The organism is Paucidesulfovibrio longus DSM 6739 (assembly GCF_000420485.1).
In the GTDB taxonomy this organism is placed as follows: domain Bacteria; phylum Desulfobacterota; class Desulfovibrionia; order Desulfovibrionales; family Desulfovibrionaceae; genus Paucidesulfovibrio; species Paucidesulfovibrio longus.
Genome location: NZ_ATVA01000018.1, coordinates 1 through 111,602, shown reverse-complemented (window position 1 = coordinate 111,602; position 111,602 = coordinate 1). Strand labels below are relative to the sequence as shown.

The following is a 111,602-nucleotide window of genomic DNA, read 5'->3' as shown; positions in this document are numbered from 1 at the left end:
CACCGAATACAAGAGGGGCGATGCAAGCCCCGAGGAGGACACATGGCCAGCAAGAATTTCGACAAGGCGCTTTCCGTCGGACGGCCGCCGAACATCTGCAAGCTCTTCCCCAACTCCAAGGCCCTGATCGTCTCCGGCAAGGTCGTTGACCAGGCCATGCTCCAAAAGGGCAAATGCATGACCATCGCGGCCAACGGACGCAACATCTTCGTCATCGAAGGCGCGCTGCGGGCCGCGCAGAAGGCCGACGCCGCCATCATCATCGAGATCGCCAAGTCGGAATCCACCTACTGCCCCACGACCATGTTCAACATCGCCCGCCGCACGGACGCGCTGATGAACAAGCTCGGCATCACCGTGCCCGTGGCCATCCACGCCGACCACTACTTCATCAAGGGACAGGCCGACTACGATCAGGCCCTGACCGAGATTCCCGCCCTGTTCGACGCGGGCATCACCTCCATCGCCATCGACGCCTCGCACCTGCCCGACGCGGAAAACCTCGTGACCAACATCGGCCTCGGCCCGCTGATCCCGACCTGGGCAGGCTACGAGACCGAGGTGGGCGAAATCAAGGGCTCCCAGGGCCTCTCCACCCCGGACGAAGCCCTCTTCCTGATCCAGGGACTCAACGCCCACGGCATCTTCCCGGACTGGATCGCCCTGAACAACGGCACCACCCACGGCATCGAGGCCACAGGCGCGGGCATCCAGGTGGACCTGACCCGCAAGATCCACGAAGCCCTGGCCCCCTACGGCATCAGCGGCGCGCAGCACGGCACCTCCGGCAACAACTCGGACCGCCTGCGCGAGATCGCGGAACAGACCCGCACCACCAAGGCCAACGTGGCCACGGCACTGCAGATGATCGGCTGGGGCATCAAGGTCAACGAATACGGCAACGCCATCATGGAGAACGGCGAGTTCGCCAAGGTGCCGGGCCTCGGCCTTTCCGAAGAACTCTACGCCGAAATCAAGGCCTACGCCGACGGCAAGGGACTCAAGGGCGGCGACTGGAAAAAGCTCAACCTGCCCTTTGAGCGCCGCATGGAAGCGCAGACCGCCGAGGTGCGCGAGCGCATGGCCCAGGCTGTCGAAGACTTCGTCTACGACCTGCTCGTGAACGTCTTCAACGCGAAGGGCACCGGCTCCCTGGCCGTGGACATGATCGCGGAAAAGGGCAGCCACGACATGGGGCTGAAAGCCGGAGTCATCGAGGATCCGGACGAATGGACCGAAGAGAAGTTCCGCGCCCGCGCCGCCGCCCTGGACAGCGACAAAGGCCCCAAGGGCGACTTCGACGACTAGTCCGCTCACGCCTGATAAAATGACGCGACATGGCCCCGCTTCGGCGGGGCCTTTTTCGTCCGTGCCGCTCCGCCGGGGGCAGGGATGCGGTTGCCTGTTTCCGGAAAACAAAAAACCCCGCCCCGGCGCGATATTTCTGCGCGGGGGCGGGGCTTTTCGGATGAGCCGACGCGGCTAGCCGTCCTGGTCCGTGCCGAAGGCGGGCTCGGCCAGCTCGTCCTCGATCTGGTCGGGGTCTTCCGCGTTCAGCCGCACGATCTGCAGCAGGTGGCCGAAACTCTGATCGTCCATGCCCTCGAATTCCACGGCCAGTCCCTGCGGGGTCTTGCGGGCCACCTTGCCGTCCACGGACAGCCGCAGTCCGGGGCCGAGGCCCAGCCGCAATACGCAGGGCGTGTTCGCGGGATATTCCTTGTCGCAGGAAACCAAAGCGCCCTTGAGGCTCAAATCCCTGGTCCTGGCCGGAACCGCCTTGCCGTCCACGACCAGCGACGCCTCGAAACCCGCCTTGACCCGGCTGCGTCTGCGCTTGTCCTCGCTCATGCATTTCCTCCGGATACGTCCGTTTTCTCTCACGCGTACGAGCAAATGCTAACACGATACGCAGAGCATAGACAACCCGGTTTCGCGGGGAGGTCTTTTCGGCGGCTCCAGGCAGACAGAACATTGACGAGACAAAGACCGAGGGGTTGCTTCAGAGATAAACCACAGACGAAGCCTCTTCGCATCTCCAACAACGGCTCCTCATGAGCCTCCATTTGGCGACGCGCCGTCGGTACCCATCCAAAATCTCAATTGGTCTAGAACGCAGGCTTCGTTTCTCTTGAAATAATCCTGTACCCCTTTGCCTTCAGACACATGTCCCTCAACTCTCTGTAGCGCTCCTCCGCGACATCTTTTCTATACAAGCCATCTTCGGTATGCGCCTTCGCCTGGAATTCACAATCCGCGAGGTCCAATTTCTCCTGCTCCGGAGTTACGCCTTCTTTTTCCCAAACCGTAACGATATTTGCCGGAGCACACGCAGCCAGAGACAACAGCAGAAAGGCAAGAACAAGAAAACATCTCATGCAGTACCTACTCACGAAACAAAGCAATTGCAGGGTGAAAACTCAAACGGTCCGCCTCTTCCAAACATTTCGTGCCGGAATTGTGAATTATTCCACAAGAAGACCGCTTTTCGCAACCCTACAAAAGTATGATTTAGTGAGTGAGCGCACGCACATACGCTGTGCGAGAAGAGGCTTTTGCGATTACAAGAATCTCCCCGTCACCGACTCCGGGTCGGCCTTGATCTCTTCGGGCGTGCCGCGGGAGACGATGCGGCCGCCGTTTTCGCCGCCGCCGGGGCCGAGGTCGAGCACATGGTCCGCGGCGCGGATCACGTCCAGGTTGTGTTCGATGACCACCACGGTGGCGCCGAGGTCCACAAGCTTGCGCAGCACCTTGATGAGCTTGCCCACCTCGTGCATGTGCAGTCCGGTGGTGGGCTCGTCCAGAATGTAGAGCGCGCCGGGCAGGCTGCGCTTGCCCAATTCGCGGCTGATCTTGATGCGCTGGGCCTCGCCGCCGGAAAGGGTCGTGGCGGGCTGGCCGAGCTTGAGATATTCGAGGCCGACCTCCTCCAGCACGGTCAGCTTGCGCAGCAGGGGCGGATGGTTCTCGAAGAAGACCTTGGCCTGGCGCACGGTCATGTCCAGCACGTCCGCGATGTTCTTGTCGCGGTATTCCACTTCCAGGGTCTGGGCGTTGTAGCGTTTGCCCTTGCAGACGTTGCAGGTCACGTACACGTCGGGCAGGAAGTGCATTTCCACGCGGATCTGGCCGTCGCCCTGGCAGTTTTCGCAGCGGCCGCCCTTGACGTTGAAGCTGAAGCGGCCCGGCTGGTAGCCGCGCGTCTTGGAGTCCCTGGTGCCCGCGAAGATCTTGCGGATCTCGTCGAAGACCTTGGTATAGGTGGCCGGGTTGGAGCGCGGGGTCCGGCCGATGGGCGTCTGGTCGATGGAGACGATCTTCTCGATCTTGTCCAGCCCCTCGATGCCGCCGATGCGCCCGGGGTTGTCCACCTTGGTTCCCTGGGCCAGGGCGATGTGCTTGTAGAGCGAATCCATGACCAGGGAGCTTTTGCCCGAGCCGGACACGCCCGTGACGCAGACGAGCTGTCCCAGGGGCAGCTCCACGTCAAGGTTCTTGAGATTGTTGGTGGTCACACCGCGCAGGGCGATGCTTCCCTTGGGCGTAAGCTGCTTTTCCGGCTGCTCGATGCGCATGTCGCCGCGCAGGTACTTGCCCGTCAGGGAATCGCCCTTGAGCAGCCCGGCCACGTCGCCCTGGTAGACGATCTCCCCGCCGAGCATGCCCGACCCCGGCCCCAATTCGAGCACATGGTCCGCGTGGCGGATGGTTTCCTCGTCGTGCTCGACCACGAGCACGGTGTTGCCGCGCCCCTGGAGGCTGCGCAGGGTGGCCAGGAGCCGCTCGTTGTCGCGCGGGTGCAGACCGATGGAAGGCTCGTCGAGCACGTAGGTCACGCCCACGAGGCCGGAGCCGAGCTGGGAGGCCAGCCGGATGCGCTGGGCCTCGCCGCCGGAGAGCGTGGACATGTTCCGGCCCAGGGAAATGTAGTCCAGGCCCACGTTGACCATGAAGCCCAGGCGATGGATCAGCTCCTTGAGCAGCGGCTCGGCGATGAGGTTTTCGTGGCCGCTGAAGGAAAGCTCCTTGAGCCAGTCCAGGGCGCGGGCGATGGACATGGACACGAACTCGAAGACGTTCAGACCGGGATCGTTCCCGGTTCCGTCCCCGCCGCGCACGCGCACGGCCAGCACTTCGGGCCGCAGGCGCGCGCCCTCGCAGACGGGGCAGGGCCGCGTCTGCCGGAAGCGGGCCAGCTCGTCCCGCCAGATCGGCCCCATCTGCTGGCCCAGGTCCAGCTTGGGAATGACCCCTTCCCAGCCCGTTTCCGCGTCGCCGTGAAACACGGCCCGCCAGGCTTCGGACGAGAATTCGGCCAGGGGCGTGTCCAGATCGAACCCGTACCGCAGGCCGACCTCTTTCAGCTCGCCCGCCTGCTTGGCGAAGAGGCGCTGATTCTTCCAGGGGATGATCGCGCCCTTGTTCAGGGAAAGCCCCTTGTTCGGGGCCAGCAGGTCCGGTTCGAAATAATCCACGGAGCCGATGCCGGAGCAGGCCGGGCACGCGCCCTGCGGGCTGTTGAAGGAAAAGAGCTGCGGCGAGAGCCGGGGCAGGGAAATCTTGCACTCCGGGCAGGTGGACAGGGTCGAGACGAGCCGCTCGCCGGGTTCCACGCCTTCCGGCCCGCCCACCACGGCCACGACCAGGGATTCGTTGCCCTTGGAGAGCGCCAGCTCCACGGAATCGCCCAGGCGCGTGCGCAGGCCGGGCTTGACCACCAGACGGTCCACCACCAGCTCGATGCTGTGCTTCTTGTTCTTCTCCAGCTCCGGCGCGTCGTCCAGGGCCAGCACCTCGCCGTTGACGCGCACGCGCGCAAAGCCTTCTTTCTTGAGCTTGGCGAAAAGATCCTTGTGCGTGCCCTTCTGGTGGTCCACCAGCGGCGCGAGCAGCAAGAACTTCGTACCCTCCGACAGGGCCAGGATGTCCTCCACGATCTCGTCCTGGGTCTGGGCCTGGATGGGCTTGCCGCACTTGGGGCAATGGAATCGGCCGAGCCGCGCGAAGAACACGCGCAGGAAGTCGTAGACCTCGGTGACCGTGCCCACGGTGGAGCGCGGGTTGCGCGTGGCGGTCTGCTGCTCCAGGCTGATGGCCGGGGAAAGGCCCTCGACCTTGTCCACCAGGGGCTTGTCCATCTGCGGCAGGAACTGGCGGGCGTAGGCCGAAAGGGACTCCACGTAGCGGCGCTGCCCCTCGGCGTAGACGATGTCGAAGGCCAGGGTGGACTTGCCGGAGCCGGACGGCCCGCAGACCACCACGAGCTGATCCCTGGGAATGTCCAGGTTCAGATCCTTGAGGTTGTGGTGGCGGGCACCTTCTATATGGATGCAGGGACGGTCGGTTCCGTTGCGGGCTGGTTTGTTCATCCCGCGATGGTAATCATTCCCGGAAGGATGGCAAGACAGGATTGCAACTTTGCGCAACCAGCCGCGCCTTCTTGCAAATCTTGGTCACAAGGATTCAGATGATGGATACTTGCGCAACTTTGTTCGCCGGGATACTCACGACCATGACCGACGCCTATCGATACATTGCCGCACGCCCACGGTCCGGACGCGGCTCCGCCCCTGCCCCGGAACGTGCGCTCCGAACAGGCGTCTCCTCGTCCCAGGGCTTCTGCCTCGTGGTGGTCCTGGTGCTGCTGGTCCTGGCGGCGATCATCCTGGCCCTGGCCCTGACCGCCGACAAATAGGCGCGGGCAGCACCCTCCCCATTCCCGCTGTCGCAGGTTTTCCTACATCATTCCGGCCGCGAAGCACCTTCCTTTATTTTTTCGATTCCGGCGTTGCCCAGACCGCCCGACTTGCGCTACGAAGGGAGTACCCGCTTCCACCAACGGCTTTTGCGCGCGGCATGGACCGATATTTCAGGATCCCGGAGTACGTTTCCGCGAACCTCGTCCTCCCCTTCCCGCTCCCGCAAGCCCGGCCTTCCCTTTTCTGCGGCGCGGCTTTTCCGCGTCCTGCGGGAATCTCGTTTCGCGCCCTGCGGAGCGCGGGAGGCAGCATGGGCAACTGGGTCAAGACGGACTATCCCTATGTGGCGGCCTGCGCCCTGGCGGGCGGCGGGCAGGTCAACCACCCTCTGTGCGCGGAAGGCGGGCTGGGACAAGCCGCTTCCGGCGCGTTCGCGGATGCGGCCGACGCCTGCTTCGCCATCTACTACAAGCGCGGCGGCCTGAAGATCTGCGAGATGGTGGGCCGGGCCTCGCAAGGCTGGACAGCGCGCAAGGCCTACGAGCATCTGCGCGCCCTGCTGCGCGAGCAGGGAGGCCAGTGGATCCGCTCCTTCCTGCCGCACGTCGCCTACCGCGAAGTCCGCAGGCACCCCCACGACCCGGAGCCGGACAAGCTCATGGCGGTTTTCTATCACCACGGCGAAATCAACATCTGCCGCAAGCTGGGCTGGGCATCCGAAGGCTGGACCGAAAAACGCGCCCACGACCATCTCATGGAGCAGGTCCGCATCCAGCGCCTGGCGGGCCTGGGGCCGCAGGACGACGCGCCGGACACGCCCGAAACGCGCCAATGGCGCAAGCTGCACGGCCTCCTGCAACTGCGCCAGGCCAAGGACATGGCCTGGTCGTTCTTCTGCGCGCTGAGCGCGGGCGGCATGCTGGGACCGGAACTGCTGGATCGCGTCTACGGACCGGAAACCGCGCACGGCATGGCCCGCACCGTGTTCCCGGCCATGTTCGGCATGGCCTGGGCCAATTTCTTCTTCGCGGCCTCGCTCACGGGGCTGTATCTCTACGGCTGCGACCGCGGGCAGCGCCAGGCCGCGCGCGACCTCGCCGACGACGACTCGGCCTACGCCTCGCACGCCCCCGGCCTGCTCCGCTCTTTTGCGGGCGTTGTCGGCGCGGAGGCCGCCACGCTCACCGGGCTGACCCTGATGCTGGAATAGGAAGACCTAAAACCGCGCCCGGCGCAGCAGCACGTACCTGTCCTCCTCGGCCCGGTAGAATCCGGGCACGAAGCTCCGCTCGTCAAAGCCCCACTTGGCGTAGAGCGCCAGCGCGGCCTTGTTTTCCGGGTCCACGGTCAGGAAGGCGTCCTCGGCCCGCGCGTCCAGCTCCTTGAGAAGCCGCTCGAACAGTCGGCTCCCCACGCCCTGGCCGCGTTCCGCAGGCTCCACCATGACCTTGTGCACGCAGAAGCGCCCGTCCAGGCAGGGAAAGGCCACGATGGCCCCCAGGAGCCTTCCCGCGCTCCGGGCCGTGAAGGTCAGGGCGTGCTCGGCCCAGAGCCGCCAGACATGCTCCCCGTCCGGGATGAAGGCGTTGTTGCGGTTGCCTTTCCAGGCCGTCCTGTCCAGGGCGGCGATCTCCAGGAAGTCGCCGGGCGTTGCGCGTTGCACCTCGATCATTTCCCCCCCGTGTGGTTCGGAGAACCGTACTCCAGGAACGCGGGAACGCGCAAATCCCGGATGCGCGGTCAGGCCGCGCCCGGGGAGCGGCCCGGAACGCCGAGGCCCGGACCGGTTCGCGACGGAAGTCGCCCTAGCCGATTCCGCCCATGGCGCCCAAGGACTTCGGCATACATCTGATGGCGGTCACCAGCGCCTTCTGCTGTAGCATGGCCATGCCGGGATGGCTGTCGAGGTCGAGCCGTCCGCCGTCCGCCGTCTGAAATGCTTCGGTTTGCTCCCGGGTCTGTGCCTCGCACACATCCGCCGCCCGCTGCTCGGCCCTGCTCTGTTCCGCCGTCTGCTTCGCGGCTTCGGTCAGGCTTTCGGACATCGCCATCCCGCCGAGATCGCGTATCTTCTGCTCGATGGACTTGATCTGCGACAACTGTCCGGGCGTGAGACCGTCCGTTGCCCGTGCGGCGATCTCCATGGCCTGGCTCTTGAGCTGAGCGACTTCCTGCCGTTCCCGGCCCGTCAGCTTGTTGGGAAAGGCGATCCCGGCGGAACCCTGTTGCCGCTTCTCCTCTTCCTGCGCATCGATGTTGCGCGTGACCAGACCTTCGAACCTCTCCCGGCCGGACGAGGTTCGTTGCAGGGATTTCGGCGCCTCGAAAAACGCCGCACCAGAACCGGCTGAGACGTTCATGTGTTTCCCTCAAGTAAGATGTTCTTTTCTTGAGGGAATCTGCAAGAATCGATCCGGAAAATATTGCCGCCCGGCCACGCTGCGGGATCCCGTCGCTTGCGGGTCCGCATCCGCCGTCCGCTCAGGACTGGACTTCGGGCCGGATGCGCAGCAGGTGCAGGTTGGGCAGGACGATGCCCGCGATGACGAGGACCATGCCGACCACGCTGACGGGCAGGATGGGTTCGTCGAGGATCAGCCAGGAGGCGAGCACGGCGGTCACGGGCTCCACCGTGGAAAAGATGGAGGTGTAGGGACTGCCGATGAGTTCCACGGCCTTGTAGAGGAAAATCACGGCGATGATGGTGCAGACGAGGCCGAACCCGGCGGCCACGCCGAGGCAGTGGGGCGAGAGGCGCAGGATGGTGGTGGGACCGCCCGCGAGCACGGAATGCACACTGCCCGCGAAGAGAATCAGGTAAAACGTCAGGGGCAGGGGATTCTCGCCCTTGAGCGCATACTGCACCGCCGTGAGGTAGAGCGAGAAGATGACCATGGCGGCCACGGAGAGCAGAAGCCCGGTGGCGTCCAGGCGCATGAGGAAAGCCTCGTAGAACACGAGGCAGCAGCCCAGGGTCACGAGCACGAGCGAAAGCACGGTGGAACGGGTGATGGGCTGGCGGTAGATCACGGCGCAGAGCAGCGTGACCATGACCGGATAGAAGTACAGGATCAGGGTGGGCACGGCCGCGGGCACGGTGCGCACCGCGCTGATGAAGCACCAGGACTGGATCGGGTAGAAGATCAGACCGAGCACGGCGGCCTTGGCCAGGGTGCGCGGGCCGGGCTTGAGCGTGGCGGGCCGGGTCAGCAGCAACCAGACCAGCAGCATCAGCGCCGCAAAGAAAAAACGGTATTGGAGCATCTCGAAGACGCCCATTTCGCAGTCGTAGCCGAGCCTGCCGAAAATGGGCAGAAACCCGAAAGCCATGGCGGATATCACGGAATAGACCAGACCGCGCAGCATCGCTCCTCCTTGCCCGGCGGGCCGGATGGGAATACGCCCGAAGCGCCGGAAATGCAATGAGAAGCTCCCGATGCGTCCGCAACGGAATCCGTCCGGCATCCTCCCTGTGGCCGCCGTTCCCCCTGGATTGACCCGAACGGCGGCGGAGCGGCTCCCGACCGACAGGAACCGTCCTGGGGATGCCCTCCCGGAAAGCGCGCCATGCGCGGCGCTGACTGCGCCCGCGTTCCGCTACGCGGGAATCGGCAACGACCTTAGCGCAATCAGGAATTCCTGCAAAGCCCGGCGGCGAGAAAAACAGCGACGCCGAGCACGGCCAGCAGGCAGCCGATGAACACGTTCCAGCCCAAGGCGTTGTAGATCAGGCCGGGGACAAAGGAGCCGAGCGTCCCGCCCGCGTAGTAGAAGGCGATGTAGAGCCCGTTGACCACGCCCTTGTGCTCGTCTGCCCGCGCGTTCACGAATGCGGGGCCGACGGTCTGGATCAGGAAGAAGCCCGCGCAGAAGGGGAACAGCGCCGCGAAAACGACCCTGATGTCGGGCGCGAGACAGGCCGCGACGGACGCTCCGAACAGGGCCAGCCCGGCCAGAAAGGCCCGGCCCTCGCCGCCGAGCCAGGAGACGATGCGCGGCGAGGCCAGGCAGGTGGCCACGCCCACGAGGTAGCCGAGATACATGGTTCCGGCGCGGCCGGGGGAGACGCCCCCTTCCAGCTCGGCCAGCCGGAAGGGCAGATAGTTGAGCGTGGCCGTGAAGGTAAAGAAGCAGCAGAAAATCATGGAATAGGCGCGCAGGAACAAAGGCCGCGCCAGGGCCGCGCGAACGTGCGCGGCGCGCGGGCGCTCGTAGCCGGGCGAATCCGCGCCGCCCAGCCTGCCGAGCAGCAGAAACGCGGCCAAAAGCAGCACGCCCAGCACGGCGAAAGGCGCGCGCCAGCCCCAGGCCTCGGCCATGAGTCCGGAAAAGAAGCGGCCCGAAAAGCCGCCCACGATGGTGGTGGCGATGTACCAGGACATGACCCGGCGCATGCGCTCCGGCGCGCATTTGCTGGCGAGCAGGGTCATCACCGAGGTCAGGGCCGCGGGAATGGCCAGCCCCTGCACGAGCCGCGCGGCCAGGACCAGCTCCCAGGTCGGGGCCAGATAGACCCCGGCGTGGCCCAGGGCCACCACCAGCACGGCCCAGCGCGCGAGCCGCGCCGCAGGCAGGGATTCCAGCATCAGGCCGTAGGCCACGGGCGCGAAGGCCAGGGGCAGCAGGGTCATGGTCACGGCCAGGGACGCGGCGGCCTTGCCCAGGCCGAATTCCAGAGCCAGCACGGGCAGCAGCGGCTGGGGGGCGTAGAGGGTGGCGATGGCGCAGACCGTGGCGAACAGGGTCGCCGCCAGGGTCGCGCGTTCGGAACGGGTCAAGGCGAACTCCGGTTGCGGTGCGCCCTGCCCCGCCTGTCCGGGCTTATTCGTCGTCCGGATCGGAGGGCGGGCCAAAGGCTGCCGCGTACTGGCCGGGCGTCAGGCCGACCAGGGCGCGAAAGCGCCGGGTAAGGTGACTTTGGTCGAAAAATCCCGTCTCCAAAGCCACATACGCCGGAGAATCGCCCTGGGCAAGCCGTTTCTTGGCGGCCCGCACGCGCAGGTCCAGGGCGTAGTCGCGGGGCGGCGCGCCGAATGCGCGGGCAAAGCCCCGGCTGAGCGCCCAAGGCGAAAGCCCCACGGCGCGGGCCAGTTCCGCGCAGCGCGCCGGGCCGTCCGACTCCTCGATGTCCCGCTCCAGCAGAGCGCGCGCCCGGTCCAGCGATTTCGCGGAGGAATCCGGCGGCATCTCTTCGGCGGCCCGCGACGGCCGGGCCAGCCCGCCCAAAAGACGCAGCTCCTCCAAAAGGCGCAGCACGTCGCGCAGCAGCTCCGCGACCCGTTCCGGCCGGGATTCGCAGGCCTCGGCGCAGGCGCGCACCGCCGCATGCAGACGGGCGTCCCCGGACACAGGCACGGGCACGGGATCCGAAACGCCGCCGGCAAAATCAATCCCATATGATTTCAGAAGAATAGGCTTGATGCAAAGACAATCAGCCGCGCTTCCCGCGTCCCATGAGCAGACGTGCATCCGGCCGGGATCGATCACGCAGCAGCGGCCCGGCCCGGCCACATGCTCCACGCTCAAGGAGGGGGAACCGGGAACGGCCAGACGCAAGCGCCGCGCGCCCGCATGCACCGCCGCGACGATGAGGGAATCGTGCGCATGCAGCCCCACGCCGCCGGAGCGCGGCGCGCCCGCAAGGCGCACCACCTCCAGGCCGGGCATTCCCGGCGCGAGCAGAAAACGCATGCCGCCCGTGCGGCAGGAAGCATCGCCCATGCAGTCCCCATGTTCAAACCGAAACGGCCCGCATCCGCTCACGAGGCGTCCGCCCGGCTCCCCTCGCGGGGTCAGAGCAGCGCCGGGGAAAACACCGCCAGCATCCGCAGCCCCTCGGTCCCGGCCCGGACCTCGTGGGGCAGCCGGGGCGGCAAGACCCGCGCCACGCCGGGCGCATAAACCACTTCCCGGCCGTCCATGACGCAGGCCCCGCTCCCGGCCAGCACCTCGTGCACCTCCCATTGCGGGTCGTGCGCGTGCGAGCCGATGGCGCAGCCGGGCGCGATGCGCACCAGATGCAGGCTGGTGCCGCCGTCCGTGTCCGCTCCCGTGACCAGATGCTTCAGCTCCACGCCCGGAAACGCGGGATGCGCGTTCCAGGGCAGGGATTCCACGTTCGCGCTCGTGCCGTCGCAGCGCGCCACCATCCCGGCGGCGAGACAGGCGGCCAAATCAGAATTCTTCGTCATGGTCCGGCTCCTCGGCAAAAGGTTCGATCAAGCATCGCCGCTTGACCGAACCTCTCTGCCCCAAAGCCGGGCCTGCGTATTGCACGTTCTTGCAGCCCTACTTCCAGACGGCGGCGTGCTCCTGCGCAAAGTCCGCGAAACTCGTGGCCGGGCGGCCGAGCATGTGCTCCACGGCTTTGGTCACGAAGGAAGTGTAGCCGTTGCGGGCGTAGCGGTGCACGCTGAGGATCATGTGCACGTTCCACTCCGGCAAGCCCGCCCCTTCCAGGAACATGCCCATTTCCTCGATGTCCCCTTCGCGGTAGGCGATCTCGCGCCCGCTCGCGCCGGAAAGGATCTGCGCGACCTGGTAGTTGTCCAGGGCTTCCGGCCCGGTGACCACCGTGACCGTGCCCGCGAAATCGTCGGGCCGGAGCAGGGCCTCGGCAGCGCACGCGCCCACGTCGCGGGCGTCCACGAAGCTGCTGCGCCCCTTGCCTTCGGGCACGGGCAGCACGCCGGTCTCCTTGAGCAGCGGAGCAAGGTGCAGATAGTTCTGCATGAAGGTGCAGGGCCGCAAAATCACGTGCGGCACGCCCGAAGCCTCGATCTCGGCGTCCACCCCGCCGTGGAGCTTGCCGAGCTGGTAGTGGGCGCTCAGGTCCGCGCCCATGCCGGAGGAGCGCACGATCAGGGACACGCCCGCCTCGCGCGCGCAGCGCAGCAGCTCGGCCCCCCAGCGGCGCATTTCCTGATGCAGCGGCAGGAGGAAGAACAGCCGCTCCACGCCCTCCAGGGCCTTGGCCACGCTGTCCGGGTCGGCCAGGTCCATGAGCCGCGTTTCGGCCCCTGCCTTCCGCAGCGCTTCGGCCTTGGCGGGATCATGCACGGCGGCGGCCACGTCCGCGCCTTTGTCCAACAGCGCCCGCAGCGCAGCGCCGCCCACGTTGCCCGTGGCCCCGGTGACCAGAATCTTGCCCATCATGCCTCCTCAGCTCGTGAATATCGAGAACAGCACGGCCAGGGAACAGAGCGCGGCAGCGGCGAAAACCGCCAGACGCAGCTGTGCCCGGCCCGCCGGTTCGCTGATCCAGGCCGTCTCGGACGGATTGTCCGGGTTGACCCTGACCATGACCAGTTTTTCCAATAGACGCCTGCGCGCCTGGGCGATGGCGTTTTCCAGCACCTGCGGATCGGGCTCGCCCCCGCCCGGAACGTCCGCCTCCAGGCGCACCCGGGAACGGTAGTCCCGCCCCGCATAGTCGTATTCGAAATCGATGATGAAATCCCAGGACCGGGTCCGGGTGAAATACCAACTGCGGTACTCGGTGCTCTCCACCTCGCTGGAGAGCACGCGGATCTCCACGCTGGGCCAGGAGCGCAGCTCTGCGCGGCGGCGCAGGCCGTTCCAGGTCAGGAAAAACCCGAAGCCCGCGCCCAGCAGCACGGGCACGAAGAGCAGCAGCAGGCTGAAGCGAAACAGGCCCTCGTGGATCGGCATCCGCGCCGCCTACCAGGCTTCCAGGCCCTGGTGGAGCTTGTAGGCCCGCAGGGTGTTCTTCAGGAGCATGGCGATGGTCATGGGTCCGACCCCGCCGGGCACGGGCGTGATGGCCGCGGCCTTTTCCTTTGCGGACTCGAAGTCCACGTCCCCGCAGAGGCCCTCCTCGGTGCGGTTGATGCCCACGTCCACCACCACGGCGCCCTCGCGGACCATGTCCCCGCTGATCATCCGGGGCCGCCCCACGGCCGCCACGAGGATGTCCGCGTCCAGGCATTCCTTCTTCAGGTCCGGGGTGCGCGTGTGGCAGACCGTGACCGTGGCGTTGCCGCCCTTCCAGCCCTGCATCAGGAGCAGGGCCAGGGGCTTGCCCACGATGTTGGAGCGGCCCACGATGACCGCCCTCTTTCCGGACGGGTCGATGCCGTGGCGGTCCAGCAGCTCGATCACGCCCGCGGGCGTGCAGGAGCGGAAGCCCGGCAGGCCCAGGGCCAGCCGCCCCACGCTCACGGGATGGAAGCCGTCCACGTCCTTGTCCGGATCGATGCGGTCCAGCAGCTTCTGCGAGTCCAGCCCCTGGGGCAGGGGCAGCTGAAGCAGGATGCCGTCCACGGAATCGTCCGCGTTCAGCGCATCGACGAGCGCCTCCAGCTCGGCCTGGGTCGTGGACGCGGGCAGTCTGTGGGCCACGGAGACGATCCCGGCCTCGGCGCAGGCGCGTTCCTTGTTGCGCACGTAGACCTGGGAGCCGGGATCCTCGCCCACGAGGATCACGGTCAGTCCGGGCGCGCGGCCCTGCTGCGCCGTGAGTTCAGCCACCTCGGCCGCCACTTCCGCGCGGATCGTGGCGGAGGTCTTCTTGCCGTCAAGAATCGTCGTCATGCTCATCCCCTGAAAAGAAAAGCGGGGACGCCGTGACGGCGCCCCCGCAGGTGTCGTTGTCTTTTATTCCTCGCCGAACCAGGATTCCGCCAGGATCGGGCCGTAGTAGATGCCGTCCTCTTCCAGCTCCTCCTCGATGCGCAGGAGCTGGTTGTACTTGGCCAGCCTGTCCGAGCGGCAGAGCGAGCCGGTCTTGATCTGCCCGGCGTTCACGGCCACGGCCAGGTCCGCGATGAAGGCGTCCTCGGTCTCGCCGGAACGGTGGGAAACCACTGTGGTGTATCCGGCCTGCTTGGCCAGCTCGATGGTGTCCAGGGTTTCGGTGAGGGTGCCGATCTGGTTCAGCTTGATGAGGATGGAGTTGGCCACGCCCCGGTCGATGCCCTCGGCCAGGATGTCCGGGTTGGTCACGAAGATGTCGTCGCCCACGAGCTGGATGCGCTCGCCCAGGCGCGCGGTCAGCAGCTCCCAGCCGTCCCAGTCGCCCTCGGCCAGGCCGTCCTCGATGGAAACCAGGGGAAAGCGGTCCACGAGGTCGGCGTAGAAGTCGATGAGTTCCTCGGAGGTCAGCTCCTTGCCCTCGCCCGCCAAGACGTACTTGCCCTTCTTCTCGTCGTAGAACTCGCTGGCCGCCGCGTCGATGGCCAGGGCGATCTCGCGGCCCGGAGCGTATCCGGCGGCCTCGATGGCCCGGATGATGTACTCGAAGGCTTCGGCGTGGGACTTCAGGTTCGGGGCGAAGCCGCCCTCGTCCCCGACGCTGGTGACGTGGCCGTCCTTGGCCAGGATGGCCTTGAGCGCGTGGAAGGTCTCCGCGCCCATGCGCAGGGCGTCGGCAAAGGTTTCCGCGCCGAGCGGCATGATCATGAACTCCTGGATGTCCAGGTTGTTGGGCGCGTGCTCGCCGCCGTTGATGATGTTCATCATGGGCACGGGCAGGAGCTTGGCGTTGACCCCGCCGAGGTACTGGTACAGCGGCAGGCCCAGGAAGCCCGCGGCGGCGCGGGCGTTGGCCATGGACACGCCGAGGATGGCGTTGGCGCCCATGCGGCCCTTGTTCTCGGTGCCGTCGAACTCGATCATCTCGTTGTCCAGGGTGACCTGGCGCAGGCCGTCCATGCCCACGGCGATGCTGGAAAGCTCGTCCTGCACGTTCTGCACGGCCTTGGTCACGCCCTTGCCGCCGTAGCGTTTCTTGTCACCGTCGCGCAGCTCCAGCGCCTCGCGCGAGCCGGTGGAGGCTCCGGAAGGAACGGCGGCGCGGCCGGAAGCGCCGGATTCGTAGACGACCTCGACCTCGACGGTGGGATTGCCTCGGGAATCCAGAATTTCTCTCGCCCAGACGGCGGAAATGGTAGTCATAATTTTCTCCTTGAAAAGGTTCTGTGCGTTTGTGTCGCGGCGAGAGTAACCCATTTCCTTCAGGCCCTCAAACCGCTGCAAGGGGATTGATGCGATTTTTTTTTTTTGCGCGCCGCACGCATGCCGCCTCTTTCCAAATGCGGCCATGTCGAATAGAAACGACCGATGCATCTCTCGAAACTGGCGTTTCTCCTCGCCCTGGCAGGCCTGCTCCTGGCATTCCCGCCGCAAGCCGCGGCCCTGGAGCCGGGCGGCTCCCCAGACGAGTACGTGATGCTTTTCCCGACCACCAGCTACATGCCGTTCTTCTCCGGCAACGCGGGCAAGACCTCCACGGAATACGGCGGGCACGGAATGCTCGTGGACCTGCTCGACGCCTTTGAAAAGAAATATCCGCAATATGCGATGCAGCGCGTGCGCCTGCCGAGGGTGCGCGCCAACGACTGGCTGGCCCGGAAGCAGCCCGTGGCCTTCGCCCTGCACAGCCCTTTTTTCGGGGGACTCGTCACCGGCGGATTCGACTTCTCCCTGCCGCTCTGGACCACGGCGGATTCCATCTACACCCTCAAGGACGACCCGCTCCGCTACGAACGCCCCGAAGACCTGCGCGGCGTGCCCATGGGCGTCATCCGGGGATTCGGCTACGGCCTCCTGGATCCCCTGCTGCGCTCCGGAGCCATTGCGAGCATCGGGGTGGAAACGGACCGCCAGCTCTACCAGCTCCTGCTCGACGGACGCGTGCGGGCCATCGTGGCCAACAGGCACGTCCTGCCCTATTCCATGTACAGATACGGGCTCAACCCGCTCCGGCTGCGTGCGGTGGGCCCCCCGCTCTACGAATTCGAGCTTTCGGTGATGATCCGCAAGGACCACCCGGAAATCCTCGAAGCGCTCAACGACTTCATCCGCGAGTCGCGGGCCGACGGCCTCCTGGACGGCATCCAGCGCCGCTGGCTGGGCGAGGCCTGCCCCGCCGTCAAGGAATGAGCCCGCATCAGGCGCGGTCGTACGCGGCCAGACGCAAGCCCTCCAGGACCAGATCGCCCCGGACTTCGTGGATGGCCGGGCAGACAGGCGCGATGATCTCGGCGTAGCCGCCCGTGGCCAGCACCCTGGCCGGGCCGCCCAGGGGCCGCTCCAGCCGGGCCACCAGCCCTTCGACCATGGCCGCGAAGCCGTAGACCACGCCCTGGTTCAGGCTGTCCATGGTGCTCACGCCGATGCGCAGCCCCGTGGGATCGACCTCCAGGCTGGGGCTGGGAAGCTGGGCCGTGTCCTCGGTGAAGGAGCGGATGGACGAGCGCACGCCCGGACAGATCAGCCCGCCCAGGTAGGCCCCCCCGCGCACGCAGTCGAAGGTCGTGGCCGTGCCGAAATCGAGCACGATGATGCGCTCGGCATCGCAGGTGCGCCGGGCGGCAAAGGCCACGGCGAGCCTGTCCGCGCCGACCTCGTCGGGCCGCGCGTAGCGGTTTTCGATGTCCAGGGGCAGTTCGCGCGGCACCAGCAGGCAGTCCAGCCCCAGCAGCCCCGCCACGCAGCGCAGGTCGGCCACGCGTCCCGGCACCACGGACGCCGCCACCAGCCGCGCGGCCGTCGCGCCCGCATCCGCGAGGGCTTTCCGGGCCGCGCCCAGCCAGGCTTCCGGCTCGCGCGTGGGCGCGGCGCAGCTCCGTTCGCCCAGGAGCCGCTCCTTGTCCGCCGCCCGAAATTTCACGTTCGTATTGCCCAGGTCCGCCAACAAAACCATCTCGCTCACTTCCGCACCTCGTTCGGCTCCCTGCCGCTTGATCCGCCGAGAGTACCCTGCCCGCCCGAAAAGGCAAGCGGGCGTTATTTTCCGGCCTATCAGGTAGGGATTTATCAAGAATATCGCTTTCAGCAGTTGCCAGCAAAAGACGGCTGCGATATGCAGGCGGGAATACGGAATCCCTGAAACGCAAGGAGTGAACGGAATGGACCCGACAACGCTGATACCCGTGGTGGACCCGATCCCCATCCCCGGACCGTGGTTCGACGTTCTGCTCGTGGCCACCTTCGTGATCCACATCCTGTTCATGAACGTGGCCGTGGGCTGCGCGGCCATCAGCCTCGCCGGACACTTTGGCGCCTCCGGAAGCGGCCTCTCCCGGACGCTCTCCAAGCGCATGCCCACGATCCTGGCCCTGACCATCAACCTGGGAGTGGCTCCGCTGCTCTTCCTCCAGGTGGTCTACGGCCAGTTCGACTACACCAGCTCGGTGCTCATGGCCGGCTACTGGCTGGCGGTCATCGGCCTGCTGCTCGCCGCCTACTACGGCCTGTACATCTATGATTTCAAGTACGACGCCCTCGGCGGAGCCCGCTCCGTGCTGCTGCTCGCCAGCCTCTGCATGATGCTCTGGATCGGGTTCATGTTCTCCAACAACGTGACCCTGATGCTGCGGCCCGAGAAGTGGCTCGACTATTTCAAGCTGGAGGGCGCGTCCTTCCTGAACCTGGACGACCCGGCCCTCGCGCCCCGCTACCTGCACTTCATGGTCGCCTCCCTGGCCGTGGGCGGGCTTTTCGTGGCGCTCATGGGCCACTTCGCCAAGGACGCCGACAGGACCGCCGCCGGGATGAAGTGGTTCGCCCGCGCGACCATGCTCAATATCGTCGTGGGCGCGTGGTTCCTGATGTCCCTGCCCCGGCCCATCCTGCTCAAGTTCATGGGCGGCGACACCATGGCCTCGGCCCTGCTTCTGGCCGCGCTGGCCGGGGCCGTCGGCCTGCTTTGGGCCGGACTGCGCAGAAAGCCGCTGCTGGCGGCGGGGCTCACTGTCGCCACGGTGGTCTTCATGGCCGTGACCCGGCACCTGCTGCGGGCCTTCTACCTCGCCCCCTGGTTCGATTCCTCGGACCTGCCCGTCACAGGAGAGTATTCCACGCTGATGCTCTTCCTCTTCTTCCTGGCCGTGGGCCTGCCCTGCGTGGTCTGGATGATCCGGATCTACGTCCGACCCGAGAACGTTGAAGGAGACGCGTAATGGAATATCCCATCTGGCAACTGACGACCCTGGGCGGGGGCTTCTGGATCGCGCTCATCGCCACGGTGCACGTCTACGTGGCCCAGTTCGCCGTGGGCGGCGGCCTCTTCCTGGTGCTCACGGAGCGCTACGCCTATCGTCACGACTCCCCGGACATCCTTGAATACGTCAAGAAGCACTCCAAATTCTTCCTCCTGCTGACCATGGTCTTCGGCGGGGTCACGGGCGTGGGCATCTGGTTCACCATCGCCCTGCTCTCGCCCCAGGCGACCATCACCCTGATCCACCATTTCGTCTTCGGCTGGGCCTCGGAGTGGGTCTGCTTCCTGGGCGAGATCGTGGCCCTGCTCGTCTATTTCTACGGCTGGAAGCGGCTCAACCGGAGCCAGCACATGGCCGTGGGCTGGCTCTACTTCGCCTTTGCCTGGCTCTCGCTCTTCCTGGTCAACGGCATCATCGGCTACATGCTCACTCCGGGAGACTGGACCCAGACCGAAAGCTTCTGGGACGGCTTCTTCAACCCCTCGTTCTGGCCGTCGCTCTTCTTCCGCAGCTTCCTGGCCTTCATGATCGCGGGCCTCTTCGGCTTCCTCACGGCCACCCGCATCAAGGACGAGGCCGCGCGCACGCGCATGGTGCGCATCTGCGCGCTCTGGACCCTGGCCCCCTTCGCGCTCTTCCTGCTTTCCGGCTGGTGGTACGTCGCGGCCATGCCCGACCCGCAGCACGCCCTGATCGTGGCCAAGTCGCACCGGGTGTCCGTGTTCTTCCGCTATTTCTGGGTCTTCTCGCCCCTGGTGGTCCTCAGCGGCCTGGTCATGGCCGTGCGCATGCCCCGTTCCGTGTCCTTCCCGGTCGCCTTCGTCATCCTGGCCCTGGGCCTGGGGCTCGCGGGTTCCTTCGAATTCATCCGCGAGGCCGGACGCAAGCCCTACCTGATCTGGAACGAGATCTACTCCAACTCCATCCTCCGGACGGAGGTCGAGAGCATCAACGATACAGGAGCCATCGCCAGGGCCAAGTGGGCTCCGGAAGGACTCGACCCCGTGGCCGATCCCGTGACGGCGGGCGAATTCCTCTTCCAGCTGGAATGCGCCAGCTGCCATTCCATCGCCGGGCCCATGAACGACATTCTGCCGCGCACGGCGAAATTCTCGCTCACGGGCATGGACGCCATGCTGGACGGCCTGGGCAAGGTCAACCGCTACATGCCGCCCTTCATGGGCACCCTGGACGAACGCAAGGCCCTGGCCGCGTACATCGTGGAAGGGCTGCACGGAAGAACGGGCGAGGAAAACAAGGTCTTCGAGGAAGTGGACCTGCCCCTGGACATCCCGGAAAAGAACGACGAATACGTGCTCCTGGCCTGGAACAACCTGGGCATGCACTGCATTTCCGACTCGGACCGCAACTGGGTGCTGCTGCCCCCGGCCAACGACATCTTCGCCCAGCTCGTGAAGCGCGGCGATCCGCCGACCCTGGTCACCGAGGGCGTGACCCTGAGCTACGCCGCCCAGCCGGAATTCGCCAACCCCTCGGCCCACTCCGAGTTCTGGGACTACGCCCAGGCCATCTTCGGCCTGCCCGCGCCCCTGGAAAAGAACGTGGGCCTCGCGGGCAACGGCATGAACGGCGACATGAAGCTGGAACAGGAGGCGGGTTGGTTCGAGGCCAAGCTGATTCCCGTGGTGCCCTATCCGGACGACATGGATTACAATCCCTACCCGCTCTTCACCATCCAGGCCCACGACGCCTCGGGCAAGCTCCTGGCCGAGACGCGCGTCGTGGCCCCGACCTCCACGGAAATGGGCTGCAAGAACTGCCACGGCGGCCCCTGGAAGGTGGGCGGCCTCGCGGGCATCTCCGACGCGACCGGACGCGACGTCATCAGCGTGCACGACCGCATGAACGGAACCGACCTCGTGGAACGGGCCAAGGCCGGAAAGCCCGTGCTCTGCCAGAGCTGCCACCCCGACCCGGTGCTCGGTGCCAAGGGCAATCCCGAACTGCTGAACCTGCCCGCGGCCCTGCACGGGCTGCACGCGCAATACCTGACCGACAGGGGAGCCGAGGCCTGCACCTATTGCCACCCGAACCGCGAGGACGGCCCGACCCGCTGCCTGCGCGGTCGCCACGCGGACTTCGCCACCTGCACGGACTGCCACGGAACCATGGAGGATCACGCCATCTCCCTGCTGCGCGCGCAGGACGGCAAGAAGGGCCGCGACCTGCTGCTCAGCCAGATCAAGCCCCGCAACTACGAGGTCGCGGACGACATCAAGCCGCGCATCCCGTGGCTGAACGAGCCGGACTGCCTGAACTGCCACGTGAACTTCACCGATCCGGGCCTGGACGCGTTCAACAAGTGGACCGAGGGCGGCGACATGCTCTACCGCAACCGCCACGACGACATGGGCGTGATCGCCTGCGCGGGCTGCCACAACAGCCCCCATGCCATCTACCCCGCGCGCAACATCTACGGCGCGGACCGCGACAACATCCCGCCGCTCCAGTTCCAGGGCGAGGCCGGAACCATGGGCACGGGCGGCGGCTGCGTCTGCCATACCGTGAAGATGGACTACGGCGCGCACCACGAGAACCAACTGCAATAGACCGCGACAGGACTGCGGACCAGGGCGAACCGCAACGGATCGTCAACGGACGCCAACAGGACCGCAATCCCGCAACGAAACCGCAAGGGGGCCGCAAGGCCCCCTTTTTCGTTGCCGACGACGCGGCAGGGCGCGGCAAAACATGACCGGGCAGCGGTTGCAGCGGCCGCTTCGACTGGCGGGGCTGCAATGCCGAAGCAAGGACAAGGTTCGCCGATGCGAGATTATAACACCGCTCGCCCCTTGAACGGAGTATTCGTGAATAGTCCATGCGGAAGCCGCAGCGGCGGACGCGAAAGCAAACGGAGGAATCATGGCGGGATATTATGTGCTGAAAAAATCCAAGAACGACCAGTTCTACTTTCTGCTCAAGGCCGGAAACCACGAGATCATCCTGAACAGCGAGATGTACACCACTAAGAGCGCCGCAGAGAACGGCATCGCCTCGGTGCAGACCAACAGCCCCCTGGACGAGCGCTACGACCGCAAGGACAGCACCGCGGGCCAGCCCTACTTCAACCTCAAGGCCGCCAACCACCAGGTCATCGGCACCAGCGAAATGTATTCCAGCGCGGGCGCCCGGGAGACTGGCATCGAATCCGTCAAGACCAACGGCCCCACCACGGACATTCGCGACGAGACGCTCTGATCCCTTATTTCGCCAGCAAGAAAGGCCGATGCGGATCGTCCCCGCATCGGCCTTTTGCTTTTTCACGCGGCGGCCCGCTCCTCGGGGCCACTACTCGGCGGCCAGAACCTCGACCACAGCCGCGCCGAACTTCTTGGCGGCCTTGGGGCCGTTGGCCGTAACCAGCTTGCCGTCCACGACCACGCTGGAATTCTTGTAGTCGCAGCCGTTGGCCTTGAGAATCTGCGGCCCGGACCAGCCGTCGGCCACGGTGGCCTGCCGCCCTTCGAGCACGCCCGCCTTGGCCAAGGCCACGGGCGAATAGCAGATCGCGCCGAGCACCATGCCCCGGTCCATGGCGTCGCGGGCGATGCGCTGCGCCTCCGGCCTGTCCACCAGGGTGCGCGAGCCCTTGCCGCCGATGAAGACAACGGCGTCGAAGTCGGCCACGTTCACGTCGGCCAGGGTCAGGTCCACCTCGACCTTCTTGCCGTTCTGCCCCTTGGCCGTGCCCAGCTCGGCCGCGGCCACGGACACGACGATGCCCGCGTCCTCCAGCTTGGCCCGGGTATCCTTGTATTCGGTATCCTCGAACCCGTTGTAGGTCACGATCATCACGGCCTTCTTGCCCTCGGTCCCGGCGAGGGCGGGAAGCGCGCAGACGATGCAGAACAGGAACAGCAGCAGACAGGACAACATGCGCTTCATCGTTTCATACTCCTTGTTGCGTTGCGAACCGTGAATACAAAAGTAAAATCCCCTGTTCCAATAGCAACGCCGAACGTAAAATTCAATATTTCTCCGGCCCCTCTCGAACGCTTCCTTCCGGCCGCGATTTTGCGTATCCTGCCCGCTCACACCACAACCGACAGGAGACGGATAGGCTCATGAGCATCTTGTCATCGCAGATCAGCGGGTATCTGGAACGGGCGTCCTGGATTCGGAAAATGTTCGAGGCCGGGACCGAACTCAAACGCAAATTCGGCGAAGACGCGGTCTGCGACTTCAGCCTGGGCAACCCGGACCTGGCTCCCCCCGCGGTCATGGTCGAAGCCGTGCGCGAGCTGGCCGGGCAGGCCGATCAGCCCATGATCTTCGGCTACATGCCCAACGCGGGCTATCCCTTTGCCCGCGAGGCTTTGGCGGCCCACCTCGTGCGCGAGCAGGAAGTGGCGCTCACGGCCGATGATCTGATCATCACCTGCGGCGCGGCAGGAGCCATCAACGCCTTTTACCGCGCCGTGCTGGAGCCGGGCGACGAAGTCATCTGCCTCGCGCCCTTTTTCGTGGAATACGGCTTCTACGCCGAGAACCACGGCGGCGTGCTCAAGCCCGTGGCCACCCATCCCGAAGACTTTTCCCCGGACATGCAAGCCCTGGAAGCGGCCATCACGGACAAGACCCGCGTGCTGCTCGTGAACTCCCCGAACAACCCCACGGGCGCGATCTACACCGCCGGGCAGATGCAGGCCCTGGCCGACCTGCTGGCGCGCAAATCCGCCGGCCGCGAACGCCCGATCTTCCTGCTCCTGGACGAGCCTTACCGCTTCCTGACCTACGACGGCGCGGCGGTTCCCCCGGCCCTGGGCCTCTACCCGTACACCGTGCTGTGCAGCTCCTTCTCCAAGAACCTGGCCCTGGCGGGCGAGCGCGTGGGCTACGCGGCCCTGAACCCGGACATGCCGGGCAAGAAGGAACTCATGGCCGGCCTCGTGCTGACCAACCGCATCCTCGGCTTCGTCAACGCCCCGGCCATCGGCCAGCGGCTCATGGCCCGGTCCCTGGGCTCCCAGGTGGACACGGGCGTCTACGCCGAGCGGCGCGCGGCCATGGCCGCCGTGCTGGACGCGGCGGGCATCGAGTACGCCACGCCCAAGGGCGCGTTCTACTTCTTCCCGCGCGTTCCCGGCGGGGACGACGTGGCCTTCTGCGCCGCGCTCCAGGAAGAGCGCATCCTGGCGGTGCCCGGACGGGGCTTCGGCACGCCCGGCTTCATGCGCCTGGCCTTCTGCTGCGACAAGTCCATCATCGAGCGCAGCGCCGAGGGCTTCCAGCGCGCCGCGGCCCGCTTCCGCTAGAGCGGCCTTCAGACTTCGGAAATGCGACAGCCCCGGAACCGAGAGGTTCCGGGGCCGATTTATAAGAAAGGACGCCTTGGCCCGTCAGGTGGCCGCGGCGTTCTTTTGCGGGGTTACTGGAGCTGGCTCAGCCCGGCGAAAACCGCCACGGACACGCCCACCCAGAAGAGGATCTTGAGGGTTCCCGCCGCGCGGGACTGGAAGAAACGGTTGGAGAACCGCTCACTCTGCCAGATCAGGCCGGAGCCTTCGGGGCTCACAAGATAGCGGACCATTTCCATGCTTTTTACCTCCGATATTTGTCGCGGCGAAATGCCGCGTTGCTCTCTTGATTTCGATTTGCCCGCGCGACGACGAAAAATCCAATCACTTTTTTACGCATTGCATTTTCAGTTTTGCTGATCATCCCCGCTTCGCGCAGAACCCGGCTGCCGGACGCCGAAGCGGCCTCCGCGCGCGCCGATCGTCCGTGGCAACGCCCCGCAGCGATTGAACCCGTCCCGGAAACAACGTAGGAGAGGGACATGGAACTCTACCAGCTTCGCACCTTTGTGGCCGTGGCCGAGGAAAAGCACCTCACCCGCGCCTCGGAACGGCTCTTCGTCAGCCAGCCCGCGGTCAGCGCCCACATCAAGGCCCTGGAAAAGGAACTGGGGGTCAAGCTCTTCCGGCGCACGGCCAGAGGCATGGAGCTGACGCGGGAAGGGGACGCGCTCAAGCCCAAGGCCGACGCGGTCCTGGCCTCGGCGCGGGAGCTGGTCTTCCTGGCGCGGGCCATGGGCGACGAGCTGGTGGGCAACTTCAAGCTCGGCCTGAACACGGACGTGGACTTCCTGCGGCTGAACGCGCTGCTCTCCTGCATGATGGAAAAGCACCCGCGCGTGGCCGTGACCCTGCTGCACTCCACTTCCGCGCGCATCGCCGAGCAGGTGGCCGCGGGCAACTGGGACGCGGGCTTCGTCTTCACCCCGCCGCGCTACACCGAACTGGCGGCCATGCCGCTGTTCACCTTCCGGCTCTACGTGGCCGGGCACGAAAAGTTCCGCGACGCCCTCCAGAACGCGGACTGGCCCGACCTGGCCGCCCTGCCCTGGATCTGGACCACGGCCAACTGCCCGTACCATCGGCTGGTGCGCAAGATCTTCGACGGCCACAACCTGACCCCGGCGCAGATCATCGAGGCGGACAGCGAGGCCGTGGTGCGTTCGCTGCTGAGCGCGGGCAAGGGGCTGGCCCTGCTGCGCGAGGACGAGGTGGAAACGCTTTCGCGCCTGGGCGGGCTGGCGGTCTGGCCCGGCGAGTCGCACGAGGTCCAGGCCTATTTCATCTACCTGCTCGCGCGGGAAAAGGATCCCATGATCCGCGCCGTGCGACACTGCGTGGCCGAGATGTGGGAAGGGGCGCAGCTTGGACCGCTGCGCGGCATGTATGCGGAAAATCCGGACGAGGCCGGAGAAGTGCGCGAGATCGCGCCGGATTCTGAAAAAATGGCGGAACAGGCTGCGGCGAAACGCAAAACCGCGAAAAAAGCCCCTGCGAAACGGACGGAGTAGACGCCATCGCCCTGGCCGTGCAGGACGGCCTCGCCCGGCGCGATTCCGCGAATAGCCCCCGCGGGCCGGGCCTAGCGCAGCTGGCTGAGCCCCACGGAGACGAAGACGGACATGCCCAGCCAGAACACGGTCTTGAGCTGCATGGCGCAGAATCGGCCCGCTTCGCCCCAGCCGTAGAGCAGCGGCTCGATGCAGCGGGCGTGGTCCTCGCCCTCGGGCCGCACGAGATACAATCCCAGATTGCGAACGGTGCGCAGAGTCATGCAGTTTCCTCCTGGAATGCTTCGTGATTTTTTTCCAAGCAACGTCCGGATTCTAGCGCCGCCGGGGCGGCCGCATCCAATCGCAATCTCCGAACACGGAGTTCGGATTATCCGATGGAGCGGGCGCGGTCCCGGTCCGCGACCGGAGCGGTCCCTGCCCCGCTAGTGCAATTGGCCGATGCCGATGGAGCAGAGAATGGACATGGCCACCCAGAAGACAGCCTTGGTCCTGCCCGCGCGCACCTGCGCGGCCCGGCTCCAGCCCCGCAGCAGCAGCCGCGTCAGACGGTCCGAATCCTCCACGCCCACGATGAACAGTCCCAGATCCCTGAATTCCCGCGCATTCATCTCGACCCCCAAGGTTGCGGTTGCATCGGTTCCCCGATTTCAAGCGCACTCTAGCCCGGCGTCCGCCCAACGATCCAATCGCATTGTCCGAAGCGGGGGTTCGGATTATCCGATTGTGCATCACGCCGAATGATCGTATGCAGGGTGCGTGGAACTCTATCATCTGCGCACCTTCGTGACCGTGGCCGAGGAAGGGCACCTGACCCGCGCCTCTGAGCGGCTGTTCATCAGCCAGCCGTCCGTGAGCGCGCACGTCAAGGCTTTGGAGGAAGAACTGGGGCTGCCGCTCTTCCGGCGCACCCCCAGGGGAATGCAGCTGACCCCGGAGGGAGGGGTGCTGCTGGAGCACGCGCGCCAGGCCCTGGACGCCGCCGGGAGCCTGCTCTTCAAGGCGCGGAGCCTGCGCCGCGAGGTGCGCGGCACCCTGCGCCTCGGCCTGAACACCGATTCCATCTTCCTGCGCGTCAGCCGCACGGCCGCCCTCCTGGAAGAGCGCCATCCCCAGGTGGAGCTGAGCCTCTCCACCAGCGTCACGGGCCGGATCATGGAAGCTCTGCGCGCCGGAACCCTGGACGCGGGATTCATCTTCAACGAAGTCGATCCCGTGGAATTCTCCTTTCTGCCGCTCTGTTCCTTCCGACTGCTGATCATGGGCCCGGCCTCCTGGCGCGAACGCATCGAGAACGCGGACTGGAAGGAGCTGGCGCGGCTGCCCTGGATCTGGACCCCGCCGCACTGCCCCTGCTACCAGATCGGCGAGGAGATGTTCAAACGCCGCAAGCTGACCTTGACCAAGACCATCGAGGCGGACAACGAGAGCGTGGTCAACGACCTGATCTGCGCGGGCAAGGGCATCTCCCTGGTGCGCGAGGACGAGGCCCGCACCGCCGAGGCCGCCGGGCTCATGGTCCGCTGGCCCCGCGAGTCCATTCCCCTGCGGGCCTATCTCGTCCATTCCCACGCCCGCTCGGACGATCCTCTGCTGGTGGCGCTGCGCTCCGTGGTGGCGGACGTCTGGGAAACGGATTCCTGCTCCGTGGACGCAGCCAAGGCCAAGGCCGCGTCGCCCGCTCCGGGCGCGGGTTCCGCCAAAGGCCCTGTCGCCCCCTGATCCGGCCGCGCCGGTGCCATTTCCGGCGCAAGCCGCGCTCGTCTTGCCTTCCGGGGGCGTTTCCCTTACACCTTTGCCAAAGACACCTCACGGAGATGCCCATGAAGATACTTGTGGTCGGCTCGGGCGGACGCGAACACGCGATCTGCTGGAAGCTGCGTCAAAGTCCCCGCGTCAGCGAGATCTACTGCGCGCCGGGCAACGGCGGCACCGCCGCCGAGGGCGTGAACGTGCCCATCAAGGACGACGACATTCCCGCCCTGATCTCCTTTGCCAAGGACAAGAAAATCGACCTCGTGGTGGCCGGACCGGAACTGCCCCTGGTGCTCGGCCTGGCCGACGCCCTGGCCCGCGAGAAGATCCCCTGCTTCGGCCCCAATGCCTACGCCGCCAACCTGGAAGGCTCCAAGGCGTTTTCCAAGACCGTGATGCGCGAATCCGGCGTGCCCACGGCCCCGTTCCGCATCTTCGACGAATTCGAGCTGGCCCGCGACTTCGTGCGCGAAAAGGGCGCGCCCATCGTGATCAAGGCCGACGGCCTGGCCGCGGGCAAGGGCGTGGTCGTGGCCCGGACCGTGGACGAGGCCGTGGAGGCCCTGGAAGACATGATGGTCCGCAAGTCCTTCGGCTCCGCGGGCGACCGCGTGGTGGTCGAGGAGACCCTCGCGGGCGAGGAGGCCTCGTTCCTGGCCTTCTGCGACGGCCGGCACTACGCCGTGCTGCCTTCCTCCCAGGACCACAAGGCCGTGGGCGAGGGCGATACCGGCCCGAACACCGGCGGCATGGGCGCCTACAGCCCGGCCCCGATCCTGCCCCGCGAAAAGTTCGAGGAAACAGCCGAGCTGGCCATCCGGCCCATCCTGCGGCACATGGCCGAAAAGGGACAGCCCTACAAGGGCGTGCTCTACGCCGGACTGATGTACACGGCGGACGGCCCCCAGGTGCTCGAATACAACGTCCGCTTCGGCGACCCGGAATGCCAGCCCCTGCTGATGCGCCTGGACGGCGACCTGCTGGAGATCATGCTCGCCTGCATCGAGGGACGCCTGTCCGAGGTCCGGGTCAAGGCCCGGCCCGAAGCCGCGCTCGGAGTGGTCATGGCCGCCGAGGGCTACCCCAGAAGCTACCCCAAGGGCATGGAAATCACGGGCATCGCCGATGCCGAGTCCGAACCGGACGTGAAGGTCTTCCAGGCGGGCACCCGCACGGGAACCGGGGACCAGGAGGGCAAGACCCTGACCTCCGGTGGGCGCGTGCTCTGCGTCACGGCCCTGGGCGAGGATCTTGCCGAGGCCAAGAAGCGCGCTTACGAGGCCGTGGCCAAGGTGCGTTTCGACAAATGCCATTTCCGCCGTGACATCGGGGACAAAGGCCTGAAAAGGCTCAAGTAGAACAGCAGAATCATCTCATGCCGCCTGGGCGGCGCAAGGAGAGGACATGCCGCAAGTCGCCATTTTCATGGGCAGCGCGTCGGACGAGGAAAAGATGCGCCCCTGCGCCGAAGTGCTCGACACCCTCGGCGTGAGCTACCGCTTCACCATCACCTCTGCCCACCGCACCCCGGAACGCACCGCCAAGCTCGTATCCGAGCTGGAAAAGGGCGGCTGCCAGATCTTCATCTGCGGGGCCGGACTGGCCGCGCACCTGGCCGGAGCCGTGGCCGCCAAGACCATCCGTCCCGTGCTGGGCGTGCCCCTGACCGCGTCGCCCCTGGGCGGCATGGACGCGCTCCTGGCCACGGTGCAGATGCCGCCGGGCTTCCCCGTGGGCACCCTGGCCCTGGACAAGGTCGGCGCGCGCAACGCGGCTTGGCTGGCCGCGCAGATCCTGGCCCTGCACGACGACGACCTGGCCGCGCGCCTGCGGGCCAAGCGCCAGGGCTTCATCGAGGCCGTGGAGCAGGCCGCAGCCGAGCTGGAAGGCTAGTCCCGGTGCTCGCGGACCGGCGGGGACGCCGCATCAGCTATCTGCGCATTTCAGTCACGGACCGCTGCAACCTGCGGTGCCGCTACTGCACGGGCGGGATCAAGAAATTCATCTCGCACGACGACATCCTGCGCTACGAAGAGCTTCACGGCATCATCGACACCGCCCTGGACCTGGGCGTGTCCAAGGTCCGGCTCACAGGCGGCGAGCCGTTCATGCGCCTGGGCTTTCCGGACTTCGTGCGCGCGGTGCTGGCCCGGCATCCCGGCATCGACCTGCGCGTGACCACCAACGCCACGCTGCTGGCCCCCCACCTGGATAGCCTGCGCCAGGCGGGCCTGAGGCGCCTGAACATCTCCCTGGACACGCTCGACCGCGAGCGCTTCGCCGAGATCACGGGCCGCGATCTCTTCGACGAGGTGCACGGCTCCATCCTGCGCGCCCTGGAACTGGGCTACGACGTCAAGATCAACGCCGTGGGCCTGCGCGGCATCAACGACGACGAACTGCCCGCCTTCCTCGAACTTGCGAGCGAACAGCCCATCGACGTGCGCTACATCGAGTTCATGCCCATGGGCGGCTGCGGCCGCTGGGGACCGGATGCGGTCTGGCCCTCCGAGGCCATTTTGCAGCGGGCCATGAAGATCGCGCCCCTGGAAGAAGTCCAGGACACCGATCCCACGCGCGGCCCGGCCAGGGTCTATCGGATCAAGGGCGGCAAGGGACGACTGGGACTGATTTCCCCCCTTTCCGGACACATCTGCTCGATCTGCAACCGGCTGCGCCTGACCTCGGACGGTCGCCTGCGCACCTGCCTGTTCTCGGACAAGGAATACCGCCTGCGCCCCATCCTGCGGCACCCGAAGCTGGGCTTGCCCTTCGCGGCCGAGGTCATGCGCCGGGCCACCCTGGACAAGCCCATCGGCGAGGAGCTTCTGCGCGCACGCCGCGAGACGGAACTCGTCTGTTCCAAGGGCATGCTCAGCATCGGCGGGTAGCCGCTCCGCATTCGACCGGACCTCTTCCGAACCGCCGTTGCTTCGCAGGCATAAGCGTCCCGGCATTCCGTTCGTTTTCGCGGCCGGAGCATGTTGCCCTCTGCCCCGGCGGAGCACGCAATTCCCGGCGCAATGCAGCGGACATACAATTCGGCAGGATGTTCGTTACCCTTGCGTTCCACTCAGCCCACGCATTTTCGGTCCGGAGTCCAGTTTCATCGACGCCATCGCATTTTACACTTTGCAGGCTTGCTTTTCTCGTTCTTTTTAAATTCAAATTGACTGTGAAGACGTTATTTTCCAATGTACAAAGGAAGATTTCGTTTGACCATAGCGAATCCGGTACGTTATTAGCTCTACAGAATTGATTCTCTAAATTGCATTAAGGAGGCAACATGGAAGATCACCTGAAGGAAGCATTGGAGATCGTCCGAGCCCAGGCCAGCGTCCGCACCATGACCGAGGATGAAATCACCTCCATGGTTCAGAACCTCGCCACGGGCATCCGTGCCATCATGGACGGCGGCGTCATCGCCAGCGCGGAAACCCAGGACGCTCCCGTGGATCCCAAGAAAGCCATCCGGGAAAAGAGCATCATCTGCCTCGAATCCGGCAAGGCTTTCAAGGTGCTGACCAAGCGCCATCTGGCCAAGTTCGGCCTGACCCCGGACGAGTACCGCGAAAAGTGGGGCTACCCCAAGAAGACGCCGCTGGTCTGCAAGAGCCTGCAACGCGAGCGCCGCAAGAAGATGAAGGAAATGAAGCTCTGGGAGCGCCGGACCAAGAAGTAGCGTTCCCTCCTGCCCGTTGGTAGGAGTGGTCCCCCAACGAGCCGGACAAGGGCGGGCGGGGCGGTTGATCCGCTCCGCCCTTTTCATTTCATATCCGCCCTCGCCTTGTTTCCGTAATTCCGCGCACAAAAAAAAGCGGCCCGCTGGCAATTCAGCGGGCCGCAGCCGAGGGGTAGGCTGTACAGGTTTCCGTCCCTTAAGCCAATGCCTGTTCCGGCGTCAAACTGCCCAGGCCGAAGGCTTCGCCCACGGCGGGACAGGTCAACTGCTTCTTGAAGGTATTCAGGCCGAGAGCCAGACCCGCATCGTCGCGCAGGGCGTCGATTCCCTTGGCCGCAAGGCGCATGGCGTACGGCAGGGTCTGGTTCACAAGGGCGAAGGTCGAGGTGCGGGGCACCGCGCCCGGCATGTTCGCTACGCCATAGTGGACCACGCCGTCAACCTCGTAGGTCGGGGCGTCGTGGGTGGTGGCGTGAATGGTTTCCACGCAGCCGCCCTGGTCCACGGCCACGTCCACGATGACGGAGCCTTCCTTCATGGTGGAGAGCATGTCGCGGGTGACGAGGTGCGGCGCCTTGGCGCCGGGGATGAGCACGGAGCCCACGACCAGGTCGGCCTGCTTCACGGCTTCGCGGATGTTCGGCTCGTTGGAGCTCATGGTCACCACGCGGCCCTTGTAGATGTCGTCGAGATATTGCAGGCGGGCATGGCTCACGTCCATGACCGTCACGCGGGCGCCCATGCCCACGGCGATGCGGGTGGCGTTGGCGCCGACAACGCCGCCGCCGAGCACCAGGACCATGCCGGGGTTCACGCCCGGCACGCCGCCGAGCAGCACGCCGCGGCCGCCCTGGGCCTTTTCCAGAAAGTGCGCGCCGACCTGGGTGGCCATGCGTCCGGCCACTTCGCTCATGGGCGTCAGCAGGGGCAGGGAGCCGTCGCGGCCCTTGACCGTCTCGTAGGCCACGGCAGTGGTCCCGGAGGCGAGCAGCGCGTCGGTGAGCGGACGGTTCGGAGCGAGATGCAGGTAAGTGAAGAGCAGCAGATCGTCCCGCAGGAAGCCGTACTCGGTGTCCACCGGCTCCTTGACCTTGATGACCATTTCCGCGCCCCAGGCTTCGGCGGCGGAAACCAGCTCGGCTCCGGCGACCTCGTACTGCTCGTCCGTGCAGCCGCTGCCGAGACCGGCTCCGGCTTCCACGAGAACCTTGTGGCCCTGGCGGACCAGGGTCTGCACCGCGCCGGGGGTCATGGCCACCCGGTTTTCCATCTTCTTGATTTCCTTGGGAATACCGATAACCATTACGCGCTCCTTTCGTCTTGTGCGGCCGTGGGCCTGATCCCGCCGGCGAACAGCCGCCGGAATTTCTTGGGCAGGTAGGTCCATTTGCGACGCGCCTTCATGATCACAAACGATTCGCTTGAGGCGATGCCTCCCACGCGGGAGAGGTCTTCATCCAGGAAACGATAGAGGTCGCCGATCTCCTCGGTGAGGATGACTTCCACGATGATGTCGTAGCGGCCCGTGACCACGGCGGTCCAGCTGACCCCTTCCAGCGCGGCGATCTGGTCGAGCTTTTCGCCCAGCTGGGAATGGCTCTGCAACGTCACGCCCACCAGGGCCACGGTCATGCCGCCCATGCGGTAGGGGTCCACCACGCCGACCACGCGCAGCATGCTCGACGAAAGCAGCCCGCGCAGGCGGGAACGCACTGTGGGCGCGGTCACGCCGAGTCGCTCGGCCACCTGTCCGGCGGGCATCTGCCCGTCGTCCGACAGCGCCGAGACGATCTTCATGTCCAGCTGATCCGGTGCTTTCTTCATTTTCACTTCACGACGACCTTTGCTATATGAAAATTGCCGAGTTCATTTCTATCTATCTGAAAAATTCCGGTCAACATTTTTTTCATTAGTTCATTAAAATCACGTTTACGTCAATTATTATGCGGACGGCGCGGCAGGCCATGAAAAAGGCCCGGACAAGAAATGTCCGGGCCTTGATTCGACGAAAACGGCGTTCGGGATGCTACTTCGCGCTCTCCGCGGTATACCCCGCGCCCTTCCAGGCAAAAATGCCGCCGGGGTAACGCTTGACGTTTTTGTAACCGAGCTTCACGGCCCAGGCCGCGCCGTTGTGGCTGCGCGTGCACTTCACGAAACCGCAGTAGACCACGATGAGCTTGTCCTTGTCCGGTCCGAGCAGGGCCTCGTAGTCCTCGACGCTCTTTCCGGCGGTTTCCTCGCTGTTCCACTCGGTCATGTCGGGAATGGGGAACAGGAACTGCACCGCGCCCGGCACGTGCTCCTTCTTGTAGCTGTCCTCGTAGGGCATGGTGTCCACGATGAGCATGTCCTGCTTATTGTCGATCAGGGCCTTGAGTTCCTCGGTGCCGATGACGTCGTAGCCGCCGCGCTGCACTTCGTGCACGAGCTTGATGGCCCCCGCTTCCTTCTCCACTTCCTGCTTGAACTTGTCCGCGCCGCCGCAACCGACGAGCGCCAGCCCAAGCAGCAGCACCGCCGACACGGCAGCGGCAAAACATACCTTACGCATTCCTCTCTCCCTCCAGAATGATCGTTTTGCCCTCGCTGCGGCGCAGGGGCCAGGGGCGGGGGCCGGAGCCCGTCGCCTTCCTCCGGACATGAATGTAGCCACAGGCGGCCAGGAGCAGCGCGTCCCGCGCAATGGCGCTCCAAAGGCCGTGATAGGCCTCGCCTTCAGGATCGCCGGGACCGTAACAGCCGCAATCCACATCCAGCCCGAGCCAGATGCCGTATCCCAGCACGAAGATGAACAGGAGCAAAAGCCCCGCATAGAGCGAAAGGGCGCCGCGCAGGTTCAGCAGCAGCCCCAGGGCCGCCGCGATTTCCAGCGCGGGCAGGAGCACGGCCAGCGGCAGCAGCGCCGGGCGCGGAGCCAGGCCGTAGCCGCCGATGATCTGTGCGAAAGCATGCGGATCGGCAAGTTTGCCCAGCGCCGCGTAGAGAAACACCCCCGCAAGGCAAAGCCGCAGCGCCGCATCCAGCCGGGGATGCAGGACCACGTCCATGAAAGGGCTTTTTTCCATATTTTCTTGTACTCCGGCGGGCTTCGCGCGACAAATCGCTTGTTATGATGCCCTGCTGAAATCTCCATAGCTCCCGGCTATGAACGAAACCGCTCCCCTTGTATCCACGTGCGGATTCGGTTAGGTACGAAGGCAGTGTCCCAACGACCCCGTGCGGAGAAAGCGTGACGACCAAAAAGCTCCTTTCCGTGGCCGAAATTTCGCGGCAGCTCGACGTGCCCGAATCCACCGTGCACTACTGGAAGAACCGTTTCGCCCAGTATCTGCCGAGCGTGGGCCAGAACCGTCAGAAGCGCTTCAAGCCGGAAGCCGTGGAGGTCTTCGCGGTCATCGCCCGGATGCTCAAGGAAGGACACACCGCCAAGGACGTCATGGACCAGCTGGCCGCCACCTGCGCCATCACCCCCCAGGCCGCCGAGTATCCCGGCGGCCCGGAACACCTCGTCGCGGCGCAGGCTCCCGCGCTTCCCGGCCTCGGACCGGAGCAGGTCATGCAGATCGCCCAGGCCGTGGGCCAGGAGATCGGACGCTCCCTGAGCGAGGCCCTGCGCGCGCTGCCCCGCACCCAGGGCGACGACGACCCCGGCAACGGACGCCACGACCCCAACCAGACCGAAGAAGACATGCTCATGGTCCGCACCGAGCTGGACCGCACCTGCGCCCTGGTCGAGGGCCAGCACGAGGAGCTGAGCGAGCTGCGCCAGGAAAACGAAGTCCTGCGGGCCAAGCTGGAGGTCATGGAGGCCGAGATGGTCCGGCTGCGCAAGGATCGCCGCGAACTGGAGAAGTATCTTCTTGACAAGATACGGAAAGTGACTACCTGACCCGCAGCCGCGGGCTCCCCTTTTTCTTCCCTTCCGCCGGGACGCCTCGGCCCCTACCACATCATTCCCGCGCCCGGCCCGCCGGAGCGCCGACCAGCAAGGAGGCACGACAATGGCATCCAAGGACACTTTCGAGTTCAAAGCCGAAATACGACAGCTTTTGGACATCCTCGTCCACTCGCTCTACACCAACAAGGAAATCTTCCTGCGCGAACTGGTTTCTAACGCGTCCGACGCCCTGGACAAATACCGCCACTCCACGGGCCACTCCGCCGAAGCCTCGGAAGAAGGCCCCGATCTTGAAATCCGCATCCGTCCGGACAAGGACGCCAAGACCCTGACCATCGAAGACACGGGCGTGGGCATGACCCGCGACGAGATCATCGCCAACATCGGCACCATCGCCCATTCCGGCTCGGCCACCTTCATGCGGGAGCTGGCCGAGGCCAAGGACAAGAGCGAAAACGCCGTGGCCGACCTCATCGGCCGCTTCGGCGTGGGCTTCTACTCCGTCTACATGGTCGCGGACGAGGTCCGGCTGACCACCCGCTCTCACACCGGCGGCCCGGCCCTGGTCTGGACCTCGGACGGCAAAGGCTCCTACGAGATCGAGGAGGCCGGGGACGACGCGCCCGCGCGCGGAACCCGCATCGAAATCCGGCTCAAGCCCGACCTGGCCGACCAGTTCACGGACCCGGCCACGCTCAAGCGCATCATCAAGACCCACTCCAACTTCGTGCGCTACCCCATCTTCGTGGACGAGGACCGGGTCAACACCGTGTCCGCGCTCTGGCGCGAACCCAAGTTCCAGATCAAGCCGGAACAATACAACGAATTCTACACCTTCCTGACCTACGACCAGGCCGAGCCGCTCAGCGTGGTCCACCAGTCCGTGGACGCGCCCGTGCAGTTCAACGCCCTGGTCTTCATCCCGGCCACGGGCAACGGCTTCCTGCCCCTGGAGCGCGACAACTGGGGCCTGGACCTCTACGTGCGCCGCGTGCTCATCCAGCGCCAGAACAAGGAGCTGCTCCCGGAATACCTCAGCTTCGTCAAGGGCGTCGTGGACACCGAAGACCTGCCCCTGAACATCTCCCGCGAGACGCTCCAGGACAACCTGCTCCTCGGCAAGATCCGCTCGACCCTGACCAAGCACGTTCTCGGCGAGCTGGAAAAGCTGGCCAAGGAAAACGAGGAGAAATACTTCCTCTTCTGGGACGCGCACAGCGAAATCTTCAAGGGCGGGTATCAGGACTTCGGCAACCGCGACCGCTTCGCCGGACTCGTGCGCTTCAACTCCTCCGTGCATGAGGACCACCTGGAGCTGACCGGGCTGGACGGCTACATCGAGCGGGCCAAGGAAGGCCAGAAGGAAATCTACTACCTCTACGGCCCCAGCCGCGAGGCCTGCAAGCTCTCGCCCCACGCGGAAATCTTCCGCAAAAAGGGCGTTGAGGTGCTCTACCTATACGAGCCCATCGACGAATTCATCATGGACGCCGTGCGGGAGTACAAGGAGTTCAAGCTGGTTTCCGCCGAGCACGCGGACTCGGCCCAGCTCGACAAGTTCGAGGACGCCGAAGCCGAAAGCAAGGCCGAGCGCCTCACCGCCGACCAGGAGGCCGCCCTGCCCGGCGTGCTGGGCCGCATCAAGGACGCCCTGGGCGACCGCGTCACGGACGTGCGCGCCTCCAAGCGCCTCTCGGACAGCCCGGTCTGCCTCGTGAATCCGGACGGCCACGTGACCAGCTCCATGGACAAGATCATGCGCGTGATGACCAAGGACACCTCCATCCCCAAAAAGGCCCTGGAAGTGAACCCGGACCACGCGCTCGTGCGCAACCTCATCGAGATCTACAAGAAGGACCGCAAGGATCCCTTCATCGCCCAGGCCGCCGAGCAGCTCTACGAGTCCGCCCTGCTGCTCGAGGGCTACCTCAGCGACCCGCACGCCCTGGTGGGCCGCATCCAGACCCTGCTCACCGACGCCAGCGGCTGGTACGAGCAGAGCAAGGGCAAGGTCGAGGACTGATCGCAGAGCGGCCATCGCCGCGCCCCCTGCGCCGGATGAACCGGCGCGCAAGAGAATCACAAAGGCCTGCCCGCGCAATGCGGACAGGCCTTTTGCATGCCTCCGGCCTTCTTCAATATCCTCGAACAGGCAGTGGCGATCAGATCCGCTGCTCGCGAAGATACGTTATGAAGTCGTCGTCCGGCAGGGGGTGGCCGAGCAGGCGCATGAAGGCGACGAATTCCGCCCTGTGGCGCGTGCCGTGGTCGGCCATGTGCAGGAGCAGCCCGTCCAGGGGGTCGGCGTGCTTTTTGCCTTCGGTGCTGCGGTAGGTGATGGTGCGGGCGAGGTCCGCGCGGGAGATGACGAGCAGGAACGCGGTCATGGCCTGTTCCTGCTCCTTGAGCGCGGCGTGCAGCGCGTCCAGATCGTCGAAGTCGGCCTCTCCGGGCAGATGGTCGAGGGAGACGCCCTCGCGGCAGCGCAGGCTCCAGAGCTTGTCCGCGCCCACGATGTGGGCCAGCAGGCCGAACAGGCTGCCGTGGGCGCAGTCGATGGGCCGATGCAGCAACGGCAGCGCCTTGCGGGCCGACTCGATCAGCCGGGCCGTGGCGCTGTAATGGTGGCCGAGGTAAAGCCGGAATGCGTCCATACGGGCATCTCCCGGATTCGGTCCTGTTGCTGCGCCGCGTCGGGGCGACACGCGCCGCAGTTCCGTTCGCGGCCGAAGCATGTGCGACGGGCCGGTGTCCGCAACGGTACCTGCCGCCTACAAGAACGTAATCGCTCCATATTTGTCAACCACGGCTAGAAGCCGTAACGAGAATATTCCTTGTTCACGCGGTCGATGAGCTGCACGTAGCGGAAGGCGCTCTTGAGCTGGGATTCCTCGACAATGGAATGGCCGAGGTTCTGGCAGGCCGTGCAGGCTCCGTGCGGAATCTCCACGCCCAGGCAGCGCAGCGAGTCCACCTGGGACTCGATCTTGAGCAGCCCCCGGCAATTGCCGCAAAGGTGCAGCCCTTCCTTTTGCGTCTCCTGGAACCCCCCGGTATCGTAGAAGATGGATTTGTTGCGCATCCACCAATCCCCTTCGCGCATGCCGTTCCGGGGATTTTCCGGCGCGGCGGGCGGGTCGTGATACACGCGGGGCATCTGGCGGCAAAGCTCCTCCACGTAGGCCGTGATGCGCTCGTCCTGGCGCAGGGCTTCCGCGTGGTAGTCCGGCTCGCGCAGGGCGCTGTAGTCCATGCCGGCCATGGCCAGGCAGATGCCGAGGTTGACGTAGGGCAGCGCGCCCTGGATGGCGTAACCGCCCTCAAGCACGGCGATGTCCGGGTTGAGCAGGGCGTTCAGCTCGGCGTAGCCCTGGGCCGAAACCTTCATGTCCGTGATGGGATCGGTGTAGTGGTTGTCCTGCCCGGCGGAGTTGATGACCAGTTCCGGCTGGAACTCGGCCAGCAGCGGCAGGACCAGCTCGCGCATGACCGTGAGCACGCCCTGGTCGCCCGTGCCCGGCGGCAGGGGGATGTTGATGGTCCGGCCCCTGGCCGTGGGCCCGCCGGACTCGATGGGAAAGCCCGTGCCCGGAAAGATGGTCCGGCCGTCCTGGTGCAGGGAGATGAAGAGCACGTCCGGGTCGTGCCAGTAGATGTCCTGGGTGCCGTCCCCGTGGTGGCAGTCCGTGTCCACGATGGCCACGCGCCGCACGCCGTAATGCTCGCGCAGCCACTCGACCATGATGGCCTCGATGTTCACGTTGCAGAAGCCGCGCGCGCCGCGCACGCACTTCATGGCGTGGTGGCCGGGCGGCCGGACCAGGGCGAAGGCGCGCTCGGCTTCCTTGTCCATGACCAGCCGGGCCGCGCGGATGGCCCCGCCCGCGGACACGAGATGCGAGCGCGTGGTCACGGCGTCCACGTCCGGGAAACAGAAATGCGTGCGTTCCACGTCTTCGCGCGTGGCCACGTCCGGCTTGTATTCGCGCACTCCCTCCACGTCGAAGAGGCCTTCCTCGTGGAGCTGGTCCTGGGTGTAGAGCAGCCGCTCCTCCCGTTCCGGGTGGGTCGGGGAGATGGCCCAGTCGAACGCGGGGAAGAGCACCACGCCGAGGGATCGTTCCGCCTTGCGCATGGCTAGTGGTCCTTTTTCTTCATCGGAGCGTGCGCTCCACGCCCGGCTTGATCTGGCATTTGACCCGGATGTTGCGGCCCACGGTGTTCATGCCCTCGACCATGTTGAAGCTGGACGCATGGGTGATCTCGGCGCGCTCCGCGTCCGAGGCCAGCTTGAGGTCCGCGAGGTGCGCCAGGAGATGGTTCATGGCGTCCCGCTTGGCGTTTTCGAGGTTGTAGCTCGCGGGGATGTTTTCGTGGTGCCCCAGTCCCGGCAAAAACATGACGTGCTTTTGCGTGTCGGCGAAAAGCTCCACGTCCGTGGTGGTCCGGGTCAGGGCCGCGCCGATGGCGTTGGCCACGGCGAAATGCTCCGGCGCCTCGCTGGCCAGCTGGAAGCAGCCGAAGAGCGGCATGCGCATGGCCTTGGCCGGGCCGCCCATGAGGTAGAGCTTGCGCGGCACGATGCGCTTGCCCTCGATGAGCTCGTGGATGGTGTACACGGGCCGGTCGTTGATCTCGGCCACCAGGGAGCGCGTCTCCTCGTGGATGGTCCGGGCCGCGGCTTCCACAGCCTGGGCCGCGAGCTTTTCCGGGCTGATGGTATGGGACTCCGCATAGGCGGCCACGCCCCGGCGCGATGCTTCCAGGTCGCCCACCTCGCAGAGCCCCCGGCAGTTCAGGGCGTCGGTCAGGGTCGGGTGCCTGCCGCCCTCGGCCATGCTCGGTCCCAGGCGGCGCGGCCCCACCCGGACCAGGTCGCCGATCATGGACAGGGCCGAATCGCCGCCCACCCCGATGGACTTGACCTTGAGCGCGCGCACCAGGGTCGGATGGGAGCCGATCTCGATGCCCGCCCGCTCCAGGAGCGGCGCGCCGTCCGCGAACACGGCGATGTCCGTGGTGGTGCCGCCGATGTCCAGAATGACGGAATCATGAATGATCTCGCAAAGGGCGATGATGCCCATGACCGAGGCGGCCGGGCCGGAAAAGATGGACTGCACCGGCATCTTGCGGGAGTAGGCCAGGGGCATGGTGCCGCCGTCGGCCTTGAGCACGTTGACCCGCACATGTCCCAGGCCCATGCGGCCGAGGCTGGCCTCCACCGCGTCCGCGAACTGGTTGTAGAGCCGCCAGACCGCGCAGTTGAAGTAGGCGCTGGCCACCCGGCGCGGATAGTTCAGCCGCCCGCCGAGGTGGTGTCCCAGGGTGACGAAGTCGGCGCGCTCGCAGCCCTTCTCGTCCTTGGTGTGGCAGAGCCAGTGGCGCAGGGTGTTCTCGTGCAGGGGATTGCGCACGGAAAACTTGCCGACAAGGGCGAAGGCGCGCACCCCGTCCCGGCGGCAGGCTTCCAGGGCCGCGCTGCATTGGGCCTTGTCCAGCCGGGCGGTTTCGTTGCCCCGGTGGTCCATGGCCCCGTCCAGCACGTGAAAATCCTTGCAGAGCATGTATTCGCTGGGGTCCATGCCCGGTCCGGGCACCACGAGCACGCCCACGTCCTCGGCGCGGCCTTCCACGATGGCGTTGGTGGAAAGGGTGGTGGAAAGGTTCAGCCGCCGGACCAGCTTGCGGTCGACGCCCCGGAGGATGCGCTCCAGCGCCTCGTTCACCGAGCCGAGCAGATCGTCATGGCGCGTCTTGACCTTGCAAGCGGCGACCACCTCCACGCCCGGCCCGGATAGATCCAGGGCCACTGCGTCCGTGTGCGTCCCGCCCACGTCGATTCCGAGATACATGGGGCACTCCTGTACTGGCGCGCCCCTAACCGGCGCGACCGGCTTCGCTTTTTCGATAGCACCGGCCCGGCGGCCTCGTCCAGCGCAGGAGGGGTGAACGGTCGATATGGTCCGGTGAGCTGCGGAAGAAGTAGGGTTGAGCAAGCGCGCTCATTCAAACCTTGATTCGGAAGCAGACATTCGATACCGCTAATTCATTCAAAGGGTACATAGAACTTGTTTCTTCCGAACTTGCAGCTACAGAATGAATATCGGTGATATATGAGAACAGCTATACCGGCTTGTCCAAAATGTAGAAAATATAGAGTGTATGACGATCCTCCTCGTAATTGGCGCAACGCAAAGAAAGAAGAGACATATTGTATTCTGCATGCACCCGCCGAAGAAAAAGCGGATATCAACAATTTCAATTTTCAATTAAAGCTACATATTAAAAAATTACTAAATCAAAATCAAGCACACTATATCAATCTGAGCGGAGCAATCTTCCCGCACAAACTGCGTTTTGCCGACTTGTTCCAGAATTTGGATAATTCATTTATCAATCTTACAAATTGTACCTTTGTCGAAGATGTATATTTTTCTGACTTAACTAATGGAAACGCATTTAACTGCAATCAGTCAGAATTTTGCAAGGAGGTTTTTTTTAGCAATACAAAATTTATTTCTAAATTTGACTTACTTGACATCACTTTCCAAGACAATGTCTACTTTGATAGTGCAGATCTCACTAAGGGATTATTGATTGCTAATACACGCTTCAATAAGAGATTTTTTATCAAAAATGGACAATGTTCAAATATCACAGTCCTTGCTTCTGATTTTTATGGAAATACTTTTTTTGAAAATACAATGCTTGTTACTTTTGAACTTGTGAATTCAAAATTTTTAAGCAATATTCATTTTTATAATACATGTCAGGACTATATCAATTTTAATCATAATTATTTTGCTGGTGATGCAGAGTTCTACAACACTAATATTTTAGGTTCATTTAAATTTGAAAATAACATCTGTAATGCTGGTGTATATTTTAACAATGTTGATTGTACCGGGAGTGCTTCTTTTGCTCGGACACGATTTAACGATTTCACATCATTGCGCTTTTCAAAATTTAGTTCAAATTTAAATTTCAATGAAGCCTGCGCCAAGGAAACTATATATTTTGAGCGGGTCGAATTCGCAGAGTCTGTTGATTTTGGTGCCTTTACCGCTAACAAAACCATCCAACTCAGTTGGATTAACATGCATAAAATTATACTGAATAACGCTCCAATCGAAGCATTCTGCTTCACAAACTGCGTATGGCCGCAAGCGGATGGTCACTTCCGGGTAGCGAATCATTCTACTTCGAAACCGAACGACCTTATAGATGTTTACCGTCGCCAAAAAAAAATATCGAAGCTTAATCACGACGAGTTAAGAGCATCTGATTGGCATTGGCAAGAAAAAGAGATGCTGCTCAAGACGAAAACAACACCACCTGTAACATATTATTTTCTTATTTTTTATAGATTTCTCAGCGGCTACGGAGAAGAACCTCAAAGAGCTTTTTGGGTGCTGATTGCCCTTTTAGCCTTACCAGTAATACTTTTTGCATACTTCGAACCATTCCAATATTCTGATCAGTCCAAGATAAGTTGGTCAATATTCTGCAATGTTTTCACAGATTGGTATAACTGTCTTCCCCTGTCTAAGTTCAGTCCCTATGAAGAATACTCAATCCTCAGAAAAGTATCGTATTTACTCTTTCAAGTTTGTATAACACTCCAGGCTTCGCTACTCGCATTCTCGCTCCGCAATAAATTGCGACGCTAAACAAGTGTTTGTTTTTTGTTTTTTTCTGCACCTCGAACTTCTGCGTTGCAATCGACAACGAAGAATTAGCCATAGCATTGTTCATTTCTCTCATTCACGCTTAACTGCAGTAATCGGTTACTATACTCTTAGTACAGGGGCCGCCGCGCCGCGCAACGTTCTCAAAGAAAAACCGCCCCGGAAGAACGCGTCTTCCGGGGCGTGCTTCGTGCCGTGGGCAGCCGGATCAGAAGGCCGTGTTCTTGGGCAGATGGATTTCCAGGTCCGGGGTCACGTCCAGCTCCACCGTGACCTCGGCGGCGCTGAAGTCGAGCACGTGGCCGCCCATGGTTTCGGTATAGTCCAGAAAGTGCAGGTGCAGGCCGGGCGCGCCCACTCCGGTCATGTAGGCGGGAGTGTGCCAGCCGACCATGTCTCCGGTCACGTTCTTCAGGGGAAAGATCGCCTGTTTCTTGATGACCTCGGCCAGCGGGGGAAAGGGCTTCTCGCTCTTGGGCACGCTGCGCGCCTGGACGAACTGGAAGTTGCCCTTGACGTGCACGGCGTAGAGCATGTCCGGACCGGGCAGCTCCTTGAGCAGTCTGCGCTCGAAGTCGGCGTAGTCCTTGACGTACTTGAGGGTGAAGACCAGGTCCGGCTCGAAATGCGTGACCTGCGCGAAGGGTACGCCCGCGTCGTCCGGCATCAGCCTGGGCACGCCCGTGACCGGAATCTGCCAGACGCGGCCCTGGTAGAAGAACATCTCGCCGTCCAGGCCCTGAAAGGTGCCCATGCCGAAGTCGCCGCGCTTCTTGAGGTCGCCCACGGTCTGCTCGGAATCGTAATATCCGGCCTTGAGCTTGGCCAGGGTCGAGATCTGGTAGAGGACGTCGTTCGCCGGATCGGTGTCGATGGAATAGCTCACGGCTCCGGCAAGCGAAACCGGCAGAAACGAAAGCAGCAAGAGGCAGAGCGCAGGGGCGGCGAAACGGCGCATGGCGGTTCTCCTGATCTGAAATGGTATGGTTCGGAGGAAAATAGCCGGGGAGGGACGCAAAGACAAGGCCGAATCAGCTTTTCAGGCACTCGCGGCAGACGCCCTCCACGCGCAGCTCCACATCCTCGACCCGGCCCAGCCCGGCCAGCTCCGGTCCGGCCAACCGTTCCAGGTTGGCGTCCTCCAGCCCCAGGCAGATGCAGCGGCCGCAGCGGGTGCAATGGAAGTGGCCATGGCCCCGGCCCAGGCAATAGTGGGCCGTGCGGCCCGGCCCGGTGTGGCGGGCAAGCACCCCGCTGCTCACGAGCAGATCGAGAATGCGGTAGAGCGTGACCTTGTTCATGCTCCCGCCCAGGGCGGCGAGCAGCTCCGGCGCGCTGACCGCGCCCTCGGCCCCGGCCACGGCCTCGAAAACCATGACCCGGCGCTCCGTGGGATCGACCCCGGATCGAAGCAATGTCTCCCGGACCATCAGCCGCTCCTTCCCCGGCGACGCCCCAGCGCGTCCCAGGCCGTGAGCGCGAAGAAGCTGGCTGCGGCCACCGCGATGATGCACGCGCCGGAGGTGAGGTCGAACCGGGCCGAGAGCAGCAGCCCGGCCAGGCAGAAAAACAGGCTCCAGGCGCAGGCCCGGAGCATCATCCCGCCCAGGGAGCGCGCCCGGCGCTCCGCGAGGTAGGGCGGAATCGTCACCAGGGCGATGACCAGGATCAGCCCGACCACGCGCACGATCATGACCACGCAGAGCGCGGTCATCAGCGGCAGGAGGTAGTGCAGAAAGCCCACGGGCACGCCGCGCGCCTCGGCGAATTCCGGATCGAAACTCATGGCCAGCAGATCCTTGTAGAAAAACAGCGTCAGCGCGGCCACGAGTGCGTCCAGCGCGAGCATGACCCAGAGGTCCGAGGCCGGGACCGCCAGGATGGACCCGAAGAGAAAGCTCATCAGGTCCGATGCGTAGCCCGGAGAAAGGTCGATGAGGATGATGCCCGTGGCCATGCCCGCGGCCCAGAGCACGCCCACCACGGTGTCGGTGCGCTCGCCCCGCCTGCGGGTGACGCAGCCCATGAGCAGCGAGGCTCCGGCCGTGAAGCCGAGGGTGCAGGGCAGCGCGGGCCAGCCCATGAAAAAGGCCAGGCCGATGCCCCCGTAGGCCGCGTGGGCGATGCCCCCGGCCAGGAAGACCATGCGGTTGACCACCACCAGCGTGCCTATCAGCCCGCAGGCCACGCTGGCCAGCACGCCTGCGGCCAGGGCGTTCTGCATGAAATCGAAGGAAAAGAGCGTCAGGAGGTCATTCATGCCCGGCCTCCCTTGCGGAAATGTCCAGCGGCTTTCCATGCGGTCCGTGGCGCAGGCTGAGCTGGGCGATGTAGTCGTCCATGGCGCAGGTGTGTTCGTGCTGCCCGTAGAGCAGTTCGAGCATCTCCTTGCTCAGTTCCGGCCCCTGGCTGGAGATGACGCTGCGGTTCACGGCGGCCACTGCGGAAATGCGCGTGGTCAGAAGGCTCATGTCGTGGCTCACGGCCACCGTGGTCAGCTTGCGCGCCTCGCCCATCTTGCAGAGAAAGTCGAAGAAGCAGAACGAGCCGTGGGGATCGATGCTGGCCGTGGGTTCGTCCAGGATGAGCAGCTCGGCGTCCGCGGCCAGGGCTCTGGCGATGAGCACGCGCTGCTTCTGCCCGCCGGAAAGCTCGCCGAAGAGCCGATCCGCGTGTTCGCCCATGTTCACGCGGGCCAGCGCTTCCAGGGCCTTGTCCCGCGCGGCGCGAGAGCGGCCGAAGAGACCTTGGCGCGCCCGGTCCACGCCCATGAGCGCCGTGTCCAGCACGGTGATGGGGAAGCCCGCGCGGGCGTGGGTGTGCTGCGGAACGTAGCCGATGCGCCTGGACGCGCGCGGCGGCCTCTGCCCCAGGACGCGAATGCTCCCGGCGTCCGGCTGGAGCAGGCCGAGCATGAGCTTGACCAGGGTGGTCTTGCCGCCGCCGTTGGGGCCGATCACGGCCATGAACTCTCCGCGCTCCACGCGAAGGTTCACGCCGGCGAGGGCGGGACGGCCGTTATACGAAAAGGCGAGGTCTTTGATCTCGACGGCGGGTTCGGTCATATTCCGCTCATACGTTATTTCATGGCGTTGCGGAAGCTCTCGGCCACGGAAAGCAGGTTGGCCTCCCAGTCGGCGGCCAGGGGATCGGCCTCGACGACCTGCGCGCCCACGGCCCCGGCCACGGACAGGGCGGTACGCTTGGACATCTGGGGCTGGATGAAGACCGCGCGCACCCCGTGTTCGCGGGCCTCGGTGATGATTCCGGCCAGCTCGGCCGGGCCTGGCTCCTTGCCGTCCACCTCGATGGAAAGCTGGGTCAGGCCGTAGGCTTCGGCAAAATGCCCCCAGGCCGGATGGAAGACCAGAAACGTGCGCCGCTCCGGGGAAACATCCTGAAACAGCCCCTGGATCCGGGCGTCCAGCGCGTCGATCTCCGCGAGAAAGGCCGTGCAGTTGGCCCGATAGCGCGCGGCATTGGCCGGATCAAGCTCCAGGAGCGCGTTCAGCGCGTTCGCGGCCATGACGCGCATCCCGGCGGGCGCGGTCCAGACGTGCGGATCCATGCCGTGATGATGATGGTGATGCTCGGCCTCCTCCGCGTGTTCGTCCGCGTCGGCATGATGCTCATGCTTGGCTGCGGCCTGCGCCATGTGGCCGTCCGCCTGCCCGGCATCGTGTACGTCGTCATGTCCGGCGTCATGTCCGGCGTCATGTCCGGCGTCATGGCGCGCGGAAAATTCCAGCCCCGCGTTCATGGGCAGCACCCGCAGATGCGAATTGACCCCCGCAAGCCGCGCCAGCCAGGCTTTCTCGAATTCCAGGCCGATGCTCAGGTAGATGTCGGCCCGCGCCAGCACGGCCACCTGGGAGGGTTTCGGCTCGTAGGTGTGCGGGTCCGCGCCCGCAGGCACGAACACCACGCACTCCAGGGAGTCGCCCGCGATCTTCTCCAGGGCGTAGCGCTGCGGCTCCACGCTCACGGCGACCACGGGCGCGGCTTCGGCGCTGCGGGCCGTGGCCGCCCCGATGATGAAGAAGAGAACCACCGCGAGCAAGGCTCCGAAAAACATGACGTGCTTGAACATACTTCTCCTCCTCGTGGCGTGTGCAACTCGGTTGCTTGATGCAACAGGGTTGCACGCAAGTCAAGCGCGAAACATGGATTTGCGCGCAGCGCGCCCGCAACGCCGGAAGCCCACCCCACCGGCTCGCAGCGCAGGCCAGGATAATCTCCTCCCGCTCCATTCTAACCCCGTGCATATGACGGATTTTTTTGGTATGCTTCCTCTGAAAGCAACCAACGCGCCCAACGTCCCCAAGGGGAATCGGCGCGCAGACTCAAGGAGAACATCTATGACCAAGAGTTTTCACTGCGTAGTCGACGGCAAGGTCAAGGGGGGCAACTTCCAGTCCTGGGTCATGGACACCGCCCAGGAAATGAATCTGACGGGCTGGGTTCGTTACATCGAAGACGGCAAGGCCGAGATTCTGCTCCAGGGCGACATGATGCAGTGCTCCCGCTTCAAGGACAAGATGGTCGCGGAAGCCCCGCTGCCCGAGGTGCATGAAATGCACTGCGAATTCATCGAATACGACAAGAGCTTCGACAAGTTCGACATGCGCGGCTGACCGCGCCCCGACGGGCTGCGGAGACGCGCCTTCGGTCGCTTCGCAGCCCGTCACGGCCCGGGCCATCCTATTTTATATTCCCGCCCCGGCCATCCCGATCCCCAAATCCGCATCCATCCCCCCCCCTTTCGGCACTTCCCGGTGTCCGATTCCGCATTTGGCACGCCCCTTGCCTTATTCCTCCGAACCTTGTCGACGCGGCCCGATCTTCACAAAGAAGGCACATGGCCGCACCTGAGGGGCGCTGCGACCGCCCCGCCCCGGATCGGCATGGGTACATTGCAAGCGACTGAAAAAACTTCGTATTTCAATTTTTTGCAAATCTGTTTCAGTTGTGAACATATTTGGCAACGGCAATTTACGAAAACGGCAATTACGCTTTTCAGCAATTCGACTTTATTGCGCAAAATAACGAAATTGCAATAATGCAAGGAGGAACTCCCGCATGAATCCGGTGGACAATGCCTTCATCCTGATCTGTGCCGCGTTGGTGCTCTTCATGACGCCCGGGCTGGCTCTCTTCTACGGCGGTCTCGTCCGCAGCAAAAACGTGCTCTCGACCGTGATGCACAGCGTCTTCATGATGGGTCTGGTTTCCGTGCTCTGGGCGCTGGTCGGCTATTCGCTGTCCTTCGGCTCGGACATCGGCGGCGTCATCGGCGGGCTGGACTACCTCTTCCTCAGCGGCGTGGGCATGGGCCCGGCCCAGGAAGGCGGCAACCTTTCGCATCTGACCTTCATGATCTTCCAGTGCATGTTCGCGGTGATCACCCCGGCGCTGATCTCCGGCGCGTATGCCGAACGCATCAAATTCAGCGGCTTCGTGCTCTTTTCCTCGCTCTGGCTGCTCGTGGTCTACGCGCCCATGTGCCACATGGTCTGGGGCGGCGGCCTGCTCGGTCAGATGGGCGCGCTCGACTTCGCCGGCGGCGCCGTGGTGCACATGAGCTCCGGCGCGGCGGCCCTGGCCTGCGCGCTGCTGCTCGGCAAGCGCCGCGGCTTCGGCAAGGAAGCCTTCATCCCGCACAACCTGCCCATGACCGCCCTGGGCGCGGGCATGCTCTGGTTCGGCTGGTTCGGCTTCAACGCGGGCTCGGCTCTTGCCGCGGACGGCATCGCGGCCAACGCCTTCGTGACCACGCACATGGCCGCTGCCGCCGCCTGCGTGGTCTGGGTCGTCGTGGAGTGGCTGCACTCCGGCAGGCCCACCACCCTGGGCGCGGCCTCGGGCGCGCTGGCCGGACTCGTGGCCATCACCCCTGCCGCGGGCTTCGTCGATCCCTGGGCTTCCCTGGTCATCGGCGGCCTCGCCGGAGTGATCTGCTTCGGCGGCATCATGCTCAAGAACAAGCTCGGCTACGACGACGCCCTGGACGTGGTCGGCATCCACGGCGTGGGCGGAACCTGGGGAGCGCTGGCCACCGGCCTTTTCGCCTCCGGCATCGTCGAATTCGACGGCGTGCCGCAGTTGGGCCTCTTCTATGGCAATCCGAATCAACTTTGGATACAGTTCGTTTCCGTGGTGATCACCTGGGCCTTCTGCTTCATCGCCAGCGTGGTCCTCTTCAAGATCGTGGACGCCGTTGTGGGCATGCGCGCCACCGATGAAGAAGAGATGAAGGGCCTGGACAACACCCTGCACAGCGAAACCGGCTACCAGCTGTAATCGCCAAAGCGAACAAGGAGCCTTGATATGAAGAAGGTGGAAATCATCACCAGGACATTCAAGCTGGACGAGGTCAAGGAGGCGCTCTCCGACCTCGACATCAAGGGCATGACCGTTACCGAGGTCAAAGGCTTCGGCCGCCAGGGCGGCCACAAGGAAGTCTACCGCGGCGCCGAGTATCAGGTCGATTTCGTCTCCAAGGTCAAGATCGAGGTCGTGGTTCAGGACGACATGGTCGGCCAGGTCGTGGACGTGGCCGCCAAGGCCGCCAAGACCGGACAGGTGGGCGACGGCAAGATCTTCGTCATTCCCGTGGAAGAGGTCGTGCGCATCCGCACCGGCGAAACCGGCGACGGCGCGATCTAGCCCAGACCGGAAACGCTGCGCGCCATGACCGAAATTGACGGGAGGCCCGGCCCGGCCACGACACTGGGCCGCGAGCGGGAACGCCTCGCCGAATTCGCCCGCCAGGGCAATGTCGAGGGATTCCCGGCCAAGGCCGCCCGCCTCATGGACGACTACTTCCGGGACCGCCTGGAGGAGACCGTGGACGCCTGTCCCGGCCTCCGGGCGGTCCCGTTCGCTTTGGTGGCCGTGGGCGGCTACGGGCGCAACGAACTCTGCCCGGCGTCGGACGTGGACGTGCTGCTGCTCTTCAAGGGCCGCATTCCCGCCGAGGCCGAACAGCTCTCCGCCTCGCTCTTCCACCCGCTCTGGGATCTGGGCCTGGACCTTGGCCACGGCGTGCGCACCCTCAAGGACTGCCTATCCCTGGCCCGCAACGACCATCAGGTGCTCGCCTCCCTGCTCGACGCCCGCTTCATTGCGGGCGATCCCGGCCTGATGCGCCGCTTCAACGAGTCCTTCGCCAGCTTCGCCAAGGGGCGCGGACGCGGCTTCGCCGCATGGCTCAACGAGCGCAACGTGGAACGCGAGGACCGCTACGGCGACTCCAGCGCCCTGCTCGAACCGGACCTCAAGAACGGGCTCGGCGCGCTGCGCGACGCGCACCAGATCGGCTGGTGCTCCGTATTGCTCAGCGCTGGCCGCCGCTGGGACAACCCTCTTTCCGGCGGCGAACGCGAGCGCCTCACCGAGGACTTCGCCTTCATCCTCCAGGCCCGCACCGCCCTGCATCTGGCCACGGGCCGCCGCACGGACACGCTTTTCTTCGATCTTCAGCCCCGCGTGGCCGAAATGCGCGGCTTTTGCACCCCGGACCAGAACCCCCACGAGCGCGCCCTGGGCGTCGAGGAATTCCTGTCCAGGCTGCACCGCTCCATGGCCCGGATCAAATCCCTGCGCAGCGCGTTCCTGCGCGAATGCTTTCCTCCGCGATTCCGCCGCTCCCGCCGCATGGGCGAGGTACTCGACGCGCCCGAGGGCCTGCGCCTGCGCGATCCGCAACACGCGGCCACGCGGCCCGAAACCGCGCTGCTGCTCTTTCGCCACGCCGCGGAAACAGGCCTGCCCCTCTCCCTGGACACGCTGCGCCTGGTGCGCCGCCGCGCCCGGAGCTGGGCGCAGTCCCTGGCCACCACGCCCGGAACCCTCTACGAGCTGCTCTTCATCATGGGCCGCCCCCACGGTGCGCACGCCGCGACCATGATGCTCGAAACCGACTTCCTGGCCGCACTGATCCCGGAATTCGGCGCGGTGCAGCATCTCGTGCAGTTCGACGACTACCACGTGCATCCCGTGGGGCCGCACACCCTGGTCACGGTGGCCAATCTCGCGGGCTTCCTGCGCGGCGAGGGGGGCTACCTCGCGTCCCTGGCCTCGGAGGTGCGCAAGCCGGAGCTGCTGCTTCTGGCCGGGTTCTTCCACGACCTGGGCAAGAGCCGCCCCGGCCACAGCTACGCCGGAGCCGAGCTGGTCCGGGAAATCCTGCCGCGCTTCGGCGTGCCGCCGCAGGACGTGGAGGAGGTCGCCTTCCTGGTCCTGCACCACCTGCTGCTGCCCAAGACGGCCATGCGCAAGGATCTTTCGGACGAATCCGTGGTTGCCCAGTTCACCAGCGTGGCGGGCTCGCTGGAGCGCCTGATCATGCTCCACCTGCTCTCCACGGCGGACAGCATGGCCACGGGGCCGCGCGCCTGGAGCTCCTGGACCCATTCGCTCTTTTCCGAGCTGTTCCTCAAGGCCCGCAACCTGTTCACCCACGGCCCCATGTCCGCTCCTTTCGCGGCCCAGCAGCTTCTGGAGGCCAAGGAAACGGTGCGCACCATCGCCGAACGCACCCTGCCGCCCAAGTTCGTGGCCAGGCACCTGGACAAGATCTCCCTGCGCGCCTTTCAGGCCCTGCCGCCGGAAGACCTGGCCCGCCACCTGGAAATGGTCCGCCGGTTCCAGGAGTCGCCGGACCGCAAGGTGCTTCTCGAAGCCCGCAAATCCTCCGTGCCCGGCGCGTTCGACGTGACCGCGGTCTGCGAAAACATGCCCGGCCGCTTTGCCCGGCTCACGGGCAGCCTGACCCTGCACCACTTCGACATCCTCTCCGCGGACGTGTTCACCTGGGGGAGCGGCCTCGTGGTGGACGTCTTCCGCGTCAGCCCGCCCCAGGACAGGCTCTACCCGGACACGGTCTGGGAGCAGCTGGCCAGGACCATGCACGGCGCGCTGTCCGGCGAGATTTCCCCGGCGGAAAAACTGGAGCAGATGCGCCGCTCGCCGCTGCACCAGACCAAGACCGCCCCGCCCCTGCCGCCGGACATCAAGGTGGACACCACGACCAGCGATTTCTACACCATCCTCGAGGTGGCCGCGCCCGACCGCATCGGCCTGCTCCACGACATCGCCCGCTGCCTGGAGCGCCTCGGCATCGAGGTCCATCTCGCCAAGATCACGACCAAATCCGGACGAATCGCCGACATCTTCTACGTGCGCGACTCCGGGGGGATGCGCTACGTGGGCGACGAGCGCATCGAGGAACTGCGCCGGGAGCTGCTGCCCGTGCTGGGTTGAGCCGTTCTATCCCGCCCACCTTCCTGTTGATAAGCTCTCGGTTTCCTTGATCCGGCTTGCCTCCCGATCCGGAAAGGTGTTAGCCTGAAAACAGGGGATACGATTCGGCGGAAACCGCGAGAGGGGCGGCCATGCACGAATTCGATCAGAATATGCCGCACCCCGGCGGGGGCGGCGCGGGCTTCTTCAGCTCGACACGGCTGGGCTTTGCTGCCTCGCAGCTGGGCCTCGTCGCCGTCTATGTGTTCGCGGCCAGACTCGGCATGGCCTTCGCTTCCCTGCCTCCCGGCAACCTCACCGTGATCTGGCTTCCGGCGGGCGTGGCCCTCTCTGGCCTGCTGCTCTTCGGCTGGCGCGCCCTGCCCGCCGTCTTCATCGGCTCGTACGCGGCCAATGCGCCCTTTCTCGCTTCCGGCCCGCAATCCTGCCTCCAAACCATCGACCTGCTCTGGTCGCTGGGTCCGGCAGCCGTGGACACGCTGCAACCCGCGCTGGCCTTCACGCTCTACCGGCGCATGCTTCCGGGCGACCCGTTCTCCACGGGACGCGGGGTCATCCGCTTTTTGTTTTACGTGGCCCTGCTTCCCTGCCTGGCCACCTCCTGGCTCGTGGTGGCCGTCATCCATCTCGGCGGCTACACCGACACGGTGCAGCTCTCCCAGGTGGCGCTGCACGGGCTGATCGTCGTGCTCGGCGACACCCTCGGCATCTGCCTCGTGGTCCCGCTCTTCTTCGCCTTCCGCAGCTCGGAGCCGCACGCCCAGGATCTGGCTCGACCCGCGTCCACGCTTTCAGCCCTGCTGCTCACCCTGGGGCTCTGCTGGCTGGCCTTCGTGCACCTGCCGCAAAGCCGCTACCTGATTCTTCCGCTGCTGCTCTTCTTCGCTTTCTGTTCCGGCCTGCGCGGCCTTTCCACCGCCCTGCTGATCATCAGCATTTCCAGCGCCGCGGCCACGGCCAGGGGATACGGCCCCTTTGTGGAGCGAACCGCGGCCACGTCCTACGCGACCCTGGTCTCGTTCCTGCTCTGCCTGCTGCCGCCCTTCCACTACATCCAGGCCGTCATGCGCGAGCTGCGCGCGCACCGCAGCAAGCTGGAATCCCGCGTGCGCGAACGCACACGCGAGTTGGAAGCCGCGAACCTGCGCCTGCGCGAGATCGCCAACACGGACGAGCTGACCGGAGTGCGCAGCCGCAGGAGGCTGCTGGAAATCGGGGAACGCGAGGTGGACCGCGCCCTTCGCTATGGACGGCCTCTGGCCCTGCTGGCGCTGGACATCGATCACTTCAAGCGGGTCAACGACAGTTACGGCCACGGCGTTGGCGACGAGGTCTTGCGGGGGCTGACGAGCGAGCTTCAGGCCCGGCTGCGTCAGGGCGACCGCCTCGGAAGGATGGGCGGGGAGGAGTTCGAGATTCTGCTGCCGGAAACCGGGCTGGCCGAAGCCGTGCGCACGGCGGAAAAACTGCGCGCAGGCATCAGCGCATCCGAGATCGAGACGTCCGCGGGCCGCCTGCGGATCACGGTCAGCTTCGGCGTGGCCGCCCTCGATCCGGGCGAAGGGCTGGACCAGGCGCTGCGCCGGGCGGACCAGGCCCTCTACAAGGCCAAGCAGGCGGGCAGAAACCGCGTCGTGGCGATGGAATAGCGCTGCCGCTTTGCTTGGTCGAAGAGCGCAACCTGCCGAAGTGGAAGGAAATAAATTCCATCACTCCCTCTTGCGCCGCTTCCGTGCCGGGTGTATCCCCTGACCATTGCGACCGCCGGAGTGGCGTCCGCGAAACCGGTCTGTGCGGGGGTGCGCATCATGCGTCTGTCGCTCTCTGTGCTGGAAAAATTTCTGCTCAAGTCGGGGTTCGAGGTCACGAACCATTGCGACGCGGCTTCCGGGCTGGTGCTCTGCACGGCCCGCCGCGAAGCGGACCAGGCCTTCGTCACCTACCCCCATCCCCTTTACGAATTTCGCGGCCTGGACCGGGACCAGTGCACCCTGCGCATGGCGGGCGACGTTGCCGCCATCTGGGGGCTGACTCCGGAAGCACTGGCCCTGAAGGCCCTGGCCGAATTCGACATGCCGCCGCAGGGCTTCGCCTGCACGCGCTGCGGCCGCTGCTGCCAGCGCTTGGGCGACGCGGCCCGGGGCCGCATCGCTCCGGAACAGGTGCGCGAGTGGGAAGCCGCGGGGCTGACGCGCATCCTCCGTCTGGTGCGCCGGGTGGACCGCCCGGCCTACGTTTTCTATGAAGCCTGGGTCAATCCGCGCACAGGAAGATACTTCAAGCGCTGCCCCTGGCTGGCGCGTCTGCCCGGCGGGGGCCGGGGCTGCTCCATCCACGAGCACAAGCCGCTCAAATGCAGGGCCTATCCCTACGACTCGGAAGGAGCGCAGCGCCAGGGCTGCCCCGGATTCGACCATGCACCGGAATTCGAAGTGCCCGAATTTGAAAAAAAGCGGGTCCGGGCCAAAGGCAGGCCCGCGCTCCCGGAGCAGGACGCCCCCTAGCCTTCCAAAGCAGGGAAGCGCGCTCAGCTCCCGCCGGAACCGAACGGCTCCGGCCCCTCCACCGTGGGCCCGCCGATGAACTTCCAGGCGAGCATGCCCCCGGCCAGGTCATGGACCTCGCCCAGTCCGGTGCGGCGCAGGCTCCAGGCGGCCAGGGGGGAGCGGTGCCCCGTCATGCAGATGAAGACCACGGGCGGCGGACTCTGGTCCGCGCGGGCGTGCAGCTCCAGGGCCGTTTCCAGCTCGGCGGAGCCGAACGGCGCGTTGATCGCGCCCGGAATGTGAAACCAGCGGTATTCGCGCGGGGTGCGCACATCGATCAGCAGCGGCTTCCACCCGGAGTCGAGCCTGCGGCGCAGTTCGCGCGGGCCGAGCCGCGAAAGGCCGCTCAGGCCCCAGCCCAGTTCCCAGATGACCGCCAGCAGCGCCAGCGTGATCAGCAGTCCCGTCAGCCGCATGCCCGCCTCCTTGGATGTGTTCGCCCGCTCAGGGCAGGACTTCGGGCGTGCGCGGGTCCGGAGCCTGGTTGCGCTGGTACACGCGCAGCTGGAACCAGGGCAGCGCCGCCAGAAGATGGTCGAAAATGTCGGACTGGATGTCCTCGTACGCGGCCCAGGCCGTGTCGTTGGTGAAGACGTAGACCTCCAGGGGCAGGCCCTCGGCCGTGGGCTCCAACTGCCGCACCAGGAAGGTCATGTCCTGGCGCAGCTTCACGTTCTCGCGCAGGTAGCGCACCACGTAGGCCCGGAAGCAGCCCAGGTTGGTCAGCCGTCGGCCGTTGAGCGGGTGCGAGGAGTCCACGCCGCGCGCGCCGTTCCATTCCTCGATCTCGCGCTCGCGGACCTCCAGGTAGTCGTGCAGCCGCTCCACCTTGCGCAGGGAAGCCAGCAGCCGCTCGTCCGCGAAACGCACCGAGGCCTGGTCCAGGATCAGGGAGCGCTTGATGCGCCTGCCGCCCGCGTCGGTCATGCCGCGCCAGTTCTTGAACGCGCCATCCACGAGCTTGAAGGTCGGGATGGAGACGATGGTCTTGTCCCAGTTCTGGACCAGGACCGTGTGCAGGGCGATGTCGATGACCTCGCCGTCCGCGCCGAAGCCGGGAACCTCCAGCCAGTCGCCCCGGCGCACGAGGTCGCCGCCGATGAGCCGCAGCCCGCCCACGAAGGAGAGAATGGTGTCGCGGAACACGAGCATGAGCACGGCGGTGAACGCGCCCACCCCGGAGAGCAGGCCCCAGGGGGACTGGCCCAGCAGCAAGGCCAGGATGGCCACCCCGGCCATGATGAAGACGAAGAGCCGCACCAGCTGCACCGCGCCCTTGATGGGCCGCCTGCCGGACAGGGGCAGCGTCTGGTAGATGTCGTTCAGGGCGGAAAGAATGGCCGAAAGGGCCAGCGCGCCCACGAGCAGGGACAGGGCGTTCACCCCCCGGCTGATCCAGTCCGCCTGGGCCGGAAACACGAGGCCGAGCTGGGAAAGCACGAGCAGAGGCGCGAACCAGGCCAGGATGTGGAACACGCGGCGCTTTTCCAGGGAATCGTCCCAGCTGATGCGCGTGCGCTGGATCACGGCCTGGACCGCCCGCACGGCCACGCTCCGGGCCAGGGCCAGTGCCAGCCGCGCCCCGGCCAGCAGGCCGAGGACGTAGAGCGCGTCGCGGATCCAGGGATAGTGGTCGAGCAGGGTGCGAAGCTGTTCCATGGTCGTCTATCCGTTCGTTTCCGAATCCGGGTCGCTCCCCGGGTCAGGTTCAGCCGCTTCCTGCTCCTTCGAACCCTCGTGCGGGAACGGGGTGCGCAAATGCAGGTCGCGCTGCGGGAAGGGAATCTCGATGCCGTGCTCCTTGAAGGCGTCCCAGATGTTCAGGAGCACGTCGCTCTTGACGTTGACCACGCCCTCCTCCGGGTCGCTGATCCAGATCCGCACCTCCAGATCGACGCTGCTGTCCCCGAACCCTATCAAGCGGGCCAGGGGCGGCGGCGAGGGCAGCACGCGCGGGGTTTGCAGCGCGGCCGCCTCCATCAGCCGCATGGCCAGCCGCGGGTCCGCGTTGTAGGAGATGCCCGCGGGAACCTTCAGCCGCACGTTGCTGTCGCGGTGCGTCCAGATGACCACCTCGTTGGTGATCAGATTCTCGTTCGGGATGAGGTATTCCTTGCCGTCGCGGGTCAGCACGGAGGTGAAGCGCGCGTTCAGCGAGAGCACGGTGCCCTGGACCCCGCCCGCCTCGATGACGTCGCCCGGCTTGACGGATTTCTCGAAGAGCAGGATCACCCCGGAGACGAGGTTGGCGAAGATCTTTTGGAGCCCGAAGCCGATGCCCACGCCGATGGCGCCGGAAAGCACGGCCAGGCTGGTCAGGTTCACGCCCGCGCTGCTCAGGGAGAGCACGAAGGCCAGCGTGAAGAGCGAAAACTTCACGCCCTTGCCGAAAAGCACCCGCGCCGAGGGCGTCAGGTGCGTGTTGCGGTTCAGGCGCTCCTCGGAAAAACGGCTCATGGCCGATGCGATCTGGTAGAGCAGGACGAAGAGCAGCACGGCCTTGAGCGCCTGAAGCAGCGATACGCTCACGTCCCCGAAGTTCATGGACAGGCCGTCCATGAACTCCTGCATGGGCTGGAGCAGCCCCACCACTTCCAGGGCCACCAGAATCCAGACCGAGATCGAGGCCACCTTGCCCCAGAAGCGGCGCAGGATCAGGCCGGAGGCGAGGCGGATGGCGATCCAGGCCAGGGCCAGCGTCGTGGCCACGTCCAAAAGGCGCGCCCCGGTGGCGAAGGTGCGGAAGGCCACCCCGGCCACGCTCAGGAGCACTCCGGCCACGCTGAGCCAGAGCACGCGGTTCACGGCGCGCATGAGCTTGCCGAGGTAGTCCGTGGAGACGAGCTGCTGCTCGAAGCGACGCTCGAAGGCCCGCTGGGCGAGGCGGCCCAGGAGCAGGCCGAGCACCGTGCAGAGCAGCACCGCTCCCGCCTGGCCCAGAGTGTTCAAGGTCAGCACGCTTCCGCGCAGCCATTGCTCGGCCGCCCGGGCCAGTTCCTGCCATTGCGGCAAGGAGATTTCCTGCACGCGTCCCCCGCTTCGGTTCAGAAGTAGATGTCCAGCAGCACTCCCGCAAAGAGGCCCACGGCGATGATGCCGTTGAGCGTGAAGAAGGCCACGTTCACGCGGCTCATATCCTCCTCGCTGATGAGCTTGTGTTCCCAGATCAGTATCATGGAAACCGCCCCCGCGACCAGATAGTAGATGCCGCCCAGCCCGGCTGCCCAGCCGCCCAGCAGAAAGAAGGCCGCGGCCACCACGTGGGAAAGGGAGGAAGCCAGCAGGGCCGCGCCGATGCCGTAGCTCGCCGGAATGGACTTCAGGCCCTGCTCGCGGTCGAAGTCCGCGTCCTGGCAGGCGTAGAGCAGGTCGAAGCCCGCCACCCAGAGGGTCACGCCGAAGAAGAAGAGCACGGGCGGCAGGGTCAGCACGGGCTCGTGGGCCAGCCAGCCCGCAAGGGGTGCCAGGCCCAGCACCGAGCCGAGAGCATAGTGGCACCAGGGGGTGAAGCGCTTGGTCAGGCTGTAGAACGCGGACCAGGCCAGGGCCGGGAAGGCCAGCAGGAAGCAGAGCCAGTTCAGCACGGCGCAGGCCGCTATGAAGACCAGTCCGCAGCCCGCGATGAAGCGCAGGGTGAAGCCCCGGCCCAATTCGCCCGTGACCAGGGGCCGGTCCTGGGTGCGCGGGTTCCTGGCGTCGATGTCCGCGTCCAGCAGGCGGTTCACGGCCATGGCAAAGGAGCGCACCGCGACCATGGCCACGGTCAGGGCCAGGAATTCCACCACGCCGGGCCTGCCGTCCGAGGCCAGGAAAAGTCCGATGTAGGCGAAGGGAAGGGCGAAGACCGAATGCTCGATCTTGACCATCCGGCAGGTCGCCTTGAAATCTTTCAGGAATTCCATACCGCTCCCTGTCAATGCTTGTTGTCGTGCGCGAAAAACGGGCGCGCGCCAGCGCGTGGCGCGTGGCGTCGCCGTCGACGTGCTGCATACACGAAGACGCTGTTTTTTTGAAGCGGCGCGGACCGGGCGGCCCGGCCTAGAAACGCTGCACGAGCACGGCTCCGGCCACGAGCAGGCAGACGCCCAGGATGCGCATGGGGCTGATTTCCCGCACGACGTAGCCGAGCACGCCGAAATGGTCGAGCAGCATCCCGGCCATGAGCTGGCTGGCGATGATCCAGGCGAGCATGGCCCCTGCCCCGACCTTTTCGGCCAGCAGGATGGTCGCGGCCACGAAGAACGCGCCCAAGAAGCCCCCGATCCACATCCACCAGGGACCGCGCGCCCCCGAGACCACGGAGAGCACCGGGCGCGTGGCGAAACACCAGGCCGCCAGGGCCAGCGTGCCCACGGCAAAGGAAACCATGGCCGAGAGCACCGGGTCGCCCACGGCCTGCTTGAGCCGGACGTTGATGCCCGCCTGAAGGGGCACCAAGGCCCCGGCCACCAGCGCGATGAGTACGTACATGCCTTTCATGGCCGCAGTGATACTCCTGTTTCCACCCAAGGTCGAGGCCGCAGAGGGGCGACCACTTGTCGGGCAAATGTCGAACAATCGTTACCGGGTCGCAACACTGGCCCCGGATGCCTGCGGTATACAGCAGCCCAATTTGTTTCTTCCACAACTGATCCGACCACGACCCGGAGGACAGCCATGACCACGAAGTACAAAGAGGAAATCCGTCGCTACCTGCAACAGCAACTGGAACATCTTTCCGCTGTCGGAGGCGAGGGCGTCTCCTTGGAGACCTGCGCCGACAACAACGACTTCGCAACGCTGCTGACCCAGCACAACCTGGAAATGGCCCTTCGCGCTCGCCGCTCCGTGCAGCTGGCCGCTCTGGAACGCGCCCTCCGACGCCTGGACCTGGACGACGACTACGGCGTCTGCCTGGAGTGCGGCGAGGACATCGGCCTCGCGCGCATCAAAGCCAACCCCGCCGCCGATCTCTGCGTGCACTGCCAGGCCGAGGCGGAACGCGCCCTCAAAGCCTGCGCCTAGCCCCATCAAGGTGAACCAAATGGACAACCGTACCTTCCGCATCGATCTTCACGTTCATTCCAAGCATTCCACGCGGCCCTCGCAATGGCTGCTGCAGAAGATCGGCTGCCCCGAAAGCTTCACCGAACCGCGCCTGATCTACGAAACCGCCAAGGCGCAGGGCATGGGCCTCGTGACCGTCACGGACCACAACACCCTGGCGGGGAGCCTCGAAATCGCGCATCTTCCCGACACCTTCGTCTCCGAGGAAATCACCACGTATTTCCCGGAGGACAAGTGCAAGCTGCACGTGCTCGCCTTCGACATCACCGAGGCCCAGCACGCGGAGATCACCCGGCTGCGCGGCAACGTCTTCGAGCTGGTTCCCTGGCTGCGCGAGCAGCAAATCACGCACGTGCTGGCCCATCCGCTCTTCGCGGTCAACGACCGCCTCCAGCCCCACCACTTCGAAAAGTGCCTGCTGCTCTTCAATTCCTTCGAGCTGAACGGCACCCGCGACGCCATGCAGAACCGGGTTCTGCGGGAGATCATCGAATCCCTGACCCGCTTCGACATCGAACGCCTCGCCGACCGGCACGGCATCGAACCCCACGGCGAAGAGCCCTGGAACAAGGGACTCACCGGCGGCTCGGACGACCACTCCTCCCTGAACATCGGCCGCGTGCACACGGAACTGGACGGCCCCGCCAGCCTGGAAAACCTCAAGCGGCAACTGGCCCTGCGCGCGGGGCGGCCCAAAGGAATCGCGGCCACGCCCCAGACCATGGCCCACAACCTCTACGGCATCGCCTACCAGTTCTACAAAAGCCGCATCCGCGCCCAGGGTTCCTCGGCCAAGCACATCTGCTTCCGCTTCGCGGACAACGCCCTGGACCTGCGCCGCCGCGAGCTGCCCGGCATGTTCTCCGGGCTGAAGCGCCTGGTCAGCCGGGGCAAGACCGCCTGCTGGTCCTACTTCGGGCGCGAGCGCACGGCCCAGGACATGATGCTCCGGCAGGCCACGGACATCATCCTGCACGACGACACGCTCATGGAGCTGGCGGACGGGCGCATCGACGACGTTCTGGAAGTGGAAAAGCAGTGGTCCCGCTTCGTGAACCAGTCCACGGGCAGGATCATGCACCAGTTCGCCGAGCGGACCATGCAGACCGTGCGAGGCGGCCGCTTTTTCGACATCTTCCATACCGTGGGCTCGGCCGGAGCCTTCTACGCCCTGCTGGCTCCGTATTTCGTCAGCTACGACCTCTTCTCGCGGGAGCGGCGCTTCTGCGACGACGTGCTCAGGGTCTTCGGCAAAACCCCGCATCGCCCGCGCGCCCAGGGGCTCAAGGTGGCGCATTTCACGGACACCTTCGACGAGGTCAACGGCGTGGCCCGGACCATCCGCCAGCAGGTTTCCCTGGTAGACCGCCACAACAAGCAGATGCGGGTCATCACCTGCGGCCAGGGGCGCAGCGAGCCCGGCGTGAAGAGCTTCGAGCCCGTGGGCAGCATGGAACTTCCGGAGTATCCCGGCCTGACCCTGCACTACCCGCCCCTGCTGGACATGCTCACCTATTGCTTCGAGCAGGACTTCGACTTCATCCTCGCGGCCACGCCCGGGCCGGTGGGGCTCGCGGCCCTGGCCGTGTCCAAGATTCTCAAGATTCCCTGCCACGGCACCTACCACACCGCGTTTCCGCAATACATCGGCGCTTTCACGGACGACCAGGCCCTGGAAGACGCGGCCTGGCGCTTCATGGTCTGGTTCTACAACCAGATGAGCGTAGTCTACGCGCCGTCCCACGCGGTCAGGGAGGAACTCTCCTCCCACGGGATCGACGCGGAAAAGATCATCGTCTACCCGCGCGGCGTGGACACCAACCGTTTCCACCCCTCCAAGCGCAACGGCTTCTTCCGCAAGCGGCAGATGGGCTCGGGCACGAAATTCCTCTACGTGGGCCGCGTCTCGCGCGAAAAAGACCTGCACGTGCTCTGCGAGGCGTTCCGCAAGGTCCAGGCCCAGCGCCCCGGCTGCGAGCTGGTGGTGGTCGGCGACGGACCATACCTGGAAGAGATGCGCCGCGATCTGCGCGGACTGCCCGCGTTCTTCACGGGCGTGCTCGAGGGCGAAGACCTTGCCCAGGCTTACGCCAGCGCGGACATCTTCGTCTTCCCCTCGGCCACGGACACCTTCGGCAACGTGGTCCTGGAAGCGCAGGCTTCCGGACTGCCCGCCATCGTTTCCGACATGGGCGGACCGCAGGAGAACATCAAGCCGGACCAGACCGGGCTCATCGCCGAGGCGGGCAATCCGGACGCCTTTGCGCGCTGCATGCTCGCCCTGGCGGACTACCCGGAACGCCGCCTCTACATGGCCAAGGCCGCGCGCGACGGCATGGAGGACCGCACCTTCGACGCCACGTTCCTGCGCACCTGGGAGATTTTCGGCGAATCCGTGCGCAGCGGACGCTATATGTAGGCCCTCCCCGACCACCCGGCCCCCGTCACTCCGGCGCCCCGCTCTCACGCAAAAAGGCGGTCCCTCTCCGAAACCGCCTTCTTTTCCGCGCCGCTTATCGGCAAGCGTTCGGTTTTCCCGCTGCTATCCCAGCATGCGCAGGTTAAGCTCGTAACGGTCCAAACCCTCCGGGCGAACCAAGTAGCCTTCCCCTTCCAGCTTCCGCAGATCGCGACGCGCCGTGGACTCGCTCACTGCGGAGTAGAGCGGGCGGAGCAGAGGATCGGTAAAGAGGTCGCCGAGGCGGAAGTTTATTGGCGCTCGGAGCAAAAGATCCAACAGCTCGTACTGACGTTTGGTGATTCGACGTTCCGCGCGCTGAAATGCAATGAAATCGCGAATGGAAAATCGTCGAATAGCGGAGACGACCTGCTCACGAATATTATCGATGCTCTCGATGACTCCGGAATAGAAAAATTCCAGAAACGCTGTCACGTTTCCAGCTTTCCTGGATTCCGAGAACACCCCGAAATAGGCGTCCAATCGGCGGTAGTAGTAGTTGGACATGGTTTGCGGCAGATACTTGAAGCCGCCCCCGTGCAGAATCATTCCTTCGAGGAATCGCGCTGTCCGACCATTGCCGTCCTGGAAGGGGTGGATCAGCCCCAGATAATAGTGCGCCAGGGCGGCGCGAAGCATCTGGTCGCCGTTCAGCAGCGCGTCCTGGTTCAGCCAGTCGCACCATTCCGACATCAGGGTCTGGATGTCCGCAAGAATTTTCGGCGGAGTGTACACGCCGCCGTGGGCCGCATCCCCCACCTTGACCATCTCGTTGCGGTACCTGCCCGGCGAATTGTGGTAGTATTCGATGCCACCCGTGACCATTTCGTGCACGCTGCGCACGGTCGCCTCGGCGAGCGGCTGCGGCATGCACTTTCCCTTGGCGCGCAGCAAGGCATAGAGACGCTGGAGATTGAGTATCTCCTGTTCCGCGCGCACTTCCGAGGATCGCCCTTCCCCGCCCTTCAGGACCACGTCCACCTGCTCCTGGCTCAAGGCGTTGCCCTCGATGGCGGCGGTGCCGAAAATGGAGCGGCGGATCAGTTCCTCTTCCAGTTGGCTGGCCATGTCCGGGAGAATCGGCAGGTCCGCCACGGTGCGATAGAGCACCTGAGCCTCCACCTGAAGCGGACGGATGCGCTGCTCGTCGTACTCGCAGGAGAACTCGAACTTGCCCGCCTTGTGTGTCATGCAGGATTTTGTATCAATTTTGACTGACATTTTGGAAACACATCCTTCCTATTTGACAGGATTAAATTCAAAATTGTCTTGTCAAGTGACACGCTAGTTTACTCAACCCCAAACAAACTTGCAAGGAGTCCTCTTTGCCGCTGGACACTTCCTGCGCCCGTTTTGCTTGGAGTCGGTCTTCTCCCTGGCGAACCGGCCCGCGCAGGCCTCGCGCGAACAGCCTTCCACACTCGAACCGCTCTGTTCGCGCTGCGCCCCTTTCCGTTCCGGCGCTCCCCTTCGGTTCTCCGCACCTCGACAACGTTCCTTGCTCCGGCTCCTTTTCCTGTTCCCCACGCAAAAAGGGCGGCCCCGCAGGACCGCCCTTTTCGTCATTTATCGACAAGCGCCTGACGCTCCCCGTCCAGTGGCGGGGCATCCGGGCCGTTGATCACTGCTCAGCCGAGCACTACCAGCCCGTAATTCTTCTTGCCTTTGCGCAGGAGCAGCAACTCGCCGCCGATGAAATCCGATTCGCTCGGCGCATAGTCGGCGTCCGCGCGCTGCTGGTTCACGTAGACCCCGCCCGCCTGCATGTCCTTGCGGGCCTGTCCCTTGGACTTGGCCAGTCCGAGGTCCACGAGCATCTGCGGCACGTCGGGCAGTTCGCCGCGCGCGCAGGTGATGGCCGGAGCCGCGCCCAGGGCCTGCTTCAACGTGGCGGCATCCACGCGGGCGATGTCCCCGCCGCCGAAGAGCACATCCGTGGCCGCCTGGACCTTGTCCAGCTCGTCCTGGCCGTGGATCATGCGGGTGACCTCCTCGGCCAGCCGCTTCTGCCCCAGGCGCAGGTGCGGCTCCTTCTCCACGCTTTCCGCGATCTCCGCGATCTGCTCCTGGTCCAGGAACGTAAAGTACTTGAGGAAGTTGACCACGTCCGCGTCCTCGGTATTCAGCCAGAACTGATAGAAGGCGTAGGGGCTGGTCATCTCGGCGTTCAGCCAGATCGCGTTGCCCTCGCTCTTGCCGAACTTCTTGCCCGAGGCCGTGGTGATCAGCGGGAAGGTCAGGGCGTAGCCGGAGCCCTGCTCCTTGCGCCGGATCAGTTCGCATCCCGCCGTGATGTTGCCCCACTGGTCGCCGCCGCCGATCTGAAGACGGCAGTCGCGGTTCTTGTAGAGCCACCAGAAGTCCATGCCCTGGAGCACCATGTAGGAGAACTCGGTATAGGAAATGCCGGTTTCCTCCCGCACGATGCGGTTCTTGACCGATTCCTTCTGGAGCATCCAGTTGATGGTGAAATGCTTGCCGATGTCGCGCAGCAGGCCCAGCGCGGACATGTTCTTGGTCCAGTCGTAGTTGTTGGCCACGTCCGCGTCGCCGTCCGAATTGCGCTGCACAAAAGCCCGCACCTGGGCCTCGATCTTGGCGGCGCGCATGTCCAGCACGGTCTCGTCGGACATGTCCCGTTCCTTGTCCTTGCCGGAGGGGTCGCCGATGCGGCCCGTGGCCCCGCCCAGCAGGAAGATGGGCTTGTGGCCGGCGCGCTTCATGCGCACGAGGCAGAGCAGCGGCACCAGGTTGCCGATGTGCAGGCTCTCGGCCGTGGGGTCGAAACCGCAATACATCACGCGACCCGGCTCGGAGAGGTACTCGCGGACCCCTTCCTCGTCCGAAACCTGGTTGACCAGACCGCGCCACTTCAACTCATCGAAAATATTCATCTCCAAACTCCGTTAGTCCAGATCGGGCCGCTCGGCCCATTTTCCGCCCCGCACCGGCTTCCAGGCCTCCATCCTCTCCAGCAGCGCTTCGGGCTCGCCGTCCACCAGCCAGAGGCCCCGATGCTGCGGACGGATGAAGCCGTGGTCCGCGCCATGTTCCAAAAACGCCAGCAGATGGTCGTAATATCCGTTCACGTTCAAGAGCCCGTTGGGCTTGTCATGCAGCCCAAGCTGGGTCCAGGTCAGGGCCTCGAAGAACTCGTCCATGGTGCCCATCCCGCCGGGAATGCTGATGAAGCCTTCCGAGAGATCGAGCAGCAGGCGCTTGCGCTCCATCATGCCCTCGACCACGTGCAGTTCGCTGAGGCCGTTGTGCGCGATTTCCTTGTCCCGAAGAACCTTCGGAATCACGCCCACGACCCGGCCGCCCTCGGCCAGGGCAGCGTCCGCTAGCTTGCCCATGCAGCCCACATTGGACCCGCCGTAGACCAGGGTCATGCCCCGCCGCGCCACAAGGCGCGCCAGCTCCTGCGCCCGCGCCACATAGACGGGGTCGCTGCCGGGGCAGGAGCCCAGAAAAACGCATACGCTCCGCATCATCGCCTCACGTTCCGCTCAAGTTTCATTGACAAGGCGCACGCTGCGCGCGCGGCCCGTGGATTCGTCTATGTCAAAAAGCGCACCTTGTAAAACCGCAACCCCGCCCGCGACCTCGAATTTTGCCGGCAGACCGTTCAGGAAGCGCTGCACGATGGGCCCCGGCTTCATGCCCAGGCAGCCGTCGCGCGGACCGCACATGCCCAGGTCCGTGACGTAGCCCATGCCGCCCGGCAGCACGCGCGCGTCGTTGGTCTGCACATGGGTGTGCGTTCCGGCAAGGGCGCTGACCCGGCCGGACTTCCGGTCGTCCAGATGCCAGCCGAGCGATATCTTCTCGCTTGTGGCCTCGGCGTGAAAATCCACCAGCCGCACGCGCACCTCGTCCGGCACTTCCGCCAGGAGCGCGTCCAGGCAGCGGAACGGACAATCCACAGGCGGCATGAAGGTGCGGCCCTGGACGTTGAGCACGGCCACGGGAGCGCAGCCCGGCAGCTCGTAGATGCCCACGCCCCTGCCGGGCGCGCCGGGCGGATAGTTGGCAGGCCGCAACACGCGCGCCTCGCCCCGCAGCAACGAGCCCACGTCCTGAAACTTCCAGACGTGGTTGCCGCTGGTGAGCACGTCCACGCCCGCGTTCAGCAGTTCGCGGGCGTTCTTCGCGGACAGGCCCAGGCCGCCGGAAGCATTTTCGCCGTTGGCCGCGACCATGTCCAGCCCCAGCGACTCGCGCAGACGCGGCAGGCGTTCCTTGACGATCTTGCGGCCGGGACGGCCCACGATGTCACCGAGGAAAAGTATCTTCATTATTTCGGCCTTCGCAAACACGCGCGGAGCCGTCGGTTTGTCCGACGGCTCCGCGCAAGGGGAAAATTCAGGTCGGAGCGGAAGCCCGGGGGAGGGGGAATCCCGTGACGGGTTCCCCGCCCCCAGGCATGCCGTACGCCTTATTTCGCGTATCCCACGGCGCGCTTCTCGCGGATCACGGTCACGCGGATCTGACCGGGATAGGTCATGTTGTTTTCGATCTTTTCGGAGATGTCCTTACAGAGCACGTAGGTGTCGTCGTCGCCCACGCGGTCGGAATCGACCATGACGCGGATTTCTCGGCCCGCCTGGATGGCGTAGGCCTTGGCCACGCCGCGGAAGCCGGTGGCGATGCCTTCCAGCTCTTCAAGACGCTTGACGTAGTTTTCCAGCAGCTCCTTGCGCGCGCCGGGCCGGGCGCCGGACAGGGAGTCTGCGGCCTGGACCAGGTTCGCCAGGATGGACTGCGGGGGCACGTCCTCGTGGTGCGCGGCGATGGCGTGCACGATGGCCTTGGACTCGCCGTGCTTCTTGGCCAGGTCCGCGCCGATGGTGGCGTGGGGGCCTTCGATCTCGTGGTCCACGGCCTTGCCGATGTCGTGCAGCAGCCCGGCCCGCTTGGCCTGCTTCTCGTCGAGTCCCAGCTCGGCGGCCATGATGCCGCAGAGGAAGGCCACTTCGAGGGAATGGTGCAGGACGTTCTGCGAGAAGCTGGTGCGGTACTGGAGCTGTCCGAGCAGCTTGATCAGATCGGGGTGGATGCCGTGCACGCCCACGTCGAAGGTGGCCTGTTCGCCGATCTCGCGCAGCTTGACTTCCAGCTCCTGCTCGACCTTCTTGACGATGTCCTCGATGCGCGCGGGGTGGATGCGTCCGTCGTGGATCAGACGTTCGAGCGCGAGCTTGGCCACTTCGCGGCGCAGCGGGCTGAACGCGGAGAGCACCACGGTTTCCGGGGTGTCGTCGATGATCAGGTCCACGCCGGTGGCGGCTTCCAGCGCACGGATGTTGCGGCCCTCGCGGCCGATGATCCGGCCCTTCATGTCCTCGGAAGGCAGGGTCACGGCGGTGACGGTGTGCTCGCCCGCATATTCCCCGGCGTAGCGCTGGAGCGCCAGGGAAAGAATTTCCTTGGCTTTTTTATCGGCGGTCTCCTTGGCTTCCATCTCGATGGCGCGGACCATCTTGCCGGCCTCGTGCCGCGTGCGCGACTCGATCTCCGTCATGAGCTGCTCGCGCGCCTCTTCCTTGGTCAGTCCGGAGATTTCCTGAAGCTTCTGGTCGTGCTCGTCCCAGAGGCGGTCGAGGTCTTCACGGCGGTCTTCCAGCTCCTTTTCGAGCTTGATGAGCCGCTTCTCCATCTGGTTGACCTCGGACTCCTTGCCCGCGACCTTTTCCAGCTTGGATTCCAGGCGTTCCTCTTTTTCCTGAAGACGGGTTTCCTGCTTCTTCAGCTCGCTTTCGCGATTCTTGAACTCCTGTTCCTGCTCTTTTTTCTGCGAATAAATCTCGTCCTGCGCCTGGAGGCGCAGTTCCTTTTTCAGGGCGTCCGCTTCCTTGCGTGCCTCCTCGACGATGCGCTTGGCCAGGTCGTTGGCATCGCCCACTTTTTTCGCGGAGATATGTCTATGCAGCAGGTATCCCGTGCCCCCTCCGGCAACGAGACCCGCCAAAACAAATAGCGCTTCGAACATGGCGCACTCCTTGTTTGTATGTTGACAGGCACGACGGCCTGATATTTCCGCCTCGCCGCGTTCGCGCACGGGCGGTCGTCACTCGCAATTCGGTGAGTGCATACGGAAGGAGCCGGTCTCGAAACCGGATTTCGGCGGGAGAGAAGCAGACCGGACCACGGCGGGCGGGCGCTCACGCCTTTGCGTGCGCGCCTTCCGCCATGCCGTTATCTAAACGGAGCCCCGGGAGGCCGTGTTGCCGTCAGTTTTGAACCTGGTTTGACCAGGTGGGCTCCGCCGGCCACCGTCAGGCTTCCCGGCAAGGCCGGGCATGCACAGGGGTTGGCCTGGGCTTGGATCCCTTTTTGAATACATTGGCTCAAAAACCATCGGACAATCACCAACTCCCCAGGGGTATTCACGTTTTCAGTCGGGCCTGTTATCGGCCCGGTTTATCTCTCCAAAAGCTCGCCGATTCGCTCTTCCATCCGCCTTCGGGAGGCTTCCGACTCAAGATAGTCATCCGCCAGCCCGAGGGCAACGCACGCGAGCAGCTTATCTTTGCTGATGCTGCCACCGCTCTTGCTCAAGCTGTTCACTCGCTCTTCAAGCAGGGCCTTGGCGGCTTCGATGCGGTCCGCTTCAGCGTCGGTCCGGAAGGTAACTTCCAGACCGCACAGGGACAGGGAATAGCGCGGCATGGCATGTCCCCTTATCCGGACTGTCCCTCGATCCGCTCCAGGAGGCGTTCGATGCGTTCCCGCACCTGCCGCCTGTTGTCGGTTTCCTGCTCGACCAGTGCCTTCAGGCGTTGGTTTTCTTCTTCCAACGCGCTGATTTTGCTTAGCATCTCGTCAAACTTGCTTTCCAGCCGAGCAATGATTTCCATGTTTCCGTAATATCCGGTTCCTTTTCGAAAATCAAGAGTCCCCGCGCTTGCGGGCGATATTGGCCTGTCGGCCCCTGGCCACGGCCAGATTTCCGTCCGGAACATCCTTGGTGATCACGGAACCGGCGCCCACGAGCGCGTTCTCGCCCACGGTCACCGGGGCCACCAGCGCGGAATTGGAGCCGATGAAGGCCCCGTCCTTGATGGTGGTCTGAAATTTATTCCTGCCGTCGTAGTTGCAGGTGATGGTGCCCGCGCCCACGTTGACCCCCGCGCCGATCACGGCGTCACCGAGGTAGGTGAGATGGCTGACCTTGGAGCCCTTGCCGATGCTCGCCTTCTTGACCTCGCAGAAGTTGCCCACCTTGGCCTGCTCCGCGAGCACCGCGCCCGGACGAAGCCGGGCATACGGACCGACCACGCAGTCCTCGCCCACTTCGGCCTGTTCCAGGTGCGAAAACGCGCGCACCACGGCCCCGGCAGCGATCCGGCTGTCCTTGATCCAGGTGTTGGACTGGACCACGGCGCCGTTGGCCACATGCGTCTTGCCGTACAGCTCGAAAGGCCCGTACAACTCCGCGCCCGGCTCCAGCACCACGTCGGGACCGATGGTGGCGCTTTCGGGCGCGTGGATGATCACGCCCTTGTCCAGCCACTGGGAAACGATCTTCTTGCGCAGGCTGAATTCGGCCTGGACCAGCTCCTTCGGCGAGTTCACGCCCATGAGGTTCGGGTCCGCGCCGCAGTTGTAGCCCATGACCACCCGGCCCCGCTTCACGCCCAGGTCCACGAGGTCGGTGATGTAATATTCGCCGCTCTTGTTCTCGTTGGTCAGCTCGCCGATCAGCTCGCGCACGGCGGCCAGGCGCAGCAGGTAGATGCCCGCGTTGACCTCGCCCGTGGCCGGGCCGTGTTCCGCGATGCTGTAATCCTTGGCCTCGACGATGGCCTGGACGTGGCCCTCCTTGCGGATCACGCGGCCGAACGCGCCCGGATCCTTGAGGGTGATGGTCATGAAGGCCACGTCGGCCTGCATGTCGCGGCTCATGGACTGGAGAAAGCCGGCCAGCGGCGCGCCGCCGATGAGCGGGGTGTCCCCGTTGACCACGAAGACGCTTTCGCATCCCATGCGGTCCAGCTCGTCCATGGACTCCATGAGGGCGTGCCCCGTGCCGAGCTGGCGCTCCTGGACGATGAATCCGTCGCGCCAATTCGGAAACCGCGCGGCGACCTCGTCGCGGCCGTGGCCGACCACGGTCCGCACGCTCTTGCCGAACAGCGGCTCAAGCGCCTCGTAGACGTAATGGAGCATGGGCTCGCCGAGCAGCTCCTGCAAAACCTTGGGCCGCGGGGAATGCATGCGGGTTCCCTTGCCCGCCGCCAGCACAAGCGCGGCGATATTGCTGTCGAACACGGACTTCACTCCTTTTTGGGTGAAACTGTCGCCGATGACGTAGCTTGTCCTCGCGCGCATGGCAAGCCCGTCCAAAGGAAAGGGGCGAACCGGTCGACCGGTTCGCCCCTTGTTAAGGCGTATTGATGCGTAGCCAGAAGACTAGCAGGTGCCGGAGCGGGAACCGCTCTCGCGGCAGCTCATGCGAGCGACCGCGCGGCGAAGGGCAGCCTGGTTGCGTGCCCAATCCACGTTCTCCTTGGCCTTGGCCGAGCGCTGCTCAGCGCGTTCGCGGGCCTTGCGGGCGCGATCGATGTCGATCTCGGACGCCAATTCCGCGACTTCGGCCAGCACCGTCATCTTGGTCCCGCTCACTTCGGCGAACCCGCCGGCCACGAAGACGTAGAACGTCTTGCCGCCGATCTTGTAGTACAGGTTGCCGATGCCCAGAGCGGAGAGGAAGGGAATGTGGTTCGGCAATACGCCGAACTCGCCGAGAGCACCGGGCGCTCCCACATATTCCACGTCCTCGGACAGCACTTTCCGATCGGGCGTGACGATTTCCAGAAGGATGGTATTAGCCATGACCACCTCTTCTAGTTGTTCTTGGCGTTTTCGACCGCCTCTTCGATGCCGCCGCACATGTAGAAGGCCTGCTCGGGCAGGTCGTCGTACTTGCCGTCAATGATGTCGCGGAAGGAGCGGATGGTGTCCTCCAGCTTGACGTACTTGCCGGGACGGCCCGTGAAGGCCTCCGCCACGTGGAACGGCTGAGACAGGAAACGCTGGGTCTTGCGTGCGCGAGACACGATCAGCTTGTCCTCGTCGGAGAGCTCGTCCATACCCAGAATGGCGATGATGTCCTGGAGCTCCTTGTACTTCTGAAGCACCTGCTGGACCTCGCGGGCGGTGAAGTAATGCTCTTCACCAAGGACCAGCGGGTCGAGGATGCGGGAAGTGGAGTCCAGCGGGTCCACCGCGGGGTAGATGCCGAGCTCGGCGATCTGACGCGAGAGAACCAGGGTGCCGTCAAGGTGCGAGAAGGTCGTGGCCGGCGCGGGGTCGGTAAGGTCGTCCGCGGGGACGTACACGGCCTGGACCGAGGTGATGGAACCCTTGTTGGTGGAGGTGATGCGCTCCTGCAGGCCGCCGAGGTCGGTGCCCAGGGTCGGCTGGTAGCCAACCGCGGAGGGCATGCGTCCGAGCAGAGCGGACACTTCCGAACCCGCCTGGGTGAAGCGGAAGATGTTGTCGATGAAGAGCAGCACGTCCTGGCCTTCCTCGTCGCGGAAGTATTCCGCACAGGTCAGACCGGTCAGGGCGACGCGGGCGCGGGCTCCCGGAGGCTCGTTCATCTGGCCGTAAACCAACGCGGCTTTCTCCAGAATGCCGGCGTCCTTGAACTCGTGGTAGAGGTCGTTGCCCTCACGGGTACGCTCACCGACACCGGCGAACACGGACAGACCGCCGTGCTGCTTGGCGATGTTGTTGATCATCTCCATGAGAATAACGGTCTTGCCCACGCCGGCGCCGCCGAAGAGGCCCATCTTTCCGCCCTTGGGGAAGGGGATCAAGAGGTCCACGACCTTGATGCCGGTTTCAAGCAGTTCGACCTTGGTGGACTGCTCGGTGAAGCTGGGGGCCGGACGGTGAATGGAGAGGTGCTTCTTGGCGTTGACCGGTCCAAGCTCGTCCACAGGGCGGCCGACGACGTTGATGATACGTCCGAGGGATTCCTTGCCCACCGGCACGGAGATGGGAGCACCGGTGTCGGTGGCTTCCATGCCGCGAACCAGACCTTCAGTGGCGTCCATGGCGATGGTACGCACGACGTTGTTGCCCAGATGCTGGGCGACTTCGCAGATCAGGTCGGGAGCGTCCGTGTTGTTCGGGTTCTTGATGTCAAGCGCATTCAAGATGTTGGGCAGGTTGCCTTCAGGAAATTCCACGTCGACAACCGCGCCGATTACCTGCACGATTTTTCCAACGTTGCTCATTGATCTTCCCCTTCTTTATCCTTTGAGCGCTTCAGCGCCGCCGACGATGTCCATGAGTTCCGTGGTGATAGCCGCCTGGCGCGTCTTGTTGAAAAGAAGCGTCAAAGACAGGGTCATATCATCACAAGCCTTGGTCGCATTGTCCATGGCAGCCATACGCGCAGCATGCTCGGAAGCAGAGGTGTCCAAGAGGCCACGATAGACCTGGACTTTGATGAACCGCGGAAGCAGTTCGGCCAGCAAGCCCTCGACCGAAGGCTCGTAGATGTATTCCTGCGCGGCGGGAGCTTCCTCGGCGACGGCCTGCTCGGGAGCAAGGGGCAGCAGCGGAAGAGCCACCGGCTCCTGCCTGCCCATGCTGATGAGCTCGCCGTAGACGAGGTGGACTTCGTCGAGTTCGCCCTGGATGTAGGCATCAATGATCATGTTGCCCACTTCCATGCCGAGCGTGAAATCGAAGCTGCCCATCGCATCGCGATAGCCCTTGACGATTTCATACTCCAGCTTGCGAACCGCATCGTTGCCCTTTTTGCCGACGCAGTAGAACTTGACCTCTTTGCCCTCGGCCTTCTTCTGGGCCGCCAGCTTCAGTCCCGCCTTGATCAGGTTGGCGTTGAAGCTGCCGCACAGGCCGCGGTCGGAGGTTGCCAATACGATGCCGCAGGTCTTGACCTCTTCGCGCACCTCGAGAAGAGGATGCACGGAGGGATCGGCCCCGCCGGCCAGTTCGCGCAGCATCTCATAGAACTTCGCAGCGTAGGGGCGGAATCTTTCGATCCGCTCCTGCGCCTTGCGCAGCTTCGCCGAGGCCACCATGTTCATGGCCTTGGTGATCTGCTTCGTCTTTTTGACGCTGGCGATCTTGTTTTGTACGTCCCTAAGTGATGCCATAAGTCACCTCCCAGGGTTAAGCGCGAAAGCCTTTCTTGAACTCGTCGATAGCTTCACCAAGTTTCTTCATCAGATCGTCGTCAAGCTTCTGCTTTTCCTTGATCTCAGCCAGGATGGACGCCTTGGAGTTGCGCATGAACTCCAGCAGTTCGGCCTCGAACTTGCGGATGGCCTCGACGGGCACGGTGTCCATGTAGCCCTTGGCGCCGGCGAAGATGGAGGTCACCTGCTCCTGGACTTCCAGGGGCTGGTACTGGGGCTGCTTGAGCAGCTCGACCATGCGGGCGCCGCGGTTCAGCTTCTGCTGGGTGGCCTTGTCCAGGTCGGAACCGAACTGGGCGAAGGCGGCCAGCTCGCGGTACTGGGCGAGGTCGAGACGAAGGGTACCGGCGACCTGCTTCATGGCCTTGATCTGGGCCGCGCCGCCGACTCGGGAGACCGAGAGGCCGACGTTGATGGCGGGGCGCACACCGGCGTTGAACAGGTTCGGCTCCAGGTAGATCTGGCCGTCGGTGATGGAGATGACGTTGGTCGGGATGTACGCGGAGACGTCGCCGGCCTGGGTCTCGATCACGGGCAGAGCGGTCAGGGAACCCGCACCGTACTTGTCGTCCATCTTCGCGGCACGCTCCAGCAAGCGGGAGTGGAGGTAGAAGACGTCGCCGGGGAAAGCCTCACGTCCCGGAGGACGGCGAAGCAGCAGGGACATCTGGCGGTAAGCGACAGCCTGCTTGGAAAGGTCATCGTAGACGATGAGGGCGTGCTTGCCGTTGTCGCGGTAGAACTCGGCCATGGCGCAGCCGGAGTAGGCGGCGATGAACTGGAGCGGCGCGGGCTCGGAAGCCGTGGCGGAGATGATGGTGGTGTATTCCATGGCGCCGTGCTTGCGCAGGATGTCGGCCACCAGGGCGACGGACGCTTTCTTCTGGCCGATGGCCACGTAGAAGCAGTGCACGTCGGTGTTCTTCTGGGCCAGGATGGCGTCGATGCCGATGGCGGTCTTGCCGACCTGACGGTCGCCGATGATCAGCTCGCGCTGGCCGCGGCCGACCGGGGTCATGGCGTCGACGGCCTTGAGGCCGGTGTAGCAGGGCTCGTGGACCGACTTCCGGGGGATGATGCCGGGGGCCTTGAGCTCGACCGGGCGCAGTTCGGTGGACTCCAACGGTCCCAGTCCGTCGATGGGCTGGCCGAGGGGGTTCAGAACGCGGCCCATGACGCCGTCGCCGACGGGCACGGAGAAGATCTGACCGGTCCGCTTGACCGTGTCGCCTTCCTTGATCTGGGTGTCTTCGCCGAGCAGCGCGACACCGACGTTGTCTTCTTCCAGGTTGAGGACCATGCCCATGACGCCGCCGGGGAACTCCAGCAGCTCCATGGCCATGGCGTTCTCGACGCCGTGGACACGGGCGATGCCGTCACCGACGTACAGGACGGTACCAGTCTCGCTCATCTCGACTCGAGACTGGTAGTTTTGGATTTGATCCTCAATGATCTTGCTAATTTCTTCTGCTTTGATTTGCATGGCCCTACTCACCCCTTTTGATCTGTTCTTTCAAAATGTCGAGCTGAGCGCGGAGGCTCGCGTCCAGCACTTTGTCGCCAACTTTGAGCACGACGCCGCCGAGGATATCCGCATCGGTGGCGAAATCCAGATCGAGTTTCTTGCCGGTCTGCTTTTCCAGCTTGTCGGTGAGCTCCTTCTTGCGGCCGTCGGAGAGCTCAAACGCGGTCACCAGGGAACCGGCGATGACGCCGTTTTCCTGGTCGAGCATGCTCTGGAAATCTTCGGCGATACAAGGCAGGACATCCACCCGGTCCTTGTCGGCCAGCAGATCGCAAAAGTTTTGCATCATCTGTCCGACAGCGACCTTTTCCGCGAGCTTTTTCAGAACCGATTTCTTTTCTTCGGCGCTGAAGGCGGGGTTCTTGAAGAACGAGAACGCCTCGGGCGAACCGTCGAGAACACCGGCGAGCGCGGACAACTCCTTGCCGAACGCGTCAAGCGCTTCTCCGCCGGACTTCTGTCCCACGGCGAAAAGAGCTTTGGCGTATCTGCGAGCTACAACGTTCCCGGTCAATTGAGCACCACCTTTGTTAAGTATTCGTCCACAAGACGCTCATGGTCCTTTTCGGAAAGCTGCTGCTTGACCATCGTCGCAGCCGCGTCCGCCACGAGCTCGGCCATTTCACCGCGCATCTTGTCGATGGCGGCCTTGGCTTCGTTCTCGGCGGTGCGCTTGGCCTGTTCCTTCATGGACTCGGCGTCGCGCTCGGCCTTCTCGATGATGGCGACCTTGAGGGCTTCGCCCTGCTTCTTGGCCTCGTCGAGGATTTTCTGCTTTTCCTGGTTGAGGTTGGCGATGCCGCGCTCGACGCCCTTGAGCTTCTCTTCGGCTTCGGCTTTGCGAACCTCGAGGCTGTTCAGCTCTTCGCGGATTTCGCCCTTGCGTCCGCCGAAGAAAGCCTTCAGCTTGCTGCCGGCAGCCCACCAGATGATGCCGATGAAGATCACCAGGTTGGCGACGCGAGCAGCAAAGTTGCCCCAGGGGATGCCGTGAGCCTCCGCATGACCTCCCTCGTGCGCTGCTTCAGCCGCTTCTGCGCCGGCGCCCGTGGCGTATGCGACGCCAACAAGTCCCAGCACGAAGGCGGCGACCAACGCCCAGAGTGCGAACCGTCTCAATTTCAAAACGAACCCCTCCTTACCGTCTGTTATGCCTGGCCAAGAATCTTGTTCGTGGCCTTCTGCGCGTAGCCGTCAACGCTCTTCTTCAGCGCGTCCATGGCGCTGTTCGTCTCGGCCTCGATCTTCGCCTCGGCCTCGCGCAGCGTGGCTGCGGCCTGAGCACCGGCGGCGGACATGATCTCCTGCTCCTTGGCGGAGCCTTCACCCTTGAGCTGGCTGCGGATTTCCATGCCGTCCTTGCGGGCGGCGTCCAGAGCGGCTTCATAGTCCTTGAGCTTGGTCTCGGCCTCGGAGGTGAACTTTTCGATGCCGCCCATCTGCTCGGCCATCAACTCCTTGCGCTTCTGAATGATGCCGCGGATGGGTTTGATGAGAACCCAGTTCAGCAGGATCAGCATCAGCACGAAGTTGACGAATTGGATGAAGATTGATTTATCAGGTATAACCATACGCTCTCCCCCGACTGAGGTTGTGAAATTTGGGTCAAAGTGCTTGCGCTTTATCTCACTTTGCCGAGGCTGTCAAAGGCTTTTTCAGAAAAGCCCAAGGCAGCAATGCCACTAACCGTACGAAATGATGACAGAAAATGGGATGAAAGAGAAGCTCAGCTCTCGGAGCTGGAAGGAAGCGCGTCCAGCGACCCCATGGTCAGACGACCTTCCAGAACCGCACCCTCGTCCATGATGAGCACAGGAGTGCGGATGTCGCCCTTCATGTCGGCGGTCTTCTTCAGGGAAACCTTCTGCCGCGCCTCCACCTCGCCGGTCAGCCTGCCGGAAAGCACCAGCTGGCCCACCAGAATGGTACCCTCGACCACGGCGTCCTTGCCGATGACCAGGGTGCCGTCCGACTCCACTTCACCCGTGAAGGTGCCGTCGATGCGGACCGAGCCCTGAAAGTTCAGCTTGCCGTGATAGTTGGTCCCCGCCCCGAGAAAGGCGTTGATCTCGTCCTTGGCCATCTCTCTCCTCCTCTCCCCTGCCTGATCCCGTTTAGACCTTCTTGAACAGGAACCTGCGCATGGAAACGTTCAGTACGAGCCCCACCAGACAGAAGTTCACCAGGGTGGCGCTGCCCCCATAACTCAAGAATGGCAGGGGGATGCCCACCACCGGCATCAGCCCTAGCACCATACCCATATTTATGAGGATTTGCCAGAAGAAATAGAAGAACACTCCTGCGGCGAGGTAGCTCCCGAAAAGGTCTTTGGCGTCGCGCGCGACCAGGGCGATCTGGTAGAGAAAGGCGCAGAACAGGCTGAGCAGCACCATGGACCCGACGAAGCCCCACTCCTCGGAAAAGACCGCCAGGGCGAAGTCCGTGTGCTTTTCCGGCAGGAAGCGGTAGTGGCTCTGGGTGCCGCCGAGAAAGCCCTTGCCCCAGAGCTCGCCGGAGCCGACCGCGATCTCGGACTGGAGCTTGTGGTAGCCCGCGCCCTTGGGGTCGCTCTCCGGGTTCAGGAAGGAGACGATCCTGCGCTTCTGGTAGTCGTGGAGCGCGAACCAGGCCAGGGGCAGGGTGGCGGGCACGGCCACGATGAGCGTTCGCAATACGCGGGACGTCAGCCCCCTGTAGAGGATCATGCCGCCCAGGATCAGGAACACGCTCAGGCCGGAGCCGAGGTCCGGCTGCTTGATGACCAGGATCACGGGCAGGCAGCAGACGCCGAAAATGCCCCCCAGCTGGAGAAAGTCGAGCTTGCCCGTGTCGCGCGAGAGCAGCCGCGCGCCCAGGATGAGCACGCTGATCTTGGCCATTTCGCTGGGCTGGAAGTGCATGAAGCCGAGATCAATCCAGCGCCGAGCGCCGTAGATGGTCTTGCCGAAAAAGAACACGGCCACGAGCATGACCACCGTGAGCCAGAACAGGGGCCAGGCCGCGGTCTTGAGGTGGCGGTAGTCCACGAGCATGAACACGGCCATGCACGGCAGCCCCATGAGACCCCAGATGAGCTGCTTGCGGAAGTAGGGGTCCACGTTGAGCCCTTCTTCCATGCGAAACCCGCTGGCGGAATAGAGATTGAGGACGCCCAGGAAGAAAAGCACCGCGGTGACGCCGACCAGCGGCCAGTTGATGGAGAGAAGAAACTTGCGATCCATGCGCCTCGCCCGCCCTTTACATTTTATATTGCGTCATTTCCCCGCGCCCTTGGGCGTCTGGGGGAAGAGATAGTCCATGCAGGCCTTGACCACGGGACCGGCCCCGGAGGAACCGTGCAGGCCGTGCTCGACCATGACGACCACGGCGTAGCGGCGTCCGTCCTTTTCCCCGAAACCGGCCATCCAGGCGTGGTCCCGGAGCTTGTACGGAATGTCTTCGTCCTTGAGGGCCTTGAGTTCGTCCGTGAGCCGGGCCACCTGGGCCGTGCCGGTCTTGGCCCCGACCACGGCTCCGGGCGTGCGCGCCCGCCAGCAGGTGCCGGAGGGGTCTTCCACGGTGCGGACCATGGCGTCCTTGATCAGCTCCCGCTCATGCGCGTTCAGGGGGATCTGGGTCTGCACCTCGGGTTCGGCGCTCGCCAGGAGCTGCGGCTTGAGCAGCTTGCCGCCGTTGATCAGCGCGGCGATGTAGCGCGCCACCTGGAGCGGGGTGACCAGGGTGTAGCCCTGGCCGATGGCGAAGTTGAGATCCTCGCCCTTTTGCCAGCGTTCGCCGAAGGTCTTCAGCTTCCATTCGCGCGTGGGGATGTTTCCGCCCTTCTCGTGCGGCAGGTCGATGCCCGTGGGCTTGCCGAACCCGCAGGCGAAGGAAAAGGCGCTGATGCGGTCCACGCCGAGCTTCATGCCCAGGCGGTAGAAATACACGTCGCAGGACTCGACCAGGGCGCGCCGCAGGTTCACGTTGCCGTGGCCGCCCCGCCGCCAGCAGCGGAAGACGTGGCTGCCGAGGCTGAGCGAGCCCGGACAGAACACCGTCTCGCTGGGGTTGAGCATGTCCTCCTTGAGCCCGCACCCGGCCATGACCAGCTTGAAGACCGAGCCCGGCGGATAGGCCGACTGGGTCACGCGGTTCAGGAGCGGGTGCTGGGGGTCGTCGGAAAGCTTGCGCCACTCCTCGGAGGAGATGCCCCCGGCGAAATGGTTGGCGTCGAAGGTCGGGGCGCTGAGCAGGGCGAGCACCTGCCCGCTGTCCGCGTCCATGACCACGACCACGCCCTCCTTCCCGGCCATGGCCTCGTGCACGAGGCTCTGGAGCTTGAGATCGATGGCGAGCGTCACGTCCTCGCCCGCGTTGGGCGGCAGGGTGTTGACCTCGGCCATGCGCCGGCCCGTGACGTCCACCTCGAACTCGCGCACGCCCTTGATGCCGCGCAGGCGGGTTTCCAGCACCTTTTCCAGGCCGAGCTTGCCCACGTTGTCGCCGAGGGAGAGGCCGTCGTCGTTGTCCAGTTCGGACTCGTTGGCCTCGGCCACGTAGCCGAGCACGTGGCAGAACAGGTCGCCGTAGCTGTAGTTGCGGCGGGAGCGGACCAGGATTTCCAGGCCGGGCCAGCGCAGCTTGTGCGCCTCGACCTCGGCCACCTCCTTGAACCCCAGGTCCTGGCTGAGGATCAGCGGCTCGAAGGGCTTCACCTTGCCGCGTCCCTTGCGGTAGACCTCGGCGAGCTTGGCCCGGTCCAGGCCGGTCCAGCGGCTGACCGCGTCCAGGGTGGCCTCCACGTCGTGGCAGTCCTCGCGCACGAGCCCCAGGGCGTAGGCGGGCTCGTTGGTGGCCAGCAGCTCGCCGCCGCGCGCGCGGATCAGCCCCCGCGGCGCGTAGACGTGCTCGCGGCGGAGCTGGTTGGCCTTGGCCTTGCGGGCGAACTCCTGCCCCTCGTGGACCTGAAGATACCAGAAACGCAGCGTGAAGACGCAGAAAACGCCCAGGATCAGCAGCTGCAGAAGCAGCAGGCCGTGGCGGGGGGGCTCTTTTTCATGAGGACTAAGCAGTCCGCTCATCTTCTTTCAAACGCTCCGGGAAGGACTTGTGGATGAAGAACCAGAAGGCCGGGAAGACCACGCCTTGGGCCACGGACTCCCAAACCACGTGATGCAGGGAAAAATTCATGCCCTCGAGACGGATCAGGGAGAAGGTCAGGGAAAAATGCAGCCAGCCGAGAAACGCGCCCAGAAGGATGACCAGCCCCACGCTGCGGGGGTCGAAAAAGCGGCGGCCCAGTTGATAGGCCAGGACGAGCGTGCCGTACCAGGCCAGGGAGTAGCCGAAGCCCAGGCTGCCCATGCCGTCCTGCAGCAGCACGGCCGCGAGCAGCAGCCAGACCGAGCTGCGCCACCAGCGCTCCTCCTGCATGCTGACCACCAGGGCCGGGGCCAGGAAGTCCAGTCCGGGGAAGAAATACTGGAGCCAGATCGCCAGGAGGCAATACAGCGCCCACCAGACGAAGCCGAACACGTCACATGCCTCCGGGCTCGGGGGAGGCGGGACGCATGACCAGGGCCTCCTCCAGCTCGCCCGCGTCCACGAGCGGGGTCGCGGTCACGTCCAGGAACAGCGACAGCTCGGAACGCTCCACCCTGGTGATCACGGCCACGGGCATTCCCTTGGGATAGATGCCCGCCAGTCCGGAAGAAATCAGCAGTTCGCCCGGCTGGAGGTCGGCGTTGATGTTCATGTAGCGCACGGCGAGATCCTTGCCCGGACCGCGGCCGAAGGCCACGCCCTTGGTGCGGTGCTCCTGGCCGACCACGGCCACGGCGCTGTTCACGTCCGTGAGCAGCATGACCTGGGAGACGGTGACGCCCGCCTTGAGCACCCGCCCGACCACGCCCTTGGTGGTGACCACGGGCATGTCCTCGGTGATGCCGCTGAAAAGTCCCTTGTCGATCATCACGGTTTCGAGGGCGGCCGCCGGACCCATGCGGTGGGCGACCACGCGCACGCCTTCCGTGACCCAGTCCTTGGGCGGATGGAAGCGCAGGAGCCGCTCCAGCCTCCGGGTGGCCACGGCCTGCTCGCGCAGGGCCACGTTCTCCAGGGCGATGCGGTCCAGCTCGCCGCGCAGGCGTTCGTTCTCGCGCTCCACGCCCACGAGAAAGGCATATCGGTGCCAATACTCGGAAGCCTCGTCCGCAATCCAGCGCCCCGGTTGCAGCACCCAGCCCGTGACCTCCAGCCCCGTGGCGGAGGTCAGCGCGTCCAGGTGACCGGTGCGCAGGTTCCAGGTGTAGAGGGCCAGATAGACGAACAGACCGGCCAGAGCGATCACTGCGAGCCGTTTGGGCTTCACCTCTCTAGTCCGTGCAGATCTCGCGGTAGAGTTCGATGTTGTCCAGCGCGCGGCCGGAGCCCAGGACAACGGCGGTGAGCGGATCGTCCACCACGGTGATGGGCAGCTGGGTCTCGTGCTGGAGCAGGGCGTCCAGGCCGTTGAGCAGCGCGCCGCCGCCCGTGAGCACGATGCCCCGGTCCACGATGTCCGCGGCCAGCTCCGGCGGGGTCTGTTCCAGGGCGATGCGCACGCCCTGCACGATGCCGTCCACCTGCTCGGCGATGGCTTCGCGCACTTCCTCGTCGTTGATGCTGCGGTTCTGCGGAATGCCCGTGACCAGGTCGCGTCCCTTGATTTCCATCTCGCGCGGGCCGTCCACGGGGTAGGCCGAGCCCACCGTCATCTTGATGATCTCCGCCGTGGATTCGCCGATGAGCATGTTGTACTTGCGCTTGACGTACTGCATGATGGCTTCGTCCATCTTGTCGCCGCCGATGCGCACGCTCTTGGCGTAGACGATGCCGGAAAGGGAGATGACCGCGATCTCCGTGGTGCCGCCGCCGATGTCCACGACCATGTTCGAGGTCGGTTCGGTGATGGGCAGGTCCGCGCCGATGGCCGCGGCCATGGGCTCCTCGATGAGGTAGACCTCGCGCGCGCCGGCGGACTGGGCCGACTCCTTGACCGCGCGCTTTTCCACCTGGGTGATGCCGGTGGGCACGCAGATCATGATGCGCGGGCGCACGAGCCGCCGCGAGTTGTGCACCTTGGAAATGAAGTGCCGGAGCATGGCCTCGGTGACCTCGAAGTCGGCGATGACGCCGTCCTTCATGGGCCGGATGGCCACGATGTTTCCGGGGGTGCGGCCGAGCATCTTCTTGGCCTCCGCGCCCACGGCGAGCACGGTCTTTCCTCCGCGCGCGTCCTTCTTGACGGCGACCACGGACGGCTCGGACAGCAGCACGCCCTTTCCCTTGACGTATACCAGCGTGTTGGCCGTTCCCAGGTCGATGGCGAGATCAGTGGAGAACGAGCCCACGAGCTTGTCGAAAATCTTCATGTTTGTTTGCTTCCCCTGCGAGGTAAACGGATGTCGTCGCCCAGGCTGGACATGCGCGCCTTCGCGTGCCACAAGCGATCATGCAAGTGACCTAACAGAAGAAACCTTGGGGGGCAACAACCTCCCCAGCATTGCCCGCAAGTCGGCCCCTCGGCGCCCCCGCGCAATCGCAGCGGAAAACCCGGAACGCACCGCCCTGCGGCGAGCGCGCCCAAGCCCGAAACAGCACCCCGCATGACCCAGGAACGCCCCTACAACGCCCTCTCCGGCCATCTTCGCAAACGTTTCGGCGAACGCGTGCAAAAGATTCCCCTGGACGCGGGTTTTTCCTGCCCGAACCGCGACGGCACCCTCTCCCGCGCGGGCTGCGCCTTCTGCAACGCCAACGGTTCCGGCTCCGGCCTGCTCGGCCAGGGCCTGGACCTTGCCGCCCAGTGGGACCACTGGCGCGCGCGGCTGGCCAAGAAATACAAGGCCCGGCTCTTTCTGGCCTATCTCCAGTCCTTTTCCAACACCCACGGCCCTCTGGAGCGCTTGCGGACCGTCCTGGCCGAACTGGAGGCCCTGCCCGGCAGGGTCGGCCTCTGCATCGGCACCCGGCCCGACTGCCTGGATCCGGAAAAGCTCGACCTGCTCGCGGCCCTGCCCGGAGAAACCTGGCTCGACCTCGGCCTGCAAAGCTGCCGCGACGAAACCCTGCGACGCATCAACCGGGGGCACGACGCGGCCTGCTTCGCCCGCGCGGCCGAGAGCGCGGCCCGCCGGGGGATCAAGGTCTGCGCCCACCTCATCGCGGGCCTGCCCGGAGAATCGGCCGACGACTTTCTCGCGGGCATCGACTTTCTGAACGCCCTGCCCGTTTGCGGAATAAAACTGCACAATCTCTACGTCTGCGAGGGCACGCCTCTGGCCGCCGAGTACCGGGCCGGGCGATACGCCCCGCCCGAACGCGACGAATACGTGCGCGCGGTCTGCGAGGCCCTGGCGCGCCTGCGGCCCGACATCGTGATCCACCGGCTCACGGGCGACGCCGCTCCCGGCGAACTGCTCGCCCCGGATTGGGCCGCGCGCAAGCAGGCGCTGCTCGCCGCCGTCCACGACCGCCTCGCCCGGCTCGAGATCAGCCAGGGCTGCCGGATCGCAGGCTGACGCCGCACGGGCGGAGAACCGGATTCCCAAGGGGCGTGCGCCCGGACCGCCGGAGACGACCCTGGCCGGAGCGCCGGAACACGGCTTTGCCTCCGGGCGGAAAACGCTTATCTTCAAACCAGGAGGACGATCCATGAGCGCAAAACGTCATCGCATTGAGCGCACCGAATCCGTGGAGGCGGGAAAACTGCGGCTGACCCTGGTCCACGACGCCGACAAGATAAGCGGAATCGAGCTTTCCTGGGCCACGGGCGCCGGTCCGGACCCGGACCTTTCCCCCCTGGGGAGCGCCGTGCAGGCGGCCCTGGAGCGCTACGTGCGCGGCGAGGAACCCCGCTGGCCGGACCTGCCCCTGGACTGGAACAGCCTCTCGCCCTTTACGGCGCGAGTCTTGCGCACGCTGGCGGAGAAGGTGCCGCAGGGACGCACCGCGAGCTACGGCGAGCTGGCGCGCATGGCGGACAGCCCGAACGGCGCGCGGGCCACGGGCCGCGCCCTGGGCGCGAATCCCTGGCCCCTGGTGGTGCCCTGCCACCGCGTGGTCGCGGCCAACGGAGCGCTCACGGGCTTCACGAACCCCTGCGGCCTGGAAATGAAGGCTTATTTGCTGGATTTGGAAGCGCGGGCGAGCGAACGGGCGTAATCGCCGAAGTCGAGATCCTCGCGCAGGATGTGGGTGCGCAGCCAGTCCGCCAGAAAGAGGAACACGTCCACTTTCTTGTCCTGGCCCATCGAGGGCCGCTCCAGCTCGGCCACGCGCCGGAGGAACTCCTTGTGCATGAAGGCGTGCTCCGCAAAGGACGCATAGCCCAGGCTGCGCATATGGTCCTCCTCCAGGGCGAAGTGGTCCATGGCGTAGGATTTCATGTCCCGGACCAGGGATGCGGCGACATTCCGGTCCTCTTCGCCGCCCTCGTCCATCACCGCCCGGTAGGCGGCGTCGATGAGGCGCACGAGATCCTTGTGCTGCTCGTCGAGGGTTTCCACCCCGACGCTCATGTCTTCGGTCCATTCTATGATCGGCAAACCGCATACCCCCTCGTCCCAATATTGAATATGCACGGAAGCGGGTCGCCAGGCAACCCTACCTGTTGCCGCCGCGTCGAAAAACAGCGGCGGGCCCGGAGTGTTCCCCCCCAGGCCCGCCGGATCGCGGATCAACGCATGGACGAAGGCTACTTCGAAAGCTTTCTTTGCAGCCTGGCCCGCAGGAAGATGGCCACCAGGTTCATGCCCAGGACCAGGGCGATGAGCACCAGGGCCGTGCCGTACTGCAGGGGCCGGGTCTGTTCGATGTTCGTTCCGGCCGTGGCCAGCACGTAGATGTGGTAGGGCAGGGCCATGACGTCGTCGAAGATGCTCTGCGGCATGTCCGGCGTGGAGAAGACCGCGGCCGTGAACATGATCGCGGCGGTTTCGCCCGCCGCGCGGGAGAGCGAGAGAATCGAGCCCGTGAGGATGCCGGGCAGGGCCGCGGGCAGGACCACGCGGTAGATGGTCTGCCATTTGGTCGCGCCCAGGCCCAGGGAGGCTTCCCGGTAGGTGTCGGGCACGGAACGCATGGCCTCCTCGGTGGTGCCGATGACCACGGGCAGGGTCAGCGCGCCCAGGGTCAGCGCGCCCGCGGCGATGGACACGCCGAGCTGCATGACCGTGACGAACAGCCCCAGGCCGAAGAGGCCGAAGACCACCGAGGGCACGCCCGCGAGGTTGTTGATGCCGATGCGGATGACGCGCAGCAGCTTGCCGGGCCGGGCGTACTCGTTGAGATAGATCGCCGAGGCCACGCCCAGGGGCAGGGCCACGACCATGGAACTGATGGCCAGCAGGAAGGTGCCCACGATGCAGGGCAGGATGCCGCCCTCGGTCATGGAGTTGCGCGGCTGCTGCGAGAGGAATTCCCAGGTGATGGCGGGCAGGCCGTTGTAGAGCAGGAAGCCGAGGATGATGGCCAGGCCCAGTCCGCAGACTCCGGCCGCGGATTTGAACAGCCCGAAGGTCACGGCCTCCACGACCTTGCGCTTCTTGTTGCGCTTTTCGGCCAGATCCAGAATGGCCGCGATGTCTTGTGCGGTTTGCTGCATTGTCTGCTTCCTCCTAGAGCGTGGCCGCGCCGACCTGCTTGTACTTGTTGGCGATGTGGTCCGCGATCACGTTGAAGACCATGGTGAACAGGAAGAGCACGATGCCGATGGCGAAGAGCGCGTGGTAGTGGTCGCTGCCGAGCGGGGCCTCGCCCATCTCCGCCGCGATGGAGGACGGCATGGGCCGGACCGGGTCGAAGATGGAGTCCGGGATCATGCCCGCTCCGCCCGCGACCATGAGCACGACCATGGTTTCGCCGATGGCCCGGGACATGCCCAGGATGACCGCCGTGCTGATGCCGGAAAGCGAAGCCGGAACCACGACCTTCCAGATCGTCTCGCAGTGGGTCGCGCCCAGGGCCAGGGAGGCTTCCTTGAGCTCCAGGGGCACGGCGTAGATGGCGTCCTCGGACACGGAGGTGATGGTCGGCACGGACATGAAGGCCAGCATCAGCGAGGCGTTGAACATGTTCAGGCCGGTGTTGATGTCGAAGGTGTTCTGCAGGAAGGGCGCGACCACGACCATGCCGAAGAAGCCGATGACGACCGAGGGCAGCGACGCGAGCAGCTCGATGATGGGCTTGACGATGTTGCGCACGCGCAGGGACGCGATTTCCGCGAGGTAGAGCGCGGTCATGACGCCGAGCGGAATGGCGATGGCCGAGGAAAGCACCGTGACGGAGAGCGAGCCGATGATCAGCGGGAAGATGCCGAATTCGGGATCGTCGTCCGTGGGGTACCAGCCCAGCCCGAAAAGAAAGTCCGAGATGCCGACATGCTTGAAGATGGGCAGCCCCTCGATGAAGAGGAAGACCATGATCAGGCCGAGGATGATGATCGAGGTCAGGGCCGTGGCGAAGAACACGCCCTGGATCAGCTTGTCGCGGGTGCGGCGCTGGAGCCGCAAGGCCCGCAGCGTCCCCGTGAGCACGCTGAAGAAGGCGAAGATGCCCGCGAAGACGTACCAGAGGGTGGCCCGCGACTCCATGCGTTCCTGCAGGAAGCGGTCGAGGAAGTCGAGCCCGCCCTGCATGAGCTGGGCGCCCTTGCCCTGGCGGCGGAGCTTTGCGCCCCGTTCGGTGATGTCCTTGGAAATATTGCTCAGTTCCTGGAGCGCGTCGTTCAGGGCCGCCTGATTCTGGTCCGCTCCGCCCATGCGGGTGTCCATCTCCTCGGTAAAGGCGAAGGTGACGTAGCGTTCCATCTCCTTGAGCGCGGTGGCCATGCTGTCGTCGGGCAGAGCGCGGCCCCGGCCCATCTCGATCTGCTGGGCAAAGACACGTTCGACGCTGTCGGGCTGCGCCTTTTCATGGCCCCAGAAGGCCAGAAAAGCCGCGACCAGAAGTCCGGCGACGATGTAGATGTTGGTCCTGTCCACGGAGCGGTACCTCTTTGATTCTTGGGAACAGGCCCGCCGGAACAGCCTCTTGCGAAGCGGTTCCGGCGGACGTTTTCACACGTAACGCCTTGACGTTTGGTTACTTGACCGGGATGAAGCCCTGCTTGGCGGCCATCTCCTGACCAGTGGGGCTCATCAGGAAGTCGATGACGGTCTTGGTGTCGCCGGTGGGCTGGCCCGCGGTGTAGAGGTTCAGGCCGCGCGAGATGGGGTAGGAGCCGTCCATGGCGGTCTTGACGCCGGCGTGCACGCCGTCCACGGGCAGGGCCTTCAGCTCGGAGTTGACGTAGGCCAGGCCGACGTAGCCGATGGCCTGCTCGTTCTTGGAAACGGCCTGGGCCACGGCGCCGTTGGAAGCCAGCAGGGAAGCGCCGGGGAAGACCTTGTTCTTGCCGCCGTCGGAATGCATGATCTTATCCTTCCAGCAGTCGTAGGTGCCGGAGGAGGTGTCGCGGGAGATGACCACGATCTCGGCGTCCTTGCCGCCCAGTTCCTTCCAGTTGGTGATCTTGCCGGAGTAGATGGCGAGCAGCTGGGGAATGGTGATCTCGGAGACGGGGTTGTTCGGGTGGACGACGGGCACGATGCAGTCGTAGGCCACGACGAACTGGACCGGGGTGCGGCCGTTGGCCTTGGCGGCCTCGATTTCCTTCTCCTTGATGTCGCGGGACATCATGCCGATGTCGGTGGTGCCGTCGATGAGCGCCTTGGCGCCGTTGGAGGAGCCGCCGCCGGAAAGGGAGATCTGGATGCCCAGGTCGGGATTGGAGTTGAAGTGGTCGGTGACCGCCTGCATCAGGGGCAGCACGGTTGTGGAGCCTTTGACTTCGACTTTGCCGGCGTAGGCCGTGGAAACCATCATGGCGAACACGGCGACGAGCATAAGAAGCTTCTTCATTAAAAATTCCTCCGAGAATGGTTGAAGCGTTGAAAACGAAATGACGAATTGATGTCGAGGCTGGGTTTTACCAGCGAGGAGTTACGAACACGTTACGGCCAGGAAAAAGGTCGGTGACACGACAAGAAACTATAACAAGGCCATCTGCGCGGCGAAATCTTGCCAACAACTGCGAAATCCAGCATGGTCGGGGCATGCGGGTCAAATATCTCATCATCGGAGCCGGTCCCACGGGACTCGGCGCGGCGCACCGCCTGGCCGAGCTGGGCGAAAACTCCTTCCTCGTGCTGGAGCGCGAAACCCACCCCGGCGGACTGGCGGCCAGCTTCCAGGACCGCGACGGCTTCACCTGGGATTTCGGCGGCCACGTGCTCTTCTCGCACTATCCCTACTTCGACCGGCTCACGGACGAGCTGCTCGACGGAGAATTCTTCGAGCACGAGCGCGAATCCTGGATCCGGGCCGCGGGAACCTGGGTGCCCTATCCCTTCCAGAACAACATCCGCCACCTGCCGCCCGAGGCGCGCTGGCGCTGCGTGGAGGGACTGCTGCCCGGACGCAGGCCGGAGCCGGGACCGGACCTGCGCCCGGCGAACTTCGGGGAGTGGATCGACGCCGTGTTCGGCGCGGGCATCGCCTCGATCTTCATGCGCCCCTATAATTTCAAGGTCTGGGCCACGCCGCCGGAGCGCATGTCCTATTCCTGGATCGGCGAGCGCGTCAGCCTCGTGGACATGGAAAGCGTGCTCAAGAACGTGGTTCTGGAGCGCGACGACGTGGGCTGGGGCCCGAACAACACCTTCCGCTTTCCCCGCCGAGGCGGCACGGGAGCCATCTTCCGCGCCCTGGCCCGGCGCGTGGAAGACCGCATCCGCTACGGCGAGGCCGTGGCCCGCATCGATGCCGAGGGCCGCACCGCGACCACGGCCCAGGGCCTGAGCGTCAGCTACGACAAGCTCCTGAACACCGGCCCGCTGGACCTGCTCTGCGCGCGCTGGCTGGACGCCCCGGACCCGGCCCTGGTCGAGGCGGCCGGAAAGCTCGCGCACAATTCCGTGCACATCTCCGGGGTCGGCCTGGACGGCTCCCGCGAGGATTCCCGCTGCTGGATGTATTTCCCGGAAGGGGACTCGCCCTTCTACCGCGTGACCAACTTCCACAACTATTCGCCCGAAAACACGGCCAAGCCCGGCAGCCAGCGCGCGCTGATGTGCGAGACCTCCTCCTCGGCCCACAAGCCCGAAGACCTGGAATCGCTTTTCGAGCGCGCCCTCTCCGGGCTGGAAAACGCCGAAATGCTCGCCGCGCACGAAAAAATGCGGCTCGCCGCGCGCTTCGAGATGAGCCGGGAATACGCCTACCCCGTGCCCACCCTGGAGCGCGACGCGGCCCTGGCCGCGATCCAGCCCCGGCTGGAATCGTTCGGCATTTATTCGCGGGGGCGCTTCGGCGGCTGGAAATACGAGGTCGGCAACATGGACCATTCCGTGATGCAGGGCGTGGAATGGGCGCAACGAATACTTGAAGACAAGGCCGAAACCACTTACACCCTCCCATCATGACGAACATGAACGCCACCCATGAACGGCGCCGCGAGGCGCTGCGTCAACGGCTCAGGGACGAGGGGCTCGACGCCCTTCTGGTCAGCCACGCGGCCAACCGCTACTACCTCTCCGGATTCGAGCTGCACGACTCCCAGTGCAACGAGTCCGCAGGCTGGCTCGTGGTCGCCGCCAACGGCCGAGACAAGCTGCTCACCGATCCCCGCTACGAAGACGCGGCCAAGCGCGTTTTTCCGGCGGAGGACGTGTTCATCTACGCAGGCCGCAAATTCGACCAGGTCGGTCCCTTCCTCAAGGGGCTCGGCATAGGCTCCTTCGGCTTCGAGCCGAAGGCCATGCACCTCTACGACTACGAAAAGCTGCGCGAATACGTGGAGCTTGCGCCCACGGAAAACCTCGTGGAAGACCTGCGGGTCATCAAGGACGAGGAGGAAATCAAGCGCATGAAGGCCGCCTGCGCCCTGAACCACCGCGTTTTCCGCGCGCTGGAGGATTCGCTGCGGCCCGGACAGACCGAAGAGGAGGTCGCCTGGAACGCGGAGCGCATGTTCCGCGAATGGGGCGCCAGCGGGCTGTCCTTCTCCACCATCGTGGGCGTCGGCCCCAACGCGGCCCTGCCCCACGCCATTCCCGGAAACAAGGCGCTCAAGGAAAACGAGCTGGTGCTCATCGACATGGGCTGCCGCCTGAACGACTACTGCTCGGACCAGACCCGGACCTTCTGGATCGGCGAGAACGTTTCCGAGCGCTTCCGCTCCGTGCGCGAAATGGTCAAGACCGCGCAGCAGAAGGCCATCGAGATCATCAAGCCCGGACTGCCCCTGGCCGAAGCCTACAAGGCCGCACGCGACTTCTTCGAGGAACAGGACGTGGCCGACCGCTTCACCCACGGCATCGGCCACGGCATCGGCCTGGAAACCCACGAGGCCCCCAGCCTCTCCTCCATCGCCTCCGGCGTGCTCCGGCCCGGCATGGTCGTCACCGTGGAACCCGGACTCTACTGGCCCGACTGGGGCGGCGTGCGCTGGGAGTTCGAGGTGCTCGTCACCGAGGACGGCTGCGAAGTGCTTTAAGAATCAAGAATAGAGGCAGGAAGAATGCCTCCGGCGGCCAAAGGGGCAATGCCCCTTTGGAATCCCATTCTGCGCCGGGAACCGATGCTCCGCATCCGGTTCCCGGCGCGAATCGTTTCCGGGGGTCGGGACGGGGGAGCGGAATCCGCGTCGCCCTCCCGCAGCGAAGCCCTGACCGCGCGATTGCGCGGTCAGGGCTTCGCTGCCGAAAGGGGATCCAAGGGGCCGCGGGCCCCTTGGCCGCCGGAGGCCCTCTTCAACCCTGGTCCGTGTCCTGCCCCGCGCCCTGGTCCGGGGCCTCGATCGCGGCCATGGCCGTGGCCAGATCCGGAAAGATGTTTTCCGCGCCCAGCAGCTGCCGCGTGCCCATGCGCTCGAACACGGCGCGCACGCGCGGCTGCACGCCGGAGAGCACCATGCGGATGCCGCGCGCATGTCCCTGGCGCACCACGGATTTCAGGGCTTCCTCGCCCGTGGCGTCGATGCTCGGCACCTGGGCCATGTGCAGGACGATGGCTTCCGGAGCCTGCCGGGTGAAGCGCATCACGTCGATGAAGCGCTGGGCCATGCCGAAGAACATGGGTCCGGAAATCTCGTAGACCACGGTCTTGGGCAGGCGGTGCCCGGCGTCGGCCACGCCCCGCACCACGGGCAGCAGGCACTGGTTCACCGGCTCGATGCCGGAAAGATCGCTCATGCGCCGCATGAAGAGCATGGCCGCGAGCACGACGCCCACTTCCACGGCCACGGTCAGGTCCACGAAGACCGTGAGCAGGAAGGTGATGAGCATGACCGCGGAGTCGGACTTGGGCGCGCGCAGCAGTCGGCGGAAGCGGTGCGCCTCGCTCATGTCCCAGGCCACGATCATGAGCACGGCCGCGAGGCTGGTCAGGGGAATGTGCGAGGCCAGGGGCGCGCAGGCGAGCATGAAGGCCACCAGGGAAAGGGAATGGATCACGCCGGACAGGGGCGTTTGCGCGCCCGCGCGGATGTTCGTGGCGGTGCGGGCGATGGCCCCTGTGGCCGGAATGCCCCCGAAGAGGACGGAGCCGAGATTGGCCAGCCCCTGGGCCACCAGCTCGGTGGAGGCGTCGTGCCGGTCCCCGGTCATGCCGTCCGCGACCACGGCGCTGAGCAGGGATTCGATTCCGGCCAGCAGCATGAGGGTCATGGCGTCGGGGATGACCTCCCGGATATGCGGCGCAAAGCCCGAGGGCAGGGAGAAGTGCGGCAGGCTCGCGGGAATGCCGCCGAACCGGGTGCCGATGGTTTCCACGTCCAGCCCGAAGGCCCAGGCCGCTGCGGTGGCCACCACGATGCCCACGATGGGCGCGGGAATGCGCGGGACGAAGCGCCGGATCAGGAGCATGGAAAGCATGGTGGCCGCGCCCAGCCAGAGGGAGGTGTGGTCGAAGCCGGGCATGGCCGCGAAGCAGGCCCGCACCCGGCCCGGAAAGTCCGCCGGGATGTTTTCTATGCTCAGGCCGAAGAAGTCCTTGATCTGGGTGGTGAAGATGAGCACGCCGATGCCCGCGGTGAACCCGGTGATCACGGGATAGGGGATGAACTTGAGCAGCTTGCCGAATCCGAGCATCCCCAGGACCACGAGCCCGGCTCCGGCCAGGAGCGTCGCCAGCACCAGCCCCTCGTAGCCGTGGCGGGCGATGACCCCGGCGATGATGACCACGAACGCGCCTGTGGGACCGCCGATCTGAAAGCGGGAGCCGCCCAGGAGCGAAATCACGATGCCCGCCACGATGGCCGTGAACAGGCCGCGCTCGGGCGTGGTGCCCGAGGCGATGGCAAAGGCCATGGACAGCGGCAGGGCCACGATGCCCACCGTGAGGCCGGAAAGGAGGTCGGACCTCAGGGAGGAAAGGGAATATCCCTGACGGAAGCAACGGACGCTGGCGGGCAGGTGCGCCTGAAAGCGGGACAAAACAGCGGTCGGCACAGAGTCATCTCCTTGGCGGGCAGTGTCTCCGTGGGCGCAGTCGATGGCCGGGAAGGAATGATCGGGCCGAGGGGCTGGAGGCTCACGCGAAAGAGCATCGGCCTATGCGCCGTGCCCCGCGCTGTCAACAGGGTTATAGCCCGCGTCCGGAAAGCCCGGCGCGCCCCGTAGGGCGGGCGGGCCGCTCAGCTGACCCTGGTGCCGACCTTGAGTCCGTACTTTTCGATGCGCGCGAGCAGCGTGGGCCGCGACATGCCCAGCAGCTTGGCCGCACGGGTGCGGTTGTTGCCGGTCATCTCCAGGGCCTCGCCCACGGCGATCTTGCCCACGGCGTTGACGATGGCCTCGAAGGCGTCGCCGCCGCCGTGGCTGGCCAGGCTCCGGCGCACCCAGGCCCGCACCGGGTCGCTTCCGTCGCCGCCCCCGCCGGGCTCCTCCTGGCGCTCCTCCGCGGCCAGGGCCAGTTCGTCCGGTCCCACGGGGCAGCCCCGGCTGAAGATCACGGCGCGGTGCAGCTTGTTGGCCAGCTCCCGCACGTTGCCGTGCCAGCTCTGCGCGCGGAGGAAGTCCGCGGCCTCGCGGGTCAGGCCGGGATTGTCCATGCCCATCTCCCTGGAAAAACGGGCCAGGAAGTACTCGGCGAGCAGGGCGATGTCGTCCTTTCTCTCGCGCAGGGGCGGCAGGTAGATGCTGACGACCTTGAGCCTGTAGTAGAGGTCTTCGCGGAAGCGGCCCTCGGCCACGGCGGCCTCGAGGTTGCGGTTCGTGGCCGCGATGATGCGCACGTCCACGGGAATGGCTCCGTGACCGCCCAGGCGCTCGATTTTCTTTTCCTGGAGAAGCCGCAATATCTTGGCCTGGATGCCTTCGGGCATGTCTCCGATCTCGTCCAGGAACACGGTGCCGCCGTGGGCCTTTTCGATCTTGCCCACCCGCCGGCTGACAGCCCCGGTGAACGCGCCCTTCTCGTAGCCGAAAAGCTCGCTCTCCAGCAGCGTTTCCGGGATGGCCACGCAGTTGATGACCACGAAGGGCTTCTGCCCGCGCAGGCTGTGCTGGTACACGGCGCGGGCCACCAATTCCTTGCCCGTTCCGGACTCGCCCCGGATGAGCACCGTGGCTTCCGTGGGCGCGACCCGGCCGATGGCCTTGTAGATCTCGTGCATGGCCCCGGACCGGCCGATGAGCGCCTCGCCTTCCGTGGTGTCCGGCCCGGCGTCCATGGCCACGCGGCCCCGCATGACCCGCCCGGCTTCCAGGGCCTGGCCCATGAGCTGAAGGATGTCCGGGATGTCGAAGGGCTTGAGCACGTAGTCGAAGGCGCCGAGCTTGGTGGCTTCGATGGCCGTGTCCGTGGACGCGAACGCGGTCATGATGATCACCTGGAGCCGGGGCTCGATCTCGCGCATGCGCTGAAAGGCCTGAAGCCCGTTCATGCCCGGCATGCGCACGTCCATGACCACGAGGTCCGGCACCTGGGCGCGCACGGCCTCCACTCCGGCCTCGCCGGACGCGGCCACGCGGACCTCGTGGCCCTCGGAGCGGAGCAGCCGCTCGAAGCTCAGCCGCAGCTGGGAATCGTCGTCCACGATCAGTATCTGTGCCATACTCCCTCCGAGCGGCAGGGCAGCACCAGCACGAAGCCCGCGCCCTTGCCCGTGGTGCGCAGGTTCAGCCAGCCGCCGTGTTCTTCCATGATGCGCTTGGCAATGGCCAGGCCCAGGCCCGTGCCCTCCTCCTTGGTGGAGAAGAACGGATCGAAGACCTGCTCGCGCAGGTGCTCCGGGATGCCCGGCCCGGTATCGTCGATGCGGATCAGGGCGACCTTGCCCTGGGGCTCCATGACGCCCGTTTCCTCGCGGATGGTGATGGTCCCGCCGGGGCCCATGGCCTCGCAGGCGTTGAGCAGCAGGTTGGCCAGGACTTCCTTGAGCTGGTCGGGATCGGCGCCGACCTCCGGCAGCCTGCGGCCCCGGATGAGCCGCAGCTCCACCCCGCCGGAGTCGAAGCGGTGGCGCAGCAGGTCCAGGGTGGTGTCCACGATGTCCGACGGGCTGACCTGCTGGACGCGCAGCTTGGGCCGCCGCGAAAATTCCAGAAAATTGCGGATGATGGTGTCCAGGTGCGCGATTTCCTCGCTGATGACCTCGAAGTCCTCGCGCTGGGTGTCGTTCATGCTCAGCCCGCGCTCCAGGGAAAACAGCCGCATCTTCACCGAGGTCAGCGGATTGCGGATGGAATGGGCCACGCCCGCGGCCAGCTTGCCGACCATGGCCAGCTTCTCGGCCTGCATCAGGTGTTCGCGGCTCTGCACCAGCTTGCTGTGGGTCTGGTCCATGTCCGCCACGAGCAGCTCCATGCGGCTGGAAAGCGCCTTGACCTCGTCCATGACCCGCCCGGGGGGCAGCTCGCAGAACCCGCCGCCCTCCTCGGCCAGCCTGCGGATCGGGTCGAGCACGCGGCGCAGCAGCAGCCAGCCCAGCAGCAGCCCCAGGCACAGGGCCAGGGGCATGGCCGTCCAGGAGAGCGCGGAAACGAAGCGCGCCTGGGCCTTGTATTCCGCCCCGGCCTCGCGGATCATCCGCTCGTGCAGCTTGCGGAAGCGGCCGCAAAGGTCGCGCAGGGAGTCGAACTGGCGGCGCACCTCCCAGTGCAGCCGGGCTCCGGCCTCGCGCTTGTCGTCGCGGTAGAGCGCGATGACCCGGTCCTTGTTCAGCACGTAGCGGAGGTATTCGGCTTCGATGCGTCCGAGCAGCTCGCGCGCTCCGGCCGTCTGGGCCATGCCCCTTGCGGCCACCAGCCGTTCCTCGAAGGCTTCGCGATGCTTTTCCAGCTGCTCCAGCCAGGCGTCGTCCGCATTCAAAAAATAATAGGTGGCGTAGCCCTTCTGCATGACCAGCTCGTTCTCCAGGGACTGGGCCACGGCCAGGGAGGCCACGTCCTGATCCACCATGCGCACCACCAGGGCCTGGGTGCGGCTGTTGGACCAGAGCGTGAACCCGGACCAGAGCGCGGCCACCAGCACCAGCGCCGCGAGCAGGGCGAAGAGCTGGAGCCGCAGGCTCGTGCGCAGCCTTCTGCGGCGCGGGGCCGCGTCCGCAGCGGCCCCGGTCCTCTCCGGCGCGGCGGTGGCGGCAGGCCGCTCCCCGGAGCGTTCGCCCTGCTGCGAGGCCGAGCCTTCCGGCGCGGCGTTGATTTCGTCGCTCATGTACCCTCCCGGCATGCGTTCTTCGGAGCCCAGCCGCCCCGAAACGAGCCTGGGCACACTTTTGCCCAATGTCACGGCCTTGGCAAGGCCGCCCTTGCCAAGCACGCACATTTATGGTCTTTCCCCATACATGCGCACCTACATCTTCCTTCCGCCGGTCAAGCAGGCCGCAGGCGGCATCACCGTGCTGCGGCAGATCGCCGCGACCCTGCACGCCGTCGGGCCGGGCTCCGGGCACGAGGCCGCCCTGGTCCTGCGCGAGCCCGCCCAGTGGACGCCCTCCGGACTCAAGGGCGCGGCCCCGGAGCTGGCCTGGAAGGATCTCGCGCTCCGGCCCGGCGACCTCTGGCTCGTGCCCGAGGGCTGGGTCAACGCCCTGGCCCCCGGCCTGGAAGCGGGCGCGCGCTGCGTCAGCTACGTCCAGAACTGGGCCTACCTCTTCTCCTCTCTGCCGGAAAACATCACCTGGAGCCGGCTGCCCGTGGAATTCCTGGCCGTGTCCGAACCCGTGGCCCACTTCGTGCGCGAGACAACGGGCCGCGACGCGCCCGTGCTCCGGCCCGGCATCGACCGCGAGCTTTTCGCCACGCCCGGCTCCAAGCCGGACGGCCCGGTGCGCATCGCCTACATGCCCCGCAAGAACAAGGCCCAGGCCCGCCAGATCCAGGACATCTTCCACTCCCGCAACCCGGAGGCCGAAGTCCGCTGGACGCCCATCGAGGGCATGGACGCCTTTGGCGTGGCCCGGATCCTGGCCCGCTCGCACGTCTTCCTGATGACGGGCTTTCCCGAGGGCTGCCCCCTGCCGCCCCTGGAAGCCATGGCCAGCGGCTGCCTCAGCGTGGGCTTTTCCGGCTACGGCGGCTGGGACTACATGCGCCCCGCCCAGCAAAACCCGCGCTTCACCCCCTGGTGGCCCGTGCGCGACGTGCCCTGGGGCGGCAACGGCCTCTGGTGCGCCGACCTCGACGTGCTCGACGCGGCCCTGCTGCTCGAAGAGGCCGTGGCCTGGGTGCAGGGCCGCACCCCCGCCTACGCCGCCGCGCTCCACAACGCCCGGCTCACCGCCGACGCCTACTCCCTGGAGGCGCAGCAACGCGACATTCTCGACATCTGGGACGGCCTGCGCCAAGGCTGACCCCTCCCACACCAAGCACAAGGAGCACCACATGCTTGAGAAGTTAAGACAGATCAAGGACATGGGCCTTTCCGCCGCCCTGCGCATGGCCCTGAACGAAAAATTCTCCCGCTACGGCAAGATCTCCAACCTGCGCCTGGACACCTCGGCGCACCGCCTGCTCGTAGACGTGCTCCTGGAAGGCGAAAGCGAGGAGACCACTCTGGTCGTGGAGGAATACGAACTGCTGCGCGACGGCGACGCCGCCGTGATCCGGCTTGGCAAGATCACCGCCTCCAGAGCCTGGCTCGAGCAGGCCATGAACGACGCCGCCGACAGGATGCTCCAGGAGCGCAGGCTGCGCGTGGAGCACCCCGCCATCGCCAAGGTGCTCAAGGCGGTGCTCTAGCACGGAGGATAACGGGGAGGACGCCCTCTCCGGCGGCGCGGCGGTTTTTTCCCCGCTGTGGGCGCACGAAGAAAAGGCCGCGTTCCATGCACCGGAACGCGGCCTTTTTTCTCGCCTTTGCCGGTTTCGGCCGCGAGGGGTGCAAATCCCGCCTAGCTGCTCAGGCTCCGCGAGTTCGCGCACTGGGCCGAGGTGGCCACGGTGTTCCTGCCGTTGGCCTTGGCCAGGTAGAGGGCCTGGTCCGCCCGCAGGAGCAGGTCGTTCTCCTTGTCCAGGCAGCCGGGAGCAAGCGAGGAAACCCCGATGCTGGCGGTGATGGACAGGGACTTTCCCGCATAGTTGTAGCGCAGCTTCTCGATGCGCCGCCGGATGCGGTCGGCCAGCTTCCAGGCGTCGGCCTCGTGGGTGTGGGGCAGGAGCAGGGCGAACTCCTCGCCGCCGAAGCGCGCGGCGATGTCGCAGCTGCGCACGGAGTCCTGGAGCAGCGCGCCCACCTCGCGCAGGACCATGTCTCCCGCGGCGTGGCCGTGGGTGTCGTTGACCTGCTTGAAGTGGTCGAGATCGACCATGAGCAGGGCCAGGGAATTGCCGTAGCGCTGGCTGCGCTTGAGTTCCACGGCCAGGCGGCGGTCGAAGGTCTGGCGGTTGTGCAGCTTGGTCAGACCGTCGCGGTCCGCGCGGATCTTGACCTCGCGGTAGAGGCGGGCGTTGTTCAGGGCCAGCCCCAGGTGCCGCACGGCGGACTTGAGGGTCTGGACCTGGTCCTTGGCCAGCCGGATTTCGCGGTCGCACAGCAGCGCCAGGCAGCCGAACTGGCCCTGCGGCCCGGCCAGGGGCAGGATCACCGAGCGCCCGGCCTCCGGGGGCAGGGGCTCGCCCTTGGTGTCCATGTGCTCGACCTGGAACCCTCCGATGGGGCCGCCCTCGTTGCGCAGGGCGGTGTCGAGCAGAAATTCGATCCACTTGGCCTCGATGTCCTTGCCCAGGCGCGCGTCCAGGAGCAGTTCCACCTCGGATTCCCCTGTTTCGGCGTTGCGCTGCCAGAAAGCGGCCTGGAGCAGCTTCACGGGCAGGAGCAGGTTCAGGTCGTCCAGGGCCTGGCCCAGGATTTCCGCCGGGTCGAGACTGCCCGTGGCGTTGGTCAGGAAACGGTTCAGGAAGAGCAGCTGGTCGGTCTTGCGCTTGAGCAGCTCGCGCTCCAGGATGATCTCCTCGGTCATGCGGTAGATGTCCGAGTAGAGGCTGGTGACTTCCTTGGCCCGGAAGAGCGCGTCCTGGACCTTGTCGCGGGTCAGGGGCGCGCGGATGGCCGTGAGAAAGCCCTCCTCCAGCACCTCGTCCAGTTCCATGACGCGGTCGTCCTCGTCCTGGATGAGAATGCGCTGGGTGTGCTCCATCTCCCGAAAGGCTTCCTTGCCCTGCTCGGGAATGCTTTCCCAGATGCGCCAGGGGATCCAGGTGGTGCCGGGCTGCTCTTCGGGCGCGATCTCGTCCAGGGGCGCGCGGCCCTCCGGATAGTTGCGCAGCTCGAATCCCTCGCCCACGGCTTCCTGTATACGGGCCGCTTCCGGGTCGTTCAGACCCAGGCCCCACATGGTTTCCTGTCTGCCTTCGTGGTTCATTTTTCCGCCTCCTTGAGCGCAAGGAAAATATTTCCCGACTCCTTCGTTGCAAATTGAAGGCCAATGGAATCCGCTTCCGCAACTCTCCGGCGAAACGGCGGATATCTCCGCAGCCGCGGGAGCGGGCGCGCCGCAGCGTCAAATTGCGGACTGCCGAAACACGCGCGGCCGCGCCGCGTCCGTCCCGATGTCCGCGGCGATCAAGGCGACAACGTTTGACAAACGGCGCTGAAACGGATTTGTTGGAAGCATGACGAACAGCCAGAGCAAGCGCGCCGCAGTGCGCCGGATTTGGGGCAGCCTGGACCCGTTCCTGGAATCCGGGGCCGTATTGGGCCGCAAGGTGGCCAACACCGGATTTCTGGCCGCGCTGCTCGCGGCGGATCCCTTCGACGAGTACCATTTCTTCCTGGGCGACCAGGAGCACCGCGCTTCCCAGGCCGAGCTGCTGCGGGAGCTGTTTCCGGCCTCGGCGGAAAAATGCCGCGTGCTGGACCGGCGCGAGCTTCCGGCCCGGCTCGCCAGGGAGCCGTACCACTGCTTCCACCAGTCCGACTGCATCACCTACCAGCCCGCCCTGGCCCGCGTGCGCAACGCCCACAGCCCCGCCGCGTTCCCCATCACGGGCGTGACCCATTCCCTGTCCTACGCGGGCTACGCCGAGGCCTTCCTGCGGCACCTCTGGCCGGGCGCGTCCCCGCGCGACTGCGTGGTCTGCACCTCCCGCGCGGGCCGGGCCGCGGTGGAGGCGTATTTCCGCCAACTGCGCGAGGGCTACGGCCTGGGCGACGAGTTCGGCCAGCCCACGCTGCGGCGCGTGCCCCTGGGCGTGGACGCCGCCGCGATCACCCCGGCCGCGCCGGAGCAGCGCGCGGCCCTGCGCGCCGAGCTGGACCTGGACCCAAAGCGCACGGTCCATCTCGTCTTCGGCAGGCTCTCCCACTTTTCCAAGATGGACCTCCTGCCGCTGCTGCGCGCGTTTCAGCGCTGCTTCCAGGACGCGGACCCGGCAAGCGGCCCCCGGCCGGAAAACACCACGCTGGTCCTGGCGGGCTGGCTGGACGAAAACGACGCCTTTCCGGCCACGCTGGAACGGCTGGCCGGGAACATCGGCCTGGACCTGCGCATTTTTCCCCGGCCCGGCGAACGCCGCAAACTCGCGCTCTTCCGCGCGGCGGACGTGTTTCTCTCCGTCGCGGACAACCCGCAGGAAACCTTCGGCCTGACCGTGCTGGAGGCGGCAGCGGCCGGGCTGCCCGCCGTGGTTTCGGACTACGACGGCTACCGCGACCTCGTGCTGCCGGAAGAAACGGGGCTGACCGTGCCCACCCTGGGACCGGACCGCTCCGAGCGGCTCGACCTGATGGCTCCGCTGCTTTTCGACAACCAGTACCACCTGCTCCTGGCCCAGCGCACCGCCGTGGACATTCCGGCCCTGGCCGGGGCCATCGCGCGGCTGCACGCGGACCCGGCCCTGCGCGGGCGGCTGGGCGGGGCGGCCCGCAGCCGCGTGGAGCGCTGCTACACCTGGCAGGCGGTCATGGAGAGCTACCTGGAGCTCTGGGACGAGCTTTGGACCCTGCCCGCTCCGCCGGGCTTCGGCCAGGACCGGGGCGCCGCGCACGCGCCGCATCCCTCGCAGGTCGGCTTCGCGCGCGTCTTCGCGGGCTACGCCAGCCGCAACCTTTCGGACGGCACGCGCCTGCGCCTGGGCCGCACGGGCGAGGCCACCTACCGCCGCAAGGACGCGCCCCTGATCTATCCGGGCCTTGCCGGACTGGTGGAGGAAGAAGGCATCCGGCGGCTGCTGTTCATGGCCCGCAAGCCCGCGACCGCTGCGGAGCTGTCCGAGGGGCTGCTGGCCGCCGGGCTTTGCGCCGGGCCCGAAGAGGCCCGCGCCCTGCTGCTCTGGGCCGTGAAGCACGACCTGCTGGAGACGGAATGAGCCGCGCGCAGCGAAATAATCGGCACGCGGCTCGCCGCACGGGCGAAAACCCCCGCGAAGGGACCACGGAGGGCGCCTGATGCGCGTTTATTACCAGCTCGGAGAATACGTCAGCCACGCCCAGGCCGGGCGCGCGAACATGGCGGCCCTTGCCGGAGCCGGGCACGAGCTCGTGGACGATCCGGCAAAGGCCCACGTCGCCGTGATCCACGACGAGCCGCCCTTTCTGCCGGGCCACCTGGAGCGCCTGCGCCGGGAGGGCCTGCCTGCGGGAACGCCCGTGGCGGCCTATTGCGTGTTCGAGGCCGCGCCCCTGCCGGAGGCGTTCGCCGCTCCGCTGCAACTGGCGGACGAGGTCTGGACCTGTTCGGAGTTCAGCCGCGACATCTTCGCGCCCCGCGTGCAAAACGTGCACGTGATTCCGCACGCGGTCGAACGGACCGAACCCGCCGAGGCCGACCTGGCGCGGGTCGCCGCGCTTCTGGGCCACAGGGACGACACCTACTGGTTCTACACCATCGCGGACGCGGCCAACCGGCGCAAGAATCTCCTCGCGGCCCTGCGCGCCTTTGCCGGGCTGCGCGCCGAGCTGCATCCCGGCCAAGGTTCGGGCCAATCGCCCGACCAACCCCGCGGCCCGGATTTCGGCTCCGTGCGCGTGGGCTTCGTGGTCAAGCAATACCGCCACAGCCTGGATCTCTCGCACCTGCCCGGCGTGCTTTCCCTGGAGGGCGAGTTCACGGACGGCGAAATCGCCGCCCTGCACCGGCTCTGCCGCTGCTACGTCAGCCCGCACCGGGCCGAGGCCTGGGGACTGGGGCTGTCCGAAGCCCTGGCCGAGGGCAACCGCGTCATCGCCACGGGCTGGTCCGGCAACATGACCTTCATGGACGAGCGCAACAGCCGCCCCCTGCCCTTCCGGATCGTCCCGGTGACGGAAACGGACCTGGCCGCGCTGCCGCCGTATTTCCAGGCCGGAATGCTCTGGGCCGAACCGGACCTGGCCGCGCTCCAGCGCGAGATGCGCCGCGCCCTGCGCGGCACGGACCCGGACATGCGCCTGCGCGCCCAGGCCGTGACGAAACGCTTTTCCCCGGCCCGCGTGGGCCGGATGATGACCGCGCGGCTGCGCGCCCTGCGCCCGGACAGGGATTAGGAAGCGGGAACCGGAATCTCCGTTCCGGAAGCGGCGCACCGGGCCACGCGGTTGCGGCCCTGGTCCTTGGCCCGGTAGAGGGCCTTGTCCCCCAGGCGGAGCAGCTCTTCCATGTCCGAGGCCGCGTCCGGACGGCTGGTGCAGATTCCCACGCTCACGGTATAGCGCAGGGGCTTGCCGCTGCGGGAGCGCAGCTCGCGGGCCTCGACCGCCGCGCGCAGCCGCTCGGCCGCAAGGCGCGCCTCCTCCTCCCCCGTGCCCGGCAGAAAGACCACGAACTCCTCCCCGCCGTAGCGGCCGAACACGTCGGACCGCCGCAGCGCACCGCCCACCGTGGCCGCGAAGTCCAGCAGCACCCGGTCCCCCTCCTGGTGGCCGAAGGTGTCGTTGACCCGCTTGAAGTGGTCGATGTCGATCATGAACAGGGACACGGCCTCGCCCTGCCGCGCGGACAGGGCCAGCATGCCCTCGGCCCGCTCCAGAAAGGTCTTGCGGTTGAGCAGGCCCGTCAGCCCGTCATGCGTGGCCGCGAGCAGCAGTTCCCGGTCGGAATCCTGCTTCATCAACAGCAGAAAGCCTCCGTTGCCCACGAGCAGCAGCAGGTAGGCGGGAAGGAGCGAAAAGGCCTGGTAGGAATTCCATTCCATCAAGGTGGCCTGAGGGAAGCGCAGAGCCAAAACGCCCCGGAAGAACAGGGCCAGGCTCGAAAACCCGTACAGTGCGGAAAGCACGAAATCGAGCCGCGTCTTGGATCGGTCCAGCACGAGATACGCGGCCACGGGCAGCGTGAAGCAGAGGGAATCCACGAACATGGAATAGGCGATGCGCACGTTCACGTCCTGAAAGCGGATCAGCAGGAAGCCGATTCCCGTGGCCAGGCCGAGGCCGAGGTAAAACCGCAGCAGCCGCTCCGGGCGCTCCCGGCCGATGCTGGTCATGGCAAAGGCGGCCAGGGCGAATCCGAGGAAAAACGAGAAGTTGGCCAGGCCGATGGACAGCTCGGCAGGGATGGCTCCCCGAAGGCCCATCAGCAGCCAGCCCACGGCCTGCAACGCCTTGCCCGCCATAAAGGCCCGAAAGGGCAATTCGTTTTTCCGGTCCCGCCCATAGGCCCAGAGCAGCAAGGTCGAGACGACGTCGCCCAAGAAGATCAGGAAAATGATGGTCCGGACATCCAATGCGAAAGGCATGCGTTTCCTGTTGTCATGATGGAACGGTTCGCGGCCCGCCCGCGAATGTCTGTTCCGGCGGTCCGCATGACCATGAACCGGAGGACGCTTTCGCACCCTCCGGCCCATGCCGCGATATGGAAGGAGGATCGCCTCAGCCCAGGAAGCGCTCGGCGATGGTCTTGGCTGCGCGCCGTCCCGCGCCCATGGCCGAGATGACCGTGGCCGCGCCCGTGACGATGTCGCCACCGGCAAAGACGTTCGGCATGGAGGTTTCCCCGGTTTCCGGATCGGCCTGGATGTAGCCCCACTTGTTCAGTTCCAGTTCCGGAGTGGCCTCCAGCAGGATGGGGTTGGGCCGGGTGCCCACGGCGATGACCGCCGTGTCCGCCGGGATTTCCTCGCTCGCGCCCTCCACGCAGACCGGGCGGCAGCGGCCCGACTCGTCCGGCGCTCCCAGCTCCATGAGCTGCGCCGTGACCGAGGTCAGCTTCATGTCCGCGTCGCCGTTGAAGGCGATGGGCGAGCAGAGGCAGCGCAGCTTCACGCCCTCTTCCAGGGCGTGGTGCGTCTCTTCGGCGCGCGCGGGCATCTCCGCCTCGGTGCGGCGGTACAGGATCGTGACCTCGTCCGCGCCCAGGCGCAGGGCCGTGCGCGCGGCGTCCATGGCCACGTTGCCGCCGCCCACGACCACGACCCGGCCCGTGTGCGGGGGCGGGGTGTCGTGGTCCGGAAAGCTGAAGGCCCGGCCCAGGTTCACGCGGGTGAGATATTCGTTGGCCGAGTACACGCCGAGCAGGTTCTCGCCCGGCACGTTCAAAAAGCGCGGCAGGCCCGCGCCCACTCCGATGAAGACCGCGTCGAAGCCTTGCTCCATGAGTTCGCGCAGCTGGAAGGTGCGGCCCGCGACCCAGTTGGTCACGAACTCCACGCCCAGGGCGCGCATGGCTTCCACCTCGCGCCGGACCACGGCCTTGGGCAGGCGGAAGCGGGGAATGCCGTAGACGAGCACGCCGCCCACCTCGTGCAGGGCCTCGAAGACCGTGACCTTGACGCCGAGCGCGGCCAGGTGTCCGGCGCAGCTCAGCCCGGCGGGGCCGCCGCCCACGCAGGCCACGCGCAAGGGCCTGTCCAGGGTGCATTCGCGCGTGCCCGTGAGCTGTTCGCAGGCTCCGGACGCCGCAAAGGTATCGGCCACGTAGCGTTCCAGGCGGCCTATGGCCACGGGTTCGCCCTTGGCGGCGAGCACGCACGCGCCCTCGCACTGGCTTTCCTGCGGGCAGACCCGGCCGCAGACCGCGGGCAGGGAATTGTATTGCCGGATGATCTCGTGCGCGCCGGAAAGGTCGTCCTGCTGGAGCCGCCCGATGAAGCCCTTGATGTCGATCTCCACGGGGCAGCCCTTGCGGCACTTGGGGTTCTTGCACTGGATGCAGCGTGCGGTCTCGGCCAGGGCGTCCTCGCGGCGGTAGCCCAGGGCCACCTCGTCGAAGTTGCCGCTCCGCTCGCGCGCGGGCTGTTCGGGCATGGCCACGCGGGGCTGAATCTTTCTTCCCTTTTTCGCGCTCTGTTCCTGGGTCATTTGCTCTCCCCGCAGCGGCACTGATGGAAATGTTCCCTGGAAACGGCCTCCTGCTCGCGGAACTGGCCCAGGCGACGCCAAAGCTCGTCGAAATCCACCTCGTGGCCGTCGAATTCCGGGCCGTCCACGCAGGCGAACCGGGTTTCCCCGCCCACGCTGCACCGGCACGCGCCGCACATGCCGATCCCGTCCACCATGATCGAGTTCAGGCTGACCGTGGTCTTGATGCCGTAAGGCCGGGTCAGTTCGGCCACGGCGCGCATCATGGGCACCGGACCCACGGCCACGACCTCGGCGATCTCCTCGCCCTCGTCGATGAGCCGCTGGAGCACCTGGGTCACGAAGCCCTTGTGCCCCCGGCTGCCGTCGTCCGTGGCGATGCGCACCTCCGGGCAGAAGCCCGCCAGCTCGTCGCAGAAGAGCAGCAGGCTCTCGGAGCGCGCGCCCACGATGGCGATGACCCGGTTCCCGGCGCGGGCGTGTCCCTTGGCGATGTGGTGCATGGCCGCGACGCCCGTGCCGCCGCCCACGCAGACCACGGTGCCCCGGCTCTCGATTTCCGTGGGCCTGCCCAGGGGGCCGCAGACGTCCTGGAGGCTGTCGCCTTCCTCCAGGGAATCGAGGTGGGCCGTGGTCTTGCCGACGACGAGAAAAACAAGGGTGATGGTCCCGGCTTCGGGATCGGCGTCCGCGATGGTCAGGGGAATGCGCTCGCCCTGCTCGTGCACGCGGAGCATGACGAAGTTCCCCGGCTCGGCCTTGAGCGCCACCTGGGGAGCCTCGATCACGAGCATGCTGGTCTGTCCGGGAATGAGCGACCGCTTATTCACGATTTTGTACATCAAAGCCTTCCTGCTTAATATTGGGGGAAGGGGAATCTACGTTTTCGCAAGGCCCTTGGCAACCCTGTTAGCATGGGGCTTGCCAGGCCCATGCCGAAGGAGTATAAAGATTGACTAAGGGGACGTTTCGTCCCCTGCCTCCAGGGAACGGAGGCGCACCGGGCTTCCTTCAGGGATGGTCGCGCAACGGCGCGAGGACAGCCGGGCCGTTTGGGGTCGGGCTTTTTTTATGCCCGCTGGTTTCCCCCGGCACGCGAAACCGCGCCGGAGCCGAAGGACAGGACGCATGACAGCCGCCATCACAGGCCGCAGCGCCCAGATCACCCAGCAATACGCCCGCAGCGCCCAGGCCGCGGCGACAGAAGCCGCGCGCGCCGCGTCGGACGCCCCGGCCAAGGCCCGCGTGCGCACGCGCACCTTCGGGTTCCAGCTCGGCAGCTTCGGCCTGACCTACACCGCCGAGGACGTCCAGCTCGAACCCGCGCCCAAGGCTCGCTCCGCGGCGCGTTCCGGCTTCGACCAGTCCCTGGAAACCGCCTCCCTGCGCAACGAAATGGTCGGCAGCGCCGCTTCCGAAACGCTCTCCCGAATTCCTCCCCAGCGCCGCAACGGACTGCGCGCCTACCAGAACGCCCTTTCCCCGACCGCGAACCAGACGAGCCGCAACCTGCTGGCCGTGGCCTGAACCGCGCCCGGACCCTTTCAGCGCCTTTCGCCGCCTGCACGCGGTTCCTCCTGCCCTCTTTTCCCGTCGCCCTCCGCAGACGAATCCCGATCCCTCTCTCTTCGCTCGGCGCTCCCCCGATCCGCCCGACCGTTCCATCCTCAGTATTGACAATGGGAATCAATTTCATGATTATTCCTATTGCGAATGCGGAGAAGCGCACCGGAAAGGAGCATTTGCATTTTTCCGCCCGATGCTTACATTAATCGATACGAGCCGCATCCGGCAGGACAGGATCCGGACGCGGCCCGAAGCGAGGAGCGCAGCAGCATGACCAGCGACAAGACGGAAAACGATCAGCCGGAACGCGAACCGGACACCGACGCCCGCGCCGAGGAGCGGGAGCGCGTGCTCGCGGGCAAGGTGGAGGCGGCTGCCGAGGCTCTGCCGGAGCTGCGCCCCACTGCGGAATCCCTGCCCGGAGCCGAGGCCCTGGCCAAGGGCGAGATTCCCCTGCCCCAAGGCCCGGAGCCCGGCAAGGCCGCCGTGAGCGTGAACGCCCCGGTCAAGGGCATGCACTGCGGGGCCTGCGCCGCGCGCATCGAGCGCGTGCTCGGCAAGAAGTCCGGCGTCTCCGCCGTTTCCGTCAGCCTCGCCGACGAATCCCTGAGCCTGGAATACGACCCTGAATCCCTGAGCCGCGAGGAGATCGAATCCGCCGTGGCCGGGCTGGGCTTCGAGGTCCGCCTGCCCGAACCCGCCGCCCCGGAGCCCCAGGGCGCGCCCGGCGAGGAAAACCTTCGCCTGGACATCCAGGGCATGAGCTGCGCTTCCTGCGTGGCCCGCGTGGAGCGCGCCGTGCGCGAGCTGCCCGGCGTTTCCGGAGCCGAGGTCAGCCTTGCGGACAATTCCGGCAGCTTCACCTTCGACCCCGCGCAGATCAGCCGGGCCGAGCTGCAAAAGGCCATCCGCGACGCGGGCTACGAGAGCCGCGAACAGCCCGGTTCCGGCGCGGGCGGCATGACCGAACAGGAACGCTTCGACGAGCGCCGCCGCGAAGCGGCCGAAGACCTGCGCCGCCGCCGCAACCGCCTCATCCCGGCCTTTCTCTTCGCCCTGCCCCTGCTCGTGGTCAGCATGGGCCACATGTGGGGCCTGCCTCTGCCCGCCGGGCTCGACCCGGCGCACGCCCCCCTGAATTTCGCCCTGCTCCAGCTGGCCCTGACCCTGCCCGTGCTCTGGTCCGGCAGGTTCTTCTACACCAGCGGCGTGCCCGCGCTGCTGCGCGGCGGCCCGAACATGGATTCCCTTGTGGCCGTGGGCACGGGCGCGGCCTTTCTCTATTCGCTCTGGAACACCGTGGAAATCGCCCTCGGCCCGGCCTACGGATTCAACCCCCAGGCCAAGGCCATGGACCTCTACTTCGAGTCGGCGGCGGTGCTCATCGCCCTGATCTCGCTGGGCAAGTATTTCGAGGCCCGCTCCAAGCAGCGCACCTCCGAGGCCATCCGCTCGCTGATGAACCTCGCCCCGGACACCGCGCTCCTGGTCGAAAACGGCGAGGAACGCGAGATTCCCGCCCAGGAAGTGCGCCCCGGCGACCTCGTGCGCATCCGGCCCGGCGCGCGCATTCCCGTGGACGGCGTGGTCGTGGAGGGCCGCTCCGGCGTGGACGAATCCATGCTCACGGGCGAGCCCCTGCCCGTGACCAAGCAGGCCGGAGACGCGCTCACGGGCGGTTCCCTGAACACCACGGGCAGCCTGGTCATGCGCGCCGAGCGCGTCGGCTCCGAGACCACCCTGGCCCGCATCGTGGAGATGGTCCGCCGCGCCCAGGGCTCCAAGGCGCCCATCGCCAGCCTCGCGGACCGGGTCAGCTATTATTTCGTTCCGGCGGTCATGGCCACGGCGACGGCCGCGGGACTGGCCTGGTATTTCCTCGGCGGAGCCGACTTCGCCTTTTCCCTGCGCATCTTCGTGGCCGTCATGGTCATCGCCTGCCCCTGCGCCATGGGCCTGGCCACGCCCATGTCCATCATGGTCGGCACCGGACGCGGCGCGCAGCTCGGCGTGCTGGTCAAGAGCGGCGGCGCGCTCCAGGCCCTGAGCGAAATCCGCACCCTGGCCTTCGACAAGACCGGAACCCTGACGCGCGGCGAACCCGCCCTGGACGGCCTCTGGACCGCGCCGGGCTTCGGCTCCGGGGGCGACCCCGAACACCGCGCCATCGCCCTGGCCGGGGCCGCCGAGTCCCAGAGCGAGCATCCCCTGGCCCTGGCCATCCTGCGCGCCGTCAAGGATCGCGGTCTGGCCGCGCCGGGGCTGCGCTCCTTCGACTCCGTTCCGGGCCGGGGCGTGCGCGCCGAAGTGGACGAGGACGGGGAAGCCGCCGCCGTGCTGCTCGGCAACCGCGAGCTGATGGACGAAAACGGGGTGGCCGTGCCGGACGATGCGGACCAGGCGGCCCAGGGCTTCGCCGCCCAGGGCAAGACCGCGCTCCACCTGGCCGTGGACGGCTCCCTGGCCGCGATTCTGGCCCTGGCCGACACGGCCCGCGAGGAAAGCGCCGAGGTCGTCCGCCGCGTGCACGGCCTGGGCCTGCGCACGATCATGCTCACGGGCGACGCGGAACCGGCGGCGCGGGCCATTGCCGCGCAGCTCGGCATCGACGAGGTCCGCGCGCGCATCCTGCCGGGCGGCAAGGCGGACGCCGTGGCCGAGCTTCAGCAACACGGGCGCATCGCCATGGTCGGCGACGGGGTCAACGACGCCCCGGCCCTGGCCCGCGCGGACGTGGGCATCGCCATGGGCTCCGGCATCGACTCCGCCGTGGAGGCCGGAGACGTGGTCCTGCTGCGCGGCGGACTGAACGGGCTGCTCACGGCCCTGCGCCTCTCGCGCGCCGTGATGCGCAACATCCGCCAGAACCTTTTTTGGGCTTTCGCCTTCAACGTCCTGGGCATCCCGGTGGCAGCCGGGCTGCTCGTCATCTTCGGCGGGCCGGGCCTGAATCCCATGATCGCCGGAACAGCCATGGCGCTCAGTTCCGTGACCGTGGTGTCCAACGCCCTGCGCCTGCGCGCCTTCAACAGCCAGGAGAAGTGAACATGGAAAGGAAGATCACCGTAAAGGGCATGAGCTGCGGCCATTGCAAGGCCGCCGTGACCAAGGCAGTGGAGACCGTGGACGGCGTGGAAAACGTCACCGTGGACCTCGCCACGGGCCGCGTGACCTATTCCTCGGCCAAGGACAGCGACGCCAAGGTCAAGGAAAACATCGAAAAGGCCGGATACGAGGTCGCGGACTAGCCCGCGCCCCGCAAAAGAAGACAAAAACCGCGTCCGGGCCTCCCGTAAGGAAGTCCGGGCGCGGTTTCATGCGCCGCATCCCAACGGCGCGAGGCGGTCGCCGAGCCGCTAGGAAAACATGGGCCGCAGCACGGGCCGGGGCATGGCTCGCGAGGCGTGGCGGGAAAACACGCGCAGCGGAGCCCGCACGGCCTCGTCCGTTCCGGGCAGGCTGGGCAGGCCCGGTCCATATCCGGCCACGTCGGCATAGTCATTTTCTTGACGCCCTTCCCAGCCCACGCTGCGCACCAGCGGCACGCAGGCCGGACAGACGCAGCCGCCCTTGATGCTGAGATGAAAGTCGATGCTTTCCATGGGTTGATGGCAAAAATCGCAATATTGCCTGGACATTTCGGTTCCCTCCGGCTGTCAGGTCTTCGCAACGTGCCGCAATGCGTCGGCCCCCGAGCCCCTACCCGTTGGAACGGGCCAGGGACAACGGTTCCTGTTCCAAATCGCGCAGGCCCAGCTCTTCCAGGCCGCGCAGGGTGGAGATCCGCACTCCCTGTTCCCGCTGGGCATTGCCCGGCTTGAAGAGCGACTTGTACTCCTGGCTCGGCATTTCCTGGGCCACGAGGCAGGAACTGCAAATCTTGCCGCTGCGCGACTCCACGTAGAAATCCCAATTGTCGATGTCATGCTTGCACTTGCTGCATTGATTCTTCACTTTCGATCTCCTGATGCTGACGGTTTCCCACCCGTTCGCTGCTATCAATACAAGAGCCGTGCCGGAAAGATCCGCCGTCGCGAAAACAGCGCCGCAACCGTGCCCGCGCCTGGGCAAGCGCGCCCTTCTCTGCTATCCAGAAAAGCACGCCGCCGCACGGCGATGAACGACAAACGGAACAGGAACGGACATGGCAGAGTACGAACTGGTCAAGCGCGCCAAATCCGCGGGTTGAGCCGCCAAGATCGCTCCGGAGGTTCTGGAGCGGACCTTGGCCGGGCTGGGCGGCGGTACGCCTGACCCGCGCATTCTCGCCGGACAGGCGGGCGACAACGAAGACGCGGTGGTGCTGCGCTTCCCGGAAGGACGCGCCCTGGTGCAGACCGTGGATTTCTTTACGCCCATCGTCAACGATCCCCACGGGTTCGGACGCATCGCCGCGGCCAACGCCCTGTCCGACGTCTACGCCATGGGCGGGGAGCCGCTCTCGGCCATGAACATCGTCTGCTTCCCGGTCAAGGAACTGCCCACCACCCTCCTGCGCGCCATCCTCGAAGGCGGCCTGGAAGCCGTGCTCGAAGCCGGAGCCGTGCCCGCCGGAGGCCACAGCGTGGAGGACGACGAGGTCAAGTACGGCCTGGCCGTTTCCGGCAGCGTCGATCCGAAACGCATGGCCACCAACCGGGGCCTGCGGCCCGGCGACCTGCTCGTGCTGACCAAGCCCCTGGGCACCGGCGTGCTCGCCACGGCCCTCAAGGCCGACTGGGACGGGGCCGATCGCTTCGAGCAGACCCTCATCCGGTGGTGCGGCCGCCTGAACGCCAACGCGGGCCGCGCGGTCCGCGAACTGGGCCTGACCGGAGCCACGGACGTGACCGGGTTCGGCCTGGGCGGCCACCTGCTCGAACTCTGCCAGGCCAGCGGCTGCGCCGCCGAGATCTGGCTCGACCAGGTTCCCTTTTTCGACGACGCCGTGGACCTCGCCGCCGTGGGCCTCCTGCCCGCCGGGTCCATCTGCAACCGCAACTTCTACCTGCCGCGCTGCGCCGCCTCGCCGGACATCGACCCCATCCGGCGCGACCTCGTGTTCGACGCGCAGTCGTCCGGAGGCCTGCTCCTGGCCGTGCCGCCGCACAAGCTCGCCGACTGCCGGGCCATGCTCGCGGACCTGGGCGAACCCGCCCACGTCATCGGACGCGCAAGGCCCCTCGCCGACCCGGACGCGCCGCGTCTCGCCCTGCTGCCGGCGCGCAATGAGTAATCCCCATGACCGACACCCGCTCCCGCACCTTTGCCCCGCTCCTTCTCGCCCTGGCGCTGCTCCTCGCCTCCCTGCACGCACCCGCTCCGGCCCAGGCCCAGCAGCCCGACCCGGACGCCCGCCAGATCATCAAGCTGCTCTGCCTCAAGCACGGCATCCGGCCCGATACCGCCTGCGACGACTTCGCGGGCTTCGTGAGCGCGCCGCCCCTGGCCATGAACACCGGGTCCGGCATGCTCGATTCGATCTTCGACCCCGACTACGAGTCCGAACAACTGCGCGAATTGGCCGAACGCCTGGAACTGCCGGAGCGCGACCTGGCCGGGGCCGTGTACGATTTCCGCGTCTGGGAGCTGGCCCGGCAGGCCGCCGGACGCGCGCCCATGAGCGGACGGACGGGCGAGGACGCAAGGCCATAGAAAAGACGAGAAGAAAAGAGAAGAAAAGAGAAGAGAAGAATGCCTCCGGCGGCCCAGGGGCCCGCGGCCCCTGGGAACCCCTTTTACCGCTCGCGCTCCGCGCGGCGGGGAGGGGAAACGAAATAACGGCGCGTTAATCG

At 65.5% G+C, this 111,602-nt stretch carries 107 protein-coding genes and 1 other RNA gene; 38 read left to right on the top strand and 70 right to left on the bottom strand.

Going from position 1 to position 111,602, the window contains the following annotated elements; genetic code table 11:
• The first annotated feature begins 42 nt into the window (after nt 1-42).
• Nucleotides 43-1,308, top strand: coding sequence for a class II fructose-bisphosphate aldolase (locus tag G452_RS0116150; protein WP_022663310.1), 1,266 nt, complete (start codon nt 43-45; stop codon nt 1,306-1,308).
• Between the two features lie 174 nt (nt 1,309-1,482).
• Here G452_RS0116150 and G452_RS0116145 read toward each other — a convergent pair whose 3' ends face one another.
• The gene (locus tag G452_RS0116145) at nt 1,483-1,851 is read right to left on the bottom strand and encodes a PilZ domain-containing protein (RefSeq protein ID WP_022663309.1); all 369 of its coding nucleotides are present in this window, start codon (nt 1,849-1,851) and stop codon (nt 1,483-1,485) included.
• Between the two features lie 710 nt (nt 1,852-2,561).
• Nucleotides 2,562-5,372 (bottom strand): excinuclease ABC subunit UvrA, encoded by a 2,811-nt coding sequence (gene uvrA / locus G452_RS0116135; RefSeq protein WP_022663307.1) that lies wholly within the window; start codon nt 5,370-5,372, stop codon nt 2,562-2,564.
• 101 nt (nt 5,373-5,473) lie between these two features.
• Here uvrA and G452_RS0116130 point away from each other — a divergent pair, with 101 nt between their 5' ends.
• Nucleotides 5,474-5,698, top strand: coding sequence for a hypothetical protein (locus G452_RS0116130; RefSeq protein WP_155887788.1), 225 nt, complete (start codon nt 5,474-5,476; stop codon nt 5,696-5,698).
• 314 nt (nt 5,699-6,012) lie between these two features.
• A complete protein-coding gene (locus G452_RS0116125) occupies nt 6,013-6,912 on the top strand; it encodes a hypothetical protein (protein ID WP_155887786.1) in 900 nt (299 codons plus the stop codon).
• A gap of 6 nt (nt 6,913-6,918) precedes the next feature.
• On the opposite strand, the gene G452_RS20865 is transcribed toward G452_RS0116125, so the two are convergent.
• From G452_RS20865 to eno, 10 genes are all read right to left on the bottom strand, one after another.
• Nucleotides 6,919-7,374, bottom strand: coding sequence for a GNAT family N-acetyltransferase (locus G452_RS20865; protein ID WP_022663304.1), 456 nt, complete (start codon nt 7,372-7,374; stop codon nt 6,919-6,921).
• A 133-nt stretch (nt 7,375-7,507) separates the two neighbouring features.
• Entirely contained in the window at nt 7,508-8,062 is a 555-nt protein-coding gene (locus tag G452_RS0116115; protein ID WP_022663303.1) for a hypothetical protein, read from the bottom strand.
• A gap of 121 nt (nt 8,063-8,183) precedes the next feature.
• Nucleotides 8,184-9,068, bottom strand: coding sequence for a DMT family transporter (locus G452_RS0116110; protein WP_022663302.1), 885 nt, complete (start codon nt 9,066-9,068; stop codon nt 8,184-8,186).
• Between the two features lie 263 nt (nt 9,069-9,331).
• The gene (locus tag G452_RS0116105) at nt 9,332-10,480 is read right to left on the bottom strand and encodes an MFS transporter (RefSeq protein ID WP_022663301.1); all 1,149 of its coding nucleotides are present in this window, start codon (nt 10,478-10,480) and stop codon (nt 9,332-9,334) included.
• A 43-nt stretch (nt 10,481-10,523) separates the two neighbouring features.
• Nucleotides 10,524-11,423, bottom strand: a complete 900-nt coding sequence (locus G452_RS20860; protein ID WP_022663300.1) for a helix-turn-helix transcriptional regulator — start codon at nt 11,421-11,423, stop codon at nt 10,524-10,526.
• A gap of 71 nt (nt 11,424-11,494) precedes the next feature.
• On the bottom strand, nt 11,495-11,893 hold the full coding sequence (locus G452_RS0116095; protein WP_022663299.1) for a cupin domain-containing protein: 399 nt from the start codon (nt 11,891-11,893) through the stop codon (nt 11,495-11,497).
• A 97-nt stretch (nt 11,894-11,990) separates the two neighbouring features.
• On the bottom strand, nt 11,991-12,854 hold the full coding sequence (locus G452_RS0116090) for an SDR family oxidoreductase (protein WP_022663298.1): 864 nt from the start codon (nt 12,852-12,854) through the stop codon (nt 11,991-11,993).
• A 9-nt stretch (nt 12,855-12,863) separates the two neighbouring features.
• Complete coding sequence (locus G452_RS0116085; RefSeq protein ID WP_022663297.1) at nt 12,864-13,373, bottom strand: DUF3592 domain-containing protein; 510 nt, start codon at nt 13,371-13,373, stop codon at nt 12,864-12,866.
• A 9-nt stretch (nt 13,374-13,382) separates the two neighbouring features.
• Complete coding sequence (gene folD / locus G452_RS0116080) at nt 13,383-14,255, bottom strand: bifunctional methylenetetrahydrofolate dehydrogenase/methenyltetrahydrofolate cyclohydrolase FolD (protein ID WP_022663296.1); 873 nt, start codon at nt 14,253-14,255, stop codon at nt 13,383-13,385.
• 63 nt (nt 14,256-14,318) lie between these two features.
• The gene (gene eno / locus G452_RS0116075) at nt 14,319-15,617 is read right to left on the bottom strand and encodes a phosphopyruvate hydratase (protein ID WP_022663295.1); all 1,299 of its coding nucleotides are present in this window, start codon (nt 15,615-15,617) and stop codon (nt 14,319-14,321) included.
• Between the two features lie 165 nt (nt 15,618-15,782).
• Here eno and G452_RS0116070 point away from each other — a divergent pair, with 165 nt between their 5' ends.
• Nucleotides 15,783-16,604, top strand: coding sequence for a substrate-binding periplasmic protein (locus G452_RS0116070; protein WP_022663294.1), 822 nt, complete (start codon nt 15,783-15,785; stop codon nt 16,602-16,604).
• A gap of 7 nt (nt 16,605-16,611) precedes the next feature.
• On the opposite strand, the gene G452_RS0116065 is transcribed toward G452_RS0116070, so the two are convergent.
• Complete coding sequence (locus G452_RS0116065) at nt 16,612-17,367, bottom strand: type III pantothenate kinase (protein ID WP_022663293.1); 756 nt, start codon at nt 17,365-17,367, stop codon at nt 16,612-16,614.
• Nucleotides 17,368-17,572: 205 nt separating this feature from the next.
• Here G452_RS0116065 and G452_RS0116060 point away from each other — a divergent pair, with 205 nt between their 5' ends.
• The 3 genes from G452_RS0116060 (at nt 17,573) to G452_RS0116050 (ending at nt 21,886) form a co-directional block, all read left to right on the top strand.
• Complete coding sequence (locus tag G452_RS0116060; RefSeq protein ID WP_022663292.1) at nt 17,573-18,625, top strand: hypothetical protein; 1,053 nt, start codon at nt 17,573-17,575, stop codon at nt 18,623-18,625.
• On the top strand, nt 18,625-21,237 hold the full coding sequence (locus G452_RS0116055; protein WP_022663291.1) for a cytochrome ubiquinol oxidase subunit I: 2,613 nt from the start codon (nt 18,625-18,627) through the stop codon (nt 21,235-21,237). The genes G452_RS0116060 and G452_RS0116055 overlap by 1 nt, the downstream gene beginning before the upstream one ends.
• Nucleotides 21,238-21,550: 313 nt before the next feature.
• On the top strand, nt 21,551-21,886 hold the full coding sequence (locus G452_RS0116050; protein WP_022663290.1) for a YegP family protein: 336 nt from the start codon (nt 21,551-21,553) through the stop codon (nt 21,884-21,886).
• 90 nt (nt 21,887-21,976) lie between these two features.
• On the opposite strand, the gene G452_RS0116045 is transcribed toward G452_RS0116050, so the two are convergent.
• The gene (locus tag G452_RS0116045) at nt 21,977-22,573 is read right to left on the bottom strand and encodes a DJ-1/PfpI family protein (RefSeq protein WP_022663289.1); all 597 of its coding nucleotides are present in this window, start codon (nt 22,571-22,573) and stop codon (nt 21,977-21,979) included.
• Nucleotides 22,574-22,752: 179 nt separating this feature from the next.
• On the opposite strand from G452_RS0116045, the gene G452_RS0116040 reads away from it, so the two are divergent.
• Entirely contained in the window at nt 22,753-23,943 is a 1,191-nt protein-coding gene (locus tag G452_RS0116040; protein WP_022663288.1) for a pyridoxal phosphate-dependent aminotransferase, read from the top strand.
• A gap of 113 nt (nt 23,944-24,056) precedes the next feature.
• Here G452_RS0116040 and G452_RS21600 read toward each other — a convergent pair whose 3' ends face one another.
• Both G452_RS21600 and G452_RS21595 read right to left on the bottom strand, forming a co-directional pair.
• Complete coding sequence (locus tag G452_RS21600; protein ID WP_022663287.1) at nt 24,057-24,224, bottom strand: hypothetical protein; 168 nt, start codon at nt 24,222-24,224, stop codon at nt 24,057-24,059.
• 5 nt (nt 24,225-24,229) lie between these two features.
• Nucleotides 24,230-24,469: a hypothetical protein gene (locus G452_RS21595; protein WP_155887784.1), complete on the bottom strand. Its 240-nt coding sequence runs from the start codon at nt 24,467-24,469 to the stop codon at nt 24,230-24,232.
• Between G452_RS21595 and G452_RS20015 the strand changes: the two genes are divergently transcribed.
• Complete coding sequence (locus G452_RS20015; RefSeq protein WP_022663286.1) at nt 24,468-25,496, top strand: LysR family transcriptional regulator; 1,029 nt, start codon at nt 24,468-24,470, stop codon at nt 25,494-25,496. The genes G452_RS21595 and G452_RS20015 overlap by 2 nt on opposite strands.
• A gap of 71 nt (nt 25,497-25,567) precedes the next feature.
• Here G452_RS20015 and G452_RS0116025 read toward each other — a convergent pair whose 3' ends face one another.
• Both G452_RS0116025 and G452_RS0116020 read right to left on the bottom strand, forming a co-directional pair.
• Complete coding sequence (locus G452_RS0116025) at nt 25,568-25,759, bottom strand: hypothetical protein (RefSeq protein ID WP_022663285.1); 192 nt, start codon at nt 25,757-25,759, stop codon at nt 25,568-25,570.
• A gap of 162 nt (nt 25,760-25,921) precedes the next feature.
• Nucleotides 25,922-26,107, bottom strand: a complete 186-nt coding sequence (locus G452_RS0116020) for a hypothetical protein (protein WP_022663284.1) — start codon at nt 26,105-26,107, stop codon at nt 25,922-25,924.
• A gap of 148 nt (nt 26,108-26,255) precedes the next feature.
• On the opposite strand from G452_RS0116020, the gene G452_RS20010 reads away from it, so the two are divergent.
• The 5 genes from G452_RS20010 (at nt 26,256) to G452_RS0115995 (ending at nt 30,933) form a co-directional block, all read left to right on the top strand.
• The gene (locus G452_RS20010) at nt 26,256-27,218 is read left to right on the top strand and encodes a LysR family transcriptional regulator (RefSeq protein WP_022663283.1); all 963 of its coding nucleotides are present in this window, start codon (nt 26,256-26,258) and stop codon (nt 27,216-27,218) included.
• 101 nt (nt 27,219-27,319) lie between these two features.
• The gene (purD, locus tag G452_RS0116010) at nt 27,320-28,609 is read left to right on the top strand and encodes a phosphoribosylamine--glycine ligase (RefSeq protein ID WP_022663282.1); all 1,290 of its coding nucleotides are present in this window, start codon (nt 27,320-27,322) and stop codon (nt 28,607-28,609) included.
• Nucleotides 28,610-28,655: 46 nt separating this feature from the next.
• The gene (gene purE / locus G452_RS0116005) at nt 28,656-29,144 is read left to right on the top strand and encodes a 5-(carboxyamino)imidazole ribonucleotide mutase (RefSeq protein WP_022663281.1); all 489 of its coding nucleotides are present in this window, start codon (nt 28,656-28,658) and stop codon (nt 29,142-29,144) included.
• Between the two features lie 5 nt (nt 29,145-29,149).
• Entirely contained in the window at nt 29,150-30,142 is a 993-nt protein-coding gene (gene moaA / locus G452_RS0116000; protein ID WP_022663280.1) for a GTP 3',8-cyclase MoaA, read from the top strand.
• A gap of 395 nt (nt 30,143-30,537) precedes the next feature.
• Nucleotides 30,538-30,933, top strand: a complete 396-nt coding sequence (locus tag G452_RS0115995) for a MucR family transcriptional regulator (RefSeq protein ID WP_022663279.1) — start codon at nt 30,538-30,540, stop codon at nt 30,931-30,933.
• 196 nt (nt 30,934-31,129) lie between these two features.
• On the opposite strand, the gene ald is transcribed toward G452_RS0115995, so the two are convergent.
• The 4 genes from ald to G452_RS20000 all read right to left on the bottom strand — a co-directional run bounded on the left by ald (nt 31,130) and on the right by G452_RS20000 (nt 34,001).
• On the bottom strand, nt 31,130-32,236 hold the full coding sequence (gene ald / locus G452_RS0115990) for an alanine dehydrogenase (protein WP_022663278.1): 1,107 nt from the start codon (nt 32,234-32,236) through the stop codon (nt 31,130-31,132).
• The gene (locus tag G452_RS20005) at nt 32,236-32,757 is read right to left on the bottom strand and encodes an Lrp/AsnC family transcriptional regulator (protein ID WP_022663277.1); all 522 of its coding nucleotides are present in this window, start codon (nt 32,755-32,757) and stop codon (nt 32,236-32,238) included. The genes ald and G452_RS20005 overlap by 1 nt, the downstream gene beginning before the upstream one ends.
• 202 nt (nt 32,758-32,959) lie before the next feature.
• Nucleotides 32,960-33,487: a rhodanese-like domain-containing protein gene (locus tag G452_RS0115980; protein WP_027189337.1), complete on the bottom strand. Its 528-nt coding sequence runs from the start codon at nt 33,485-33,487 to the stop codon at nt 32,960-32,962.
• The gene (locus G452_RS20000) at nt 33,480-34,001 is read right to left on the bottom strand and encodes a MauE/DoxX family redox-associated membrane protein (protein ID WP_022663275.1); all 522 of its coding nucleotides are present in this window, start codon (nt 33,999-34,001) and stop codon (nt 33,480-33,482) included. The genes G452_RS0115980 and G452_RS20000 overlap by 8 nt, the downstream gene beginning before the upstream one ends.
• A 164-nt stretch (nt 34,002-34,165) precedes the next feature.
• Between G452_RS20000 and G452_RS0115970 the strand changes: the two genes are divergently transcribed.
• Together G452_RS0115970 and htpG are read left to right on the top strand one after the other, a co-directional pair.
• Nucleotides 34,166-34,825: a MerR family transcriptional regulator gene (locus G452_RS0115970; RefSeq protein WP_022663274.1), complete on the top strand. Its 660-nt coding sequence runs from the start codon at nt 34,166-34,168 to the stop codon at nt 34,823-34,825.
• A gap of 112 nt (nt 34,826-34,937) precedes the next feature.
• Nucleotides 34,938-36,857, top strand: coding sequence for a molecular chaperone HtpG (gene htpG / locus G452_RS0115965; RefSeq protein WP_022663273.1), 1,920 nt, complete (start codon nt 34,938-34,940; stop codon nt 36,855-36,857).
• A 139-nt stretch (nt 36,858-36,996) separates the two neighbouring features.
• On the opposite strand, the gene G452_RS0115960 is transcribed toward htpG, so the two are convergent.
• The 3 genes from G452_RS0115960 to G452_RS0115950 form a co-directional block, all read right to left on the bottom strand.
• On the bottom strand, nt 36,997-37,488 hold the full coding sequence (locus G452_RS0115960; RefSeq protein ID WP_022663272.1) for a DinB family protein: 492 nt from the start codon (nt 37,486-37,488) through the stop codon (nt 36,997-36,999).
• A gap of 155 nt (nt 37,489-37,643) precedes the next feature.
• Nucleotides 37,644-38,969: a histone deacetylase family protein gene (locus G452_RS0115955; protein ID WP_022663271.1), complete on the bottom strand. Its 1,326-nt coding sequence runs from the start codon at nt 38,967-38,969 to the stop codon at nt 37,644-37,646.
• Between the two features lie 19 nt (nt 38,970-38,988).
• Nucleotides 38,989-40,686: a hydantoinase/oxoprolinase family protein gene (locus G452_RS0115950; RefSeq protein ID WP_022663270.1), complete on the bottom strand. Its 1,698-nt coding sequence runs from the start codon at nt 40,684-40,686 to the stop codon at nt 38,989-38,991.
• 306 nt (nt 40,687-40,992) lie between these two features.
• On the opposite strand from G452_RS0115950, the gene G452_RS21590 reads away from it, so the two are divergent.
• A complete protein-coding gene (locus G452_RS21590) occupies nt 40,993-42,504 on the top strand; it encodes a hypothetical protein (RefSeq protein WP_155887783.1) in 1,512 nt (503 codons plus the stop codon).
• A 226-nt stretch (nt 42,505-42,730) separates the two neighbouring features.
• On the opposite strand, the gene budA is transcribed toward G452_RS21590, so the two are convergent.
• The 5 genes from budA to G452_RS0115925 form a co-directional block, all read right to left on the bottom strand.
• A complete protein-coding gene (gene budA / locus G452_RS19995; protein ID WP_022663269.1) occupies nt 42,731-43,480 on the bottom strand; it encodes an acetolactate decarboxylase in 750 nt (249 codons plus the stop codon).
• Between the two features lie 73 nt (nt 43,481-43,553).
• Entirely contained in the window at nt 43,554-43,952 is a 399-nt protein-coding gene (locus G452_RS0115940; protein ID WP_022663268.1) for a Fur family transcriptional regulator, read from the bottom strand.
• A complete protein-coding gene (locus G452_RS0115935; RefSeq protein WP_022663266.1) occupies nt 43,952-44,782 on the bottom strand; it encodes a metal ABC transporter permease in 831 nt (276 codons plus the stop codon). Before G452_RS0115935 ends, G452_RS0115940 begins: the two co-directional genes overlap by 1 nt.
• Nucleotides 44,775-45,587 carry a metal ABC transporter ATP-binding protein gene (locus G452_RS19990; RefSeq protein WP_022663265.1) on the bottom strand — a complete coding sequence of 271 codons (813 nt, stop codon included), beginning with the start codon at nt 45,585-45,587 and terminating at the stop codon, nt 44,775-44,777. Before G452_RS19990 ends, G452_RS0115935 begins: the two co-directional genes overlap by 8 nt.
• A gap of 14 nt (nt 45,588-45,601) precedes the next feature.
• Nucleotides 45,602-46,612: a metal ABC transporter solute-binding protein, Zn/Mn family gene (locus G452_RS0115925; protein WP_022663264.1), complete on the bottom strand. Its 1,011-nt coding sequence runs from the start codon at nt 46,610-46,612 to the stop codon at nt 45,602-45,604.
• A gap of 268 nt (nt 46,613-46,880) precedes the next feature.
• Here G452_RS0115925 and G452_RS0115920 point away from each other — a divergent pair, with 268 nt between their 5' ends.
• From G452_RS0115920 to G452_RS19975, 6 genes are all read left to right on the top strand, one after another.
• On the top strand, nt 46,881-47,156 hold the full coding sequence (locus G452_RS0115920; protein WP_022663263.1) for an acylphosphatase: 276 nt from the start codon (nt 46,881-46,883) through the stop codon (nt 47,154-47,156).
• A 445-nt stretch (nt 47,157-47,601) separates the two neighbouring features.
• The gene (locus G452_RS0115915; RefSeq protein WP_022663262.1) at nt 47,602-48,822 is read left to right on the top strand and encodes an ammonium transporter; all 1,221 of its coding nucleotides are present in this window, start codon (nt 47,602-47,604) and stop codon (nt 48,820-48,822) included.
• Between the two features lie 27 nt (nt 48,823-48,849).
• Nucleotides 48,850-49,188, top strand: a complete 339-nt coding sequence (locus G452_RS0115910) for a P-II family nitrogen regulator (RefSeq protein ID WP_022663261.1) — start codon at nt 48,850-48,852, stop codon at nt 49,186-49,188.
• Nucleotides 49,189-49,212: 24 nt separating this feature from the next.
• On the top strand, nt 49,213-51,786 hold the full coding sequence (gene glnD / locus G452_RS19985; RefSeq protein ID WP_022663260.1) for a [protein-PII] uridylyltransferase: 2,574 nt from the start codon (nt 49,213-49,215) through the stop codon (nt 51,784-51,786).
• Nucleotides 51,787-51,917: 131 nt separating this feature from the next.
• Nucleotides 51,918-53,435, top strand: coding sequence for a sensor domain-containing diguanylate cyclase (locus tag G452_RS20855; protein WP_022663259.1), 1,518 nt, complete (start codon nt 51,918-51,920; stop codon nt 53,433-53,435).
• Nucleotides 53,436-53,594: 159 nt separating this feature from the next.
• Complete coding sequence (locus G452_RS19975; protein ID WP_155887781.1) at nt 53,595-54,290, top strand: YkgJ family cysteine cluster protein; 696 nt, start codon at nt 53,595-53,597, stop codon at nt 54,288-54,290.
• Nucleotides 54,291-54,313: 23 nt separating this feature from the next.
• On the opposite strand, the gene G452_RS0115890 is transcribed toward G452_RS19975, so the two are convergent.
• From G452_RS0115890 to G452_RS0115870, 5 genes are all read right to left on the bottom strand, one after another.
• A complete protein-coding gene (locus G452_RS0115890; protein WP_022663257.1) occupies nt 54,314-54,748 on the bottom strand; it encodes a rhodanese-like domain-containing protein in 435 nt (144 codons plus the stop codon).
• A 28-nt stretch (nt 54,749-54,776) separates the two neighbouring features.
• Nucleotides 54,777-55,991 carry a mechanosensitive ion channel family protein gene (locus tag G452_RS19970; protein WP_022663256.1) on the bottom strand — a complete coding sequence of 405 codons (1,215 nt, stop codon included), beginning with the start codon at nt 55,989-55,991 and terminating at the stop codon, nt 54,777-54,779.
• A gap of 6 nt (nt 55,992-55,997) precedes the next feature.
• Nucleotides 55,998-57,359, bottom strand: coding sequence for a mechanosensitive ion channel family protein (locus G452_RS19965; protein WP_022663255.1), 1,362 nt, complete (start codon nt 57,357-57,359; stop codon nt 55,998-56,000).
• A gap of 17 nt (nt 57,360-57,376) precedes the next feature.
• A complete protein-coding gene (locus G452_RS0115875) occupies nt 57,377-58,234 on the bottom strand; it encodes a UbiA-like polyprenyltransferase (protein ID WP_022663254.1) in 858 nt (285 codons plus the stop codon).
• Between the two features lie 136 nt (nt 58,235-58,370).
• Nucleotides 58,371-58,811, bottom strand: coding sequence for a DMT family transporter (locus G452_RS0115870; RefSeq protein WP_022663253.1), 441 nt, complete (start codon nt 58,809-58,811; stop codon nt 58,371-58,373).
• 177 nt (nt 58,812-58,988) lie between these two features.
• Here G452_RS0115870 and G452_RS19960 point away from each other — a divergent pair, with 177 nt between their 5' ends.
• Both G452_RS19960 and G452_RS0115860 read left to right on the top strand, forming a co-directional pair.
• Nucleotides 58,989-59,336, top strand: a complete 348-nt coding sequence (locus tag G452_RS19960; protein ID WP_022663252.1) for a TraR/DksA family transcriptional regulator — start codon at nt 58,989-58,991, stop codon at nt 59,334-59,336.
• 19 nt (nt 59,337-59,355) lie between these two features.
• Complete coding sequence (locus G452_RS0115860) at nt 59,356-61,797, top strand: glycosyltransferase (protein WP_022663251.1); 2,442 nt, start codon at nt 59,356-59,358, stop codon at nt 61,795-61,797.
• 123 nt (nt 61,798-61,920) lie between these two features.
• Here the strand turns inward: G452_RS0115860 and G452_RS0115855 are convergent, their stop codons facing one another.
• From G452_RS0115855 to G452_RS0115755, 22 genes are all read right to left on the bottom strand, one after another.
• A complete protein-coding gene (locus G452_RS0115855; RefSeq protein WP_040368808.1) occupies nt 61,921-63,027 on the bottom strand; it encodes a Fic family protein in 1,107 nt (368 codons plus the stop codon).
• A 437-nt stretch (nt 63,028-63,464) separates the two neighbouring features.
• Nucleotides 63,465-64,730, bottom strand: coding sequence for a tyrosine--tRNA ligase (gene tyrS, locus G452_RS0115850; protein ID WP_022663249.1), 1,266 nt, complete (start codon nt 64,728-64,730; stop codon nt 63,465-63,467).
• A gap of 12 nt (nt 64,731-64,742) precedes the next feature.
• A complete protein-coding gene (locus G452_RS0115845) occupies nt 64,743-65,330 on the bottom strand; it encodes an LOG family protein (protein ID WP_022663248.1) in 588 nt (195 codons plus the stop codon).
• A 15-nt stretch (nt 65,331-65,345) separates the two neighbouring features.
• A complete protein-coding gene (locus G452_RS0115840; protein ID WP_022663247.1) occupies nt 65,346-66,134 on the bottom strand; it encodes a TIGR00282 family metallophosphoesterase in 789 nt (262 codons plus the stop codon).
• A 140-nt stretch (nt 66,135-66,274) separates the two neighbouring features.
• Nucleotides 66,275-67,828 (bottom strand): ribonuclease Y, encoded by a 1,554-nt coding sequence (gene rny, locus G452_RS0115835; RefSeq protein WP_022663246.1) that lies wholly within the window; start codon nt 67,826-67,828, stop codon nt 66,275-66,277.
• A 215-nt stretch (nt 67,829-68,043) separates the two neighbouring features.
• Nucleotides 68,044-68,225: non-coding RNA, 6S RNA (gene ssrS / locus G452_RS21210), on the bottom strand.
• A gap of 34 nt (nt 68,226-68,259) precedes the next feature.
• Nucleotides 68,260-68,508: a cell division protein ZapA gene (locus tag G452_RS0115830; protein ID WP_022663245.1), complete on the bottom strand. Its 249-nt coding sequence runs from the start codon at nt 68,506-68,508 to the stop codon at nt 68,260-68,262.
• Between the two features lie 11 nt (nt 68,509-68,519).
• Nucleotides 68,520-68,696, bottom strand: coding sequence for a hypothetical protein (locus G452_RS21760; protein WP_022663244.1), 177 nt, complete (start codon nt 68,694-68,696; stop codon nt 68,520-68,522).
• Between the two features lie 31 nt (nt 68,697-68,727).
• Nucleotides 68,728-70,110: a bifunctional UDP-N-acetylglucosamine diphosphorylase/glucosamine-1-phosphate N-acetyltransferase GlmU gene (glmU, locus tag G452_RS0115820; RefSeq protein WP_027189334.1), complete on the bottom strand. Its 1,383-nt coding sequence runs from the start codon at nt 70,108-70,110 to the stop codon at nt 68,728-68,730.
• Between the two features lie 141 nt (nt 70,111-70,251).
• A complete protein-coding gene (locus tag G452_RS0115815) occupies nt 70,252-70,674 on the bottom strand; it encodes a F0F1 ATP synthase subunit epsilon (protein WP_022663242.1) in 423 nt (140 codons plus the stop codon).
• An 11-nt stretch (nt 70,675-70,685) separates the two neighbouring features.
• Nucleotides 70,686-72,086 (bottom strand): F0F1 ATP synthase subunit beta, encoded by a 1,401-nt coding sequence (gene atpD / locus G452_RS0115810; protein WP_022663241.1) that lies wholly within the window; start codon nt 72,084-72,086, stop codon nt 70,686-70,688.
• 15 nt (nt 72,087-72,101) lie between these two features.
• A complete protein-coding gene (locus tag G452_RS0115805) occupies nt 72,102-72,977 on the bottom strand; it encodes a F0F1 ATP synthase subunit gamma (RefSeq protein ID WP_022663240.1) in 876 nt (291 codons plus the stop codon).
• A 16-nt stretch (nt 72,978-72,993) separates the two neighbouring features.
• Entirely contained in the window at nt 72,994-74,502 is a 1,509-nt protein-coding gene (gene atpA / locus G452_RS0115800; RefSeq protein WP_022663239.1) for a F0F1 ATP synthase subunit alpha, read from the bottom strand.
• Nucleotides 74,503-74,506: 4 nt separating this feature from the next.
• Complete coding sequence (locus tag G452_RS0115795) at nt 74,507-75,058, bottom strand: F0F1 ATP synthase subunit delta (protein WP_022663238.1); 552 nt, start codon at nt 75,056-75,058, stop codon at nt 74,507-74,509.
• Complete coding sequence (locus G452_RS0115790; RefSeq protein WP_040368818.1) at nt 75,055-75,663, bottom strand: F0F1 ATP synthase subunit B family protein; 609 nt, start codon at nt 75,661-75,663, stop codon at nt 75,055-75,057. The genes G452_RS0115795 and G452_RS0115790 overlap by 4 nt, the downstream gene beginning before the upstream one ends.
• 29 nt (nt 75,664-75,692) lie before the next feature.
• A complete protein-coding gene (locus G452_RS0115785; RefSeq protein ID WP_022663236.1) occupies nt 75,693-76,115 on the bottom strand; it encodes an ATP synthase F0 subunit B in 423 nt (140 codons plus the stop codon).
• A 155-nt stretch (nt 76,116-76,270) separates the two neighbouring features.
• Nucleotides 76,271-76,627, bottom strand: a complete 357-nt coding sequence (locus tag G452_RS0115780) for a bactofilin family protein (RefSeq protein WP_022663235.1) — start codon at nt 76,625-76,627, stop codon at nt 76,271-76,273.
• 31 nt (nt 76,628-76,658) lie between these two features.
• Nucleotides 76,659-77,765 carry a rod shape-determining protein RodA gene (gene rodA / locus G452_RS0115775; RefSeq protein WP_022663234.1) on the bottom strand — a complete coding sequence of 369 codons (1,107 nt, stop codon included), beginning with the start codon at nt 77,763-77,765 and terminating at the stop codon, nt 76,659-76,661.
• Between the two features lie 33 nt (nt 77,766-77,798).
• Nucleotides 77,799-79,604, bottom strand: a complete 1,806-nt coding sequence (gene mrdA / locus G452_RS0115770; RefSeq protein ID WP_022663233.1) for a penicillin-binding protein 2 — start codon at nt 79,602-79,604, stop codon at nt 77,799-77,801.
• Nucleotides 79,588-80,058, bottom strand: coding sequence for a hypothetical protein (locus G452_RS0115765; RefSeq protein ID WP_022663232.1), 471 nt, complete (start codon nt 80,056-80,058; stop codon nt 79,588-79,590). Before G452_RS0115765 ends, mrdA begins: the two co-directional genes overlap by 17 nt.
• Before the next feature lies 1 nt (nt 80,059).
• The gene (mreC, locus tag G452_RS19955) at nt 80,060-80,893 is read right to left on the bottom strand and encodes a rod shape-determining protein MreC (protein ID WP_022663231.1); all 834 of its coding nucleotides are present in this window, start codon (nt 80,891-80,893) and stop codon (nt 80,060-80,062) included.
• 4 nt (nt 80,894-80,897) lie between these two features.
• A complete protein-coding gene (locus G452_RS0115755; RefSeq protein ID WP_022663230.1) occupies nt 80,898-81,935 on the bottom strand; it encodes a rod shape-determining protein in 1,038 nt (345 codons plus the stop codon).
• A gap of 234 nt (nt 81,936-82,169) precedes the next feature.
• Here G452_RS0115755 and G452_RS19950 point away from each other — a divergent pair, with 234 nt between their 5' ends.
• Nucleotides 82,170-83,084 carry a TIGR01212 family radical SAM protein gene (locus G452_RS19950; RefSeq protein ID WP_022663229.1) on the top strand — a complete coding sequence of 305 codons (915 nt, stop codon included), beginning with the start codon at nt 82,170-82,172 and terminating at the stop codon, nt 83,082-83,084.
• Between the two features lie 133 nt (nt 83,085-83,217).
• Complete coding sequence (locus G452_RS0115745; protein ID WP_022663228.1) at nt 83,218-83,727, top strand: methylated-DNA--[protein]-cysteine S-methyltransferase; 510 nt, start codon at nt 83,218-83,220, stop codon at nt 83,725-83,727.
• Here G452_RS0115745 and G452_RS19945 read toward each other — a convergent pair.
• The 4 genes from G452_RS19945 to G452_RS0115725 form a co-directional block, all read right to left on the bottom strand.
• Nucleotides 83,685-84,110 (bottom strand): bacteriohemerythrin, encoded by a 426-nt coding sequence (locus G452_RS19945; protein ID WP_155887779.1) that lies wholly within the window; start codon nt 84,108-84,110, stop codon nt 83,685-83,687. The two genes, G452_RS0115745 and G452_RS19945, sit on opposite strands and share 43 nt — an antisense overlap.
• A 149-nt stretch (nt 84,111-84,259) precedes the next feature.
• Nucleotides 84,260-85,168 (bottom strand): phosphate ABC transporter permease PstA, encoded by a 909-nt coding sequence (gene pstA, locus G452_RS0115735; RefSeq protein WP_022663226.1) that lies wholly within the window; start codon nt 85,166-85,168, stop codon nt 84,260-84,262.
• A gap of 13 nt (nt 85,169-85,181) precedes the next feature.
• Entirely contained in the window at nt 85,182-86,075 is an 894-nt protein-coding gene (pstC, locus tag G452_RS0115730) for a phosphate ABC transporter permease subunit PstC (protein WP_027189332.1), read from the bottom strand.
• 571 nt (nt 86,076-86,646) lie between these two features.
• Entirely contained in the window at nt 86,647-87,465 is an 819-nt protein-coding gene (locus tag G452_RS0115725; RefSeq protein WP_022663224.1) for a PstS family phosphate ABC transporter substrate-binding protein, read from the bottom strand.
• A 194-nt stretch (nt 87,466-87,659) separates the two neighbouring features.
• Between G452_RS0115725 and G452_RS0115720 the strand changes: the two genes are divergently transcribed.
• Both G452_RS0115720 and G452_RS0115715 read left to right on the top strand, forming a co-directional pair.
• Complete coding sequence (locus tag G452_RS0115720) at nt 87,660-89,027, top strand: protoporphyrinogen/coproporphyrinogen oxidase (protein ID WP_022663223.1); 1,368 nt, start codon at nt 87,660-87,662, stop codon at nt 89,025-89,027.
• Nucleotides 89,024-90,100, top strand: coding sequence for a M24 family metallopeptidase (locus G452_RS0115715; protein ID WP_022663222.1), 1,077 nt, complete (start codon nt 89,024-89,026; stop codon nt 90,098-90,100). The genes G452_RS0115720 and G452_RS0115715 overlap by 4 nt, the downstream gene beginning before the upstream one ends.
• Before the next feature lie 256 nt (nt 90,101-90,356).
• Here G452_RS0115715 and G452_RS19940 read toward each other — a convergent pair whose 3' ends face one another.
• The 3 genes from G452_RS19940 to G452_RS0115700 all read right to left on the bottom strand — a co-directional run bounded on the left by G452_RS19940 (nt 90,357) and on the right by G452_RS0115700 (nt 95,262).
• Nucleotides 90,357-92,054, bottom strand: a complete 1,698-nt coding sequence (locus G452_RS19940; RefSeq protein WP_040368807.1) for a SulP family inorganic anion transporter — start codon at nt 92,052-92,054, stop codon at nt 90,357-90,359.
• A 185-nt stretch (nt 92,055-92,239) separates the two neighbouring features.
• Nucleotides 92,240-93,661, bottom strand: coding sequence for a sigma-54-dependent transcriptional regulator (locus G452_RS0115705; RefSeq protein ID WP_022663220.1), 1,422 nt, complete (start codon nt 93,659-93,661; stop codon nt 92,240-92,242).
• Nucleotides 93,646-95,262: an ATP-binding protein gene (locus G452_RS0115700; RefSeq protein WP_081650669.1), complete on the bottom strand. Its 1,617-nt coding sequence runs from the start codon at nt 95,260-95,262 to the stop codon at nt 93,646-93,648. The genes G452_RS0115705 and G452_RS0115700 overlap by 16 nt, the downstream gene beginning before the upstream one ends.
• 130 nt (nt 95,263-95,392) lie before the next feature.
• Between G452_RS0115700 and G452_RS0115695 the strand changes: the two genes are divergently transcribed.
• Nucleotides 95,393-96,400 (top strand): glycosyltransferase family protein, encoded by a 1,008-nt coding sequence (locus G452_RS0115695; protein ID WP_022663218.1) that lies wholly within the window; start codon nt 95,393-95,395, stop codon nt 96,398-96,400.
• A 31-nt stretch (nt 96,401-96,431) separates the two neighbouring features.
• Nucleotides 96,432-96,788 (top strand): hypothetical protein, encoded by a 357-nt coding sequence (locus G452_RS20850; RefSeq protein ID WP_022663217.1) that lies wholly within the window; start codon nt 96,432-96,434, stop codon nt 96,786-96,788.
• Between the two features lie 152 nt (nt 96,789-96,940).
• Here the strand turns inward: G452_RS20850 and G452_RS19930 are convergent, their stop codons facing one another.
• Nucleotides 96,941-98,410, bottom strand: a complete 1,470-nt coding sequence (locus G452_RS19930) for a sensor domain-containing diguanylate cyclase (RefSeq protein ID WP_022663216.1) — start codon at nt 98,408-98,410, stop codon at nt 96,941-96,943.
• Between the two features lie 250 nt (nt 98,411-98,660).
• On the opposite strand from G452_RS19930, the gene G452_RS0115680 reads away from it, so the two are divergent.
• Nucleotides 98,661-100,355, top strand: coding sequence for a glycosyltransferase family 4 protein (locus tag G452_RS0115680; RefSeq protein WP_022663215.1), 1,695 nt, complete (start codon nt 98,661-98,663; stop codon nt 100,353-100,355).
• Between the two features lie 79 nt (nt 100,356-100,434).
• On the top strand, nt 100,435-101,511 hold the full coding sequence (locus G452_RS0115675; RefSeq protein ID WP_022663214.1) for a glycosyltransferase: 1,077 nt from the start codon (nt 100,435-100,437) through the stop codon (nt 101,509-101,511).
• Here G452_RS0115675 and G452_RS0115670 read toward each other — a convergent pair.
• The 3 genes from G452_RS0115670 to G452_RS0115660 all read right to left on the bottom strand — a co-directional run bounded on the left by G452_RS0115670 (nt 101,508) and on the right by G452_RS0115660 (nt 105,104).
• Nucleotides 101,508-102,701, bottom strand: coding sequence for a GGDEF domain-containing protein (locus G452_RS0115670; RefSeq protein WP_022663213.1), 1,194 nt, complete (start codon nt 102,699-102,701; stop codon nt 101,508-101,510). The two genes, G452_RS0115675 and G452_RS0115670, sit on opposite strands and share 4 nt — an antisense overlap.
• Before the next feature lie 133 nt (nt 102,702-102,834).
• Nucleotides 102,835-104,262 (bottom strand): NADPH-dependent glutamate synthase, encoded by a 1,428-nt coding sequence (gene gltA, locus G452_RS0115665; protein ID WP_022663211.1) that lies wholly within the window; start codon nt 104,260-104,262, stop codon nt 102,835-102,837.
• Complete coding sequence (locus tag G452_RS0115660) at nt 104,259-105,104, bottom strand: sulfide/dihydroorotate dehydrogenase-like FAD/NAD-binding protein (protein ID WP_022663210.1); 846 nt, start codon at nt 105,102-105,104, stop codon at nt 104,259-104,261. Before G452_RS0115660 ends, gltA begins: the two co-directional genes overlap by 4 nt.
• A gap of 286 nt (nt 105,105-105,390) precedes the next feature.
• On the opposite strand from G452_RS0115660, the gene G452_RS19925 reads away from it, so the two are divergent.
• The 3 genes from G452_RS19925 to G452_RS0115645 all read left to right on the top strand — a co-directional run bounded on the left by G452_RS19925 (nt 105,391) and on the right by G452_RS0115645 (nt 109,076).
• Entirely contained in the window at nt 105,391-105,789 is a 399-nt protein-coding gene (locus tag G452_RS19925) for a hypothetical protein (protein WP_022663209.1), read from the top strand.
• A 552-nt stretch (nt 105,790-106,341) separates the two neighbouring features.
• Nucleotides 106,342-108,873 (top strand): heavy metal translocating P-type ATPase, encoded by a 2,532-nt coding sequence (locus G452_RS0115650; protein WP_051142086.1) that lies wholly within the window; start codon nt 106,342-106,344, stop codon nt 108,871-108,873.
• Nucleotides 108,874-108,875: 2 nt separating this feature from the next.
• A complete protein-coding gene (locus G452_RS0115645; protein WP_022663207.1) occupies nt 108,876-109,076 on the top strand; it encodes a heavy-metal-associated domain-containing protein in 201 nt (66 codons plus the stop codon).
• 108 nt (nt 109,077-109,184) lie between these two features.
• Here the strand turns inward: G452_RS0115645 and G452_RS0115640 are convergent, their stop codons facing one another.
• Nucleotides 109,185-109,466 (bottom strand): hypothetical protein, encoded by a 282-nt coding sequence (locus tag G452_RS0115640; protein WP_022663206.1) that lies wholly within the window; start codon nt 109,464-109,466, stop codon nt 109,185-109,187.
• 61 nt (nt 109,467-109,527) lie between these two features.
• Nucleotides 109,528-109,782, bottom strand: coding sequence for a hypothetical protein (locus tag G452_RS0115635; protein ID WP_022663205.1), 255 nt, complete (start codon nt 109,780-109,782; stop codon nt 109,528-109,530).
• Nucleotides 109,783-109,972: 190 nt separating this feature from the next.
• Here G452_RS0115635 and selD point away from each other — a divergent pair, with 190 nt between their 5' ends.
• Nucleotides 109,973-111,043 (top strand): selenide, water dikinase SelD, encoded by a 1,071-nt coding sequence (gene selD / locus G452_RS0115630; protein WP_081650655.1) that lies wholly within the window; start codon nt 109,973-109,975, stop codon nt 111,041-111,043.
• A 5-nt stretch (nt 111,044-111,048) separates the two neighbouring features.
• Entirely contained in the window at nt 111,049-111,462 is a 414-nt protein-coding gene (locus G452_RS0115625; RefSeq protein ID WP_022663203.1) for a hypothetical protein, read from the top strand.
• Nucleotides 111,463-111,602 lie beyond the last annotated feature (140 nt).

What these genes read in the sequence shown, in the direction of transcription:
- G452_RS0116150 (WP_022663310.1), top strand. Translation starts at nt 43, where the DNA reads ATGGCCAGCAAGAATTTCGACAAGGCGCTTTCCGTCGGACGGCCGCCG.
- G452_RS0116145 (WP_022663309.1), bottom strand. Translation starts at nt 1,851, where the DNA reads ATGAGCGAGGACAAGCGCAGACGCAGCCGGGTCAAGGCGGGTTTCGAG.
- uvrA (WP_022663307.1), bottom strand. Translation starts at nt 5,372, where the DNA reads ATGAACAAACCAGCCCGCAACGGAACCGACCGTCCCTGCATCCATATA.
- G452_RS0116130 (WP_155887788.1), top strand. Translation starts at nt 5,474, where the DNA reads ATGGATACTTGCGCAACTTTGTTCGCCGGGATACTCACGACCATGACC.
- G452_RS0116125 (WP_155887786.1), top strand. Translation starts at nt 6,013, where the DNA reads ATGGGCAACTGGGTCAAGACGGACTATCCCTATGTGGCGGCCTGCGCC.
- G452_RS20865 (WP_022663304.1), bottom strand. Translation starts at nt 7,374, where the DNA reads ATGATCGAGGTGCAACGCGCAACGCCCGGCGACTTCCTGGAGATCGCC.
- G452_RS0116115 (WP_022663303.1), bottom strand. Translation starts at nt 8,062, where the DNA reads ATGAACGTCTCAGCCGGTTCTGGTGCGGCGTTTTTCGAGGCGCCGAAA.
- G452_RS0116110 (WP_022663302.1), bottom strand. Translation starts at nt 9,068, where the DNA reads ATGCTGCGCGGTCTGGTCTATTCCGTGATATCCGCCATGGCTTTCGGG.
- G452_RS20860 (WP_022663300.1), bottom strand. Translation starts at nt 11,423, where the DNA reads ATGGGCGATGCTTCCTGCCGCACGGGCGGCATGCGTTTTCTGCTCGCG.
- G452_RS0116095 (WP_022663299.1), bottom strand. Translation starts at nt 11,893, where the DNA reads ATGACGAAGAATTCTGATTTGGCCGCCTGTCTCGCCGCCGGGATGGTG.
- G452_RS0116090 (WP_022663298.1), bottom strand. Translation starts at nt 12,854, where the DNA reads ATGGGCAAGATTCTGGTCACCGGGGCCACGGGCAACGTGGGCGGCGCT.
- G452_RS0116085 (WP_022663297.1), bottom strand. Translation starts at nt 13,373, where the DNA reads ATGCCGATCCACGAGGGCCTGTTTCGCTTCAGCCTGCTGCTGCTCTTC.
- folD (WP_022663296.1), bottom strand. Translation starts at nt 14,255, where the DNA reads ATGACGACGATTCTTGACGGCAAGAAGACCTCCGCCACGATCCGCGCG.
- eno (WP_022663295.1), bottom strand. Translation starts at nt 15,617, where the DNA reads ATGACTACCATTTCCGCCGTCTGGGCGAGAGAAATTCTGGATTCCCGA.
- G452_RS0116070 (WP_022663294.1), top strand. Translation starts at nt 15,783, where the DNA reads ATGCATCTCTCGAAACTGGCGTTTCTCCTCGCCCTGGCAGGCCTGCTC.
- G452_RS0116065 (WP_022663293.1), bottom strand. Translation starts at nt 17,367, where the DNA reads ATGGTTTTGTTGGCGGACCTGGGCAATACGAACGTGAAATTTCGGGCG.
- G452_RS0116060 (WP_022663292.1), top strand. Translation starts at nt 17,573, where the DNA reads ATGGACCCGACAACGCTGATACCCGTGGTGGACCCGATCCCCATCCCC.
- G452_RS0116055 (WP_022663291.1), top strand. Translation starts at nt 18,625, where the DNA reads ATGGAATATCCCATCTGGCAACTGACGACCCTGGGCGGGGGCTTCTGG.
- G452_RS0116050 (WP_022663290.1), top strand. Translation starts at nt 21,551, where the DNA reads ATGGCGGGATATTATGTGCTGAAAAAATCCAAGAACGACCAGTTCTAC.
- G452_RS0116045 (WP_022663289.1), bottom strand. Translation starts at nt 22,573, where the DNA reads ATGAAGCGCATGTTGTCCTGTCTGCTGCTGTTCCTGTTCTGCATCGTC.
- G452_RS0116040 (WP_022663288.1), top strand. Translation starts at nt 22,753, where the DNA reads ATGAGCATCTTGTCATCGCAGATCAGCGGGTATCTGGAACGGGCGTCC.
- G452_RS21600 (WP_022663287.1), bottom strand. Translation starts at nt 24,224, where the DNA reads ATGGAAATGGTCCGCTATCTTGTGAGCCCCGAAGGCTCCGGCCTGATC.
- G452_RS20015 (WP_022663286.1), top strand. Translation starts at nt 24,468, where the DNA reads ATGGAACTCTACCAGCTTCGCACCTTTGTGGCCGTGGCCGAGGAAAAG.
- G452_RS21595 (WP_155887784.1), bottom strand. Translation starts at nt 24,469, where the DNA reads ATGTCCCTCTCCTACGTTGTTTCCGGGACGGGTTCAATCGCTGCGGGG.
- G452_RS0116025 (WP_022663285.1), bottom strand. Translation starts at nt 25,759, where the DNA reads ATGACTCTGCGCACCGTTCGCAATCTGGGATTGTATCTCGTGCGGCCC.
- G452_RS0116020 (WP_022663284.1), bottom strand. Translation starts at nt 26,107, where the DNA reads ATGAATGCGCGGGAATTCAGGGATCTGGGACTGTTCATCGTGGGCGTG.
- purD (WP_022663282.1), top strand. Translation starts at nt 27,320, where the DNA reads ATGAAGATACTTGTGGTCGGCTCGGGCGGACGCGAACACGCGATCTGC.
- purE (WP_022663281.1), top strand. Translation starts at nt 28,656, where the DNA reads ATGCCGCAAGTCGCCATTTTCATGGGCAGCGCGTCGGACGAGGAAAAG.
- G452_RS0115995 (WP_022663279.1), top strand. Translation starts at nt 30,538, where the DNA reads ATGGAAGATCACCTGAAGGAAGCATTGGAGATCGTCCGAGCCCAGGCC.
- ald (WP_022663278.1), bottom strand. Translation starts at nt 32,236, where the DNA reads ATGGTTATCGGTATTCCCAAGGAAATCAAGAAGATGGAAAACCGGGTG.
- G452_RS20005 (WP_022663277.1), bottom strand. Translation starts at nt 32,757, where the DNA reads ATGAAGAAAGCACCGGATCAGCTGGACATGAAGATCGTCTCGGCGCTG.
- G452_RS0115980 (WP_027189337.1), bottom strand. Translation starts at nt 33,487, where the DNA reads ATGCGTAAGGTATGTTTTGCCGCTGCCGTGTCGGCGGTGCTGCTGCTT.
- G452_RS20000 (WP_022663275.1), bottom strand. Translation starts at nt 34,001, where the DNA reads ATGGAAAAAAGCCCTTTCATGGACGTGGTCCTGCATCCCCGGCTGGAT.
- htpG (WP_022663273.1), top strand. Translation starts at nt 34,938, where the DNA reads ATGGCATCCAAGGACACTTTCGAGTTCAAAGCCGAAATACGACAGCTT.
- G452_RS0115960 (WP_022663272.1), bottom strand. Translation starts at nt 37,488, where the DNA reads ATGGACGCATTCCGGCTTTACCTCGGCCACCATTACAGCGCCACGGCC.
- G452_RS0115955 (WP_022663271.1), bottom strand. Translation starts at nt 38,969, where the DNA reads ATGCGCAAGGCGGAACGATCCCTCGGCGTGGTGCTCTTCCCCGCGTTC.
- G452_RS0115950 (WP_022663270.1), bottom strand. Translation starts at nt 40,686, where the DNA reads ATGTATCTCGGAATCGACGTGGGCGGGACGCACACGGACGCAGTGGCC.
- budA (WP_022663269.1), bottom strand. Translation starts at nt 43,480, where the DNA reads ATGCGCCGTTTCGCCGCCCCTGCGCTCTGCCTCTTGCTGCTTTCGTTT.
- G452_RS0115940 (WP_022663268.1), bottom strand. Translation starts at nt 43,952, where the DNA reads ATGGTCCGGGAGACATTGCTTCGATCCGGGGTCGATCCCACGGAGCGC.
- G452_RS0115935 (WP_022663266.1), bottom strand. Translation starts at nt 44,782, where the DNA reads ATGAATGACCTCCTGACGCTCTTTTCCTTCGATTTCATGCAGAACGCC.
- G452_RS19990 (WP_022663265.1), bottom strand. Translation starts at nt 45,587, where the DNA reads ATGACCGAACCCGCCGTCGAGATCAAAGACCTCGCCTTTTCGTATAAC.
- G452_RS0115925 (WP_022663264.1), bottom strand. Translation starts at nt 46,612, where the DNA reads ATGTTCAAGCACGTCATGTTTTTCGGAGCCTTGCTCGCGGTGGTTCTC.
- G452_RS0115920 (WP_022663263.1), top strand. Translation starts at nt 46,881, where the DNA reads ATGACCAAGAGTTTTCACTGCGTAGTCGACGGCAAGGTCAAGGGGGGC.
- G452_RS0115915 (WP_022663262.1), top strand. Translation starts at nt 47,602, where the DNA reads ATGAATCCGGTGGACAATGCCTTCATCCTGATCTGTGCCGCGTTGGTG.
- G452_RS0115910 (WP_022663261.1), top strand. Translation starts at nt 48,850, where the DNA reads ATGAAGAAGGTGGAAATCATCACCAGGACATTCAAGCTGGACGAGGTC.
- glnD (WP_022663260.1), top strand. Translation starts at nt 49,213, where the DNA reads ATGACCGAAATTGACGGGAGGCCCGGCCCGGCCACGACACTGGGCCGC.
- G452_RS20855 (WP_022663259.1), top strand. Translation starts at nt 51,918, where the DNA reads ATGCACGAATTCGATCAGAATATGCCGCACCCCGGCGGGGGCGGCGCG.
- G452_RS19975 (WP_155887781.1), top strand. Translation starts at nt 53,595, where the DNA reads ATGCGTCTGTCGCTCTCTGTGCTGGAAAAATTTCTGCTCAAGTCGGGG.
- G452_RS0115890 (WP_022663257.1), bottom strand. Translation starts at nt 54,748, where the DNA reads ATGCGGCTGACGGGACTGCTGATCACGCTGGCGCTGCTGGCGGTCATC.
- G452_RS19970 (WP_022663256.1), bottom strand. Translation starts at nt 55,991, where the DNA reads ATGGAACAGCTTCGCACCCTGCTCGACCACTATCCCTGGATCCGCGAC.
- G452_RS0115875 (WP_022663254.1), bottom strand. Translation starts at nt 58,234, where the DNA reads ATGGAATTCCTGAAAGATTTCAAGGCGACCTGCCGGATGGTCAAGATC.
- G452_RS0115870 (WP_022663253.1), bottom strand. Translation starts at nt 58,811, where the DNA reads ATGAAAGGCATGTACGTACTCATCGCGCTGGTGGCCGGGGCCTTGGTG.
- G452_RS19960 (WP_022663252.1), top strand. Translation starts at nt 58,989, where the DNA reads ATGACCACGAAGTACAAAGAGGAAATCCGTCGCTACCTGCAACAGCAA.
- G452_RS0115860 (WP_022663251.1), top strand. Translation starts at nt 59,356, where the DNA reads ATGGACAACCGTACCTTCCGCATCGATCTTCACGTTCATTCCAAGCAT.
- G452_RS0115855 (WP_040368808.1), bottom strand. Translation starts at nt 63,027, where the DNA reads ATGACACACAAGGCGGGCAAGTTCGAGTTCTCCTGCGAGTACGACGAG.
- tyrS (WP_022663249.1), bottom strand. Translation starts at nt 64,730, where the DNA reads ATGAATATTTTCGATGAGTTGAAGTGGCGCGGTCTGGTCAACCAGGTT.
- G452_RS0115845 (WP_022663248.1), bottom strand. Translation starts at nt 65,330, where the DNA reads ATGATGCGGAGCGTATGCGTTTTTCTGGGCTCCTGCCCCGGCAGCGAC.
- G452_RS0115840 (WP_022663247.1), bottom strand. Translation starts at nt 66,134, where the DNA reads ATGAAGATACTTTTCCTCGGTGACATCGTGGGCCGTCCCGGCCGCAAG.
- rny (WP_022663246.1), bottom strand. Translation starts at nt 67,828, where the DNA reads ATGTTCGAAGCGCTATTTGTTTTGGCGGGTCTCGTTGCCGGAGGGGGC.
- G452_RS0115830 (WP_022663245.1), bottom strand. Translation starts at nt 68,508, where the DNA reads ATGCCGCGCTATTCCCTGTCCCTGTGCGGTCTGGAAGTTACCTTCCGG.
- G452_RS21760 (WP_022663244.1), bottom strand. Translation starts at nt 68,696, where the DNA reads ATGGAAATCATTGCTCGGCTGGAAAGCAAGTTTGACGAGATGCTAAGC.
- G452_RS0115815 (WP_022663242.1), bottom strand. Translation starts at nt 70,674, where the DNA reads ATGGCTAATACCATCCTTCTGGAAATCGTCACGCCCGATCGGAAAGTG.
- atpD (WP_022663241.1), bottom strand. Translation starts at nt 72,086, where the DNA reads ATGAGCAACGTTGGAAAAATCGTGCAGGTAATCGGCGCGGTTGTCGAC.
- G452_RS0115805 (WP_022663240.1), bottom strand. Translation starts at nt 72,977, where the DNA reads ATGGCATCACTTAGGGACGTACAAAACAAGATCGCCAGCGTCAAAAAG.
- atpA (WP_022663239.1), bottom strand. Translation starts at nt 74,502, where the DNA reads ATGCAAATCAAAGCAGAAGAAATTAGCAAGATCATTGAGGATCAAATC.
- G452_RS0115785 (WP_022663236.1), bottom strand. Translation starts at nt 76,115, where the DNA reads ATGGTTATACCTGATAAATCAATCTTCATCCAATTCGTCAACTTCGTG.
- G452_RS0115780 (WP_022663235.1), bottom strand. Translation starts at nt 76,627, where the DNA reads ATGGCCAAGGACGAGATCAACGCCTTTCTCGGGGCGGGGACCAACTAT.
- rodA (WP_022663234.1), bottom strand. Translation starts at nt 77,765, where the DNA reads ATGGATCGCAAGTTTCTTCTCTCCATCAACTGGCCGCTGGTCGGCGTC.
- mrdA (WP_022663233.1), bottom strand. Translation starts at nt 79,604, where the DNA reads ATGAGCGGACTGCTTAGTCCTCATGAAAAAGAGCCCCCCCGCCACGGC.
- G452_RS0115755 (WP_022663230.1), bottom strand. Translation starts at nt 81,935, where the DNA reads ATGAAGATTTTCGACAAGCTCGTGGGCTCGTTCTCCACTGATCTCGCC.
- G452_RS19950 (WP_022663229.1), top strand. Translation starts at nt 82,170, where the DNA reads ATGACCCAGGAACGCCCCTACAACGCCCTCTCCGGCCATCTTCGCAAA.
- G452_RS0115745 (WP_022663228.1), top strand. Translation starts at nt 83,218, where the DNA reads ATGAGCGCAAAACGTCATCGCATTGAGCGCACCGAATCCGTGGAGGCG.
- pstA (WP_022663226.1), bottom strand. Translation starts at nt 85,168, where the DNA reads ATGCAGCAAACCGCACAAGACATCGCGGCCATTCTGGATCTGGCCGAA.
- G452_RS0115725 (WP_022663224.1), bottom strand. Translation starts at nt 87,465, where the DNA reads ATGAAGAAGCTTCTTATGCTCGTCGCCGTGTTCGCCATGATGGTTTCC.
- G452_RS0115720 (WP_022663223.1), top strand. Translation starts at nt 87,660, where the DNA reads ATGCGGGTCAAATATCTCATCATCGGAGCCGGTCCCACGGGACTCGGC.
- G452_RS0115715 (WP_022663222.1), top strand. Translation starts at nt 89,024, where the DNA reads ATGACGAACATGAACGCCACCCATGAACGGCGCCGCGAGGCGCTGCGT.
- G452_RS0115705 (WP_022663220.1), bottom strand. Translation starts at nt 93,661, where the DNA reads ATGGCACAGATACTGATCGTGGACGACGATTCCCAGCTGCGGCTGAGC.
- G452_RS0115700 (WP_081650669.1), bottom strand. Translation starts at nt 95,262, where the DNA reads ATGAGCGACGAAATCAACGCCGCGCCGGAAGGCTCGGCCTCGCAGCAG.
- G452_RS0115695 (WP_022663218.1), top strand. Translation starts at nt 95,393, where the DNA reads ATGCGCACCTACATCTTCCTTCCGCCGGTCAAGCAGGCCGCAGGCGGC.
- G452_RS20850 (WP_022663217.1), top strand. Translation starts at nt 96,432, where the DNA reads ATGCTTGAGAAGTTAAGACAGATCAAGGACATGGGCCTTTCCGCCGCC.
- G452_RS19930 (WP_022663216.1), bottom strand. Translation starts at nt 98,410, where the DNA reads ATGAACCACGAAGGCAGACAGGAAACCATGTGGGGCCTGGGTCTGAAC.
- G452_RS0115680 (WP_022663215.1), top strand. Translation starts at nt 98,661, where the DNA reads ATGACGAACAGCCAGAGCAAGCGCGCCGCAGTGCGCCGGATTTGGGGC.
- G452_RS0115675 (WP_022663214.1), top strand. Translation starts at nt 100,435, where the DNA reads ATGCGCGTTTATTACCAGCTCGGAGAATACGTCAGCCACGCCCAGGCC.
- G452_RS0115670 (WP_022663213.1), bottom strand. Translation starts at nt 102,701, where the DNA reads ATGCCTTTCGCATTGGATGTCCGGACCATCATTTTCCTGATCTTCTTG.
- gltA (WP_022663211.1), bottom strand. Translation starts at nt 104,262, where the DNA reads ATGACCCAGGAACAGAGCGCGAAAAAGGGAAGAAAGATTCAGCCCCGC.
- G452_RS0115660 (WP_022663210.1), bottom strand. Translation starts at nt 105,104, where the DNA reads ATGTACAAAATCGTGAATAAGCGGTCGCTCATTCCCGGACAGACCAGC.
- G452_RS19925 (WP_022663209.1), top strand. Translation starts at nt 105,391, where the DNA reads ATGACAGCCGCCATCACAGGCCGCAGCGCCCAGATCACCCAGCAATAC.
- G452_RS0115650 (WP_051142086.1), top strand. Translation starts at nt 106,342, where the DNA reads ATGCACTGCGGGGCCTGCGCCGCGCGCATCGAGCGCGTGCTCGGCAAG.
- G452_RS0115645 (WP_022663207.1), top strand. Translation starts at nt 108,876, where the DNA reads ATGGAAAGGAAGATCACCGTAAAGGGCATGAGCTGCGGCCATTGCAAG.
- G452_RS0115640 (WP_022663206.1), bottom strand. Translation starts at nt 109,466, where the DNA reads ATGTCCAGGCAATATTGCGATTTTTGCCATCAACCCATGGAAAGCATC.
- G452_RS0115625 (WP_022663203.1), top strand. Translation starts at nt 111,049, where the DNA reads ATGACCGACACCCGCTCCCGCACCTTTGCCCCGCTCCTTCTCGCCCTG.